At 63.8% G+C, this 111,594-nt stretch carries 111 protein-coding genes and 1 tRNA gene (1 of these 112 only partly in view); 59 read left to right on the forward strand and 53 right to left on the reverse strand.

All coding sequences use genetic code 11. The features are described 5' to 3' along the window. The first annotated feature begins 346 nt into the window (after positions 1-346). Positions 347-1,153 carry an exodeoxyribonuclease III gene (locus LB558_RS27390; RefSeq protein ID WP_224700401.1) on the forward strand — a complete coding sequence of 269 codons (807 nt, stop codon included), beginning with the start codon at positions 347-349 and terminating at the stop codon, positions 1,151-1,153. Between the two features lie 73 nt (positions 1,154-1,226). Here the strand turns inward: LB558_RS27390 and LB558_RS27395 are convergent, their stop codons facing one another. The 4 genes from LB558_RS27395 to LB558_RS27410 all read right to left on the reverse strand — a co-directional run bounded on the left by LB558_RS27395 (position 1,227) and on the right by LB558_RS27410 (position 4,728). Then, positions 1,227-1,901: a hypothetical protein gene (locus LB558_RS27395; protein ID WP_224700402.1), complete on the reverse strand. Its 675-nt coding sequence runs from the start codon at positions 1,899-1,901 to the stop codon at positions 1,227-1,229. Between the two features lie 233 nt (positions 1,902-2,134). Then, positions 2,135-3,217 carry a glycosyltransferase family 9 protein gene (locus LB558_RS27400; RefSeq protein WP_224700403.1) on the reverse strand — a complete coding sequence of 361 codons (1,083 nt, stop codon included), beginning with the start codon at positions 3,215-3,217 and terminating at the stop codon, positions 2,135-2,137. Between the two features lie 251 nt (positions 3,218-3,468). Further along, positions 3,469-3,924 carry a Crp/Fnr family transcriptional regulator gene (locus LB558_RS27405; RefSeq protein WP_013528897.1) on the reverse strand — a complete coding sequence of 152 codons (456 nt, stop codon included), beginning with the start codon at positions 3,922-3,924 and terminating at the stop codon, positions 3,469-3,471. 120 nt (positions 3,925-4,044) lie between these two features. Next, the gene (locus LB558_RS27410) at positions 4,045-4,728 is read right to left on the reverse strand and encodes a response regulator transcription factor (protein ID WP_224700404.1); all 684 of its coding nucleotides are present in this window, start codon (positions 4,726-4,728) and stop codon (positions 4,045-4,047) included. Positions 4,729-4,872: 144 nt separating this feature from the next. Here LB558_RS27410 and LB558_RS27415 point away from each other — a divergent pair, with 144 nt between their 5' ends. Then, complete coding sequence (locus LB558_RS27415; protein ID WP_206517360.1) at positions 4,873-5,409, forward strand: L,D-transpeptidase family protein; 537 nt, start codon at positions 4,873-4,875, stop codon at positions 5,407-5,409. A gap of 34 nt (positions 5,410-5,443) precedes the next feature. Here LB558_RS27415 and LB558_RS27420 read toward each other — a convergent pair whose 3' ends face one another. Further along, positions 5,444-5,710: a hypothetical protein gene (locus LB558_RS27420; protein WP_224700405.1), complete on the reverse strand. Its 267-nt coding sequence runs from the start codon at positions 5,708-5,710 to the stop codon at positions 5,444-5,446. 130 nt (positions 5,711-5,840) lie between these two features. Here LB558_RS27420 and gcvA point away from each other — a divergent pair, with 130 nt between their 5' ends. Beyond that, positions 5,841-6,776 carry a transcriptional regulator GcvA gene (gene gcvA, locus LB558_RS27425; protein ID WP_127260067.1) on the forward strand — a complete coding sequence of 312 codons (936 nt, stop codon included), beginning with the start codon at positions 5,841-5,843 and terminating at the stop codon, positions 6,774-6,776. 90 nt (positions 6,777-6,866) lie between these two features. Here gcvA and LB558_RS27430 read toward each other — a convergent pair whose 3' ends face one another. From LB558_RS27430 to tsaD, 6 genes are all read right to left on the reverse strand, one after another. Continuing rightward, entirely contained in the window at positions 6,867-7,283 is a 417-nt protein-coding gene (locus LB558_RS27430) for a DUF1761 domain-containing protein (RefSeq protein WP_224700406.1), read from the reverse strand. 173 nt (positions 7,284-7,456) lie between these two features. Continuing rightward, a complete protein-coding gene (locus tag LB558_RS27435) occupies positions 7,457-8,155 on the reverse strand; it encodes a class I SAM-dependent methyltransferase (RefSeq protein WP_224700407.1) in 699 nt (232 codons plus the stop codon). Further along, on the reverse strand, positions 8,110-8,535 hold the full coding sequence (locus LB558_RS27440) for an EVE domain-containing protein (protein WP_127260065.1): 426 nt from the start codon (positions 8,533-8,535) through the stop codon (positions 8,110-8,112). The genes LB558_RS27435 and LB558_RS27440 overlap by 46 nt, the downstream gene beginning before the upstream one ends. A gap of 37 nt (positions 8,536-8,572) precedes the next feature. After that, a complete protein-coding gene (locus LB558_RS27445; protein WP_224700408.1) occupies positions 8,573-8,869 on the reverse strand; it encodes a YciI-like protein in 297 nt (98 codons plus the stop codon). 39 nt (positions 8,870-8,908) lie between these two features. Further along, entirely contained in the window at positions 8,909-9,931 is a 1,023-nt protein-coding gene (locus tag LB558_RS27450) for an NAD(P)H-dependent glycerol-3-phosphate dehydrogenase (RefSeq protein WP_224700409.1), read from the reverse strand. Beyond that, a complete protein-coding gene (gene tsaD, locus LB558_RS27455) occupies positions 9,928-11,013 on the reverse strand; it encodes a tRNA (adenosine(37)-N6)-threonylcarbamoyltransferase complex transferase subunit TsaD (RefSeq protein WP_224700498.1) in 1,086 nt (361 codons plus the stop codon). The genes LB558_RS27450 and tsaD overlap by 4 nt, the downstream gene beginning before the upstream one ends. A 100-nt stretch (positions 11,014-11,113) precedes the next feature. On the opposite strand from tsaD, the gene hemC reads away from it, so the two are divergent. From hemC to LB558_RS27485, 6 genes are all read left to right on the forward strand, one after another. After that, positions 11,114-12,040, forward strand: coding sequence for a hydroxymethylbilane synthase (hemC, locus tag LB558_RS27460; protein WP_224700410.1), 927 nt, complete (start codon positions 11,114-11,116; stop codon positions 12,038-12,040). Between the two features lies 1 nt (position 12,041). Then, positions 12,042-12,758, forward strand: a complete 717-nt coding sequence (locus LB558_RS27465) for a uroporphyrinogen-III synthase (protein WP_224700411.1) — start codon at positions 12,042-12,044, stop codon at positions 12,756-12,758. Positions 12,759-12,868: 110 nt separating this feature from the next. Further along, positions 12,869-14,365, forward strand: coding sequence for a COG4223 family protein (locus LB558_RS27470; protein WP_224700412.1), 1,497 nt, complete (start codon positions 12,869-12,871; stop codon positions 14,363-14,365). Between the two features lie 10 nt (positions 14,366-14,375). Beyond that, on the forward strand, positions 14,376-15,977 hold the full coding sequence (locus LB558_RS27475) for a heme biosynthesis protein HemY (RefSeq protein ID WP_224700413.1): 1,602 nt from the start codon (positions 14,376-14,378) through the stop codon (positions 15,975-15,977). 36 nt (positions 15,978-16,013) lie between these two features. Continuing rightward, entirely contained in the window at positions 16,014-16,493 is a 480-nt protein-coding gene (locus tag LB558_RS27480; protein WP_224700414.1) for a TerB family tellurite resistance protein, read from the forward strand. 15 nt (positions 16,494-16,508) lie between these two features. Next, the gene (locus LB558_RS27485; protein WP_127260056.1) at positions 16,509-17,225 is read left to right on the forward strand and encodes a glutamine amidotransferase; all 717 of its coding nucleotides are present in this window, start codon (positions 16,509-16,511) and stop codon (positions 17,223-17,225) included. 98 nt (positions 17,226-17,323) lie between these two features. Here LB558_RS27485 and LB558_RS27490 read toward each other — a convergent pair whose 3' ends face one another. The 8 genes from LB558_RS27490 to LB558_RS27525 all read right to left on the reverse strand — a co-directional run bounded on the left by LB558_RS27490 (position 17,324) and on the right by LB558_RS27525 (position 26,688). After that, positions 17,324-17,632 (reverse strand): NIPSNAP family protein, encoded by a 309-nt coding sequence (locus tag LB558_RS27490; protein WP_224700415.1) that lies wholly within the window; start codon positions 17,630-17,632, stop codon positions 17,324-17,326. Between the two features lie 46 nt (positions 17,633-17,678). Next, positions 17,679-18,917 carry an MFS transporter gene (locus LB558_RS27495; protein ID WP_224700416.1) on the reverse strand — a complete coding sequence of 413 codons (1,239 nt, stop codon included), beginning with the start codon at positions 18,915-18,917 and terminating at the stop codon, positions 17,679-17,681. A gap of 258 nt (positions 18,918-19,175) precedes the next feature. Further along, on the reverse strand, positions 19,176-20,276 hold the full coding sequence (locus LB558_RS27500; RefSeq protein WP_224700417.1) for a pyridoxal phosphate-dependent aminotransferase: 1,101 nt from the start codon (positions 20,274-20,276) through the stop codon (positions 19,176-19,178). 122 nt (positions 20,277-20,398) lie between these two features. Beyond that, positions 20,399-20,860 (reverse strand): MucR family transcriptional regulator, encoded by a 462-nt coding sequence (locus LB558_RS27505; RefSeq protein WP_027037383.1) that lies wholly within the window; start codon positions 20,858-20,860, stop codon positions 20,399-20,401. 215 nt (positions 20,861-21,075) lie between these two features. Continuing rightward, positions 21,076-21,795, reverse strand: coding sequence for an ROK family protein (locus tag LB558_RS27510; protein WP_224700418.1), 720 nt, complete (start codon positions 21,793-21,795; stop codon positions 21,076-21,078). 12 nt (positions 21,796-21,807) lie between these two features. After that, entirely contained in the window at positions 21,808-23,184 is a 1,377-nt protein-coding gene (gene zwf / locus LB558_RS27515; RefSeq protein ID WP_224700419.1) for a glucose-6-phosphate dehydrogenase, read from the reverse strand. A 22-nt stretch (positions 23,185-23,206) separates the two neighbouring features. Continuing rightward, positions 23,207-24,220: a phosphogluconate dehydrogenase (NAD(+)-dependent, decarboxylating) gene (gnd, locus tag LB558_RS27520; RefSeq protein WP_224700420.1), complete on the reverse strand. Its 1,014-nt coding sequence runs from the start codon at positions 24,218-24,220 to the stop codon at positions 23,207-23,209. Between the two features lie 50 nt (positions 24,221-24,270). Then, positions 24,271-26,688, reverse strand: coding sequence for a glucan 1,4-alpha-glucosidase (locus LB558_RS27525; protein WP_224700421.1), 2,418 nt, complete (start codon positions 26,686-26,688; stop codon positions 24,271-24,273). 395 nt (positions 26,689-27,083) lie between these two features. Between LB558_RS27525 and LB558_RS27530 the strand changes: the two genes are divergently transcribed. The 9 genes from LB558_RS27530 (at position 27,084) to LB558_RS27570 (ending at position 38,116) form a co-directional block, all read left to right on the forward strand. Next, on the forward strand, positions 27,084-28,364 hold the full coding sequence (locus LB558_RS27530) for a sensor histidine kinase (RefSeq protein WP_224700422.1): 1,281 nt from the start codon (positions 27,084-27,086) through the stop codon (positions 28,362-28,364). Next, positions 28,364-29,086 carry a response regulator transcription factor gene (locus tag LB558_RS27535; RefSeq protein WP_224700423.1) on the forward strand — a complete coding sequence of 241 codons (723 nt, stop codon included), beginning with the start codon at positions 28,364-28,366 and terminating at the stop codon, positions 29,084-29,086. Before LB558_RS27530 ends, LB558_RS27535 begins: the two co-directional genes overlap by 1 nt. A gap of 114 nt (positions 29,087-29,200) precedes the next feature. Next, a complete protein-coding gene (locus LB558_RS27540; RefSeq protein WP_224700424.1) occupies positions 29,201-30,169 on the forward strand; it encodes a YihY/virulence factor BrkB family protein in 969 nt (322 codons plus the stop codon). Between the two features lie 247 nt (positions 30,170-30,416). Beyond that, entirely contained in the window at positions 30,417-31,310 is an 894-nt protein-coding gene (locus tag LB558_RS27545) for an SMP-30/gluconolactonase/LRE family protein (RefSeq protein ID WP_224700425.1), read from the forward strand. Between the two features lie 95 nt (positions 31,311-31,405). Continuing rightward, on the forward strand, positions 31,406-32,419 hold the full coding sequence (locus LB558_RS27550) for an ABC transporter substrate-binding protein (RefSeq protein ID WP_224618919.1): 1,014 nt from the start codon (positions 31,406-31,408) through the stop codon (positions 32,417-32,419). Between the two features lie 48 nt (positions 32,420-32,467). After that, a complete protein-coding gene (locus LB558_RS27555; protein WP_224700426.1) occupies positions 32,468-33,937 on the forward strand; it encodes a sugar ABC transporter ATP-binding protein in 1,470 nt (489 codons plus the stop codon). Between the two features lies 1 nt (position 33,938). Further along, the gene (locus tag LB558_RS27560; RefSeq protein WP_224700427.1) at positions 33,939-34,919 is read left to right on the forward strand and encodes an ABC transporter permease; all 981 of its coding nucleotides are present in this window, start codon (positions 33,939-33,941) and stop codon (positions 34,917-34,919) included. Between the two features lie 3 nt (positions 34,920-34,922). Next, positions 34,923-35,870 (forward strand): ABC transporter permease, encoded by a 948-nt coding sequence (locus LB558_RS27565; protein ID WP_224700428.1) that lies wholly within the window; start codon positions 34,923-34,925, stop codon positions 35,868-35,870. Positions 35,871-36,043: 173 nt separating this feature from the next. Continuing rightward, positions 36,044-38,116, forward strand: coding sequence for a 3-hydroxyacyl-CoA dehydrogenase NAD-binding domain-containing protein (locus LB558_RS27570; RefSeq protein ID WP_224700429.1), 2,073 nt, complete (start codon positions 36,044-36,046; stop codon positions 38,114-38,116). 28 nt (positions 38,117-38,144) lie between these two features. Here the strand turns inward: LB558_RS27570 and LB558_RS27575 are convergent, their stop codons facing one another. Next, positions 38,145-38,951 carry a helix-turn-helix transcriptional regulator gene (locus LB558_RS27575; RefSeq protein ID WP_224700430.1) on the reverse strand — a complete coding sequence of 269 codons (807 nt, stop codon included), beginning with the start codon at positions 38,949-38,951 and terminating at the stop codon, positions 38,145-38,147. Positions 38,952-39,065: 114 nt separating this feature from the next. On the opposite strand from LB558_RS27575, the gene LB558_RS27580 reads away from it, so the two are divergent. The 6 genes from LB558_RS27580 (at position 39,066) to LB558_RS27605 (ending at position 44,930) form a co-directional block, all read left to right on the forward strand. Then, positions 39,066-40,202, forward strand: coding sequence for an ABC transporter ATP-binding protein (locus tag LB558_RS27580; protein WP_224700431.1), 1,137 nt, complete (start codon positions 39,066-39,068; stop codon positions 40,200-40,202). After that, entirely contained in the window at positions 40,183-41,346 is a 1,164-nt protein-coding gene (locus tag LB558_RS27585; protein ID WP_224700432.1) for an ABC transporter substrate-binding protein, read from the forward strand. Before LB558_RS27580 ends, LB558_RS27585 begins: the two co-directional genes overlap by 20 nt. A gap of 72 nt (positions 41,347-41,418) precedes the next feature. Further along, on the forward strand, positions 41,419-42,282 hold the full coding sequence (locus LB558_RS27590) for an ABC transporter permease (RefSeq protein WP_224700433.1): 864 nt from the start codon (positions 41,419-41,421) through the stop codon (positions 42,280-42,282). Continuing rightward, entirely contained in the window at positions 42,282-43,094 is an 813-nt protein-coding gene (locus LB558_RS27595) for an ABC transporter permease (RefSeq protein ID WP_224700434.1), read from the forward strand. Before LB558_RS27590 ends, LB558_RS27595 begins: the two co-directional genes overlap by 1 nt. Before the next feature lie 10 nt (positions 43,095-43,104). Then, complete coding sequence (locus tag LB558_RS27600; RefSeq protein WP_224700435.1) at positions 43,105-43,866, forward strand: SDR family NAD(P)-dependent oxidoreductase; 762 nt, start codon at positions 43,105-43,107, stop codon at positions 43,864-43,866. 299 nt (positions 43,867-44,165) lie between these two features. After that, positions 44,166-44,930: a hypothetical protein gene (locus tag LB558_RS27605; protein ID WP_224700436.1), complete on the forward strand. Its 765-nt coding sequence runs from the start codon at positions 44,166-44,168 to the stop codon at positions 44,928-44,930. 113 nt (positions 44,931-45,043) lie between these two features. Here LB558_RS27605 and LB558_RS27610 read toward each other — a convergent pair whose 3' ends face one another. From LB558_RS27610 to LB558_RS27650, 9 genes are all read right to left on the reverse strand, one after another. Further along, complete coding sequence (locus tag LB558_RS27610) at positions 45,044-46,552, reverse strand: aldehyde dehydrogenase family protein (RefSeq protein WP_224700437.1); 1,509 nt, start codon at positions 46,550-46,552, stop codon at positions 45,044-45,046. Positions 46,553-46,572: 20 nt separating this feature from the next. Beyond that, positions 46,573-46,917: a cupin domain-containing protein gene (locus tag LB558_RS27615; RefSeq protein ID WP_224700438.1), complete on the reverse strand. Its 345-nt coding sequence runs from the start codon at positions 46,915-46,917 to the stop codon at positions 46,573-46,575. A gap of 23 nt (positions 46,918-46,940) precedes the next feature. Then, complete coding sequence (locus tag LB558_RS27620; RefSeq protein WP_224700439.1) at positions 46,941-47,282, reverse strand: cupin domain-containing protein; 342 nt, start codon at positions 47,280-47,282, stop codon at positions 46,941-46,943. Between the two features lie 17 nt (positions 47,283-47,299). Beyond that, positions 47,300-47,650, reverse strand: coding sequence for a cupin domain-containing protein (locus tag LB558_RS27625; RefSeq protein WP_224700440.1), 351 nt, complete (start codon positions 47,648-47,650; stop codon positions 47,300-47,302). A 232-nt stretch (positions 47,651-47,882) separates the two neighbouring features. Continuing rightward, a complete protein-coding gene (locus tag LB558_RS27630) occupies positions 47,883-49,157 on the reverse strand; it encodes a glycosyltransferase (protein ID WP_224700441.1) in 1,275 nt (424 codons plus the stop codon). Positions 49,158-49,170: 13 nt separating this feature from the next. After that, positions 49,171-50,244 (reverse strand): ABC transporter ATP-binding protein, encoded by a 1,074-nt coding sequence (locus tag LB558_RS27635; RefSeq protein WP_224700442.1) that lies wholly within the window; start codon positions 50,242-50,244, stop codon positions 49,171-49,173. Beyond that, positions 50,241-51,035 (reverse strand): ABC transporter permease, encoded by a 795-nt coding sequence (locus tag LB558_RS27640; RefSeq protein ID WP_224700443.1) that lies wholly within the window; start codon positions 51,033-51,035, stop codon positions 50,241-50,243. The genes LB558_RS27635 and LB558_RS27640 overlap by 4 nt, the downstream gene beginning before the upstream one ends. After that, on the reverse strand, positions 51,028-51,870 hold the full coding sequence (locus tag LB558_RS27645; RefSeq protein WP_224700499.1) for an ABC transporter permease: 843 nt from the start codon (positions 51,868-51,870) through the stop codon (positions 51,028-51,030). Before LB558_RS27645 ends, LB558_RS27640 begins: the two co-directional genes overlap by 8 nt. Before the next feature lie 240 nt (positions 51,871-52,110). Next, entirely contained in the window at positions 52,111-53,175 is a 1,065-nt protein-coding gene (locus LB558_RS27650) for a spermidine/putrescine ABC transporter substrate-binding protein (protein ID WP_224700444.1), read from the reverse strand. 239 nt (positions 53,176-53,414) lie between these two features. Here LB558_RS27650 and LB558_RS27655 point away from each other — a divergent pair, with 239 nt between their 5' ends. From LB558_RS27655 to LB558_RS27670, 4 genes are read left to right on the forward strand one after another with little or no spacing between them, the layout of a single operon-like run. Beyond that, on the forward strand, positions 53,415-54,353 hold the full coding sequence (locus LB558_RS27655; RefSeq protein ID WP_224700445.1) for a GntR family transcriptional regulator: 939 nt from the start codon (positions 53,415-53,417) through the stop codon (positions 54,351-54,353). A 10-nt stretch (positions 54,354-54,363) separates the two neighbouring features. After that, complete coding sequence (locus LB558_RS27660; protein WP_224700446.1) at positions 54,364-55,647, forward strand: nucleotide disphospho-sugar-binding domain-containing protein; 1,284 nt, start codon at positions 54,364-54,366, stop codon at positions 55,645-55,647. 5 nt (positions 55,648-55,652) lie between these two features. Further along, on the forward strand, positions 55,653-57,032 hold the full coding sequence (locus LB558_RS27665; protein WP_224700447.1) for a glutamine synthetase family protein: 1,380 nt from the start codon (positions 55,653-55,655) through the stop codon (positions 57,030-57,032). A 2-nt stretch (positions 57,033-57,034) separates the two neighbouring features. Next, complete coding sequence (locus tag LB558_RS27670; RefSeq protein WP_224700448.1) at positions 57,035-58,336, forward strand: NAD(P)/FAD-dependent oxidoreductase; 1,302 nt, start codon at positions 57,035-57,037, stop codon at positions 58,334-58,336. A 16-nt stretch (positions 58,337-58,352) separates the two neighbouring features. Here the strand turns inward: LB558_RS27670 and LB558_RS27675 are convergent, their stop codons facing one another. Beyond that, positions 58,353-59,123, reverse strand: a complete 771-nt coding sequence (locus LB558_RS27675) for an IclR family transcriptional regulator C-terminal domain-containing protein (protein ID WP_224700449.1) — start codon at positions 59,121-59,123, stop codon at positions 58,353-58,355. A 119-nt stretch (positions 59,124-59,242) separates the two neighbouring features. Here LB558_RS27675 and LB558_RS27680 point away from each other — a divergent pair, with 119 nt between their 5' ends. The 7 genes from LB558_RS27680 to LB558_RS27710 all read left to right on the forward strand — a co-directional run bounded on the left by LB558_RS27680 (position 59,243) and on the right by LB558_RS27710 (position 67,031). Beyond that, complete coding sequence (locus LB558_RS27680) at positions 59,243-60,100, forward strand: CoA transferase subunit A (RefSeq protein ID WP_224700450.1); 858 nt, start codon at positions 59,243-59,245, stop codon at positions 60,098-60,100. Continuing rightward, entirely contained in the window at positions 60,097-60,894 is a 798-nt protein-coding gene (locus LB558_RS27685; protein ID WP_224700451.1) for a CoA-transferase subunit beta, read from the forward strand. Before LB558_RS27680 ends, LB558_RS27685 begins: the two co-directional genes overlap by 4 nt. A 1-nt stretch (position 60,895) precedes the next feature. Beyond that, positions 60,896-62,101, forward strand: coding sequence for a 3-oxoadipyl-CoA thiolase (gene pcaF / locus LB558_RS27690; RefSeq protein ID WP_224700500.1), 1,206 nt, complete (start codon positions 60,896-60,898; stop codon positions 62,099-62,101). Between the two features lie 148 nt (positions 62,102-62,249). Beyond that, positions 62,250-63,281 (forward strand): BMP family protein, encoded by a 1,032-nt coding sequence (locus tag LB558_RS27695; protein ID WP_224700452.1) that lies wholly within the window; start codon positions 62,250-62,252, stop codon positions 63,279-63,281. Positions 63,282-63,523: 242 nt separating this feature from the next. After that, on the forward strand, positions 63,524-65,035 hold the full coding sequence (locus LB558_RS27700) for an ABC transporter ATP-binding protein (RefSeq protein ID WP_224700453.1): 1,512 nt from the start codon (positions 63,524-63,526) through the stop codon (positions 65,033-65,035). Beyond that, positions 65,035-66,090, forward strand: coding sequence for an ABC transporter permease (locus tag LB558_RS27705; protein ID WP_224700454.1), 1,056 nt, complete (start codon positions 65,035-65,037; stop codon positions 66,088-66,090). Before LB558_RS27700 ends, LB558_RS27705 begins: the two co-directional genes overlap by 1 nt. After that, positions 66,087-67,031, forward strand: a complete 945-nt coding sequence (locus LB558_RS27710) for an ABC transporter permease (RefSeq protein ID WP_224700455.1) — start codon at positions 66,087-66,089, stop codon at positions 67,029-67,031. The genes LB558_RS27705 and LB558_RS27710 overlap by 4 nt, the downstream gene beginning before the upstream one ends. A 23-nt stretch (positions 67,032-67,054) precedes the next feature. On the opposite strand, the gene LB558_RS27715 is transcribed toward LB558_RS27710, so the two are convergent. After that, positions 67,055-67,822: an SDR family NAD(P)-dependent oxidoreductase gene (locus tag LB558_RS27715; protein ID WP_224700456.1), complete on the reverse strand. Its 768-nt coding sequence runs from the start codon at positions 67,820-67,822 to the stop codon at positions 67,055-67,057. 289 nt (positions 67,823-68,111) lie between these two features. Here LB558_RS27715 and LB558_RS27720 point away from each other — a divergent pair, with 289 nt between their 5' ends. Continuing rightward, entirely contained in the window at positions 68,112-68,267 is a 156-nt protein-coding gene (locus tag LB558_RS27720) for a hypothetical protein (RefSeq protein WP_081738744.1), read from the forward strand. 109 nt (positions 68,268-68,376) lie between these two features. Then, positions 68,377-69,318, forward strand: a complete 942-nt coding sequence (locus tag LB558_RS27725; protein WP_224700501.1) for an LLM class flavin-dependent oxidoreductase — start codon at positions 68,377-68,379, stop codon at positions 69,316-69,318. A gap of 22 nt (positions 69,319-69,340) precedes the next feature. Here LB558_RS27725 and LB558_RS27730 read toward each other — a convergent pair whose 3' ends face one another. Beyond that, positions 69,341-70,015, reverse strand: a complete 675-nt coding sequence (locus LB558_RS27730; protein ID WP_224700457.1) for a cysteine hydrolase family protein — start codon at positions 70,013-70,015, stop codon at positions 69,341-69,343. Positions 70,016-70,344: 329 nt separating this feature from the next. Here LB558_RS27730 and LB558_RS27735 point away from each other — a divergent pair, with 329 nt between their 5' ends. The 4 genes from LB558_RS27735 to LB558_RS27750 all read left to right on the forward strand — a co-directional run bounded on the left by LB558_RS27735 (position 70,345) and on the right by LB558_RS27750 (position 73,553). Next, positions 70,345-71,136 carry an ATP-binding cassette domain-containing protein gene (locus tag LB558_RS27735; protein ID WP_224700502.1) on the forward strand — a complete coding sequence of 264 codons (792 nt, stop codon included), beginning with the start codon at positions 70,345-70,347 and terminating at the stop codon, positions 71,134-71,136. Between the two features lie 65 nt (positions 71,137-71,201). Next, positions 71,202-72,140, forward strand: a complete 939-nt coding sequence (gene exbB, locus LB558_RS27740) for a tonB-system energizer ExbB (protein WP_224700458.1) — start codon at positions 71,202-71,204, stop codon at positions 72,138-72,140. A 4-nt stretch (positions 72,141-72,144) separates the two neighbouring features. After that, on the forward strand, positions 72,145-72,612 hold the full coding sequence (gene exbD / locus LB558_RS27745) for a TonB system transport protein ExbD (RefSeq protein ID WP_224700459.1): 468 nt from the start codon (positions 72,145-72,147) through the stop codon (positions 72,610-72,612). Then, the gene (locus LB558_RS27750; RefSeq protein ID WP_224700460.1) at positions 72,609-73,553 is read left to right on the forward strand and encodes a TonB family protein; all 945 of its coding nucleotides are present in this window, start codon (positions 72,609-72,611) and stop codon (positions 73,551-73,553) included. The genes exbD and LB558_RS27750 overlap by 4 nt, the downstream gene beginning before the upstream one ends. A 30-nt stretch (positions 73,554-73,583) precedes the next feature. On the opposite strand, the gene LB558_RS27755 is transcribed toward LB558_RS27750, so the two are convergent. From LB558_RS27755 to LB558_RS27780, 6 genes are all read right to left on the reverse strand, one after another. Beyond that, positions 73,584-73,904, reverse strand: coding sequence for a hypothetical protein (locus LB558_RS27755; RefSeq protein WP_224700461.1), 321 nt, complete (start codon positions 73,902-73,904; stop codon positions 73,584-73,586). Between the two features lie 76 nt (positions 73,905-73,980). Then, positions 73,981-74,259 (reverse strand): hypothetical protein, encoded by a 279-nt coding sequence (locus LB558_RS27760; protein WP_224700462.1) that lies wholly within the window; start codon positions 74,257-74,259, stop codon positions 73,981-73,983. A gap of 4 nt (positions 74,260-74,263) precedes the next feature. Beyond that, positions 74,264-74,518 (reverse strand): hypothetical protein, encoded by a 255-nt coding sequence (locus LB558_RS33080; protein ID WP_013528973.1) that lies wholly within the window; start codon positions 74,516-74,518, stop codon positions 74,264-74,266. A gap of 67 nt (positions 74,519-74,585) precedes the next feature. After that, a complete protein-coding gene (locus LB558_RS27770) occupies positions 74,586-75,548 on the reverse strand; it encodes a SagB/ThcOx family dehydrogenase (RefSeq protein WP_224700464.1) in 963 nt (320 codons plus the stop codon). A gap of 529 nt (positions 75,549-76,077) precedes the next feature. Beyond that, positions 76,078-76,827, reverse strand: a complete 750-nt coding sequence (locus LB558_RS27775) for a helix-turn-helix domain-containing protein (RefSeq protein ID WP_224700465.1) — start codon at positions 76,825-76,827, stop codon at positions 76,078-76,080. Positions 76,828-77,156: 329 nt separating this feature from the next. Then, a tRNA-Ala gene (locus tag LB558_RS27780) sits at positions 77,157-77,232 on the reverse strand. 160 nt (positions 77,233-77,392) lie between these two features. Between LB558_RS27780 and LB558_RS27785 the strand changes: the two genes are divergently transcribed. Together LB558_RS27785 and LB558_RS27790 are read left to right on the forward strand one after the other, a co-directional pair. Continuing rightward, on the forward strand, positions 77,393-77,683 hold the full coding sequence (locus LB558_RS27785) for a YggT family protein (protein ID WP_109665382.1): 291 nt from the start codon (positions 77,393-77,395) through the stop codon (positions 77,681-77,683). Positions 77,684-77,696: 13 nt separating this feature from the next. Beyond that, complete coding sequence (locus LB558_RS27790; RefSeq protein ID WP_224700466.1) at positions 77,697-78,014, forward strand: DUF167 family protein; 318 nt, start codon at positions 77,697-77,699, stop codon at positions 78,012-78,014. Positions 78,015-78,031: 17 nt separating this feature from the next. Here LB558_RS27790 and LB558_RS27795 read toward each other — a convergent pair whose 3' ends face one another. Genes LB558_RS27795 through LB558_RS27805 form a run of 3 tightly spaced genes read right to left on the reverse strand, consistent with a single transcriptional unit; the run spans position 78,032 to position 80,728 of the window. After that, positions 78,032-78,913 (reverse strand): MurR/RpiR family transcriptional regulator, encoded by an 882-nt coding sequence (locus tag LB558_RS27795; RefSeq protein WP_224700467.1) that lies wholly within the window; start codon positions 78,911-78,913, stop codon positions 78,032-78,034. 10 nt (positions 78,914-78,923) lie between these two features. Next, positions 78,924-79,991 carry an ABC transporter ATP-binding protein gene (locus tag LB558_RS27800; RefSeq protein WP_224700468.1) on the reverse strand — a complete coding sequence of 356 codons (1,068 nt, stop codon included), beginning with the start codon at positions 79,989-79,991 and terminating at the stop codon, positions 78,924-78,926. A 2-nt stretch (positions 79,992-79,993) separates the two neighbouring features. Next, complete coding sequence (locus tag LB558_RS27805; RefSeq protein WP_224700503.1) at positions 79,994-80,728, reverse strand: SDR family oxidoreductase; 735 nt, start codon at positions 80,726-80,728, stop codon at positions 79,994-79,996. 215 nt (positions 80,729-80,943) lie between these two features. Between LB558_RS27805 and LB558_RS27810 the strand changes: the two genes are divergently transcribed. From LB558_RS27810 to LB558_RS27825, 4 genes are all read left to right on the forward strand, one after another. Next, a complete protein-coding gene (locus tag LB558_RS27810) occupies positions 80,944-82,176 on the forward strand; it encodes an ABC transporter substrate-binding protein (protein WP_224700469.1) in 1,233 nt (410 codons plus the stop codon). A 136-nt stretch (positions 82,177-82,312) separates the two neighbouring features. Next, a complete protein-coding gene (locus LB558_RS27815; RefSeq protein WP_224700470.1) occupies positions 82,313-83,182 on the forward strand; it encodes a carbohydrate ABC transporter permease in 870 nt (289 codons plus the stop codon). Further along, positions 83,179-84,003 (forward strand): carbohydrate ABC transporter permease, encoded by an 825-nt coding sequence (locus LB558_RS27820; RefSeq protein WP_013528984.1) that lies wholly within the window; start codon positions 83,179-83,181, stop codon positions 84,001-84,003. Before LB558_RS27815 ends, LB558_RS27820 begins: the two co-directional genes overlap by 4 nt. A gap of 24 nt (positions 84,004-84,027) precedes the next feature. Continuing rightward, positions 84,028-85,521, forward strand: a complete 1,494-nt coding sequence (locus LB558_RS27825) for a M81 family metallopeptidase (RefSeq protein ID WP_224700471.1) — start codon at positions 84,028-84,030, stop codon at positions 85,519-85,521. Positions 85,522-85,679: 158 nt separating this feature from the next. Here the strand turns inward: LB558_RS27825 and LB558_RS27830 are convergent, their stop codons facing one another. The 6 genes from LB558_RS27830 to LB558_RS27855 form a co-directional block, all read right to left on the reverse strand. Beyond that, entirely contained in the window at positions 85,680-87,734 is a 2,055-nt protein-coding gene (locus tag LB558_RS27830) for a M3 family metallopeptidase (protein ID WP_224700472.1), read from the reverse strand. 97 nt (positions 87,735-87,831) lie between these two features. Beyond that, a complete protein-coding gene (locus tag LB558_RS27835) occupies positions 87,832-88,266 on the reverse strand; it encodes a nuclear transport factor 2 family protein (RefSeq protein ID WP_224700473.1) in 435 nt (144 codons plus the stop codon). Then, complete coding sequence (locus LB558_RS27840; protein ID WP_224700474.1) at positions 88,263-88,907, reverse strand: carbonic anhydrase; 645 nt, start codon at positions 88,905-88,907, stop codon at positions 88,263-88,265. Before LB558_RS27840 ends, LB558_RS27835 begins: the two co-directional genes overlap by 4 nt. 148 nt (positions 88,908-89,055) lie before the next feature. Continuing rightward, complete coding sequence (locus LB558_RS27845; protein ID WP_224700475.1) at positions 89,056-89,826, reverse strand: DUF429 domain-containing protein; 771 nt, start codon at positions 89,824-89,826, stop codon at positions 89,056-89,058. Then, the gene (gene pdxY / locus LB558_RS27850; protein WP_224700476.1) at positions 89,823-90,707 is read right to left on the reverse strand and encodes a pyridoxal kinase PdxY; all 885 of its coding nucleotides are present in this window, start codon (positions 90,705-90,707) and stop codon (positions 89,823-89,825) included. The genes LB558_RS27845 and pdxY overlap by 4 nt, the downstream gene beginning before the upstream one ends. A 13-nt stretch (positions 90,708-90,720) precedes the next feature. Next, positions 90,721-90,972 (reverse strand): hypothetical protein, encoded by a 252-nt coding sequence (locus LB558_RS27855; RefSeq protein ID WP_224700477.1) that lies wholly within the window; start codon positions 90,970-90,972, stop codon positions 90,721-90,723. A 163-nt stretch (positions 90,973-91,135) separates the two neighbouring features. Between LB558_RS27855 and LB558_RS27860 the strand changes: the two genes are divergently transcribed. From LB558_RS27860 to ppa, 6 genes are all read left to right on the forward strand, one after another. Next, positions 91,136-91,774 (forward strand): LemA family protein, encoded by a 639-nt coding sequence (locus LB558_RS27860; protein WP_224700478.1) that lies wholly within the window; start codon positions 91,136-91,138, stop codon positions 91,772-91,774. 27 nt (positions 91,775-91,801) lie between these two features. Continuing rightward, positions 91,802-92,626, forward strand: a complete 825-nt coding sequence (locus LB558_RS27865) for a TPM domain-containing protein (protein WP_412033504.1) — start codon at positions 91,802-91,804, stop codon at positions 92,624-92,626. A 4-nt stretch (positions 92,627-92,630) separates the two neighbouring features. Further along, on the forward strand, positions 92,631-93,509 hold the full coding sequence (locus LB558_RS27870; protein WP_224700479.1) for a TPM domain-containing protein: 879 nt from the start codon (positions 92,631-92,633) through the stop codon (positions 93,507-93,509). Positions 93,510-93,515: 6 nt separating this feature from the next. Further along, positions 93,516-94,154 (forward strand): TPM domain-containing protein, encoded by a 639-nt coding sequence (locus LB558_RS27875; RefSeq protein ID WP_224700480.1) that lies wholly within the window; start codon positions 93,516-93,518, stop codon positions 94,152-94,154. Positions 94,155-94,393: 239 nt separating this feature from the next. Then, complete coding sequence (locus LB558_RS27880) at positions 94,394-94,900, forward strand: GNAT family N-acetyltransferase (RefSeq protein WP_013528996.1); 507 nt, start codon at positions 94,394-94,396, stop codon at positions 94,898-94,900. A 111-nt stretch (positions 94,901-95,011) separates the two neighbouring features. After that, positions 95,012-95,545 carry an inorganic diphosphatase gene (gene ppa / locus LB558_RS27885; RefSeq protein WP_013528997.1) on the forward strand — a complete coding sequence of 178 codons (534 nt, stop codon included), beginning with the start codon at positions 95,012-95,014 and terminating at the stop codon, positions 95,543-95,545. A 9-nt stretch (positions 95,546-95,554) separates the two neighbouring features. On the opposite strand, the gene LB558_RS27890 is transcribed toward ppa, so the two are convergent. Together LB558_RS27890 and LB558_RS27895 are read right to left on the reverse strand one after the other, a co-directional pair. Further along, positions 95,555-96,148, reverse strand: coding sequence for a hypothetical protein (locus LB558_RS27890; RefSeq protein ID WP_224700481.1), 594 nt, complete (start codon positions 96,146-96,148; stop codon positions 95,555-95,557). A 45-nt stretch (positions 96,149-96,193) separates the two neighbouring features. Beyond that, the gene (locus tag LB558_RS27895; protein WP_224700482.1) at positions 96,194-96,811 is read right to left on the reverse strand and encodes a TetR/AcrR family transcriptional regulator; all 618 of its coding nucleotides are present in this window, start codon (positions 96,809-96,811) and stop codon (positions 96,194-96,196) included. Positions 96,812-96,885: 74 nt separating this feature from the next. Between LB558_RS27895 and LB558_RS27900 the strand changes: the two genes are divergently transcribed. Next, positions 96,886-98,169, forward strand: a complete 1,284-nt coding sequence (locus LB558_RS27900; protein WP_224700483.1) for an MFS transporter — start codon at positions 96,886-96,888, stop codon at positions 98,167-98,169. Positions 98,170-98,310: 141 nt separating this feature from the next. Then, positions 98,311-99,885 carry an alkaline phosphatase D family protein gene (locus tag LB558_RS27905; RefSeq protein ID WP_224700484.1) on the forward strand — a complete coding sequence of 525 codons (1,575 nt, stop codon included), beginning with the start codon at positions 98,311-98,313 and terminating at the stop codon, positions 99,883-99,885. A gap of 41 nt (positions 99,886-99,926) precedes the next feature. Here LB558_RS27905 and LB558_RS27910 read toward each other — a convergent pair whose 3' ends face one another. Beyond that, complete coding sequence (locus tag LB558_RS27910; RefSeq protein WP_224700485.1) at positions 99,927-100,208, reverse strand: hypothetical protein; 282 nt, start codon at positions 100,206-100,208, stop codon at positions 99,927-99,929. Positions 100,209-100,405: 197 nt separating this feature from the next. On the opposite strand from LB558_RS27910, the gene typA reads away from it, so the two are divergent. Then, positions 100,406-102,235 (forward strand): translational GTPase TypA, encoded by a 1,830-nt coding sequence (gene typA / locus LB558_RS27915; RefSeq protein ID WP_224700486.1) that lies wholly within the window; start codon positions 100,406-100,408, stop codon positions 102,233-102,235. 56 nt (positions 102,236-102,291) lie between these two features. Here the strand turns inward: typA and LB558_RS27920 are convergent, their stop codons facing one another. Next, positions 102,292-102,918, reverse strand: a complete 627-nt coding sequence (locus LB558_RS27920; RefSeq protein WP_224700487.1) for a DUF1062 domain-containing protein — start codon at positions 102,916-102,918, stop codon at positions 102,292-102,294. Positions 102,919-103,313: 395 nt separating this feature from the next. Between LB558_RS27920 and LB558_RS27925 the strand changes: the two genes are divergently transcribed. Further along, entirely contained in the window at positions 103,314-103,928 is a 615-nt protein-coding gene (locus LB558_RS27925; protein ID WP_224700488.1) for a LysE family translocator, read from the forward strand. A 9-nt stretch (positions 103,929-103,937) separates the two neighbouring features. Here LB558_RS27925 and LB558_RS27930 read toward each other — a convergent pair whose 3' ends face one another. Further along, positions 103,938-104,264 (reverse strand): hypothetical protein, encoded by a 327-nt coding sequence (locus LB558_RS27930; RefSeq protein WP_224700489.1) that lies wholly within the window; start codon positions 104,262-104,264, stop codon positions 103,938-103,940. 136 nt (positions 104,265-104,400) lie between these two features. Continuing rightward, positions 104,401-104,964 carry a peroxidase-related enzyme gene (locus LB558_RS27935; RefSeq protein WP_224700490.1) on the reverse strand — a complete coding sequence of 188 codons (564 nt, stop codon included), beginning with the start codon at positions 104,962-104,964 and terminating at the stop codon, positions 104,401-104,403. Between the two features lie 134 nt (positions 104,965-105,098). Between LB558_RS27935 and LB558_RS27940 the strand changes: the two genes are divergently transcribed. Together LB558_RS27940 and LB558_RS27945 are read left to right on the forward strand one after the other, a co-directional pair. Then, positions 105,099-109,889, forward strand: a complete 4,791-nt coding sequence (locus tag LB558_RS27940; RefSeq protein ID WP_224700491.1) for an NAD-glutamate dehydrogenase — start codon at positions 105,099-105,101, stop codon at positions 109,887-109,889. 389 nt (positions 109,890-110,278) lie between these two features. Next, positions 110,279-111,594: the 5' portion of an MFS transporter gene (locus LB558_RS27945; RefSeq protein WP_224700492.1), read on the forward strand. 61 nt of this gene lie beyond the right edge of the window; only the first 1,316 of its 1,377 coding nucleotides appear in the window; it begins with the start codon at positions 110,279-110,281; its stop codon lies beyond the right edge, outside the window.

Below are 111,594 nucleotides of genomic sequence, written 5' to 3' on the forward strand. Positions count from 1 at the left end.
GCCGCCTGCGGGTGGTGAAGGCCCGCAGGCGGCAACCCACTTTGGCCCCGAAACGATGAAAAGTCATAAGACAAGCAGTTCACCGTTTCACGGAAACGGCGGCCCGCTCTAACTCTTTGTTTTGACGCAATTCCCAAGGGAAAAGCGCTACGCGCTTCTCCTGGAATTGCTCTGGCGTTCAAACGCTCAATAGTTGTGGAAAGCACCGGGCCGCGCCTCGTCGGGCGTTGCCCGGCTTGTCTTTGCCGCCCGCGGCTGGCAATTTCCCGGACTGACTCCGTCAAAAGGCGTCTCCCCGCCGGGACCCATCGGTTCTGGCCGATTGTACGCTGTCCTGGATTGCCAAATGCCCTTCTCCATCGCCACCTGGAACATCAATTCCGTTCGCCTGCGCATGCCGATCGTCGAGCGCCTGCTCGTCGAGCATGCGCCCGACGTGCTGTGCCTGCAGGAAACCAAGGTTCCCGACGAACTGTTTCCCGAAAAGGCTTTCCGCAAGCTTGGCTACGAGCACATCGCCTTCCATGGCCAGAAGGGCTACCACGGCGTTGCGACGGTGGCGCGGCGGCCGATCGAGGTGGTCGAAAAGCGACGCTTTTGCGAGATCGAGGACAGCCGGCACCTGTCGGTGACGGTGCGGGCCGGCGGCAAGGCGATCCTGCTGCACAATTTCTACGTCCCGGCGGGCGGCGACGAACCGGACCCCGTCATCAACAGGAAGTTCAAGCACAAGCTTGATTTCGTTGCCGAGATGAATGCCATCCGAGCAGAACATGACGAGGTATCCGGCTCGGTGCTGGTCGGCGACCTCAACATCGCCCCGCTCGAACATGACGTCTGGTCGCACAAGCAACTGCTCAACGTGGTCAGCCATACGCCGGTCGAGACGGAAAATTTCGAGGCGATGCGTCGCGCCGGCAACTGGGTCGATCTGATGCGGCTCAACGTGCCGGATGAGCAGAAGCTCTACACCTGGTGGAGCTATCGCGCGCAGGATTGGGAGCTGTCCAATCGCGGCCGCCGCCTCGATCACGTCTGGTCGTCGCCAAACTTGGTGCCCAGCTTTTCCGGCTACGAGATCCTGCGTCTGGCGCGCGGCTGGGAGCGCCCGTCGGACCATGTGCCTGTCATCGCGCGGTTCGATCTGGACTAGACTAGACGGAAAACCGCTTCACACTTTTCCTAGAATTGCTCTGGTCTGGTCGAAGATGCGGCGCGTGCGGCGTTCAGTCGGCAGAATTGGGATCGGCTGGATCCACCCACGGACGGCCCAATCGTGTCACCATCGCCGCGTACCCCACGGCACCTGCCGCCCAAAGGAAGATGCCAAGCTCTTTGACGACGTCCTCGGCGATGGCGGCCGCAGAACCAGGGGTAGGAAACAGCTCTCCGAGCTGGTCGATCGATGCTGACATCGCGAGCAGGAAGCCTGCGGCCAAAAAGACGATCGTGCCGTCGAATGTCTTTCGTCGCAGCCGAAAGAACCAGAACAACCCGGCGGCGGCGTAGGCAATCATCGGAACGATCTCCGGTATCCCTACAATCGGCAGCACGTCCTCATGGATCAACAACAGGTCATCGAGGCCCAAGAGCAGGGTAAGGCCGCCGAGAAACGTGCAATCCCATCGGCGCGTGAGCAGGCCAGCAAACAGGGCCGCGGCGCCGGAGCCGATCCATAGCGAAGCACCCAGGGACGAAATCCACCCCGTATAGAAGCCGACTCCGGCGGCTGCAGATGGATCTCGATAAAAGATCCAGGCGTCCAGACCACGAATTTGCGCGACGAACAGCGCGGCTAAGAGCATCGCAACGTTAATCGCCGTTGCCGCCAGTATGACCAGGCGCCAGGCTATTTTCCACTCGCCGCCATGCTTTGTGTTCAGCGCGTTGTTCTCTGGCATTTCTATTCTCGTTGAGGACTGAGGGAAACTCCATTGGAACCAAATTAGGATAGCCGCCAGATCTGCCGCCGAGAACTCCGCCTGCATTGTGCCGGTGGTCACCACGGAACGGTTGCAGCGCTTGGCCCCACCGAACCCATTGTACCATGGCGTCGATGTTCAGGTGAGGCCGGCCTGCAAATCGCCGACCTGAATCCCAACACGCTTCGAAGCGCGACCAGATGAACTCAAATTCAAATGGCGCGCTTCAAGTCTTCATGCATGTCGTTGTCGCGAAACTGCTGCGCTGACAGGCCTGCCAGATCCGGCAGATGGGGATGGTCGCGGTGGCGCGTCGCCAGCATCCGTTGCACCGCTTCGATGATTGTCGACGCCGGGACATTGGCGACCAGGCCGGTCGGGCTGGCATGGCGGGCATCGATCACGTCCACACAGTTCGAAAGCGGCCTCCAACGGGCCATGTTGGCGCCGCCATTGACGATAACCATCGGCGTCATCACGGTTGCCATCAGATGTGCGGTACCGCCTTCGGCACCGATGTAAAGATCGGCAAACTCGCCGAGCGCCAGCAAAATATCACCGATATCGACACCTTCGATCGCGGCGGAATCGACAAGCCGCAGCTTCGGCACGCGCTGAGCCAGCTCAGCCATATCGGGACCATCGCCGGGGGTTTTCACATAGAGAAGGTTCGCCCCGTCGGCGATCAGGCTGTCGGCGATCGCGGCAACCTGATCCGCCGACATGCGCTTGCTGGCGCTGCCATGCGCCGCGATAATGATCAACGGAGCATGCTTGCGGTCCGCAAGGCTCCTGGCCGCCGCTCGCGCGGCCGGGCCAGGCTCCAGCCGATGATCGAAAGGCAGCCGCTTGCCGGCAAGGCGTTCGATGAGGCGGTGGTAGCGCCAGGCATTGTGCTCGGGTCGTGCTTCAGGCCTTTGGCCCAGGCGCCAGGAAAGCGCGAAAGCCGGAAAGTTTGCCTCATAGGCGATGCCGCGGCCGAGCAGTGATGCCGAGGCTTGAAGCAGCCAACGCGCCGAGATGCGGAAATCGACAACGGCCAATCGCCCCTTGCCCTTGTGATGACCGGCAATCAGGCGCGCGAGCGGCGTCCGCACATTGATCGCATCGACCAAATGGCCGGCATGGCGGTTGAGGCTGTGTTCAAGGGACGACGACCGGGTGGTTCCGTAGACGATGAAACTATCGGGGAATGCCGTTCTGACGGCGCGCAAAGCCGGAACCCGGATCAGTCCGTCGCCGAACGCGTCATTGCGGGAATACAAGATAATCGTCTCGTACCGCCCTGATGGCATGGCTCGCTCCCCCCAGGAGCCTGGTGGTGATGGCGCCTGCTGCGCCGGCCGCCTTCGAGGTGCTTTAGGATTTCACCTCTTGCCTGTCAACGGAACCCCTGGATCCGGGCATCCGGATGAACGACCCATTGGCGATTCCCCACTCCGGCCGCAGTGCGCCACGATCAGTTCATCGCGGCGAATGTCGTTGAAAAACGCCGCCGCGCTTTTGCCTTCGGCCGCGAAGCCAACAGCTTCGTAGGCGGGCTGCCTCAGCCGGAGAAGCGCGGCGCCAGTTCCTCGATGCGGCGGATCATCGCCTGAAATTCCTCCGAGATGCGCTGGTGGAGCTTGACCGCGATCTCGGGATATTCCTCCAGGATGCGGCGGAACATCTTGCGGCTGAGCCGCATCACTTCCGAATCGATCTCGGCCGAGGCGCTGGTCAACCGGTTGGTGTCGGCGATCAATGCCAGTTCGCTCAGGATCGTGCCGGGGTCTGCCGTGCCAATCGGGATGCGTTCACCATTCTGCTCCCGGTAGAGCACGATGCGCCCGCTGACAACGATATAGGCGGAATCGGCCTCGTCGTCCTCGCGGTAAAGCTTGTGATTGGCAATCAGCCTGGTGTTCTCGGCGCCAAAGGCGAGCAGGCGCAGTTGTTCCTGCGTGAAACCCTCGAAGAGCCTCACGGCGGAGAGGACGCGGATGTCATCATCCAGCGCCATCTAGCTATGTCCCCGAACCGACAGTCCGACTCCTCCTCTGCGAGTTCGATCCAAACCACCCTCCAACTGGATCGTACCCGAAAGCGGCCCCGCCCGACCGCTCATTGGATAATGAAATGTTTAAGGAACCAGCTTGTAGCCGCCGCTTTCTGTCACAAGAATTTCCGCATTGGAAGGATCGCGCTCGATCTTCTGGCGCAGCCGGTAGACATGGGTTTCCAGCGTGTGCGTGGTGACGCCGGAATTGTAGCCCCACACCTCCTCGAGCAGCACGTCGCGCGTCACCACCTTCTGGTCGGCGCGATAAAGATATTTGATGATCGAGGCCTCCTTCTCCGTCAGCCGCACCTTGCCGCCGCGCGGGTCGAGCAGCAGTTTCTGGCTGGGCTTGAAAGTATAGGGCCCGACCGAGAAGGTGGCGTCCTCGCTCTGCTCATGCTGGCGCAGCTGCGCCCGAATGCGCGCCAGCAGCACGGCGAAGCGGAACGGCTTCGTCACATAGTCGTTGGCGCCGGCCTCGAGACCAAGAATCGTATCCGAATCGGTGTCGTGGCCGGTCAGCATGATGATGGGCGCCTTGTAACCGCCCTTGCGCAGGATCTTCACCGCTTCGCGGCCATCCATGTCGGGCAGCCCGACATCCATGATGAGCAGATCGATGAGGCCGCCGCGCGCTGCGGCGACACCTTTTGCCGCAGTCGATTCCTGCTGCACGTCGAATTCCTCGTAAAGGGATAATTGCTCGACCAGCGTGCCGCGCAGGTCGTCATCGTCGTCGACGATCAGTATGGTGCGTGAAGTCATGGATCAATCCGTTGTTTTGCAAAGAAAATTCAGTTGACCGCTGCCTGTTTATGCGGAAGCTGACCGGCGCAACAGCCGTTCACAGTGATTTGTTCCGTGGCACGATCATACAAGAAAAAACACGATCGCAATGCAGCCGGCGCAATTTTGCGAAAAGGGCTGCGTGTGCTGACCGTGCGGGCCAGGCCCGGCCATCCAAGCCAGGGCCTGCTGCAGGCCGGGAAAACGGTGTTTGCCTGTGCTTTGGGGCGCGGCGGCATCTCCGCCGGCAAGCGCGAAGGCGATGGCGCCACACCGCTGGCCGCGATGCGGATCCTGTCGGGATATTTCCGCGGGGATCAGTTCTCCAGCGGCCGCAGGACCCGTCTGGCGATGACGCCGATCGGGCCCGATCTCGGCTGGTGCGAAGTGCCCGACGACCGCAACTACAACAGGCCGGTCAGGATTCCCTATGGCGCCAGCCACGAACGCATGCGGCGCGACGACCGGCTCTACGACGCCTGTCTTGTGCTCGACTGGAACCTGTCGCCGCGCCGACGCGGGCGCGGCAGCGCCATCTTCTTCCATCTGGCGCGCCCCGGCTTCACGCCGACGCAAGGCTGTGTGGCTGTGACGGCACAAACCATGGCGCGGCTGCTGCCGTTGCTGTCGGACCGGACGGTGGTGAGGGTGGTAAGGTAGTAGGGGAGTAGGCTCGGCGCAGCCTTAGTTTTTCCTATTCCCCTATTCCCTTACGGCCAGGTCTCTGCCAGCCGATGTCGAGCAGGCCCAGCCGGCCAAGCTCCCTGTCCATTGCGCGAGCGACGTCACGGCGAGCGCCGCCGACATCGCGCAGTTGGCGGTCGGAGAGATCCTCGACGTTCTGGTAGGCAATATCGCGGCCGGCGAGGCGTATCGCGACCCGGGCGTGACGCAACCAGTCGAGGGTCTCGGCCAGCCAGTTCGGACGGGGTATCGATGAATTCAAAACGATGATGGACATGGTGTGATCCGTTCTCTCCGGATAGCAAATCCGGCTTGATGATGTTTCGATGATTGGATCATGCCAGATTGAAATCTCTGCGAGAAACGAGTAGTTTTCTCTGGATTATCAAGTTTTATTTGAGGATAGGATGGCTCGCCTTCTGCCCGGGACTCGGGCCTTGAGGACACTGGAAGCAGCGGCGCGGCACCTCAATTTCACCCGTGCCGCCGACGAGCTCGGCCTGACACCGGCCGCCGTTAGCCATCAGATCAAGGAAATCGAGGATCAGCTCGGGCTGGTGCTGTTCACGCGCACCAGCCGCACCATCCGACTCACCGAGGCGGGGACGGTGCTGTTCGACGCCTCGGCGGACGCGCTCGACCTGCTTGGCCGGGCCGTTTCGCGGGCGCAAAAGCTGACGCGCGGCACCGCTCTCTTGAAGGTAACGCTCGACGCGCAGTTCGCATCAAAATGGCTGATGCGGCGCGTCGACGATTTTCGCAAGCATCACCCCGATATCGAATTGCGATTCGACATTGCCTATGAAGTGCGGGATTTCGAACTCGATGACATCGATGTCGGCATCCGTTTTGGCGCCGGCAAATATCCGGGCCTTCGCACCCACCGGCTGTTCGACAATATCCTCATTCCGGTGTGCAGCCCAAGCCTCTTGACGTCCGGTCCACCGCTGCGCGAGCCGCGCGACCTCTTCAATCACACGCTTGCGCATATCGAATGGTCGCGGCAAGGCGTGACGTGGCCGAACTGGCGGATGTGGATGGCGGCGGCCGGCATCAATGATTTCGACGACAGCCGGACCGTCGTGTTCGGAAACTCCACGGATGCCGTCCAGGCAGCGCTCGACGGCAATGCCGTCGCGCTCGCCGATTTCGCCATGGTGGCGAACGACCTTTCCCAGGGCAGGCTGGTGCAGCCTTTCGAACTCGGCCTGCGGGTGGCGCCCGAGTTCGCCTATTTCCTGGTCTATCCCGAAAATACCGCCGACGATCCGCGCATCGTCGCCTTTCGCGAATGGATGCTCGAGGAAGTCGCCAAGACGCGGACCACGGAGAAAGGGCAGTAGGGCAGTAGGGCAGTAGGGCAGTAGGGCAGTAGGGCAGTAGGGCAGTAGGGATAGGCGTCGGTGCCCCCTATTCCCCTACTGCCTTCTTGATCAGCTTGCCGCTGCGCCGAACCAGCCGATCACGGCGCCGATGATCAGCAGCACGCCGAGCCAGTGGCCGCCGTCGATGAGGGTCAGGTCCCAGCCGAAATTCTCGTAGCGATGGTTGACCGAGAGCGTCGTGGCGACGAAACCCAGCCAGAGCACGAAGCCGAAGACAAGTCCGGCGAGCAATGTCGGCTCGCCGCCGGTCATCGCGCCGACGACCAGGGCCACTATGGTGGCCATGACCAGTTCGGCGATGAAGCTGATGACAAAGGGCAGCGGTGACTTCTTTATCGTCGCCGGATCGAGCTTGGCGGCCTTCAGCCAAGGCTTGCTCAGGCCCATGTACCAGGCGGCGCCGAACAGCCATGCGACGATTGCGGCGGCAATCACCGCCAGCCAGTTCACTGCTGAAAAATCCATGAACTCCCCCTCAGTGCGGTTCATCGCTTCACGGAAACGCAGAACCGCCCTCTCTCTTGTTCGACGCAATTCCCAAGGGAAAGCGCTATGCGCTTTTCCCGGGAAAACCGTGTCACACTTTTCCTGGACTTGCTTTAGTCCGGATGTGATGGAACGCCTGTTCGGCGATCGCGTCAAGCGAACCGCCAGACGGTCGTGCGCTTGACCAGCGCATCCTCCAGCGCCCGCGTGACAGCCACTTCATAGACGGCAAGCGGCTCCAGCCCTGCCTTCGGCATATATGACCTGCCGGGATCGCCGACGAGGATTTCGGCGCCGCGCGCCTTCAGCGTTGCGAACCATGGCATCAGCCGGTCGGCGAAAGATTTGTCGTAGAAAACATCACCGGCCAGGACCACGTCCCAACCTGCATCGGTGCCTATGCAATCCGTGCCGAGGAATTCGGTCCCGACACCGTTGGCCTCGCCGTTGAGCCGGATCGCGGTGGCGCAAAACGGATCGATGTCGGTTGCGATCACCTTGGCGGCACCTGCCTTGGCGGCGGCGATGGCGACAAGGCCGGAGCCGGAGGCGAAGTCGAGCACGCGCTTGCCCCGCACCGTGCCGGGATTGTCCAGGACATAGCGGGCAAGGCCCTGGCCGCCGGCCCAGGCGAAAGCCCAGAAGGGCGGCGGCAGGCCGATCTCGACCAGTTCATCCTCGGTCCGCTGCCACAGATCATGCGCTTCGTCGGCAAGATGAAGCAGGATTTCCGGCACGTGCGGCGGCGCCATCAGCGCCGTGTTGTCGAGAATGAATTGTTTGGCGCTGTTGGGCGTGAGCGCCGTCACGGAGCCGGCGTCAAGCCGCCCATGCGGCAGACTTCCTTCCATTCGGCCGGCGTCACCGGCTGCACGGAAAGCCGTCCGAGCCGCACCAGCGCCATGTCGGCAAGCTTCGGATTGGCCTTCACCTGTTCCAGCGTCGGCGGGTTCGGCACGTCCCTTACGGCGCGGATGTCGACGCATTCCCAGCGCGGATCGTCCGAGGTGGTGTCGGGATGGGCAAGCGCGCAGACTTCAGCGATGCCGACGACGTTCAACCCCTCGTTGGAATGGTAGAAGAAGCCGAGATCGCCGACCTGCATCGCCTTCATGTTGTTGCGCGCGGCGTAGTTGCGCACGCCGTCCCATTGCGTGCCGGCCTTGCCCTTGGCCTTCAGCATCTCGAAGGAGAACTTGAATGGCTCCGATTTGAACAGCCAGTAGTTCATGTCTTTCTCCTCCTTGAAGTCGCGCGGGCGACCGGGATTAACTAGCCGCCGGCTTGTTGAACGTCCAGTTCCACGGGCGGATTTCGACGCTTTCGAACAGCCCTGCCTTGTCGTAGGGGTCGGCGGCCGACAGAGCCTGCGCCCCTGCCAGGTCGGGCGCTTCGACGACCACGAGGCTGCCATTGGGCTTGCCTTCGGTGTCGAGGAACGGGCCGGCGAATGCCAGCTTCTTGTCGCCGTTCAAGCCCTCGAGAAAGGCAATATGCTCGGGCCGCGTGTCGAGGCGCACCTGCAGACTTCCGGGCTTGTCCTTGCAAATCACAGCAAACAGCATGGTTCTTTCTCCTGGTCTCTCGGGTTCAAGGTTGGGGGATCAATCGTTGGTTTCGGTCTTCAGCGGCCGGGTCATCAAGGCGGTCACAGCCTGCCGGACGGTGATGGCACCGTCCAGTATGGCGGCGACGGCGGCAATGATCGGCGCGTCGATGTTGCGCTCGGTGGCGATGCGGGCAGCGATCGCCGCCGTCGGCACACCTTCGGCCAGCGGCAATCCGGCAAGCGGCTTGCCTCGCCCGAGCGCCAGGCCATAGGCGAAATTGCGCGACTGGGTGGACGAGCAGGTCAGCAGCAGGTCGCCAAGACCGGAAAGCCCCATCAGCGTTTCGGGCCTGGCGCCGAAGGCGGCGCCGATGCGGCGCAGTTCGACAAAGCCGCGCGTCACCATGGCGGCCTGGGCGCTGGCGCCGAGACCCGCGCCAGCGACAGCACCTGCGGCAATGGCGAAAACGTTCTTCAAGGCGCCGCCGATCTCGACGCCGATCAGGTCGTCGTTCGAATAGCAGCGCAAATTTTCGGCGGAAAAGCGGGCGGCGAGATCGGCGGCCAATGCCTCGTCGCGGGCGGCGACCACAACGGCCGTCGGCAGGCCGCGGGCGACGTCGGCGGCGAAGCTCGGACCCGACAAAGCGGCCACCGGATTTCGCGGCAGGATTTCTTCGACAATCGCCGACAGCAAGGCGCCGGTCTCGCTTTCGATGCCCTTAGCACACAGAACCAGCGGGATACCGGCCGGCATATGATCCTTCGCTGCCGCCAGCGTAGCCCGCAGCGACTGCGCCGGCGTCACCGCCAGCACGCAATCGGCACCGTCGAGCGCGGCTTGGATGTTGCTCGTCGCCACGATGCCGGCCTCAAGCGTAATGCCCGGCAGATAGCGTTGGTTTTCGCCGCGGTCGATCGCGGCGACGGTCTCCGGGTCGCGCGCGTAAAGGCGGACGAAATGCCCGGCGCGCAGCATTGCCAAGGCCAAGGCAGTGCCCCAGGCCCCGCCGCCGAGCACGGCAACGCGCCAGCCGCTTGGCGCGGTGTCGTTGCCGCTCATTGCGCGCTCGTTCATGCCTTGGCTCCGCGCCGGCCGGAGCCGACCATCGGCGCCGAGATGCTGTCCAGCGGCCAGCGCGAGCGCGGCACGAAATCGAAGCCGTTCTCCTGCGCCATGCCTTCGCGCAGCCGCTCGATGCCTGCCCAGGCGATCATCGCCGCATTGTCGGTGCAAAGCTCTAGCGGCGGCGCAATGAAGGCGAAGCCGGTCTCGGCACAGAGCCGCTCCAGCATGGTCTTGATCGTGCGGTTGGCGGCGACACCACCGGCGACGACGAGGGCCGGGTTTTTCGTGCCGGGAAATGTCTCGCGAAAGCGCGTCACCGCGCGAGAAACGCGATCGGCCAAAGCATCGGCGACCGCTGCCTGGAACGAAGCGCAGATGTCGGCGACGTCCTGGCCGCTCAGCGGCGCAATGGCGCTCGCCGCCTGGCGTACGGCGGTCTTGAGGCCGGAGAAGGAGAAGTCGGGCTGTGCCGAGCCCTTCATCGGACGTGGAAAGGCAAAGCGCGAGGCATTGCCGGCCCGTGCCGCCTTTTCGACATTCGGTCCGCCGGGATAGGGCAGGCTAAGCATCTTGGCCGTCTTGTCGAAGGCTTCGCCGAGCGCGTCGTCGATCGTCGTTGCCCAGCGCTGGTAGTCGCCGACGCCCCGCACGGCGACGATTTGCGTATGGCCGCCGGAGACCAGCAGCAGGAGATAGGGAAAATCGAGCCCGTCGGTCAGCCTTGCGGTCAGCGCATGGCCTTCGAGGTGGTTGATGGCGATCAGCGGCTTGTTCGCCGCAGCGGCAATCGCCTTGGCGGTCATCAGCCCGACGATCAGCCCGCCGACCAGGCCGGGGCCGGCGGTGGCGGCAATCGCGTCGATATCGGCGAGCGCTGTGCCCGAATCGGCAAGCGCCGCCTCGATGATGCCGTCCAGCGCTTCGACATGGGCGCGCGCGGCGATTTCCGGCACGACACCGCCGAATGCGGCATGCTCCTCGATCTGGCTGAGCACGATGTTGGACAGGATTTTCGGCGCGGCGTCGCCGTCGATGGCCACCACGCTGGCGGCGGTCTCGTCGCAACTCGTCTCTATGCCCAGCACGCGGATCAATTCGTCGCTGTCCCTAAAGATTGTATCATGGGGCTTTCCCCGTTAGGAGAACCCCGGAAAGCCTCGCTTGCCGGGGGGTTATCACGGACTGCGCGCCATGCAAACAATCTTGAGAATCGGAACACGCGGCAGCCCGTTGGCGTTGGCGCAGGCGCATGAAACACAGGCGCGGCTGATGGCCGCGCATGGCATGCCGGCGGAGGCGTTCGAGGTCGTCGTCATCTCGACCAGCGGCGACCGCATCCAGGACCGGCCGCTGTCGGAAGCCGGCGGCAAAGGCCTGTTCACCAAGGAGATCGAGGAGGCTCTGCTGGCCGGCCGGATCGACATCGCCGTGCATTCGTCGAAGGACATGCCGACGCAACTGCCCGACGGTCTCGAACTCTCGGCCTTCCTGCCGCGCGAGGATGCACGCGACGCCTTTGTCGGCAAGGCGGCGAAGACGATCGCCGAACTGCCGCGCGGGGCGAAAGTCGGCTCGTCGTCGCTGCGGCGGCAAGCGCTGATCCGCCGGATGCGGCCGGATCTCGACGTGGTGATGTTCCGCGGCAATGTGCAGACGCGGCTGCGCAAGCTTGAAGAAGGCGTCGCCGCCGGCACGATCCTGGCCTATGCCGGGCTGAAGCGGCTTGGGCTCGAGCACGTCGTCACCGACCTGATACCGCTCGATGTCTTCCCGCCGGCGCCGGGGCAAGGCGCGATCGGCATCGAAACCCGTATCGGCGACCGCGATGTCGAAAAGATGCTGGCAGCCGTCCATGATGTGCCGACCGGCCAGGCGCTGGCCTGCGAGCGTGCCTTCCTGGCGGCGCTCGATGGCTCCTGCCGCACGCCGATTGCCGGCTATGCGGCGATCGAGGCTGGAAAACTGTCTTTCGCCGGGCTGATCATCTCGCCCGACGGGACGCAGTCGCACACGGTCGAGTTGCAGGGACCGGCACAAGACGCCGCCCGTATCGGCACCGAAGCAGCCAGGACAGTGCGGGCCAGGGCCGGCGAAAAGTTCTTCGACGGCTGGCTCTGAAATGCTTCGCGTCCTGGTGACGAGGCCGGAACCGGGTGCTTCGCGCACTGCGCATCGGCTTGAGGAGACGGGGTTTCAGCCGATTCTCTTGCCCCTGACCGAAACAAAGGCGTTGCCCGCCGCCGCCGGACTGATCCCGGACGATGCCGTCGCGGTGGCCGTCACAAGCGTCAATGCCATGCGCCATGCGCCGGAAGAAATCATCGCGACGCTTGCCGCCTTACCTTGTCATGCGGTCGGCAAAAGGACGGCGCAAGCGGCGCGTGAAGCGGGGTTTTTGTCGGTCAGCGAAGGCCCGGGCGATGCGGAGGCGCTGGCCGACAGTCTGGCCGCCCATCTTTCTGGAAAGACGATTGTCTACCTCTGCGGGCGCGTGCGTTTTCCGGCGTTCGAACAGAGGCTCGGGTCTGCGGGCGTTCGGGTCCACGCCGTAGAGACCTATGACACGCTGACAGTGGGCTATTCGGACGAAGTCATCCTCAAACGCCTGTCCGGGCAACCTGCCGACGCGGTATTGCTTTATTCAGCCAAGGCGGCGGTGGCGATGCAGACCTTGGCAAGACGGCCCGCTCTGCGCGGTCTCTTCGAAAAAACATGGGTTTTTGCGCTTTCCACTCGCATCGCCGCAGCCTTCGACGATGTCGCCAGCGAAAGGATCCGCATCGCCGCGCAGCCTGACGAGGACGCACTGCTGGCGCTTTTGCAGGTGCCGCGCTGAGCCGCGTCATCACACCGCCCCTTTTCACCGCTTGGTGATGTGCTAGACCCTTTCTGAACCATCATGCGCCGCCAGGCGTTGAGACGAAGCGAATTGTGCGGAGCCCAGGCATGGTCAAGACGCCGAAGATGCGACACTCGAAAAGCCGCCGTGAGCCGGTGACCATCGATCTCGAGCCGGGCGCCGTCTCACGCATCGCCGACGAGGACGCCGCCAGGCAGGGGGCTCAGACAGACGAGGCGAAGGCCGAGGAAGCAGCGAACGCTTCGCAGCCCGAGGTTCCCGAAGAGCCGGTTCATGCCGACCAGACCGATCTCGAGCCCTGGGAGCATGCCGACGCCCGGGCCGAACCGGATCAGCCGCCGGCAGCAGCAACAAAGACCGGCAGCGAGGCTGAGCTCTCCTATCCCGGAGCGTCCGACGAGCCCGGATCGTCCGATGCGCCGGCCGGCAAAACCAAAGCCTACGACTACAGTTTCGACGACGCATCGGCGAAGCGCACACAGACCGACAGCAGCAAGGCCAAAACCGAGACACGGGGCGAGAAAATGGCGCAAGCCCCTGAAAAGCGCGGCGGCCTCAACGGCATCGCCGCCGGCATCATCGGCGGCGTCATCGCGCTGGTCGGTGCCGGCGGGCTGCAATTTGCCGGCCTGCTCGGCGCGCCCGGTTCCGGTGCCAGCGTCTCGCTCGATGGCGTCAATGGCGACATCGCCTCGCTGAAGACCGAAATCGCCGGCTTGAAGGACGCCGGCGGCAACGGCGATGCAGCGGCGAAGACGGTCGGACTGGCCTCGGGCCTGGAGCAGGTCAAGGCCGATGTGGCGGCGCTGAAATCGGCTGTCGAGAAAGGTGGAGCAGGCGACGCGGCCGGCGTCACCGCGCTGGGCGACAAGGTCGCGCAGATCGAGACAGCGGTCGCCGCCCTCGGCAAGGCCGGCAGCTCGGCGCCGGTCGATCTCGGTCCGGTCAACGAAAAGCTGGCAGGCCTCGACGCGCTGGTGAAGTCGGCCGGCGAGGCGGCGACGGCGCAGGATGGCCGGCTGACAGCGCTGGAGCAGTCTGTGTCGCAGCTGTCCGGCAAGGTCGAGGCGGCGGCGGGGCAGCCGAAGATCGCGCTTGCCATCGCGGCGTCCGCCTTGAAGGCGGCGCTGGAGCGTGGCGGGTCGTTTTCGGCCGAACTCGAAACCCTCGCCGCGATTTCGCCTGATGCGCCGCAGCTTGCGGCACTGCGCACCTATGCTGAAAAGGGCGTTCCAACCCGCGCCGAGATCGCATCGCAGGCTGATGCCGCGGCCAATGCCATGGTCACTGCTGCGACGCCTGTCGATGAGAATGCCGGCTTCGTTCAGAGCCTTCTGTCGAGCGCCGAATCGCTGGTCAAGGTCAGGCCGATCGGCGCCGTCGAAGGCGCCGGCGCACCGGAAACCGTCGCGCGCATGGAGGCGGCGGTCAACCAGGGCGACTACGCCAAGGCACTCAGCGAGTATGAAACGCTGCCCGAGGCCGCCAAGGCTGCCGGCGCCGACTTTGCCGGCAAGCTGAAGGCGCGCATCGAGGTCGAAACCCAGGTCGATGCGCTGATCTCGGGCGCGATGAAGGCATGAGGGCAACACAATGATCCGCCTGCTCGCCTTCCTCATCGTCGTTTTCGCGCTCGGGCTGGGCTTTGCCTGGCTGGCCGACCGGCCGGGCGACATGGTCGTCACGTTCAACGGCTATCAATACCAGGTCAGCCTGATGGTGGCGGCAGTGGCTGTCGTTGCCGTGGTCGCCGCGGTGATGATCCTGTGGTGGCTGCTCAAGTCGCTGTGGAACAGTCCCTACACCATCTCGCGCTATTTCCGTGTCCGCCGCCGCGATCGTGGCTATCAGGCGCTGTCGACCGGCATGATTGCCGCCGGCGCCGGTGATGGCGCACTGGCCCGCAAGAAGACCAAGGAAGCCGCCAAGCTGATCCGTTCCGACCAGGAGCCGCTGATCCATCTGCTCGAAGCGCAGGCGTCGCTGCTCGAAGGCGATCATGAAGGCGCGCGGCAGAAATTCGAAAGTATGCTCGACGATCCCGAAATGCGGCTGCTGGGTTTGCGCGGGCTTTATCTGGAAGCCGAACGGCTCGGCGACCGCAACGCCGCCCGGCATTATGCCGGCCGCGCCGCGGTGATGGCGCCGCAGCTGGCCTGGGCGGCGGAATCGACGCTGGAAGAGCTGACCGCGCGCGGCGACTGGGACGGCGCCCTGAAACTGGTCGACGCGCAGAAGTCGACACGGCAGATCGAACGCGATGCCGCCAACCGCCGCCGCGCCGTGCTGTTGACCGCCAAGGCGCAGGCGCTTGCCGACAGCGATCCCGCTGCCGCCAGGACGGCGGCGATCGAGGCCAACAAGCTTAGGCCCGATTTCGCACCCGCCGCCGTTGCCGCCGCGGCCGCATTGTTCAAGCAGAACGATGTGCGCAAGGGCTCGAAGATACTCGAGGCGGCGTGGAAGGCGGAGCCGCACCCGGAGGTTGCCGAGCTCTATACCCATGCAAGGCCGGGCGACGCCGTGCTCGACCGCCTCAACCGGGCGAAGAAGCTGCAGGAAATGAAGAAGAACCACGCCGAGTCGTCGATGACGGTGGCACGCGCCGCGCTCGACGCGCAGGATTTCTCGACCGCCCGCCGCGAGGCCGAGGCCGCGATCCGGATGGACCGCCGCGAGGGCGCCTACCTGCTGCTCGCCGACATCGAGGAGGCCGAGACCGGCGATCAGGGCAAGGTGCGGCAGCTGCTGTCCAGGGCGGTGCGGGCGCCGCGCGATCCGGCATGGGTCGCAGACGGCGTGGTATCGGAACGCTGGGCGCCGGTATCGCCGATCACCGGCCGGCTCGACGCCTTCGAGTGGCGCGCGCCGATGGAGCGTCTTGGCCAGTTGATCGACAGCCATGATGACGCGCCGACGGGTGCGGTGCCCGCCATCGAAGTGCTGGCAAAGCCGGCCAGCGAAAAGCCGGTCGAGGTGATCGATGATGCCGTTGGCGAGACGTCGGCGGGCAAGCAAGCTGAAAGTCGCGAAGAAGATCATGTCAGGCCAATCACGGCAGCGGCCTTTGCCGCGGTGCCGAGCGATGCCGAGGGCGTCGAGCCGGCCGAGGAGCTTGCGCGGCTGCCGGACGATCCCGGCGTCGATCCGGACGAGGAAGCGGAGAAATCGCCGCGCCGGTTTCGGCTGTTTTGAGTTGGGCAGGCCGGAAGGCCGTTGGGGTATGGATCAATGTTTGAACGCGTTCTGTCGTTTCTCAGGGATTTGCCGACCGGTGCAAGCACGCATACTAGCACCGACGATCCGCGCATCGCTGCCTCGGCGCTTCTCTACCATGTGATGAACGCCGATGGCGTGCGCCAGGATGTCGAGTGGGAGCGGTTCAAGGCGGTGCTGGCGGAGAGCTATTCGATCAGCGGCGCCGAACTCGAAGCGCTAGCCGCCGCCGGCGAGCGGGCCGACAATGAGGCGATCGACCTCTATGCCTTCACCAGCGTCCTGAAGCGCCATCTCGATGCCGATGCGCGTAAGGCCTTCATCGGCCTGATGTGGGAAATCGTCTATGCCGACGGCGAGTTGCACGAGCTGGAGGACAACACCGTCTGGCGCGTCGCCGAGCTGATCGGCGTCGAACGCCATGATCGCGTCGAGGCGCGCCGCAAGGCAGCGGCGCACGCGCCCGGCGCCACCGGAACATCGAGCGACGAATAGGATCTTCGCCTTCCCATGCCACGCCAAACCAGTTCGAAGCCAAAGATCCTGATCGTGCTGCATCAGGAGAGTTCGAGCCCGGGACGTGTCGGACACATGTTGCTGGAAGAAGGTTTCGATCTCGATATCCGTCGGCCGCCGCTTGGCGACGCCTTGCCTGAAACGCTGGACGACCACGCCGGCACGGTGGTGTTCGGGGGCCCGATGAGCGCCAATGACGAGGACGAGTTCGTGCGCCGCGAGACCAACTGGCTGGAAATACCGCTGAGGGAGAACCGGCCATGTCTCGGCATCTGTCTCGGCGCGCAGATGCTGGTCAACTATCTGGGCGGCAAGGTCGAAGGTCACGGTGAAGGGCTGGTCGAGGTTGGCTGGTATCCCCTGAAAGCGACCGAAGCCGGCAAGCAACTGATGCACTGGCCGGAGATGGTCTATCAGTTCCACCGCGAGGGTTTTTCGCTGCCCAGGGACGCGACGCTGCTGGCGACGGCCGAAACCTATCCCAACCAGGCCTTCCGCTACGGCGACAATGCCTGGGGCATCCAGTTCCATGGCGAACTGACCAGGGTGATGATGCAGCGCTGGGTGGTGCGCGGCGCGCATCGCTTCGAATTGCCCGGCGCCCAGCCCGGCCGCGATCATCTCGGCGGCCGGCTGATCTGGGACATGCATCTCAAGCGCTGGCTGGACGAGTTCCTGCGGATGATTTTCGGCAAGCCGAGCAATAGCTAAAGCGCGTCGCGTTTGAACGGATTCAGGCGACGCGCTTTAAGTCTTTGTTTTTATGCATGTCGGTCTCCCAAAACCGGGCGACTTTTGGGCGACATGCATTAAGGTTCGAGCACCGGCCGCAGGAAGCTGCGCTCATAGCTGAGAATGCTGCGATTGCGTTTTTCCATTTCAAACACTTCCTGGCATTCCGGGTCGGCAGCCATCCGTTTGCGATAATCCTCGTAGTCGGCAAGGCTCGGAAAGCTGAACATGGCATAGGCGATATTGCTCGCCCCCTCGCTCGGAAGGAAATAGCCGTGATGGTTTCCGCCGAGGCGGTTGACCAGAGCTATCCAGCGGCGGCCATAGTCTTCGAACTCGGCAAGCTTGTAGGGGTCAATGATATATTTCAAGTAGCAAGTGATCATGAGAGCTCCTGTGGGCGAGGCATGTCGGCTGTCAACCGTGGGAAGATCAGTTGCGTCCGTTGAGGTGGCGCACCTTGCGCAGTTGCGGGAACAGCACCATCCACAAGCCCGCGACGGCGATGGCGCCGATGCCGCCGATCACCACGGCCGGCACCGTGCCGATCAGCGCGGCCATCGTGCCGGCGCGGAATTCGCCGACCTCGTTGGAGGCGCCGACAAAGACCTGGTTGACGGCGTTGACGCGGCCGCGCACCTCGTCGGGTGTCCACAGCTGGATTAGCGTTTCCCTGATATAGACGCTGAACATGTCGGTGGCGCCGAGACCGGCAAGGGCTACGATCGACAGCCAGGTGATGGTCGAAACGCCGAACAGCACCGTGAAGGCGCCAAACGCGGCAACGAAACCGAGCATGATCTTGCCGGCATTGTCACGCAGCGGGTGACCGGCAAGCCAGACCGCGACGCAGATGGCGCCGATGCCGGGTGCCGAGCGCAGCAGGCCGAGGCCCCAGGGACCGAGTTCCAGAATGTCGCGCGCGTAGACCGGCAGCAGCGCCGAGGCGCCAGACAAAAGCACGGCAAAGAGGTCGAGTGAGATGGCGCCGAGCACGATCTTCTCGCTCCAGATGTAGCGAAAGCCGGCAAACAGCGTTTCCATCGTCGGCTTGTCGGTGGTGCCCTGCTGCGCGGGCTTGGGAATGGTGAAGATCAGCAGGCCGGCCACAAGCATCAACACAGCGGCGACGGCATATGCGATCTCGGCCGAGACTCCGTAGAGAAGGCCGCCGGCAACCGGGCCGACGATAGTCGCCGTCTGCCAGGCGGATGAGTTCCAGGCAATCGCGTTGCCGAAATCCTCCGGCGGTACCAGATTCGCGAATAGCGACGACGAGGCCGGTCCGTAAAAGGCGCGCGCCATGCCGAACAGCGCCAGCACGACGAAGATTGGCAGCGGACTGACGAGGCCACGCAGCGTGAAGTACAGGAGAACAAGGGCACAGCCGGCCTCGACTACCGTCGCCAGTGCCATGATCAGCCGGCGGCCGAAGCGATCGGCGACGACGCCGGTGACCAGCACCAGGAGCAGCGACGGCAGGAACTGGACGATGCCGACAATGCCGAGATCGAAGGGATCGCGGGTCAAATCATAGATCTGCCAGCCGACCGCGACGGACACGATCATGGTGGCGAATGTGGTGAGGAAACGTGCCGCCCAATAGCTCAGGAAGGAGCGATGGCGGAACGCGGCATAGCGCTGGTCCGGCGAGGTTTGTGCTGCTGTCATGGAGTGAGGCCCCGTTGCGATGGCATCGGAGCGACGTGCGTCCAATTGGACGCACAAAGTACGCTCCAACACTTGTTAGTTTTCGCATCGTGCTTTCCGAAATCGGAACCGATTTTCGGCCGATGCGACGGCGGGGCACTTCCCGGATGGGCGCTGTTCCGGCCAATGGAACTTCTAGTAAAGTTCGCTGCGCATATGCGTCAAATTAGGTGCTGGATCAAGAAATTTTCAGCCTGTTCCGCCGACCACACTATGAAGTTACTGCCGCAGCGCGACGGAGATGGCGTCGAGGCCGCCGCGCAATTCGGCTTCCGTCGGCCAGCCAAAGCCGACGCGGAAGAAGCGCTTTTCCATCTCGAACCAGTGGCCGGGTCCGACATAGGTGCCATGGTTTTCCAGCAGGTTCGCATAGAACCGGTCGAGGTCGAAGCCGGGTTCGACATTGAGGCGCGGGAAGCCGACGACGCCGCCTTCGGGCCGCACCCAGTCGACCAGCGGTTCGCGGTCGATCCAGGCCTGGACGATGTCGCGACGCTTGGCCATTTCGGGCAGCAGCGTCACCAGGAAGGCGTCCCGGCGCTCGAGCATGCCCCGCGCAATGCCTTCGTCGATGACGCTGCCGCAAATGCCGATCTGTTCCTTGGCGGCGAGGAATTTCTCCTGAAGCACCGCATCCCCAGTGATCAGCCAGCCGATGCGGATGCCGGGAATGCCGAAGGCCTTGGACAATGACGAGACGCTGATCGCCTTCGGGCTCAGTGAGGCAGCCGTCGGCAGCCGCCGACCGTAGGAGAGGTCGCGATAGGTTTCGTCGACGAGCAGATGGCAGTTGCTGCTTTCGGCAAGCGCCACCAGGGCATCGAGTTCGGCTCGGCTCATCATCGTGCCGGTCGGGTTGTGCGGGCAGGTGACGCTGATCAGCTTCGTGTCGGGCCGCATCGCCGCCTTGACGCGTTCGACATCGATGCCGAAGCCTTCCTCGAAGGCCAGGTCGACAAAGCTGATGGCACAGCCGATCGCCCTTGGGGTTTCGATGTTGGTGGCGTAGTTGGGCCTGATGACGACGAGATGGTCATTGGCCGACAAAAGCGAGGTCGAGATGATGAACAGCGCGCCGGCGGCACCGGCGGTGACCAGGACATCATCCGGTGAAATGCCTGCATCCTGCGCCGATATCAGTGCACGCAACTGCTTGTCGCCGCGATGCTCGCCATAGAAGAGCGTGAGATCAGGCAGTGACAGGCCGATGTCGGAGAGCTTCTGGTCGGCGATCGAACTTTCCGAAAGATTGTAGCGGATACGGTCGTAGCCGTATTCTTCCGGCGCCTCTTTCTCGATCACCATCCTGGTGTAGTTCATGGCTCACTCCCCAAGGAACCCGTCCAGCCTATCCAAGCCATAAAAACATGAAGCCTGCCAAGGCGAATTCGCCGGCAGGCTTCAGTTCCAGTCGTCCTAACTGTTGGCTCAGGACTGAATGTTCAGGCCGAGGCCTTCGCCTTCCTGCCCTTGGCGGGCGCCTTTACGGGGGCGGCCTTGCGGCCAAGGCCGATCGACTTCGCCAGCAGCGAACGCGAGGCCGCGTAGTTGGGAGCGACCATCGGATAGTCCGACGGCAAGCCCCATTTGGCGCGATAGGCGTCCGGCGTCAGGCCGAAATGCACGCCCAGGTGACGCTTCAGCGATTTGAACTTCTTGCCGTCTTCGAGGCAGATGATGAAATCGGGCGTCACCGACTTCTTGGGGTTGACCGCCGGTACCAGAGGGGCAGCCACCGGGACCGCAGGCTTGCCGAGCCCACTTATCGAGGCGCTGACGCTGGCGATGAGGTCGGCCAGGCCGGAGACGGGCAGGCGGTTCTTCTCGACGTAAGCGGACACGATGTGGGCGGTCAGTTCGAGCAGATCGATGTCTTTACGGGCACTGTTGCTATCGTCGGTCACTCTATTTCTCCGTCTACAGCGAATGACCTGAAAATCGGATTCGACTTCCGGAAAGGATCATGCGCGAAATCAAAATGCTATGGCGTCCTTCGTGCGTCCACGGAACGAATGGCGTTGTTGTAACGCGGAATTCCTAGTCGGCAAATCTGCGTATTGCAACGACTTGATGGCAGGTCACACGTTATTTTGAACAACTATATTAAACAATAACAATATCAGACTATCAGCGCCTTGTCGCGCCACAAACGAAACCCACCTTCGAAGGCGCGTGTGTTGTCGCCGCGCCTGGAGTCGGCGGGCAATTCATCGAGCTTGTCGACGTTGCCGCCGCCTATCACGACATAGTCCGGCTGCATGGCGGCACGGAGCCGGTCGACGACGTCGAAGACGTATTTGCGCCATTTCTTCTTGCCGCGCTTTTCCAGGCCGCGTTCGCCGACATAATCCTCGAAACTCTTGCCCTTCTTGTAGGGCAGATGCGCGAGTTCCATCGGTTGGGCGACGTTGTCGGCAATCATCGCCGCACCGAGCCCGGTGCCGAGCCCGAGGAACAGCATGCGCCCGCCCTCGTAGCTGCCGATGGCCTGCATCAGCGCGTCATTGACCACTTTCACCGGTTTGCCGAACGCAGCCGCGAAGTCGAATCCAGCCCAGCCCTTGCCGAGATTGGCGGGGTCGGCGAGCGGCCTGTTGTGATTGACCGGGCCGGGATAGCCCATCGAGACGACGTCGTAGGACAGGCCTTCGGCGAGCTTGTTGACCGTATCGATCATCTGCCGCGGCGTCAGGTCCGGCCCTGAATCGGCGCGGCGCTCCTCGCCGCCGGAGCTGGTGAGGATCTTGACGTGCGAGCCGCCGATGTCGATCGTGAGCACGATCTTTTCAGGATCCGGCTTCTCGGTGCCCGATGCCGGTTGTTTCACTGCCTTGGCCATCGTGTGGTCCTCTCACTTCACCGGATCGATCCAGCCATTGGGCGGCCCGAACCCGGCCATGACGTCCGCGGGTCCCCATGTGAGCGGCTCGTAGAGGTGCGGCGGCGTGGTGTCGCCAAGCACCGGGCCGACGATGCGCCAGGCCAGTTCGCTGGCGTCCTGGCGGGTGAACAGCTGGCCGTTGCCGTTCATGGCGTCACCGATCAAGCGCTCGTAGGGCGGCATGTCGCCCTTTGAGTCGTCGAGCGCCGTCAGTTCGACCTGCTCGCCGATCATGTCGTCGCCCGGCGCCTTGCGCTGGGCTCCGATCGCGATCACCACTTGCGGATCGATGCGGAAGCGGACGTAGTTCTGGTCGGCGGGCTTGATCGGATCGAAGACATCGAGCGGCGGCCGTTTCAGCCGCACCACCACTTCGGTGACATGCACCGGCATGTTCTTGCCGGCTCGGATGAAGAACGGCACGTCCTGCCAGCGCCAGGTGTCGACGAAGAAACGCACCGCCGCGAAGGTCTCGACGGGCGAGTTCGGCGCCACGCCCGGTTCGGCGAGATAGCCGGTGAACTGGCCACGCACGACATCGTCCCTGGTCAGCGTCCTGATCGCGCGCAGCACTTGCACCTTCTCATCGATCAGATCGTCGGCGGAACGGCCGACAGGCGGCTCCATGGCAAGCAGCAACAGGATGTTGAGCAGATGGTTCTCGATGACGTCCCTGATGCAACCAACATCGTCATAGAAGCGGCCACGTCCCTCGACGCCGAAATCCTCGGCCATGGTGATCTGCACGCTCTCCACGAAATTGCGGTTCCAGATCGGCTCGAGGAAGGAGTTAGCGAAGCGGAAATAGAGCAGGTTCTGGATCGCTTCCTTGCCCAGATAATGGTCGATGCGGAAGATCGACTGTTCGTCGAACACCAGATGCAGGACCCGGTTCAGCCAGCGCGCCGATTGCAGATCGTGACCGAAGGGCTTTTCCACCATCAGCCGCGCGCCATGCGCGGTGCCTGACTGCTCCAGCCCCTGGACGACGGTCTCGAACATGGTCGGCGGCACCGCCATGTAGTGCAGCGGCCGCTGCGCGGTGCCGAGCGCGCTTTTCAGTTTCTCGAACGTCGCTCCATCGCGGTAGTCGCCGCTGACGTAGCGCAGCAGCGAGGCAAATTTGGCGAACGCTTTTTCGTCGATCTTGCCCAGCGCATTGACGATGCCGTCGCGGGCGCGCGCCTGCAATTGCTTGAGGTCCCAGGCGTCGAAGGCGACGCCGATCACCGGTTCGGTGAGCGTGGCCTTGGCGACCATCTGGTAAAGCGCTGGAAATATCTTCTTGTGGGCGAGGTCGCCGGTTGCCCCGAAGAGCACCAGCGTGTCGGACCGTTCCGGGCTCATCAGCGTGTCTCCCCTGTCGCCGTCACTTGCCTGCCTTCGGCTTTTCGACATGGCCGCCGAAGGCATAGCGCATGGCGGACAGCAGCTTGTCGGCGAATTCGGATTCGCCTTGCGAGGAGAAGCGGTCGAACAGAGCCGAGGACAGAACCGGGGCCGGCACGCCGGTGTCGATCGCCGCCTTCAGCGTCCAGCGGCCTTCGCCGGAATCCGAGACGCGGCCGCCGAAATTGGCCAGGCCCGGATCGCTTTTCAAGGCGCCGGCAGTCAGGTCGAGCAGCCAAGAGCCGATAACGCTGCCATGCCGCCAGACCTCGGCCACCTGGGGAAGGTCGATATCGAACTGGTAATATTGCGGGTTTTCCAGCGGACTGGTCTCGGCGTCCGCCGTCCGTTGCCGCTTGCCGGCATTGGCCGACTTTAGGATGTTCATGCCTTCGGCATAGGCGGCCATGACGCCATATTCGATGCCGTTGTGCACCATCTTGACGAAGTGACCGGCACCGCTCGGTCCGCAATGCAGATAGCCGAAGGGCGCGGTGCCGGCATCCCTGGGCGGATTGGAGCCGGCATCGGCGCCCGGCGCCAGCGTGGCGAAGATCGAATCGAGGTGCTGCACCGCGACGTCGGGACCACCGATCATCAGGCAGTAGCCACGCTCCAGGCCCCAGACGCCGCCACTGGTGCCGACATCGACAAGATGGATACCCTTGCCGGCCAGTTTCGCGGCCTGGTCGACGGCGTCGTGGTAATAGGAATTGCCGCCGTCGATGACGATGTCGCCGGGCTCCATCAGGGCCGCCACCTGGTCGATGATCCTGCCGGTGATCGCCGCCGGCAGCATCAGCCACACACAGCGCGGCTTGGCCAGCTTGCCGACGAATTCTTCCATCGAGGCCGCCCCTAGCGCGCCGTCGGTCACCAGGGCCGCGACGCTGGCCGGGTTGATGTCGTAGACGATGCATTCATGGCCGTCGCGCATCAGGCGCCGGACCATGTTGGCGCCCATCCGGCCCAGTCCCATCATTCCGATCTGCATGGTTTCGTCCCTGTTTCCTAATAGATTTGCGGGGTTTATCGAGGGAAGGTCTACTGGCTGTCCTGGTCGCCTGATATGACGGAGAAGTCGACATTCTCCCAATCGCCGGTCCCCGGCCAGAAAAAAGTGAAGGTCAGCGTGCTTCCCTCGGGGAGGCTTGCCGCGGGCAGGTCGGCAAGATGGATGCCGAAAGCATTCTCTGCCGTCTGGCTGTCATGGACGGTTGCCCAGTTGTCGGTGCTCCAGTGGACTGTAGCCCGGTCCAACAATTCGACACGCAGCGTCTTGCCCGCCGGCATGGTGCGGATCTTGTTGTTGAACCGCCAGGTTCTGAACGGCGATACGGTCTTGTCCTCGATATAGCGCTTGACGCCTTGCGGTGGCGTGTCGAAGACCGCGCCGTCGCGCAGCGAGCGCAACAGCTTGATATGCTCCGAATGCGCCCAGACCAGCGGCATGGCGCTGCCCGAGGGGCGGCCCTGCAGCAGTTCGCGTTCCGGCAGATCGGCGCCGTCCCAGACCTGCTCCGGCAACAGGCCGCCAGGGCCTGCGGACCTTTCAAGCGTCGCCAGCAGGCTGGCCGCGCTTTCCTTGCGCCCCGCTGCCAGCTCATAGTGGGCGCGTTCGCCGGCCAGCAGCGGCCAGGGGCGACCCTGGCCGGTGCCATCGAAAGGCGCGCCGTCTTCGTGCTCGCCATAGCCGTCGCTGTTGTAGCGATACCAGAGCGGCCCTTGCGGTAACTCGCAGCGCAATTGCGCGTCGATGACCTTGACCGTGCCGACGATGCGCGGGTCGTCGGCTGCCCGCAGACCAAAGCGGACAAGTGCCAGCGCATCAGGGCTGACGATTTCCTCGGCCGGCCGGTCGGTGTCGCCGGGCGGCCGGTTCTTGATCGGGACGTAGCCGTCCTTCGGCGAACCGGCCTCGGCGCTGTCGGTCGGCGCGATGCGGACATAGTAGCCTTCGACGCCGACTTGACCGCAGATCGCCGTGCCGGTGACATAGGTCCAGTGCTCGACCTGGTCGTTCCAGACGTCTGATGTCTCGCGCAGATAGGCCGCGGCGTCCTGCTTGCCGCAAGCGTCGAGCAGGTCTGCGGCGGCAAGCAGTGCGGCGATTTCGACCGCGAGCGTGAACGGGCTGTAACCGGCATCTTCTTCCCATCGATCTTCGCCCGTGACCGGCCCATTGCGCACGACATAGCCGGCGGCGTTCTCGATCATCGGCAGGAAGGTCATGAGCCTGGCACGCGGCAAATGGCCGGCGCGGTGCAAAGCATCGGCCAGCAGCAGCGGAAAGGCGCATTCGTCCATCTGGATGCCTGGCCAATAGGCCGATCCGTCGAGCCAGGCGTTCTGCGGCCAGTGGCCGTCCGGCTGCTGGATGGACCTGAGGTAATCGAGGATTTGCAGGGCCGAGGCAGCATCGCCGGCAGCAAGAAAGCCGCTGGCCGTCTCGGCCAGATCGCGCGGCCAGACCAGATGGTAGCCGCCGAGGTCGTCGTCACCCTTGTTGAACCCCCACGGGATCGACAGGCTGGCGACCACGGCGCCCGGTGTGGCGATCGACCGGTGCGTCGCCAGTACCGCCGTCGAGACGCGATAGACGTTGATCCCGGGCACCGCGTGCCGGTCCAGCGGCAGCAAGCCTTCTTGCCAATTGCGCCAGTTCTGGAGGTAGGATTTCGCCGCAGGTTCGAAACCCTGCTTCAGGCTGGCGAAAGCATGTTCCGCGGCCTCGTCGGGCGTTGAGCCAAATCCCAGCGCCAGCAAAGCCTTGGTCTCGGTCGCGGAAAAGCCGATCTCGCCCGTCAGCGCGACATTGCCGTCCTCGGCCCGCTGGTATGCAGCATCGAGCTCACCTGTGTTGTGGAGTTGCTGCCAGCCGTCGGAAAAGCCGACATAGCCGGCCGAACCGGTTCGCCAGGGCAGCGACGAGGCCAGCGCCAGGCAGGAGCCGCGCCCCGAGGCGAACAGCACGGGCTTTCCCTCGTGCTCGCCGACCCAGGCGGTGTTGCCCATGCCGGCATTGACCAGATGCGGCGCCAGAAGCGCGTAGACGCGGTAGTCACCGGGCACCCCTTTCAGCGCCGTGAAGGTGATTTCCTGCAGCAGCGCCGGGCGCGCCGGGTCGGCGAGGATGCGCTTTTCGATCCGCCAGGCGCCGTCGCTCGCCGTGTTGGCCAGCCGGTAGGCGGGCACGCCGTCCTCGAACAATTCGATCGTATGCACGGCATCGCGTTTCTCTTCCGAGAAATGGCCGCCGGGGCCGGTGACGATCAAGCCGAGGTCGCGGGTGCAGGCGCTGTCGACGCGCGGATAGTAGATTTCGTTGAGGATGCCGTGGCTGATCGTGAACCAGATCCGGCCGGCCGGCGAAAGCGACGTTCCGACGCCACTCTTGGCGCTTGATGTCCAGCGCGCCGGGATTCCCGGGGCGCCCGGAGCAACGTTTTGCGTCACTGGCATTCTGTTTCGGTCTCCTGGCCTCCTCCCTAGACCAGGACACGAACCCTTTACAATCATTGCACCGCAAGTTGATCGGGCGGGGCGGCAGGGCAACGAATTCGGGCTAACGGGTTCCTTCGGAGCCTTCGCCTGCGCTGACGGAGCATCAAACGAAAAACCCGCCTGTGCGGCGGGTCACTGGCGCAAATCAGCACCATGGACAAAAATGTACCATAGCTGAGGGCACGGGGTCAAGAAAAAATTCCTATTGCTGGCACAAAAGCTGCCGACACCACCGGACTGTCGTCAGGTCCTTTGTCAAGCTGCGTGCGCAGCCCTATGGCCGACCGCGCCGTCGTTGACAGCGGCGGCGGCATGCGTCCACTATTTCCCGGCACGGGAGGATCGTGAAAGCAATGGCGGAAGTGTCCCTGGTCCTGATCGACCGGCTGCTGGCGATATCGCGGGCGCTTGCCGGCCATATCGATCCCGGCACGGCGTTCCGCGCGACAGCCATCGAGATCGGCTCGCTCATTCCGCACGACCACATGGATCTGGCGGTACTGTCGCATGATGGCCGCCGGCACGCCTGTTACGAAGCCGGCTTCCACACCAGCTGGAGCGAGCTTGCCCAGCACCCGCTGCCGACCGAAGTCAGCCCGATCCGCTCGGTGCTGTGGGGCGAAGTCCCCTATCTGCTCGCCGACGACGCGTTGAGCGACGAGCGGTTCCATTTCGCCACCGCCATCGATGGTCCGATCTTCGCCGCCAGGTTGCGCAGCCGCATCGTCGTGCCGCTCAGGGCGCGCGGCGGCATCATCGGCGCGCTCAACATCAGCCGGCACGAGGTCGACTGCTACACGCTTGCCGATGTCGCGGTCGCCCAGCAATGCGCCGACCTGATCGCGCCCTACATCTTCGCGCTGATCCAGACCGAGGAGGCGCGCCGCGCCATGCTGGCCGAGAGCGAGGCGCGCAACCGCGTCGAGCTGCTGCGGGTCGGCGCCTCGCAATTGACGGAAGGCATGGAGCGCGAACGCCGGCGCATGGCCATGGATCTGCACGACCAGACGCTTGCCGATCTCGCCCGCATCGCCCGCCAGCTTTCGGCCCTTCGCGGCCAGGGCGTGGCGCGGGCGGCACAGCTTGCCGATCTCGAAAAGGAGGTCGCCGGCTGCCTGACGGAACTGCGCCACATCGTCGACGACATGCGGCCGAGCGTGCTCGAACTGTTCGGGCTGCGCGACGCGGTCGAGGCGCATCTCAACCGCAGCGTCGCCAGGGCCAAGCCGCCGATCGCCGTGCGCATCGCCGACACCAGCGACGGCGGCGCCGACAGCCTGTCCGAGCCTGTCCGCACCGCGCTCTACCGTATCGTGCAGGAAGCGATCAACAATGCCGTTCGCCATGCCGCGCCGCACCGCATCGATGTGCTGCTGGCGTCGACCGCGAGCGTGCTGCGGGTGATCGTGACGGATGACGGCCAGGGCTGCGGCGCCGTCGACCCGGCCGCGTATGGCGGCATCGGCCATATGCACACGCGGGCAGCTCTTATCGGGGCTCGGCTGCGTATCGGCCAGGCCGCCCGCAAGAACGGCGGCACCCGTGTCGTCGTCGAGATCGACCGCCAGCGGTCGCGAGAATTGGCGGCGGCTGCAGCGGTGCCTGGCGAACTCGCCGTATCGGAGGTCATGTGATGCTTGTGATGATCGCCGAGAATGACGGGCTGCACCGTAGCTTCGCGCGGCGAACGGTGGAGCAGTTGTGGCCCGGCGACGTCGAGGTGATCGAAGCGAGCGACGGCGAGGACGCCATCCACCTGGCGGCCGAACGCGAGCCACTGCATGTCGTGCTCGATTTGCAGATGCCGAAGGCGACCGGGATCGAGGTTGCCAAGGCGATCTGGAACCGCCGCGCCGGCACCCACATCCTGTTCTGGTCGAATTTCGCCGACGAAGCCTATGTGCGCGGCGTGGCGCGCATCGTGCCGCCCGGCTCTGTCTACGGCTATGTGCTCAAATCGGCGACGGAGGAAGGCATGCGGTCCGCCCTGCGCGGCGTTTTCCGCGAAGGCCACTGCATCATCGACCGCGAGATCCGCGGCATCCAGCACCGCGTGCAGGACAAGTTCGAGGGCATCACCGACGGCGAATATGAGAGCCTGATCGACATCGCGCTCGGCCTGACCGACCGGGCGATCGCGGCGCGGCGCGGCCTGTCGATCCGTGGCGCGCAGAGCCGCATCAAGCATTGCTACGACAAGCTCGGCATCGTGCCGGCGGAGGACGGCGCCGGCGATGCTTCCGTGTTCAACTCGCGGACGCGGGCGATCTATCTCGCCATGGCGCGTGGCCTGATCAACATCGACGCACTGCGCCGCGAACAGGACCGGCTCGATGCCTGGCTGGCCGAGCACTGAAACAGAGGCGGCCACAACCCGGAACATCGGAAGGTCCGGCGCATTGCTAGTGAACGCCAACTCAATGCCTGCGGACTCGAAGTGCGACCCTCATTTGCAGATTCATGGCACCTGGTGCGTGAAAGCGTCATCGGCTTCATCGACGACAATGCTCTTAGTCATGGTGCGGCGATGGCCTTCTATGCTGCCACCTCGCTGGCGCCGATCCTGCTGATCGTGGTTGCGATTGCTGGTCTCGTCTTTGGCCATGATGCGGCACAATTGGCCTTGTCCGCGCAGTTATCGGGGCTGATGGGACCGGAAAGCGCCGATCTCCTCAAGACTGCCCTGGAAAGTGCGTCCGGCAGGCTGTACGGCACCTGGGCCGCGATCATAGGGCTGGTCACATTGCTGGTGGCAGCGTCTGGCGTCTTCGGCGAGATGCAGCAATCGTTGAACACAATCTGGAAGATCGAACCGCAAGGCAATTCCCTGTCGCGTCTGGTGCGGGCACGGGCCGCCAGTCTGGGGTTGGTGGCCGCACTCGGGTTCCTGTTGCTGGTCTCTCTCATCGCAAGCGCTGCGATTTCGGCACTGGGCGCTTTCATCAACGCCCATCTGCCGTTCGGAACGATCATACTCAGCGGGATCAATGGCGTCGTTTCGTTTGCGCTTATCTCCGTGATGTTTGCCGCCATTTACAAGGTTTTGCCCGATCGAACCCTGGAATGGCGCGATGTGGGGATTGGCGCTGTCGGGACCGCGGCCCTGTTCACATTGGGAAAATCGCTTATCGGCTGGTACATCGGCACCAGCGCGATTGCGTCTTCATATGGCGCCGCCGGCGGCCTGCTCGTCATATTGCTCTGGGTTTACTACTCGTCGGAAATTTTCCTTCTCGGTGCCGAGTTCACGCGCACCTATTCCGTTCGGCACGGCAGCCGGTCCGATCTGAAAACCGTGGTTCACAGCCCTCTGCCCACGCAGCACGACTCATTTCGCGCAGGGCAAAAGTCCAACTCTGCCGGCGTGGTCGTGCTCGTGGCGGTGGCGTGCGCGAGCGCAACCTTGACCGCGCTTTTGCGGAGTGTTCGCCGGCCCTAGTCCGACGTCGCCGCGTCGCAACCGATGCGACGAGGTGTCCGCAATTTGTCGGGTTTGTCGCTGCTCTCATATGCCCTGAATGCCTGACTAGACCCTGCGCGACTGTGCAAACGCACAGTCGGCCTTGCGCTTTGACCCGTATCGCCTCGGCGGCGCCGCAACTACGCTCGACCCCAACAAGAAGATATATCGGGGAAGCGTTCATGCCATTCGCCACCATGCGGATTCGCGCCGCCGGGAGCCTGTGATGTCGGTGCCGGCGCGCACCCGCCATTCCGGCCTGGACGACGTTGTCGGCGACGCGACCATCGAGACGCTGGCGAGCGGCTTCGGCTTCCTCGAGGGCCCGGTCTGGCACCCCTATGAGAAATGGCTGGTTTTCTCCGACATTCCGGAAAGCCGGATGTATCGCCGCAATGCCGAAGGCGAGATCGAACTGTTCCGCGAGCCGAGCCACAAGGCCAATGGCAACACGCTGGACCGCCAGGGGCGGCTGGTCACCTGCGAGCATGCGACGAGCCGCGTGACCCGCACCGAGCCCAACGGCAGCGTGACCGTGCTTGCCACGCACCATCAGGGCAAGCAGCTCAACAGCCCGAACGACATCGTCGTCGCCACCGGCGGATCGATCTACTTCACCGATCCGGGCTATGGCCGGAGGGAATTCTATGGCGTGCCACGCTCTCAGGACCTGCCATTCCAGGGCGTCTACCGCATTGATGGCGACGGCGCCCGGCTGACATTGCTGGCCGACGATTTCGGGCAGCCGAACGGGCTGTGCTTTTCGCTGGACGAGTCGCGGCTGTTCATCAACGACACCGCACGCGGGCACATCAGGGTGTTCGGCGTCGAAGCCAATGGCGACCTCAATGGCGGCGCGGTGTGGGCAGCAGTAACCGAGGGCGAGGGGCCGGGAGCGCCCGACGGCATGAAGATCGACAGCCGCGGCAATCTTTACTGCACCGGTCCCGGCGGCATCCACATTTTCGACGCGTCGGGCACCATTCTTGGCGTCATTCGGACACCCGAAGATTGCGCGAATTTCACCTTCGGCGACGACGATTTGCAAAGCCTCTACATTACCGCGTCGACGTCGCTGTACCGGCTCAGGGTGCGCGTGCCGGGATTGAGACTGTTTTGAGCTCGCGACAATCCGTGCTCAAATCAGATTGGGAGTGAGGCCGGGGTCAAAGCCGGTGGGAATGCAGCAGTCAACACATCTGGGAGGATAACGACATGAAGAAACTGTTCGTTCTGGGCGCTCTGGCGGCAATGCTCGCCTCGGGCACGGCACTGGCCGACACCAGTGGCAAGAAGATTGCTTTTTCCAACAATTATGCCGGCAATTCCTGGCGGCAGGCGATGCTCGACAGCTATGGCATCGTCACCAAGAAGGCGGTCGCCGACAAGGTCGTCGGCGCGGCCGACATCTTCACCACCGCCGACAAGGAGGTGCCGACGCAAGCGGCGCAGGTGCAGAACCTGATCTTGCAGGGCTATGACGCGATCGTCATCAACGCGGCCTCGCCGGATGCGCTCAACGGCGCCATCAAGCAGGCCTGCGATGCCGGCATCGTCGTCGTCTCCTTCGACGGCACCGTGACCGAGCCTTGCGCCTACCGCGTCGTCGTCGACTTCAAGGACATGGGCAAGCAGGAAGTCGAGCAGATGGCCAAATTCCAGCCCAAGGGCGGCAATCTGCTGGAAATCCGCGGCCTTGCCGGCACCTCGATCGACGATGCCATCCATGCCGGCATCCTCGAAGGCGTCGCCGCTCATCCCGAGTTCAAGATCGTCGGTTCGGTGACCGGCGACTGGGACCAGACGACGGCGCAGAAGGCAGTGGCAACCATCCTGCCGTCGCTGCCCGACATCGTCGGCGTCGTCGACCAGGGCGGTGACGGTTACGGCGCGGCACAGGCCTTCGCCGCCGCCGGCAAGCCGCGCCCGACCATCATCATGGGCAACCGCCAGGACGAGCTGCAGTGGTGGAAGGAGCAGAAGGACAAGGACGGCTACCAGACCTGGTCGGCCTCGATCGCGCCCGGCGTGTCGTCGCTCGCCTTCTGGGTGGCGCAGCAGGTGCTCGACGGCCGCACCGATATTCCGCACGATCTGCTGGTGCCGTATCTGGCCTTCACACAGGACGATTTCGAGGCCGAGCTGCCGAAGATCCCCAAGGGCGGCGTCGCCAGCCACGAATACACGCAGGAAGACGCGATCGCGGCCATCAAGGCCAATATCAAGTGAGTGTCGCCAAGCGTTGCCGTCCGTATGGCCAAGCGAGTATCGTTGAGCATGCCTGAAGGGAACGCTGACATCATCAGACTGAACGGCGCCGAAAAGCATTTCGGCGCCGTTCGCGCGCTGGACGGCGTCGATTTTCACGTCGGCCCCGGCGAGTGCGTCGGCCTCGTCGGCCACAACGGCGCCGGCAAATCGACGCTGATGCACATGGTGGCGGGGACGCTCGTGCCCGACAGCGGGCAGATCGCCGTGCATGGCGACACCGAGGACAATTACTCGGTGTCGCGCGCGCAGCTGCTCGGCATACGCTGCGTATTCCAGGAGCTGTCGCTGTGCCCCAATCTCAGCGTCGCCGAGAACACGCGCATCAACCACGCTTCGCTGCGCGGGTTTGGCTGGCGGCGCAAGGCGGCGGAGCTGATCGCCGCCAAGCTCGACGAGATTTTTCCGGGCCATAGCATCTCGGCGTCGGACATTGTCGGCGACCTGTCGATCGGCCGACGCCAGATGGTGGAGGTGGCGCGCGCCTTCACGGTCACCCAGGATCGTCTCGACCTAGTCATCCTCGACGAGCCGACATCATCGCTCGACGCGCATACGGCGGGCCAATTGCTGGCCTTCGTGCGCCGCTTCGTTGCCGGCGGCAAAAGCTGCATCCTGATCTCGCATGTGCTGGGCGAGGTGCTGCGCAACGCCGACCGCATCGTGGTGATGCGCGACGGCAAGGTGGTTGTCGCTGACGCCGCCAGTGCCTTCGACCGCGACCGGCTGGTGACGGCGATGGGCGGCGCGGAAGCGCGCCAGAAGATCGCGGCGCAAATCGCTGCCGCCAAGCCCGCCGCCAGTCCGCTGCGGGTCCGGGCGCGACCCGCCGCGCAGAAGGACGGCACCGACCTCGTCGCCTGTGCCGGGGAGATCATCGGCCTTGCCGGGCTGGCTGGCCACGGCCAGACCGACCTGCTGCTGGCGATCTTTAGCGCGGCATCGCGCGCCCGGGCCGGTATCGAGGTGACCGCACCCGTGGCGCTGGTCGCCGGCGACCGCCAGTCGGACGGCATCTTTCCGCAATGGTCGATTGCTGAGAACATCGGCATCCGCTCGCTGGCGCGGCTGCGCAGCGGGCTGCTGATCTCGCCGCAGCGCGAGGCCGAGCTTGCCGCATTCTGGCAGAAGAAGATCGGCATCCGCACGCCTGATATGAACAACAACATTTTCTCGCTGTCGGGCGGCAACCAGCAGAAGGCGCTGTTTGCGCGTGCGCTCGGCTCGGATGCACAGATCGTGCTGATGGACGACCCGATGCGCGGCGTCGACATCGGCACCAAACTGGAGGTCTACGACCTCGTGCGCGAGGAGGCCGCACGAGGCCGCACCTTCCTCTGGTACACCACGGAAACCGAAGAGCTCGACAATTGCGACCACATCTATGTCTTCAAGAACGGCCGCATTGTCGCCAATCTGGGTCGCGACGAGTTGACCGAAGAGAAGATCATCCAGTCCTCCTTCGGCGATGCAGCCTGAGATGACGGCCGCCAGCCTCGACACCGCTGCCAGGACTTCCGCCGAACGTGGCGCGCTGGCCCGTGCCCGCCTGTTGCGCGGACTGCTGCCGGCGCTGTCGCTGGCGCTGGTGCTGCTCGCCATCGCCTGGCTCAACCCGCGCGCCATCAGCTATTTCGGCTTCAGCCTGATGCTGAATCTGGCAATCCCGATCGCGTTGGCGACGATCGCGCAGATGTTCGTCATTGCCGGAAACGAGCTCGACCTGTCGATCGGCACCTTCGTCGGCTTCGTCGGCTGCGTCACGGCGACCTGGCTGAAGGACGCGCCGCTTATCGGTGCCGCCATCCTGCTCGGATCGATCGGCGTCTATGCGCTGCTCGGCGCGCTGATCCATCTGCGCAACCTGCCTTCCATCGTGGTGACGCTTGGCATGAGCTTCGTCTGGCAGGGGCTCGCCATTCTCGTCTTGCCCAAACCGGGCGGCAAGGCGCCGGACTGGCTGCTCGGGCTGATGGCGTTCAAGCCGCCTTTCGTGCCGTTCCCGATCATTGCGGCACTGCTGATTGGCCTCATCGTCCATTTCGGCCTGATGCGCACCTCCTATGGCGTGATCCTGCGCGGCTCGGGCGGCAATCCGGCGGCACTCGGCCGCGCCGGCTGGTCGCTGCTCAAGACCAAGATCGTGCTGTTTGCGCTCGCCGGCCTGTTCGGCGTGCTGTCGGGCATGGCGCTGATCGGCATCACCACCTCGGCCGATGCCAATATCGGCAATGGCTACACGCTGCTGGCGATCGCCGGCGTCATCCTCGGCGGCGGCGAATTCGTCGGCGGACGGGTGTCGCCGATAGGTGCTGTGATCGGCGCGCTGACGCTGGCGCTGGCCGCCTCGCCGCTGCTCACCTTCATGCACATTCCACCCGACTGGCAGGTGGCCGCCAACGGCGCCATCCTGATCATCGTGCTGGCGGCGCGGGTGTTGATCAGCCGCAGGGAGAGGTGAGCGATGACATCGGTGAAATCGCTGCTCAGCAAACCCTGGATCTGGTCGTTTCTCGGCGCGCTTCTGGTGTGGCTGGCGACGATCGCCTTCACCGGCGGCTACGGCGCCGGCGGCATGGTGACCGCAGCCCTGTCGCTGGCGGTGTTCACGGTCATCGTCGGCGTCGGCCAGATGTTCGTCATCACGCTCGGGCCGGGCAATGTCGACCTGTCGCTGCCGGCCAATATCGGCCTTGCCAGCGCTGTCGCGATGAAAGTGATGGACGGCAATGATTCGATGATCGTGGTCGGGGTGCTGGCGGCGCTCGCCTGTGGCGCTGCGGTCGGCGCCGTCAACTATCTGCTGATCTGGGCGCTACGCATTCCGCCGATCATCGCCACTTTGTCGGCCAGCTTCATCATCCAGTCCATCGACATCAGCTATGGCCGCGGGCTGCAGATCAAGCCGCCTCCCGGCTTCGCCGATTTCGCCAACTGGCAGGTGCTGGGCATTCCGGTGCTGGCGATCCTCACCGTGCTGTTCACCATCGGTGCGGCCATCGCGCTGCAGCGCATGATCTATGGCCGCTCGGTGCTGGCGATCGGCCAGAACATCCGGGCGGCGTGGCTCGCCGGCGTCAATGTCGGCCGCATCCGCTTCCTCACCTACACCCTGTCGGGCGCACTCGGCGGCATCGACGGCGCGCTGCTCGCCGGCTATTTCCGCGGCGCCAATGTCGATATCGGCAATGAGTACCTGCTGGCTTCGATCGCCGTCGTCGTCATCGGCGGCACGTCGGTTGCTGGCGGCAAGGCCAATGTTCCCGGCGTCTGGGGCGCGGCGCTGTTTCTGGTGCTGCTGCTCACCATGCTCAACACCTTCGGTGTCAGCGCCGGCGTGCGGCTGCTGCTGACGGGGCTGATCATTGTCGGGGTGATCACGGCGGCGGGCGGGCAGAAGGCGGTGCGCTGAGGCGCCCTGCAACCGTAACAACCCAGACATGGCGGCGGCAGTGGCCGCTGGTCGGCCAGGCACCTCAAAACCGGTAATCGTTGTACCAGGCCGACACCCGGTTCCCCTCGGCGTCATGGCGCTGTAAATCCCGTTCGCGCGGCACAGCCGCTGAATAGTGCTGGGAGGTTTGCGTGTCCGATTTCCTCAGGATCCACCGCGACGGCGATGTCGCCATTGTCACCATCGACAACCCGCCGGTCAACGCGCTGAGTTTTCATGTCCGCGAGCCGCTGATGCAGGCGCTGGTCGAGCTGGGGGATGATGCGTCGGTTGCCGCCATCGTCATTGCATGCGCCGGCCGGACCTTTGTTGCCGGCGCCGACATCACCGAATTCGGCAAGCCGATGCAGCAGCCCGAACTGCGCGCCATCGTGGCGACGCTGGAAACCGTCGCCAAGCCGACGGTGGCCGCCATCCACGGCACCGCGCTCGGCGGCGGGCTGGAGCTGGCGCTGGGCTGCCATTTCCGCGTTGCCGACGCCAGCGCCAAGCTCGGCCTGCCCGAGGTCAAGCTTGGCCTGCTGCCGGGCGGTGGCGGCACGGTACGGCTGCCGCGCCTTGTCGGCGCGGTGAAGGCGTTGAAGATGATCGTTTCCGGTTCGCCGATCGGCGCGACCGAGGCGCATGCCGCCGGCCTTGTCGATGCCGTCTTCGATGGCGATCTGACGACGCATGCCGTGAACTTCGCCAGGGAAATCGCCCGGAAGGGTGGTCCCTTCACGCCGGTGCGTGATCGCAATGAGGGACTCAAGGAGACCGACCTCGCGGCTTTCGACGCCGAGGCAACGGACCTCGCCAAAAAGGCGCGCGGGCTCGAGGCGCCGATCGCCTGCGCGCAGTCGGTGCGCAATGCCGTCACGCTGCCCTTCGACGAGGCGCTGGCGGCGGAGCGTGCGCTGTTCGTCACGCTGGTAGCCGGCGACCAGTCACGGGCGCAGCGCCATCTGTTCTTCGCCGAACGTGAGGCGGCAAAGCTTCCCGGAAAGGACATCGTCAAGCGCAGGATCGCCCGTGTCGGCATCATCGGCGCCGGTACGATGGGCGGCGGCATCGCCATGGCTTTCGCCAATGGCGGCTATCCCGTGACCTTGCTGGAAACCAGCCATGAGGCATTGCAGCGCGGGCTGGCGACCATCGACAGGAACTATTCGGTGTCCGTTACGCGCGGCTCGCTGACGGCTGATACCAAGCACGAGCGGCTCGCCCAGTTCAAGGGCTCCACCGACTATGCCGATCTTGCCGATTGCGACCTGATCGTCGAGGCGGTGTTCGAGGATATGGCGGTCAAGAAGGAGGTTTTCGGCAAGCTTGAAGCTGTGGCCAAGCCGGGTGCGATCCTGGCCACCAACACCTCCTATCTCGACATCAACGAAATCGCCGCCTCGACCTCGCGGCCGCAGGATGTGCTCGGCCTGCATTTCTTCTCGCCGGCCAATGTCATGAAGCTCTTGGAGATCGTGCGGGCCGACAAGACCGCGCCCGATGCGCTGGCGACCGTTGTCGACCTGGCGCGGCGGATCGGCAAGGTGGCCGTCGTCGTCGGCGTCTGCCATGGCTTCGTCGGCAACCGCATGCTGGCCGCGCGCGGCTCGGAATCGGAAGCGCTTCTTCTGGAAGGCGCAACCCCGCGCCAGATCGACCAGGTATTCACCGATTTCGGCTGGCCGATGGGGCCGTTCCAGATGGGCGATCTCGCCGGTCTCGACATTGGCTGGCGCAACCGCAAGGCGCGTGGCCTGTCGGCCGTGATCGCCGACACGCTGTGCGAGCAAGGGCGTTTCGGCCAGAAGACCGGCCGGGGTTTTTACCTTTACGAGGCTGGCGCGCGAACGCCAGTGCCGGATCCCGAGGTTGAAGCGCTGATCCGCAACAAGGCCGCCGAGAAGGGCATCGCACCGCGTGCGATCAGTGCTGAGGAAATCATGGAGCGCACGCTTTACCCCCTGATCAACGAGGGCGCGAAGATCCTGGAGGAAGGCATAGCGGCCCGTGCGTCCGACATCGATGTCGTCTGGGTCAATGGCTACGGCTTTCCCACCGGCAAGGGCGGACCGCTGTTCTGGGCTGGCCTTGAAGGCCCGGCCAGGATCATCGAGCGGCTCGAATACTGGCATCAGCGCACCGGCAAGGACGTGTTCAAGCCGGCGCCACTGCTCAAGACAATGGCCGAGACGGGCTCCTGGCAAACCGGCACGACAGCCTGATCGAGCGATGTTTCCAAGCCCGGAGGAATTATCGAATCCGTGCGTCGATGATCTCGACGAAGCGTGCGAACAGGCCGGCCTGCGACTTGATCTTGAGCTTGCGATAGATGTTGCGCCGATGGACCTTCACGGTGCCTGGCACGATGCGCATCGCCCGGGCGATCGATTCCGTAGAATGCCCCTGCAGCACCAGGTCGACGACATGCTTTTCGCGCGGCGTCAGCGAGAGGCTCTGCCAGATATGCGCACGATCGAATTCGTTGACCGCAACGATCGTCTCGTCCTGCTTCGTCTCGGTTTGTTCGTCGGCCGGAAGGGCGGGCCAGCGCAATCTGGCGAAGCTGATCACCGCCGGCGCCATGTCGCGCAGCAATCTGGCATCGGCGGTGCCGAACGGGCCTGAAGCGCGCAGCCGCATCAGCGACAGCACCAGCGCATCCTTGCCCGGCAGCGGCACGAAGAAGCCGACCTCCTCGGCCAGCCTGGTCTGGCTGTAGTAGGAGCGAAAATACTCGCTGGCATAGAAGCGGTCCGGCGCCAGTTCCCGCATGCGCCAGAACCCTTCCTTGCGCTCGACCGCCGCGTGGTGGAACGGGTCGAGCAGATACGGGCCTTCCTGGTATAGCGCAACGAAGACGTGGCTTTCGGCTGGCGAGAAGGTTTCGAACAGCAGCGGCGGGCGCGAGGCGCCGCGATAGCCGAAGATCACGCAGTGGTCGAAGCCGACATGGAGCCGCAGCCAATCGACCAGCGCCTTGCCAAAGAGGTCACCGCTGATCTCCCGCGTCGCCGCGACGAGCGTGGCGAGTTGGCTGTATTCGTCGCTGCGGGACAATTCATACCCCCTTAAACGAGAAAATAGACCAGATATACCACCTGAGAGGTATATACTAGCCGCCATTGGCTCTGGTAGCGTCCCGATATTGCCCTGTTGCTGGAGCCATCAGCCTTGACCGCAGTGCCCGACATCGAGTTTCGCGGCGTCACCAAGCGCTATGGCGCGGTGACCGCGGTCAGCGGCATCGATCTCGCTGTCCCGCCCTCCGCCTTTGTCGCGCTGCTGGGACCATCCGGCTGCGGCAAGACGACCTGCCTGCGCATGATCGGCGGTTTCGAACAGCCAAGCGAAGGCCAGGTGTTCATTCGCGGCCAGGACATGGCCGGCACGCCCCCCTACCGGCGGCCGGTCAACATGGTGTTCCAGCAATATGCGCTGTTTCCGCATCTCGATGTCGAGGGCAACGTCGCCTACGGGCTGCGCCAGGCGCGGCCAAGGCTGTCGACGCGCGAGATCGCCTCAAGGGCGGGCGAGGCGCTCGAAATGGTGCGGCTCGCCGGCTATAACAGCCGCAAGATCCACGAACTGTCGGGCGGCCAGCAGCAGCGTGTGGCGCTGGCGCGCGCCCTGGTCAACAAGCCGGCGGTGCTCTTGCTCGATGAGCCGCTGGCGGCGCTCGACAAGAAGCTGCGCACCGACATGCAGATCGAACTGCAGAACCTGCAGCGCGAGATCGGCATCACCTTCGTGCTGGTCACCCACGACCAGGAGGAAGCGCTGTCGATGAGCGATTTCGTCTGCGTCATGAATGGCGGCCGCATCGTCCAGCTCGGGCAGCCGAGTGAGATCTACGACGAGCCGGCCGACCTGTTTGTCGCCGACTTCGTCGGCAAGACCAATCTCTTGAGCGGCACCGTCGCCGGGCATTCGGGCGATCTGGTTGAGGTGGCGCTTGCAGACGGTACCGTCATTGCGGCGCGCAAACGGACGGCCTTGCGGCAGGGCGAGGCCGTTTCGGTCAGCCTGCGTCCTGAATCCCTCAGTCTCGGCGCCCAGACAAGCGGCCCATTCAAGGGCATCGTCCGCAACCGGATATTTCTCGGCTCGACGGCGGAATACGCGATCGAGGTCCAGGGGATCGGAACGCTGCTGGCCAAGGCCGATCATCTGATCGGCCACGGCAATCTCTTCAAGCCGGGTGAACCCGTCGCCATCGGCTTTGCCTCCGGAACGCCGCTGGCGTTTGCGGAGACCAAGAACAACGGGGCCAACCAGAGGGTAGAAAAACATGTCGAAATCATATCGTGACGGACTGCCGATAAGCCCCGAGAATTTCGTTGACCAGCTGATGCGTTTGAAGCGCGGCTCGATCGGCCGCCGCGACTTCCTCGGCCTCACCGGCCTTGGCATTGCCACGGCAGTGATGGCGCGCGAGATCGGCATCATGCCGACACCAGCCTTTGCCGCCGAAAGCCTTGGCGACCGCATGTCGATCGCCACCTGGCCGAACTATCATGACCCGGCGACCTTCGAGAATTTCAAGAAGGACACCGGCGTTGCCGTCGAGGTCAACGTCTTCGGCTCCAACGAGGAGATGCTGGCCAAATTGCAAGCCGGGGCCTCGGGCTGGAGCCTTTTCGTGCCGACCAACTACACGATCTCGACTTACAAGAAGCTCGGCATCATCGAGCCGCTGGAGATGGCGAAGCTGCCGAATTTCGACGGCTCGCAAGAGGATCCGCGCTTCACCGGGGAAGGCACGATCGAGGGGGTGACCTATGCGGTGCCGAAGAACTGGGGCACCACCGGCTTTGCCGTCAACACCAAGAAGCTGACCAAGCCGATGACGAGCTGGAAGGAGTTCTGGGACACTGCCATGGCGGAAGGCGACAGCCGCACCATGGTGCACGACTACCAGCTGACCACGATCGGCAATGCGCTGAAATATTACGGCTACTCGTTCAACTCGCTGAAGCCAGACGAACTGGCCAAGGCGGAGGAACTGCTGCTGAAGGTCAAGCCGCATCTGTTCGCGGTCTCCTCCGACTACCAGCCGGGGATGCGCGCCGGCGACGCGTGGATGACGATGTGCTGGACGAACGACGGCGCGCAGCTGCATCGCGACATTCCCGAGATCGCCTATGTGCTGGGCAAGGAAGGCGGCGAGATCTGGACCGACTTCTACGCCATTCCGAAGGACGCGCCCAACAAGCCGGCCGGCTACGCCCTGCTCAATTACCTGATGAACCCGCAGGTGGCGGTGAAGGAGCATTTGGCCAACGGTGCGCCGTCTACCGATGCGCGGGTCAACAAGCTGCTGCCGAAGGAGGTGCTCGACAATCCGATCCTCTATCCGGCAGCCGACCTGTTGACGCCGCTGGAATTCGGCGCGGCGGCAACGCTGACCGATCCCGGCCGTGCCGAGCTGATGGCGCGCTTCAAGTCGGCCTGAGCGACGGCCTCAAATTCGATTCAGATAACTTGACCGGCGGGTTATGCCCGCCGGCACGGGGCAAATCTCTCCATGCATGGCAGCCGTCTACGCAGGAATCTTCTGACCGCCATGCTGCTCGGTCCGGCGACCGCGTGGCTGGTGGTGTTTCTGGTGCTGCCATTCCTCGCCATCGCGGTGTTCAGCGTCGGCGAACGAGCGCCGGAAGGCGGCTACCAGGCCGCCTTCACGCTGGCGCAGTATGCCAATCTTCCGGCGCGGGCGACCGCCTTCTGGAACACGATGATGCTGGCGCCGGTGGGAGCGCTTGCCTGCCTGCTCGTCGCTTATCCGGTCGCCTATTATCTCGCGTTGCGCGCGCCGCAGCGCTGGCGGTTGATCCTGCTGGCGCTGGTCGTCATCCCGTTCTGGACCAGCCTTCTGATGCGGACCTATGCCTGGATGTATATTCTGGGCGGACGCGGCATTCCTGCGCTGCTCGCCTTTGTCGGTATCGAGGATGTCAGGCTGATCAACACGCCGGGCGCGGTGCTGCTCGGCATCGTCTATGGCTATCTGCCGCTGATGATCCTGCCGATCTATGTCAGCCTCGAACGGCTCGACCGCCGGCTGCTGGAAGCCTCCGCCGATCTCGGCGCCACGCCATTATCGACCTTCCTCGGCGTGACGCTGAAACTGTCGTTGCCGGGCGTGATGACCGGCTTCTCGCTGGTCATGATCCTGCTGCTTGGCGAATATCTGATCCCGACGTTGCTTGGCGGCGGCAAGGTTTTTTTCATCGGCAACGCGCTGGTCGACCTGTTCCTGCAATCGCGCAACTGGCCGTTCGGATCGGCCATCGCGATCACGCTGGTGCTGGTATCGGTGGTGGTGCTGATTGCAGCCAACCGCATTTCGACCCGGGTTTCGGGCGCGCGCCGGGTGGATCTGATCTGATGCGCGCTTTCGTCATTGCGGTGTTCGCCTTTCTCTATCTGCCGATCGCGCTCGTCGTGCTGTTCTCGTTCAATGCCGGCCACCATGCCAGCGAGTTCACCGGCTTTTCGGTGCAATGGTACGGCAAGGCATTGGCGAACCCGTTCTTGGTCGAAGCGCTGAAGAACAGCCTGTTCATCGCCACCACCAGCGCCTTGCTGGCGGCGTTGTGCGGCACGGCGGCAGCACTCGGCCTGGCGCGCGTCGGCATCAGAACACGCGCGGTCTTCGATGCGCTTCTGGGCGCCGCGATCGTCGTTCCGGGCGTCGTCATCGGCATTTCGACACTGGTCGCGCTCGTTCAGCTCTTTGGCGTCGTCAATCCGTTCCTCGCCTCGATCTGGCCCGACGACCAGCCGCCGCGCCTGGCGCTCGGCTACGGTTCGATCATCGCGGCGCACGGGCTGTTCTCGATGGCGCTGGTGACGATGATCGTCGGCACCCGGCTCGGCAGCCTCGACCGCAATCTGGTCGAGGCCTCGAGCGATCTCTACGCCACGCCTTTGACGACATTCCGCTCGATCGTGCTGCCGCAGATCATGCCGGCGGTCGTTGCCGGCTTCCTGCTCGCCTTCACCTTCTCCTTCGACGATTTCATCATCGCCTTCTTCGTCGCCGGTGCGCAGACGACGCTGCCGATCTATGTCTTCGCGTCGATCCGGCGGGGCGTGACGCCGGAAATCAATGCCATCGCGACGATCGTGCTCGTCGCCTCCGTGCTGCTTGTGGTGCTCGCCCAATGGCAATTGCGCCAACGCAAACCATCGAACTGAAAGCCGTACCATGATCCTCAAAGACCGCATCGCCGTGGTGACAGGCGCCGGCTCCGGCATCGGGCGTGCCGGCGCCATGATCATGGCCAGGGAAGGCGCAGTGGTCGTCATTGCCGACAGGGATCAGGCTGCTGGCGAAGCAACGGCTTCTGACATAAGGGCGGCGGGCGGGAAGGCCGAGGCGATCGCCACCGATGTCGCTGACGACGCGGCGGTCGAGCACCTCATTGCCGGCACGCTCGACAGGCATGGGCGCATCGACATCCTGCACAATCACGCCGGCATCCAGGTTGGCGGCACGCTGACCGAAGTCGAGGTCGGCGGCATGGATGCATCGTGGCGGGTCAATGTGCGGGCGCAGTTCGTGGCGGCCAGGCTGGTCATGCCATCGATGGTCGCACGAGGCGGCGGCGTCATCCTCAACACCGCCTCCAATTCCGGCGTGTTCTACGACCGCGAGATGATTGCCTACGCAACCTCCAAACATGCGGTGGTGGCAATGACGCGGCAGATGTCGCTCGACTATGCCCGTCACAATGTCCGCGTCAACGCGCTCTGTCCGGGCTGGGTCGACACGCCGTTCAACGAACCGTTCATCGCCCAGATGGGCGGACGCGAGGCGATCGAGACCTATGTCCGCACCAAAATCCCGATGGGCCGCTGGGCCAGCGCCGATGAGATCGCCGAAGCGATCCTGTTCCTCGTCTCCGACCGCTCATCCTTCATGACCGGCCAGGCGCTGGTGATCGATGGTGGCGAAAGTATCGGTTGACACTTGTGCTTTCGCTATCAACTCCCCTGTTTCAAAGCCTTTCCGATATACTACGCCACGACTTTCACTTGTGCCGCTGCATACCGGCAGGACTATAGTCCTGCCGGTATGGGACTTCAGTGCCATGGACGTTCAAGAGCGTTGATTTGTGTTTGATATCAGATGGTTATGCTGCTGGCTGGCCGCCGGCTCTCGTATTGAGACCGCATTTGTCTAAAGTTTACTCTGTACAATTAGCGATTCCTCATACGACGGTCGCGTAGCGGCTGGGCGAAGGGCGTTCCTTGAGGAGGTTTACCATGACAAACCGAAAAACTCTGCTGGCGGCGCTTGCCGCATTGGCGCTCCTGGCATCTCCGGCGCTCGCCGGCAATGGGCACGGCGGTGGCGGTGGCAATGCCGGAGGCAACGGCGGTAGCAATGGCAACGGCGGCGGCAATGGCAATGGCCACGGTGGCGGCAATGGCAAGAGCGGCGCTTCGCACGGCAAGTCGTCCTCGGCTCAGGGGCAGGTGGCAAAGGCCAAAGCGGACGACACCACGGTCGACAAGACCACAAAGGTCTCGTCCGTGCCCAAGGAGAAGAACATCCACGCCAAGCTCGGCCGGCTGAACTCGCTGCAGCGCAACATCAACGCCTACATGAACTCGAAGAGCAAGAAGTTCGCTGCCATTCAGGCATTCGTGACGCAGTCCGCCAAAGCCAAGGTCGCTCAGGCTGCGGCTGACGCGGCCCAGGCCAAGCTCGATGCGCTGAATGCGCAGTTGAGCGCGCTGACGTCGCTGACGCCCGATCAGATTGCGGCCATGACGCCCGAAGATCAGGCGGCCTTGCCTGGGAAGATAGCGGATCTGGAGGCCGATGTCGCTGCCCAGGAGGCCGAGGTCGCCGCAGCCAATGAGGCGGCAGCCGCAGCGGAAGTCGGCACCGATGATGCATCGCTCGACGCGGCACTGGCGGATATGGCCAACAAGCCCGTCGACGCCGCGGTCACCTCCTGGGCCCAAGGCGTTCTTGCCGGCAAGATCGACCAGACAGCTGCCGCGATGCAACCGACGCCATAGCGAAATCGTCGCCGAAACGGCGGTAGCCAACAAAGCGGATGCCGCCGGGTTTCGCCTGGCGGCATCGCCGTTTCCTGGCCATGATCGGGCTGGCTATACAGGTAGCGAGGCACTCAGACGTGCTTGCGGCCGCCGGTCTCGCGAAACCAGCTGTCGGGATAGGGGTACCACCAGTCCTGGATGGCCGGCTTGTGGTCGATGATCACCATCTTGGAGCGGCGGAAGGCGTCGAGCCCCTGGCGACCGAGTTCGCGGCCGAGGCCTGACGCCTTCCAGCCGCCGAAGGGCAGGGCGTCATTGTCGATCAGCGGGTTGTTGACCCAGACCATGCCAGCCTCGAGCCGTTCAGCCGCCTCGTGGGCTTCGGCCAGATCTGATGTGAAGACCGAAGCGCCGAGCCCGAACGGGCTGTCATTGGCAAGCCGGATCGCCTCGTCGAAATCCCTGACCCGGCAGATGGCGGCGACGGGCCCAAAGCACTCCTCGCGCACGATGGCCATGTCCGGCGTGACGCCGGTCAGGATCGTCGGTTCGTAGAACCAGCCGGTGTTGTGTGCCGGCGGGATGCGCCCTCCGGTGACCACCTTGGCGCCGTGCGCGATGGCATCATCCACAAGGCGCATGACCTTTGTCCGCGCGCTTTCGCTGACCAGCGGGCCGATCTCGGTCTTGTCCATGCCATTGCCGATGCGCAACGCGTGTGTCCTTTCGGCGAACAGCGCGACGAAGCGGTCGTGCACGGCGTCGACGACGAAGAAGCGCTCGGCCGAGGTGCAGACCTGGCCGGTGAGGTGGAAGGCGGCGGTGACGCTGCCGGCGGCCGCGACCTCAAGCGGGGCGTGCTCACTGATGATCAGCGGATCGCTGCCGCCGGCTTCGATGACGCAAGGCTTCATGCGCTCGGCGCAGGCCACGGCCACGGCCTTGCCGGCGGCGACCGAGCCGGTGAAGGCGACGGCGTGGGTGCGATCGGAGGCGATCAGGGCCTGCGCGGTGGTGGCACCGCCCGGCAGGCAGGAGACCAGGCCTTCCGGCAGCGAGCGGAACACCATCATGTAGTCCAGCGTCGACAGCGTCGTCGCCTCGGCCGGCTTGATGATGCAGGCATTGCCGGCGGCGAGCGAGGCGGCGACCGTCCAGCACATCAGCAGGATCGGAAAATTGTAGGGCATGATGTGGACGGAGACGCCATAGGGCTCGTAGCGGGCATACTGGAACGAACCGGCCTGTGTCGTGCCGGCGATCTTGCCGGCATCGTCGCGCGCCATCTCGGCATAGTAGCGGAAGATCGGCGCGCAATTGGCGATCTCGCCGATGGCTTCGGGGTAGGGCTTGCCCATCTCGCGCACCATCAGTTCGGCACAGCGGGTGAAGTCGGCCGCCTCGATGGCGTTGGCGACGGCATGCAGATGCTTGGCGCGGCTCTTGGCGTCGAGCTTTTTCCAGGCGGCCTGCGCCTTGGTCGCGGCGGTGAGCGCGGCGTCGATCTCGCCATCGCTGGCTGATGCGATCGTGCCGACGGTTTCGAGCGTCGCCGGATCGATCACGGGTTTGTTGGCGCCAGTCATCGGCCGGTAGTCCGGATTGACGAAGAAAGCCGTCCGGTCAGGGGAGAAATCCATGGACATCCTCTCGGATCCGCTCAGCGGATCATGTAGACCTTCTTGATCGTCTCATGGACGGTGCAGACGCCCTTCCAGTCCTGCGGGAAGAAGGCGGCCGTATCCGGTTCGATCTCGATGACCTCGCCGGATTCATGCACATAGGTGCAGCGGCCTTCGAGGAAGTGGCAGAACTCGTCGCGGGTGACATGGCAGTGCCATTTGCCTGGGGTGCAGACCCAAAGCCCGCATTCGGAGCGGCCTTCCGGCCCCTTGTGCAGCAGCTTGCCCGAGGTGTGGGACACGCCCTCGATCATGGTCGGGATGACGCCCCAATCGACGAGGTCGGTGATGGCGAGCGGGGATTTCATGATCGGCGTTGTCATATCGATTTCCTTGAAAGGAGTGCTCAGCGGCACATGAAGGCCTTGGTCAGCGTTTGCGTGATGATGGAGATGCCGGTCCAGCCGGCGGGAAAGAATACAAGCGTGCCGGCCTCGACCGGGATCTCTTCGCCGTCGTCATGGACATAGCTGCCGCGTCCCGAGAGGAAGTGGCAGAACTCGTCGGCGGCAAAGGTGACTTTGCGCGTGCCCGGCGTGCACGACCACAGGCCGCATTCGCTCGATCCGTCCGGGTTCTGCGACAGGATCTTGCCCGAGGCGCGCGGCGAACCGGCGAGCGTGTTGCTGCCCGCGCCCCAGTCCTCCAGTTCCACGCTCGAGGCCTTCGGCCAGTGCGGTGTCGGCATGTCGTCAAGCTCCGTGGTCACGCCAGCATGTAGACGTTGCGCATGGTCTCATGCACGGTGCATTCGCCTGTCCAGCCGGCGGGGAACATGACCACGGTCCCGGCGAAGATTTCTATCACCTCACCGACATCCGACCGGTAGGTCGCGCGGCCGGCGACGAAATGGCAAAATTCATCGCGCGGGATGCTAAGGCGCCAGCGGCCTGGCGTGCAGACCCAAATGGCGGATTCCGGCTGGTTGTTCGGACCTTTGTGCACGAGTTTGCCTGTGGAGTGCGAAGCGCCGTCCAGCGCATCGGGCTGGGCACCCCAGTCGACGAGGTCGGTGCGGGTGGACGCTTGATGGAGGTGCGGGGCGGAGGAGGTCATGGGCGTGCTCCCGCGCGAAAATCAGCGTTGATATACCGAGCCCAGCCACCCCCCTCTGTCCTGCCGGACATCTCCCCCGCAAGGGGGGAGATTGGCAGCTTCGTGGCCGGCTCTCCCCTGGAGATCTTGGGAATTGGCGAAAGCCGAGATAACATCCGATCTCCACCCTTGCGGGGGAGATGCCCGGCAGGGCAGAGGGGGGTGGCTGGGCTCGGCATTTCAAACGTCGCGCTCACAGCAACGCCTCCAGCAACCCGGCAGCCTTTTCCGGCCCGTTCTGCACCTGCATCTGCCCAGATGTCTTCGCCAGCTTGGCCTTCATCTTCGGGTCGGTCAGGCAAGCTTCGATCTTGGCGATTAGCTCGGCATCGCTCCAGCCGTAGCGCGGCATGCCGAAGCCGTGGCCCGTTTCTTCGACGCGGGTGGCGTTGTCGTGGCCGTCCCAGACATAGGGCATGATGATCGCCGGCTTGCCGAAATAGAGGCACTCGGTGAACGAGTTGTTGCCGCCATGGTGGATCACCGCATCGACCTGAGGGATGACCGAAGGCTGCGGGAACCAGCTCTCGACGATGACGTTGCCGGGCACGTCCGTGTACTGGTCCTTGTAGCCGCCGACATTGACCAGCGCCCGGTAGCGCGTCTTGCCCAATGTCGCGATGATGCGCTTCAGCAGGTCGACATCGCCGGCGCCGAGGCTGCCGAAGGAGACGTAGAGCAGCGGCCCGTCATTGTTCTTCGCGAAGGTCGGCACCGTGTAGGGTTTCTCCTGTCGAACGCAGCCTTCGAGATACTGGAATTTTGCCGGGTCGAGCGGGTGGCGGCGCTTGAACTTCGCCGCCTCGGGGTAGAGCAGCAGGTTCAGATAGGGCGAGGCCTCGAAGAACTGGCCGATCGGATAGGGCGCCTCGCCGTTGGCGGTGAGGAAGGCGTTGAAGTCGTCATGGATCGGCTTGATGACGGCGTTGAAATGGTCGCGGTAGCGCTGGTGGCCGGCATGGTCGTTCTCGCCGCAGCCGGAGAGATGCGGCGGTATGTCCTCGTCCTCGATCTCGTTTTCCGAGCAGGAGATGACGCGCACCCACGGCTTGCCGTACTGCTTGATGGCCGGGAACAGGATGACATTGTCGACGCAGATCACGTCAGGCTTGATGGCCGAGAGAACGCCCGGCAGGTCCTTTTGGGCCCATTTGGCGCTGTCGACGATCGCCGTCCAGCAATCCTTGACGTAATTGTCGACCTGGTCGTAGGGCGATTTGCGGAAGTTCGGGATGTGGCCGTTGATGAAGTCTTCCCAGAATTTCGCCATCTGCTCGGGCGGCATCGGCTCGGACAGGTTCACCGGATGGGCTTCGAAGCCGTAGCCCTTGTAGAGATCGACGAAGCCCGGATCGGACAGGAACACAGCCTTATGGCCGCGCGCCTCGACTGCCTGGGCGATGCCGACGGAATTGAGCGCCGGGCCGTAGGCGGCTTCTGGAAAAAACGCGATCGTCTTCTGCGCCATCAGGCTTCTCCTGTCATTCTGCGAAAATTCTGACATCGGCGGCGTCCCAGCCGAGTTCGACCTGGTCGCCCGACGAGACCAGCCGGCGGTCGGCGGCATCCGCGGTGACACGCACCAGGAAAGGCTTTGGCGACAGCGGCGTGCGCACATGTAGCTGCAGGTCGAGCCCCTGATAGGCCAGCGCCTCGACCGTGCCGGTGGTGCGGTTGGCGGTCGGAGCCCCTGGAAACAGCCGGATGCGCTCAGGCCGCACCGACGCGACTGAAGACACACCGGGCGAAAGCGTTGCGGGCACCTTGCCTGATATCCGTGCGCCATTGGCGGCCACCACGCCATCGGCAGCGGCTTTGCCCGGCACAAAATTCATCACGCCGATGAAGTCGGCGACGAAACGGTCCGCCGGATGCTCGTAGATCGCGTGCGGCGTGTCGCATTGCAGCAGCTTGCCATCCTTCAGCACCGCCATGCGGTCGGCCATGACGAGCGATTCTTCCTGGTCATGGGTGACGATGACGAAGGTGATGCCGACCTCGTGCTGCAGGCGCTTCAATTCCAGCTGCATGGCGCCGCGCAACTTCTTGTCCAGCGCGCCGAGCGGCTCGTCGAGCAGCAGCAGCCGGGGCCGCTTGACCAGGGCGCGGGCCAGCGCCACGCGCTGCTTCTGGCCGCCCGACAATTGCTCCGGCTTGCGGTCAGCGAAGGGGACGAGTTCGGTCGTTGCCAGGATGGCATCGACGCGGGAGCGGATTTCGGCCGCCGGCAAACGCTCCATCTCCAAGCCATAGGAGACGTTGGCCCTGACGTTCATATGCGGAAACAGCGCGTAGGACTGGAACATCAGATTGACCGGCCGCTTGTTGGGCGGGGTTTTAGCAATGTCGCGACCGTCGAGCAGGATGCGCCCGTCATTCGGCGTCTCGAAGCCGGCCAGCATGCGCAGCAGCGTGGTCTTGCCGCAGCCCGATGGTCCGAGCAGAGCGAAGAACTCGTTCTCGCGGATGTCGAGCGAGATACCGTCGACGGCGGTGATCCTGCCGAAATTCTTCGACACATGATCGATGGCCAGCAGCGTGCGCGGTTCGCTCATTGGCCTATGATCCCACGGTTGAGCCGCTGCGACAGGGTCAGCGCGGTGATCGAGACCGCCATGACGATGGTCGCCAACGCGTTGATCTCCGGCGTGATGCCGAAGCGGATCATGGCGTAGATCTGCATCGGCAGCGTGGTCGAGGCGCGCCCGGCGCCGGCGGTGAAGAAGGCGATGATGAATTCGTCGACCGAGAGCGTGAAGGCGAGCAGCGCCCCGGCGATAACCGCCGGCGCGATGACCGGCAGCGTCACCCGCCGGAAGGTGGTAATGGCAGAGGCGCCGAGGTCGGCGGAGGCCTCGACGATCGACCAGTCGAAACTCTTCAGCCGCGCACGCACCACCGAGCAGACGAAGGCGAGGTTGAAGACGACATGGGCGAGGATGATGGTGTGCAGGCCCAGGGTCAGGTTGAGCATGGAAAAGAACGAGAGCAGCGCGATCGCCAGCACGATGTCGGGTATGATCATCGGCGCGAAGATCAGCGCTTCGAGGCCCTTGCCGTATTGCCGGCGCATCTCGATGCCGATCGCCAGCAGCGTGCCGAGCAGGGTGGCGATCGCGGTCGAGATTAGCGCCACGATCAGCGTGTTGAGCGCAGCGGACAGGATCGCCGAATTGCCGGCCAGCGAGGCATACCATTTCAGTGAAAAGCCCGACCATGCCGTCGGCAGACCGCCTTCGTTGAAGGACAGCGCCACCAGCACGGCGATCGGGATGTAGAGGAAGGCGAAGACGAGGCTCAGCACGAGCCAGAGCATACGCCGCGTCGCTGGGGATCGCTCAGCCATCGGTGTCTCCGCCGGCTTGCCCGGTGTGACCCGAGGCGCGACTGGCGGCCAGCGCCTGCGCCATCAATACCAGAAGCATGATGGCGATCAGCGCCATGGCGAGTGCCGCCCCGAAAGGCCAGTCATTGGCCGTCAGGAACTGGTCGTAGACGAGGTTGCCGATCATCTGGAAGCGGCCGCCGCCGAGCAGTGCCGGGGTGACGAAATTGCCGATCGACAGCACGAAGACGAAGACAGCACCTGCGGCGATGCCCGGCACTGTCAGCGGCAGGATGACACGCCGGAATGTGGTGGCTGCCGAAGCGCCGAGGTCACGCGATGCTTCGGCGAGTTCCGGGTTGAGGCGCGACAGCGGCGCGTAGCAGGCGAGGATGACGAAGGGGAGGTAGTTGTAGACGAGACCGGCGATAACCGCGCCTTCGGTGTAGAGCATCGACGGCGGCTCGCCGGTATAGCCGAACCAGCGCAGCAGCTGGGTGATCAGGCCTTCCCGGTTGAGCAGCACGATCCAGGCATAGGTGCGGATCAGATAGTTGGACCAGAAGGGCAGCACGGCGAAGAACAGGAACACCGGCTGCCACCGGCGCGGGGCGGCGGCGATGGCGTAGGCGGCGGCATAGCCGATCACCACCGCGATCAGTGTCGCGGTGCCGGCGATGCGCGCCGAATTGAGGAAAATGCCGGCATAGAGCGGGTCGAAGACCAGACCGAAATTCTCCAGCGTGAAGGTGTATTCGATGCCGCCATAGATGCCGCGCCGGAAGAAGGCGAGCGCCAGCACCAGCGCGCATGGAACCACCATCAGCGCAGTCAGCCAGACCAGCGCCGGGGCCATCAGGAGGGACGAACGAGAGGGCGTGGGAAGCGTCACACCGCACCCCCATCTGGCCTGCCGGCCATCTCCCCCTCAAGGGGGGAGATCGGCAGTCCCAACGTCGCGCTCACCCCGATGCGTTGAAGATTGGCGAAGGCGATGCCACAGCCAATCTCCCCCCTTGAGGGGGAGATGGCCGGCAGGCCAGAAGGGGGCGATACGGAACGCAAGCTTAATTCCAAGATGCTGTTGGAACAGTCCCTACTGCGCGGCCTTGATCTCGCTGACGATCTTCGAATAGTCGCGCTGGGCGTCGCCGACGTCACGCAACTGCTCGAACTTGACGAGGTCGGCCACCGGCATCGCCATGTTGGGGAATTTGGCCAGGAAATCGCCCGGCAGGCTTTCCATGGCCGGCTTGTTCGGCACCTTGTAGTCGATGTTCTGCGCCGCCCAGGCGTGGTTCTTGGCGTCGAGCATGAAGTTGATGAATTGGAAGGCGGCATCCTTGTTGGCGGAGGCCTTCATCACCACCATCGTGTCGACCCAGAGGTCCGAACCTTCCTTGGGAATGACGTATTTGATCTCGGGCTTTTCGGCGATGCCGTAATTGCACCAGCCGTCCCATGCCTGCACCATCAGCGCCTCGCCTGACACCAGCTTGGAATAGAAGGTGGTGTCGTCATAGGCGAGCAGGGTCTTCTTGGCCGAAATCAGAAGATCCTTGACCTTGGCCATCTTGGCCGGATCGGTTTCGTTGACCGAATAGCCCTTGTCGAGCTGCCCGGCAGCCAGCAGCCAGCGGTCGGTTGCCAGCATGGTGGTCTTGCCCTTCAATTCGTCGGAGGGCGCGAGCAGGTCGCTCCAGCTGGTCGGTGCGACCTTCATCAGGTCCGAGCGATAGCAGAGGCCGGTGGTGCCCCAGGTGTAGGGCACCGAGAATGCATTGCCGACATCGTGCGGCAGCTTGGCTGCTTCCGGATAGAGGTTGGCGAGGTTCGGGATCTTGGCGTGGTCGATCGGCTCGGTCAGGCCGAGCTTGTTCAACACCTCGGCGAAGGGCGAGGAAACGAAGACCACGTCATAGCCCTTGCCGCCGGCGGCAATCAGCTTGCCCATGATCTCCTCATTGGTGGCATGCACCACCACTTCGCCAGAAACGCCAGTCGCGGTCTTGAAGGCGGCCATGGCGTCGGGTGCCATGTAGCCGTCCCAGTTGGAAATGACGAGGTCGGCAGCCAGCGCCGGCGCGGACAGCGCCAAGGCCAGGCCAAGTGCGATCGAAGATGTTTTCAGCGCACGGCGCCGCAGGCTGGTAGCGGTCATGACAGACTCCCATTCCGGTTGATCGTCGAATTGCATTCGCCGGACCAACGCCTGCGACCTTGCCGCTGCCTCGATCCTGTTCCCTCGGTCTTTTGCTCGCCGATTGTGCTGACAGTACTATTGCAGAAAAAAGTACGTCAATCCATAATTTGTCAAGCGACCGTCGAATCTGGCCGATTGCGTCCGTGCGGGCGATCGGTCAAATCAAGGCGGTCATCTCGTTTTCCGCTGGACCAGTCATGCAAGCCGCAGCCCGACGACCTCGCACCAACCATCTCGATCTGGCGCAGCGCATCCTGGATGTTGCGCGGCAGCGCGGCTTCGTGCCTGGCGCACGCTTGCCGGAGCAGCAGATCGCCTCGCTGTGCAACGTCTCACGCACGCCGGTGCGGGCGGCACTCGGCCTGCTCGCGGAGCGGGGCGTCGTACGCTGGGAGGCGGATTCCGGCTATCACCTGGCGATCGACCTCACCGCGCAGGCTTCGGTCGCCACGGAATTGCCAGCTGCCGAGGAGGACGAATTGGCCGAGGCGATCCTGCGCGACCGGTCGGCGCGGCGGCTGGACCAGACGGTGACCGTCGCGGGGCTGATGCGGCGCTACAGTGCCGAGCGCAAGACGGTACTAAAAGCGTTGAACAAACTGACGGATGAAAATCTCCTGGACCGTGCGCCTGGCCAGTCCTGGCTGTTTCGGCGCACCCCCGACGATCCGGAGGCGCAAGGTGACAGCTATGAGTTCCGCTTGCTGCTGGAGCCTGCGGCCATCCTGACGCCGGGCTTCCGGCTGGATGGCGCGCGGGCGGCGGCTTTGCGCCAGGGCATGGAAGCGCTGGTGGCGCTGCCGGACGCCGCCTTCGACACCCGCGAGTTCCAGCGGCTGGACATCGATTTTCACGGCATGCTCGCCGAAGGCTGCGCCAACCGCTTCGTTGCCGACGCGCTGGCCGATCACCTCAGGCTGCGCCGGCTGCCGGGCATCTATGGCGGCGTCAACGTCTTCCGCTTGCGGCAATCGCTGCGCGAACACCTTGCTATACTCGACCATCTTGAAAGCCTGCAGTATGAGGTGGCTGCCGATCTGCTTCGCATCCACCTGCGGCTCTCCCGCAACCAGCGACCGCAGGCGGCCAGTCGCGGGGCGCCCGCCCTGTTCGGCATGATCAGCCGGCCGGATTGACGAGGATTAATTGACGCGTAAAGCCAGCCCGACCATCGCGCTGTTTCCCGAAGCAAGCTTCGGCGCGGCGTTGAATTGCGTCGGCATTGCGCAGGCATTGCGTGCCAAGGGAGCCCGGCCGGTCTTCATCTGTCATGCCGGCTTCTCCGGCGTCTTTGCCGATTATGGTTTCCAGGAATACCAGCTGCCGACCGACGAGCCGCTGAGCGACAGCGAACGCCAGAGCTACTGGCAGGCCTTCGTGCGCAGGCACCTGCCGCATTTCAGGCTGAGCCCGATCGACCAGCTGGAAACCTACGTCGCGCCGACCTGGCAAGCGATCGTCGACACCGCGGTCAACGCCGAGGCGCCGCTGCGCCAATTGCTGGCGCGGCTGAAGCCGGATGCGGTGGTGCTCGACAATGTCATCATGTTCCCGGCGATCGCCGCCGCCGGCTGTCCCTGGGTGCGCGTCGTCTCCTGCGCCGAGACCGAGCTTCCGGATGCCAATGTGCCGCCCTATCTGTCGGGACTTGGCGCCGACGACCCGCAACGCGCGACGTTCGAAGCCCGCTATCTCAGCGCCTCAGCACCGGCGCATGATCGCTTCAACCGCTTCCGGGCGGATGCCGGCCTGGCGCCGCTGCCGAAGGGTCTGTTCCTGGAGACCTCACCCGACCTCAATTTGCTGCTGACGCCTTCGATCGTGCGCCGCGAGCGCGCCGAGCCGCTCGACCCCGCGCGCTTCGTCTATCTCGAGGGCTGTGTGCGTTCGGAAGGGCCGTTCGAGGTGCCGGTGTTTCCGCGCAATGGCGGGCCGCTGGTCTATGTCAGCTTCGGCAGCCTGGGCGCCATGGATGTCGGCCTGATCGAACGGATGCTGGCGGTATTCGACAGGCTGCCCGCCCGCTTCATCGTCAACGCCGGCGGCCTGCGCGACGCCTATCGCGCGGTGCCCGACAATGTCTATCTCGACGCCTGGTTTCCGCAGCCCTCGGTGGTGGCGAAATCGGATCTGTTCATCCATCACGGCGGCAACAACAGCTTTTGCGAGGCGCTGAGCTTTGGCGTGCCGTCGCTGATCATGCCCTATTGCTGGGACGGACACGACAATGCGCGCCGCGCCGGAGAAACCGGCGTCGGTGACCATATCGGCCGTGACGCCTGGACCGAAGGAGTATTGGAGAAAGCCATTCTCGGCCTGCTGGCCGACGACGCCATGCGCGCCCGCCTCAGGGACAATGCAGCCCAGATGGCGCTGAAACCCGGAACGGATGTGGCCGCGCAAGCCATACTCTCTCTGATACGGACATGAACGAAATGCCTGACAATAACACGAACATCTCGCTCTCCGGCGGTAACGACCCCAAGACCTGGCTGGCCCGGCACGGCATCAACGAGGTCGAGTGCCTGGTGCCCGACATGAACGGCGTCCTGCGCGGCAAGGCCTTGCCTACGGCGAAATTCCTCCAGGCGCTTGAAGACCGCGCGCTCTATCTGCCGAGCAGCGCTTTCCTGGTCAGCATCGACGGCCGCTACTCCGGCTCGATCGACGAGGGTTTTGCCTATTCGGATCCGGACATGCGCATGGTGCCTGATGTATCGACGCTCTGCCTGGCGCCGGGTGCCAGCGCTGGCAAGGCCTATGTCTTTGCCGATGCCTTCCATATGGACGGCCGGCCCTGGATGGCCTCGCCGCGCCATGTGCTGCGCGCCGTCCTCGACCTCTACGCCAAGCGCGGCTGGCGGGCGGTGGTGGCGCCCGAGTTGGAGTTCTATCTCACCGCGCCCAATCCCGATCCGGACCAGCCGCTGACCGCGCCGGTCGGCGCCAATGGCCGCGCCGAGACCGTGCAGCATCCCTACGATATGGCCGCGCTCGAGGCGTTCGAGCCGGTGATCCGGCGCATTTACGACTATGCGGCGGCGGCCGGACTGCCGCTCGACACGCTGATCCACGAATCGGGGACGGCGCAGCTGGAGATCAACTTCCTGCATGGCGATGCGCTGCCGCTGGCCGACAAGGTGCTGCTGTTCAAGCGGCTGACGCGCCAGGCCGCGCAGCAAAGCGGCATGCATGCGACCTTCATGGCCAAGCCGATCGCCGCACAGGCCGGAAGCTCGATGCATCTGCATATGTCGATCATCGACGAGGCCGGCAGGACGTTGTTTGCCGGCAGCGACGATGCCGACACCGCAATGTTCGGCCACTTCATCGGCGGCCTGCAAAAGTATGTGCCCGAAATCATGCCGCTGTTTGCGCCCAACGTGAACTCGTTCCGCCGCATAAGGCCGAACCACAGCGCGCCGGCCAACATCGAGTGGTCGCACGACAACCGTTCCTGCGGCCTGCGCGTACCGGCCGGCGGCCGTGCCGCTCGGCGGGTGGAGAACCGGCTTCCAGGCGCGGATTCCAATCCTTACCTGGCGATCGCCGGCTCGCTTCTCGCCGGCTATCTCGGCGTCGAACAGAAACTGGCGCGCTCGGCCGAGGCGTCGGGCAATGCCTACAAGACCAAGAGCACGCTGCCGAAAACCATGGAGGAGGCGCTCGACCGTTTCGAGGCATGTGAGCCGGTGCGGGAACTGCTCGGCGAGGATTTCTTCCAGACCTATCTGCGCGTCAAGAGCGTGGAGCTCGATCTGTTCCAGGGCGTGGTGACGAGCTGGGAACGCGACCACCTTCTGCTGAAGGTGTGATCATGGCTTCGGGTTCAACGGGTTTCAATTCGGGCCTCGACATCGGTAAATCCTATTATGTCGCTACCGCCAATCCGGCGCCGGACCATCCGGCGCTGGTCGGCGATGTCGAAGCCGATGTGGTGGTCGTTGGTGGTGGCTGCACCGGTCTGTCCGCCGCCCTTCACGCCGCCGAGCGCGGGTTGAAGGTGGTGCTGCTCGAAGGCGGCAAAATCGGCTGGGGTGCTTCGGGGCGCAATGGCGGCCAGATGATCCCCGGCCTGCGCAAGGGCGCCAACGGACTGGTCAAGCTCTACGGGCCTGAGCGGGCGAAGGCGCTGTTCGATTTGGCCTTCGAAGCACGCGGGCTGGTGCTCGGCATCATCGAGCGCCACGCCATCGATTGCGATCTCAGGCTGACCGGCCATCTCGTCGGCGCGGTCAATAGCTCCGACCTCAGGGATCTGGAAGAAGAGGCCAAGTGCCTTGAAAGCGTGATGAAGTTTGGTGACGTCGAGATCCTGTCGGCGGCTGAAGCCCGCGCCAAGGTTGACACATCCTATCATGGCGCGATGTACGAGCCGCTTGGCGGCCATATGCACCCGCTCAATTACACGCTCGGTCTCGCCCGCGCAGCGGTTGCTGCCGGCGTCATCATCCATGAGAATTCGGTGGCCGTGCGGCTGGAGCGTGAGCCTTCGATCCGGGTCTCGACATCAAACGGCTCTGTCCGGGCAAAACATGTCGTGTTGGCCGGCGATGCATTGCTCAATGGGCTGGAGCCGCGCGTCAACAGCCGCATCATGCCGGTCGGCAACTACATCGTCGCCACCGAGCCGCTGGAGGGCAAGCGCAACGTCATTCCGGCCAATGTCGCAGTCTCCGACACACGCTTCGTCGTCAACTATTATCGCATGTCAGCCGATGGGCGGCTGCTGTTCGGCGGCGGTGAGCGCTACACGCCGTCACCGCCGGCCGACATTGCCGGCTTCGTGCGGCCGCACATGGAAGCCACCTTTCCACAGCTCAAGGGCTGCCGCATCGATCATGCCTGGGGCGGGCTTGTGTCGGTGACGACGTCGCGACTGCCGCATGTCGGGCACTATGGCGAGGTCTATTTCGCGCATGGCTATTCCGGCAAGGGCGTCATCCTGTCGACGCTATCCGGCAAGCTGCTGGCCGAAGCGATCACCGGTGACGCCTCGCGGCTCGATTTGTTCTCGACGCTGACCCCGATGCCGTTCCCCGGCGGGACTGCGCTGCGCGGCCCGCTCTATGTGCTCGGCATGCTTTGGTACGCGATGCGGGACCGCATCAAGCATTGAGGCCGCCAGACGCGACCTAGACGACGAAGAAATCCTCGATGCGCTGCCTGGCGCCAAGCAGCGCGGGCAGGATTTCCCGCTCCATCTCAGCGACGGAGAAGCGGGCGGACTGGGTCGAGACGTTGATGGCCGCGACCGTGCTTCCTGCCCGGTCGCGGATCGGCACGGCGATCGAGCGCAGGCCGAGCTCCAGTTCCTCGTCGACGATGGCAAAGCCGTCCGCTTTCGCCTTGCCGATGGCGCCGGCCAGCAGCCTGACATCGGTGATCGTCTTCGGCGTGCGTCCCTCGATTGTCGTGTGGCTGAGGAATACGTCCAATTCCCCTGATGTCAGGCCGGCAAGCAGGATGCGCCCCATCGAGGTGCAATAGGCCGGCAGCCTGGTGCCGACATCAAGCGAGACGCTGAGGATGCGGCGGCCGGGAATGCGGGCTACATAGACAACATCCTCACCCGACAGGATGGCGGCAGAGCAGGCTTCGTTCAGCTGTGCTGCCACAGCCTGCATGATGGGAGCGGCGAAGGCCCAGAGCGAGGCGCCGCCGAGCCAGGTGCGAGCGACCGTCAGCAGGCGCGGCGACAGTGAAAACACGCGGCCGGCCTGGGTGGCATAGCCGGTGGCGGTGAGCGTCAGCAGGAAGCGGCGGGCGCCGGCGCGGGTCAGGCCCGCTTCCTCCGCCATTTCGGTCAGCGTCATGCCCGAGGGGTGGCGGGCCAGAATTTCCATGACAGCTAGGCCGCGCTCGAGCGAGCCGACATGATCACGGGAAGCGGCTTCTTCGCCCATCTCAACTCCGCGGAACGGCACCGGCGTCAGGATTGACTCCTCGCCCTCGCTCAGCGTAGAGGTATCGCATACAAAACATATGTTCGCAATACGAACTCTTTGGACCCGGAGCCAATGCGATGGTCAAGTTCCTGCCGCTCAAACAGGCCGTTGCGGAGAATTTGAACGATGGTGACACGGTTGCCTTCGAGGGCTTCACCCATCTGATCCCGACGGCGGCGGCGCATGAGGCGATCCGCCAGGGGTTTCGCGACCTGACCTTGATCCGCATGACGCCGGACCTGGTCTACGACCAGATGATCGGCATGGGCATGGCGAAGAAAATCGTCTTCTCCTATGTCGGCAACCCCGGCGTCGGCCTGCTGCGGCGCGCCCGCGATGCCATCGAGAACGGCTTTCCGCGCTCACTCGAAATCGAGGAGCACAGCCATGCCGGCATGGCCAACGCCTATGAGGCGGGTGCTGCCGGGCTGCCTTGCGCGGTGTTTCGCGGCTATCGCGGCGCTGGCCTCGCGCCGGTCAACCCGAACATCAAATCGGTGACCTGCCCGTTCACCGGCGAAGTGCTGGCGGCCGTCCCCTCGATCCGGCCTGACGTCACCTTTATCCATGCGCAGAAAGCCGACAAGAAAGGCAATGTGCTGGTCGAAGGCATTATCGGCATCCAGAAGGAAGCCTTGCTGGCGGCCAAACGTGCTGTAGTGACGGTGGAGGAAGTCGTCGATAATTTCGACGACCTGCACCCCAATCTGACCGTGCTGCCGCGCTGGACGATCGCGGCGATATCCGTCGTGCCCGGCGGCTCGCATCCGTCCTACGCGCATGGCTATTACGCGCGCGACAATGCCGCCTATCTCGAATGGGACGAAATCGCCGCCGACCGCGAAAAATTCCAGGCGTGGATGCAGGCCAACGTCATCGACAAGAGCGCCGACGATTTCGCGGCCCGAGTCGAGCATCTGAGGAAAGCGGCATGAGCGACAATCAGGACTTTACCCCCAACGAGATGATGACGATCGCCGCCAGCCGCGCGCTGCGGAATGACGATGTCTGCTTCGTCGGCATCGGCGCGCCGTCGGCCGCCTGCAACGTGGCGCGGCTGACGCATGCGCCTGACATTACCTTGATCTACGAGAGCGGCACGATCGGCACCGCGCCTGACGTTCTGCCGCTGTCGATCGGCGACGGCGAATTGTGCGAAACGGCGGTCACCACGGTCGCGGTGCCGGAGATGTTCCGCTACTGGCTGCAGGGCGGCCGCATCTCGATCGGCTTCCTCGGTGCGGCGCAGCTCGACAAGTTCGGCAACATCAACACCACCGTCATCGGCGACTATTTCCATCCCAAGACCAGGCTGCCCGGCGGCGGCGGCGCGCCGGAGATCGCGACGTCGTCGAAGGAGATCTACATCACCATGGCGCAGACCAAGCGCGGCATGGTGGAGAAGATCGACTTCTTCACCTCCTTCGGCCATGGCGAGGGTGGTGACCATCGAAAACGGCTTGGTATCGAGACATCAGGCCCGACCTTGCTGATCACCGATCTCGCCATCTGGAAGCCGGATCCGGTGAGCAAGGAATTCACCGTCGTCTCGCTGCATCCGGGTGTCACCCGCGAGCAGGTGCAGGAGAGCTGTGGCTGGGTGGTTAAGTTCGCCGAGGCGCTTGACGAAACGCCGGCGCCAAGCGAACTCGAATTGAAGACATTGCGCGACCTGCAGGCCCGCACCAAGGCGGCGCATGAGGGAACCGGAAAAGCAAAGGCTGCATGACATGGCCGAGGCCTATATCTGCAACTACATCCGCACGCCGATCGGCCGCTTCGGCGGTTCGCTGGCGTCGGTGCGATCAGACGATCTCGGCGCGATACCCCTGAGAGCGCTGGTCGAGCGCAATCCCGGCATCGACTGGCAGGCGGTCGACGATGTCGTCTATGGCTGCGCCAACCAGGCCGGCGAGGACAACCGCAACGTGGCGCGCATGGCGCTGCTGCTGGCCGGCTTGCCGAAGGCAATTCCGGGCTCGACGGTCAATCGCTTGTGCGGCTCCGGGATGGATGCCCTGACCATCGCAGCTCGAGCCATCAAGGCCGGCGAGGTGGCGCTGATGATCACGGGCGGCGTCGAATCGATGAGCCGGGCGCCCTTCGTCATGCCCAAGGCCGACACGGCGTTCTCGCGCAATGCCGAGATTTACGACACCACCATCGGCTGGCGCTTCGTCAACCCGCTGATGAAGCAGCAGTATGGCGTCGATTCGATGCCGGAGACCGGTGAGAACGTCGCGGAAGAGTTTGCCATCTCCCGCGCGGACCAGGATGCCTTTGCCGTGCGCAGCCAGGACAAGGCGGTCGCGGCGCAAGCCAATGGAAGGCTGGCGAAGGAAATCACGGAGGTGACGATCCCGCAGCGCAAGGGTGATCCGATCGTCGTCGCGAAGGATGAGCATCCGCGCGCTGGCTCAACGGTCGAGGCGCTGGCCAAGCTGCCGACGCCGTTCCGCCAGGGCGGCACAGTCACGGCCGGCAATGCCTCCGGCGTCAATGACGGGGCTGCTGCGCTGATCGTTGCTTCTGAGGCGGCGGTGAAGAAATACGGCCTGACGCCGATCGCCCGCATCCTCGGCGGTGCTGCCGCAGGCGTGGCGCCGCGCATCATGGGCATCGGCCCGGTGCCGGCGACGCAAAAACTCTGCGCGCGGCTCGGGCTGACGCCAAGACAGTTCGATGTCATCGAACTCAACGAAGCCTTTGCCTCGCAAGGCATCGCCGTGCTGCGCCAGCTCGGCATTGCCGAGGATGCCGAGCACGTCAACCCGAATGGCGGCGCCATCGCGCTTGGCCATCCCTTGGGCATGTCGGGCGCACGCATATCCGGCACGGCGGCGCTCGAACTGCGCGAGCGCGGCGGCCGGTATGCGCTGGCAACCATGTGTATCGGCGTCGGCCAAGGCATAGCCATCGCGCTCGAACGGGTTTGACCGGCAAGCCGCTCCAGCTGACATCGAGAATCCGGTGCGTGGCCAAATTTGACCACGTGGACAAAAGTGCGGCGCCGTTCCATAGTTCTTCGTCTGATATTTTCACGAACAGCCGGCTCGACACGGCTGTCGAACAGAGGGGAATGCAATGGAAAACCGGAAGAACAGATTTCAATCCGCACGCGAAGGGCTTTCGCGACGCAATGTGCTGGAGCTGGGCGCCCTTGGCCTGGCCGCAGCCATGCTGCCAGGCGCTGCCTTCGGCAAGGACAAGAAGCTGAAGGTGGCGGCGATCTTCGCCACACCGATCGAGGAGCCGTGGGACAACCAGATCCACGTCGCCTTGCAGAAGGCCGAGAAGGAACTCGGCATCGAATACAAATGGTCGGAGAAGGTGCAGACCGCCGATTTCAGCCGCGTCATGCGCGAATATGCGCAAGGCGGCTACCAGCTGGTGCTGGGCGACGCCTTCGCCGCCGAGCGTGAATCGCGCCGCACCGCCAAGCAGTTCCCGAAGACCGCCTGGCTATTCGGCTCGGGCGCCGGCCCGGCGGAACCGAATTTCGGTGTCTTCGACAACTGGATCCACGAGCCCGCCTATCTCTCCGGCATGATCGCCAGCAAGATGTCGAAGTCGGGCACGATCGGCGCCGTCGCGGCGATGGGCATTCCGGAGGTGAACCGGCTGGTCAACGCCTTCTTCGCCGGCGCCAAGGAGGTCAACCCGAACATCAAGAAGAAGGTCGCCTTCATCGGCTCCTTCTTCGATCCGCCCAAGGCCAAGGAAGCGGCGGTCGCGCAGATCGACGCCGGCGTCGACGTCATCTATGCCGAGCGCTTCGGCGTCATCGAAGCGGCGGTGGACAAGAAGATCCTCGCCATCTCCAACATGTCCGATCAGTCGAGCCTCGGCCCGGATACGGTGATCACCGGCCCGGTCTGGGACATGTATCCGACGGTCGAACAGGCCATCAAGCTGGTCAAGGCCGGCGTCTTCACCGCGCAGGATTATGGCGACTTCTCGCGCATGGCCAAGGGCGGCTCACATCTGGCGCCCTACCACAAGTTCGACAAGACGCTGCCGGCTGATGTGAAGGAGCTGGTCGAGAAGAAGAAGGCCGAGATTCTCGAAGGCAATTTCCGCGTTGATGTGGATGAGAACACGCCGGTTTCGGATTGATGGCCAGCCTTTTGGGCGGTGCTAAGCGCCCCCTCTGTCCTGCCGGACATCTCCCCCTCGAGGGGGAGATTGGCTGTTTCACCGGCGGCACACTTGTTCGATTTCGATGCAAAAAGTTGACGAAAGCCGAAGTGATATCCGATCTCCCCCTTGAGGGGGAGATGGCCGGCAGGCCAGAGGGGGTGCAGCGCATCCCTCTCAATCAAAGCTGAATCGCAAAGCCATCCTGATCAGGAGCACCCTTGCCCGCCCCCCTCATCGAAATGCGCGGCATCACCAAACACTTCGGCGCCGTCAAAGCGAACGAGGCTGTCGACCTCAGCGTGGCGCCCGGTGAAATCCTCGGGCTGCTGGGTGAGAACGGCGCCGGCAAGACGACGCTGATGAACGTGCTGTTCGGCGCCTATGCGCCCAACGCCGGCGAGATTCTCATCCAAGGCAAGCCGGTGCGGATCACAAGTTCCGCCGATGCGCTGGCCGCCGGCATCGGCATGGTGCACCAGCATTTTCACCTGGCGCCACGGCTCACGGTGCTGGAAAACCTTTTGATCGGCATTCCCGGCAAATCGGGCCGGATCGACCGCGCCGGCGGGCTGGCGCGGCTGGCCGGGATCGGCCGCCAGCACGGGCTGACGCTTGATCCGGACGTGCCGGTCTCGGCGCTGTCGGTGGGCGAGCAGCAGCGGCTCGAGATCGTCAAGGCGCTGTTTCGCGGCGCCAAGCTCTTGATCCTCGACGAGCCGACGGCGGTGCTGGCGCCGAACGAGGTCGACGGGCTGTTTTCGGCGTTGCGCTCGATGGCGGCGCAAGGCCTCGGCATCATCTTCATCTCGCACAAGCTCAACGAGGTGAGGGCGCTGACGCATCGCTGCACGGTGCTGCGGCATGGCCGCGTTGCCGGGCGCGTCGATGACCCCGCCAACACGACGCCCTCGGAGATGGCAACACTCATGTGCGGCCACGAGATCGTGCCGCCGGCGCGAGGACTGTCGACGCCGGGCGCGGCAGTGCTGACGCTCGATGGCATTTCCACCTCACGACATTCCGGCACGGCGCTGCGCGATGTTTCGCTTGCCGTACGTGCTGGCGAAATCCTCGGCATTGCCGGGGTGTCGGGCAATGGCCAGCGAGCGCTGGCGGAGGTGATCTCCGGGACACGCCTGCCGGATGCCGGCCAGATGACGATTGCCGGTCAGAAAGTCTCGCGGTTTTCGCCGCGCGAGGTGCAGGCGCTCGGCCTCGGCCGCATTCCGGAAGACCGCATGACGACCGGACTGGTCACCAATTTGCCGCTGGCCGATTCGATGGTGCTGCCGCGCATCGGTACCGCCGCGTTCAGCAGCAAGGGCTTGCTCAAGCCGGATGCGATCCGCGCCTTTGCGGAAGAGCAGATCAAGGCCTATGATATCAGGTGCCCCGGCCCGATGACCCGTGCCGGGGCGTTGTCCGGCGGCAATCTGCAGAAGGCGCTTCTGGCGCGCGAGCTCGCCTTCGACCCGAAGGTTCTGATCGTCTCGCAACCGACGCGTGGCCTCGATATCGGTGCTGCGCGCTTCATCCACGAAAAGTTCCTCGACATGCGGGCCAAGGGCTGCGGCATCGTCGTCATCGGCGAGGATCTGGAAGAGCTGCTGGTGCTCTGCGACCGCATCGCGGTGATGTACGAGGGCCGCATTGTCGGCACGCTGGACAGCGCCGATGCGACGATCGCACGGCTCGGCCTGATGATGACCGGGGCGGAGGGCCATAGCTGATGTTTCGCCTGGAAGTTCGCACGTCAACGCCGGCCTGGTTCAATCTGGCTTTGCCGCTGCTGGCGATCGGCGCAACGCTCATCCTGTGCAGCGGCCTCATCGCGCTGGCTGGCGCCGGTGTGCTCGAAGCCTATGGGGTGATGTTCACGGCGTCGCTGGGAGACAGCTACACCATCACCGAAACGATGGTGCGCGCAACGCCGATGATTTTTACCGGACTGGCGGTCGCGGTCGCCTTCCGGGCCAAATTCTGGAACATCGGCGCCGAGGGTCAATTGCTGGCCGGTGCGGTGGCCAGCTGCTCTGTCGGCGCCATTCCGATGCCGGGGCCGCTCGCCATGGTGTTGATGGCGGTCGCAGGCGCTGCGGCCGGGGCCGCGGTCGCGCTGGTGCCGGCGAGCCTCAGAGTAAAATTCAAGGTCGACGATGTCGTCAGTTCGCTGCTGCTCAACTCGGTCATCTACTACGCTCTGATGGCGCTGATCGAAGGCCCGTGGAAGGATAGTTTCAGCGGCTATCCGATCTCGCCGCCGATCGAGGATTCGGCCAATTTCCCGGTGCTGCTCGAAGGCACGCGGCTGCATCTCGGCGTTATCGTGGCACTGCTGGCGGCGCCGCTGATCTGGTTCCTGATCGTGCGCACGACGCTCGGCTTCAGGATCAGGGTTACCGGCGAGAATCCCGAAGCCGCCCGCTATGGCGGCATCCATGTCGAGCGGGTGCTGATCTCGACGGCGCTGCTGTCCGGCGCGTTGGCCGGGTTGGCCGGCGTCGGCGAGGTCGGAGGCGTGCATTTCCAGGTGATGAGCGACATCTCGCCGGGCTACGGCTATTCGGGCATCGTCGTTGCCATGCTGGCGCGGCTCAACCCGCTTGGCGTCGTGCCGGCGGCGATCTTCCTTGCCGCCGTGATGACCGGCGCCGAGGCGATGTCGCGCGCCACCGGCGTGCCGGCCTTCCTCAGTGACGTCATCCAGGGCACCGCATTGCTTGCCATGCTGGTGGCGCTGCTGTTCACCGCCTATCGCATCCGCCGCGTCGGGGTTGCCCGATGAGCGCGATGTTCGAACAGATCTTTCAGGTCGGCTTCCTGGCCGCGATCATCCGCATCGCCACGCCGCTGGCTTTTGCAACGCTGGGCGAGATGTTCTCGGAACGGGCCGGCGTGCTCAATCTCGGCATCGAAGGCATCATGCTTTTGTCGGCGATGACCGGCTTCACCGCCGCCAGCCTCAGCGGCAGCCTGTGGCTCGGCGTGCTGGCGGCGGTGCTGACCGGCATGCTGATGAGCGCGCTGCATGCGCTGTTCACGGTGGTACTCGGCCTCAGCCAGCATGTCTGCGGCATCGGCGTGACGCTGTTCTCGTCGGGCCTCGCCTATTTCCTCTACCGGCTGATCTTCGGCCAGCAATCGGTGCCGCCCAACATCAAGGGTTTTCAGACACTGCCGATCCCGGTCCTCTCCGACATTCCGGTGCTCGGCCCGGCGGTGTTCAACCAGTTCGCGCTCGTCTACATGGCAATCCTGGCCATTCCGCTGGCTGCCTTCGTGCTCTACCGCACGCCATGGGGCCTGTCGGTGCGCATGGTCGGTGAAAACCCGCGCGCCGCCGATTCGGCCGGTGTCAGCGTCATTGCCACGCGCTTCCAGGCAGTCGTCCTCGGCGGCGCGCTGATGGGGCTGGCCGGCGCCTTCCTGTCGATGGCGCAGTTCAACGCCTTCACCTTCGGCGTCGTCTCCGGGCGCGGCTGGGTGGCGATCGCGCTGGTCGTCTTCGGCCGCTGGGATCCATGGCGCTCGGCGGGTGCAGCACTTCTGTTCGCCTTCGTCGATGCCTTGCAACTGCGCATGCAGGCCAGCGGCCTCGGGCACATCCCCTACGAGGCGTTCCTGATGCTGCCGTTCATCTTCACCATCGTCGCCATGGCGGTGATGTCGCGCAACGCGGTGGCGCCTTCGGCGCTGCTCAAGCCGTTTCGGCGCGAGGAGCGGTAGCAAGGCTTGGGTTCCGGAAAGCCTCACATAGCCGTAAAACCGTTATCCACGAACAGATGCGTGCCGTTGACAAAGCTCGACTCGTCGCTGGCCAGGTAGAGTGCGGCCTTGGCCACCTCTTCCGGCTCGCCGATGCGGCCCTGCTGTGCGGCCAGCGCCGCGTCCGAGACGTCGACACCGAGCCTGCCGAGGTCGGCGACCTCGCGCACGCCGTGCGGCGTGCGGATGAAGCCGGGGCAGACCGCGTTGCAGCGGATGTTGCGGTCCCGGAACTCGACGGCGATGGCGCGGGCGAACATGTGGCAGGCGCCCTTGGTGGTGTCGTAGAGGACTTCGTTGGGAGTTGCCGCCACCGCCGAGATCGACGAGGTGCAGACGATCGAGCCGCCGCCCGCCGCAATCATGCCGGGCAGCACGGCGCGCGTCATCAGGAACATCGAGCGCACATTGACGGCATGCAGCCAGTCCCATTCCTGGACCGTCGTCTCCAGGAAGGGTTTGATGACGATGGTGCCGGCGTGGTTGAACAGCACAGTGACCGGTCCGAGTTTTTCGATAGCACCCTTCACGGCCGCCTCCACCTGGGCCTCGTCGGAGACGTCGGCGACAAAATGCTCGGCGACGTGGCCGCGTGCCCTGATTGTCGCTGCGGTTGCGGCGGCCGCCTCGCCGTTGCGGTCGATGATCGCCACCTTGGCACCTTCCGCCGCGAAAAGTTCCGAAGCCGCGCCGCCCATTCCCGTCGCGCCACCCGAAATGATGGCAATTTTGCCGGCCAGTCTCGTGCCCATTCTTCTGCCCCCTATGTGACGATTTCGCCTTGCTGGTTGGGCGATGCTACCGCGCCCGCGCCGGGCGGCCAATCCACGAATTGGGTGCAGCGGGGACAAGGCCATGGGTCCATTCCAGACGCAGAGCGAACCGGACCTGCCCTATGGATCGGCCGTCCGCGCGGGCTCTCTAAGCGAGTGCCCACCAATTCCCATCCTCGTAGGAGAAAATAATTCTATCTTTGGCCAAAAAATAGCAATCGACAAAGTCTACAAGTTTTATAGATTAACCGCCGAGACGGAGGTCGATATGTCCTATATTCAGAACGCCCAGACGGATCGTAGCGGCCAGCGGGCGGCCAATGCCCAGGCCTTTCGCCCGGCCTATGCCGGGGCTTTCGCCTATCTCGTCTTTGCCCTTGCGTTCGTGTTCACCGGGGCCGTTGTTCTGGGCCTTATTCCCTGAGTCGTCAGATCGACCGGGGTTAACTGCCCACCGCTTTCAGACAATCGGAGTTGAATGAACCGAATCCTCGGCGTGCTTTCGCGCGCCCGACACCACGGAGGACATGGCAATGCCGATCGAGTTCACGCATATTCCCGGCAAGACCGCCGATGCCGCTGTTCCCTTTTTCTACGACTTTGCCGAGACCGCGACCAAGCTCGGGCTGATCGAGGATGGCGGCTTCCGCAAGATCGTCGTCGACGATTCGGCCGGACTGCTGACCAACATGGATCTTGCGGCCCAAGTGCTCGATCGCACTTCATCGCTGGAAGTCGTGCTCACCCATTGGGCGGGCGTGGTCGAACCGACCGTGGCGGCCCGCCAACTGGCGTCGATCGACAGGAAAAGCGGCGGGCGCCTGGCGCTGAGAATGATCAGCGAGCCGCTGAGCGATGCCGACGCCGAAACTCGGCCGGTCGGGCACACCGTCATCTGGCAGCGCATAGACGAATATCTGGTGCTGCTGAAGCGGCTGTGGTCGAACGACCGGCCCTTCGACCACGAAGGAACATTCTACAGCATCAAGGGCGGCTATATCGAGCGCAAGGGACCGCACGGCGCCGACCTGGTCATCCGCATGGGCGGGCAGTCCGGAACGGCGCTCAAGGTGGCCGGCCGGCATGCCGATGTCTTTGAATTGGCGCCGGGCTCGATCGATGAGATCCGGCAATTGATGGAGCGGGTGCGCCGCTCCGCCGCCGAACATGGTCGGGCCGGCAAGCTGCGCTTCGCGCTTCCCGTCGGGATTCACCAAGGTGCTTCCGCCTCCGGCCACAAGGCGGTCGATGTTGCCGGGCCGCCAGCCCAGGCCGCCCTGTCGCTGCTTGCCTATGCAGCCCTCGGGATCGATGAATTCATGATTGTCGGCGTCGACACGCCACGCGAGATCGCAACGCTCGGCCGGGAAACGATCGCCCTGCTGCGCAATTCGCTGGCGCGTCGCGAACACGAGGCATTCCAGCCTGGGGCATATGCGTCTCGTGCAGGATTGGAGACGCGCGCAAAGGGTTGAAGTCCTTCAGCCTTTTGTTGTCTCAGGCAGGCCTGTCGCCAAGCCGTGACAGGCCTTCAATGACAGCGCTCGAATCCGCCAGCACGCCGAAGACGCCGTCTTCGACCGTCACCATATGAAGCGCGGCCTCGTGGGCTTGTCTGTCTCCGCTGGCGCAAGCATCGGAAATCGTCAGGCATTGAAAGTTGCGGTCGCAGGCTTCGCGCAGCGTGGTGTGGACGCAGACATCCGTCGTGCATCCGGAAAACATGAGATGCGTGATGCCTTGCGCGCGGAGCACAAGCTCGAAATCCGTATAAATGAAGGCGCTGTTGCAGGTCTTGTCGACAATGATGTCGTGCGGTGCCACGTCGATCTCCGGAACGATCTGGAACCCCGTGCCCGAGCGCAGCAGAATATCGGTGCCGTCGAGACCGGCGCGCTTGCGGCGCCATTTTTCGTAAGGCGTCATATCGGCCATATCGGCCCGATAGCCTTGCCTGGTGTGGATGACCCTGACGCCGGCCTTGCGCGCGGCCGCGATCAGCCGGCTCACCGTCGGCAGGATCGCCCTTAGCGGCGAGGGGTCATATCCCTGCCTGGCGAAATAGCCCGTCGTCGACAGGAAATCCTGCTGCAGGTCGATGACGATCAGCGCGGTGTTTTCGGCCACTAGCCTGCCGTCATAGGGGAAGTCGAAGGGCGTCGCCTTGATCATCCGGGGCTCTCTCCTCACCGATTGTGAGGGTCCATCCTGACGGGCGAAGTTGCAGCCGTCCATCCGGGCAGCAATCCTAACACCAAGAGGCAGGACGAGCGGCGTCGTGCCGACGACGACGGTTCGCCGTGCAAACCCTACTCGACACGACGACGATAAGGTCGCCACCGTTGTCCGAAATGTCACGGTTACGTCGCGACGATTTGTTGACCATTGCAGTCATCTTCAATGTTGACTAGTAATGTCATGTTTCATAGTCAACCGGGCATCCTCTGCCGAAAGTCGGAATCTGGAAATGCGGGCGGCCGCACTGGAGAAAAGCCATGAGCATGGCTGGAATTGATGCCCAGACTGCCTTCCATATCCACGCGGTGCGCTTTGCCGTCGGCGAGCGGACGCTGCTCGGTCCGGTCTCGCTCGAACTGCAGCGCTCGCGGGTCTATGGGCTGATCGGCCACAATGGTTCGGGCAAGTCGACGCTGATCAAGCTCATGGCGCGCCAGCAGCCGGCGAGCTCAGGCGTCATCACTTTCGCCAGGCGTCTGCTGCCGCAATGGGGCGCCGGCGAATTTGCCCGCGCGCTTGCCTATCTGCCGCAGACGACACCGGCGGCGACCGGCCTCACCGTGCGCGAACTGGCGACGTTGGGGCGCTATCCCTGGCACGGCGCGCTTGGCCGTTTCCGCGCGGAAGACAGGCAGCATGTCGACGAGGCGCTGGCCCTGACCGACATGGACGTGTTCGCGGATCGGTTGGTGGACGAATTGTCCGGCGGCGAACGCCAGCGCGCCTGGCTCACCATGCTGGTGGCGCAGAACGCCGGTGTCATGCTGCTCGACGAGCCGATCTCGGCACTCGACATCGCCCATCAGGTCGAGGTGCTCGGGCTGGTCAAGGATCTCAGCCGCAAACGCGACCTATGCGTTGTCGTCGTGCTGCACGATCCCAACATGGCGGCGCGCTACTGCGACGAGCTGATCGCGCTCAAGGACGGCAAGCTGCTGACGCGCGGCACGCCCGGCGAAATCATGCGCAGCGATGTGCTGAAAGGCATTTTCGGCGTGGAGATGGGCGTGTTCGCGCACCCGGTCACCGGCCAGCCTGTCGGCTATGTGCAGTGACGAGATCTGATGCGGCGGCGGGAAATAGAAGGCGGCAAGCCGCTGTGAGAACAAGGAAGAAGCTGTTGTCGAGAACTGGTTTGTTGGCGGCGTTGGTCGCATCCGTCATCCTGTCGGCCGGCAGCGCGATGGCCCAGGAGCAACCGGCCGGTGCCGCGCCGGCGATTGAAGCCCCCACCCCGGCTGCTCCCGCAGCCCCAGCGCCGAGTGCGCCGGCACCCGCCGCACCGGCAGTCGCTCCGCCGGCCATGATGGCGCCTTCGCAGCCAGGCACCCAGCCGGCGACGATGGAGCTGACCTTGCCGCATGATCTGTCGCCATGGGGCATGTTCATGGCGGCCGATGTCGTCGTCAAGGCGGTGATGATCGGGCTGGCCTTTGCCTCGCTCGTCACCTGGACGATATGGCTGGCCAAATCGCTGGAGATTTTTGGCGGCAAGCTGCGCATCCAGCGCGCCGTGCGGGCGATCGGCGAAGCCGCCACGCTGAAGCAGGCCAGCCGTACCCTCGACCGCAGCGGCGGCCCCGGCACGCTGCTGGTGCGGGCGGCGGAAGAAGAGACCGCACTCTCAGCCGGCGCGCTCGATCATGTCCCGGGCGATGGCCTCAAGGAACGGGTCACGTCGCGCCTGTCGCGCATCGAGGCGGCGGCGGCGCGGCGCATGTCGCGCGGCACCGGCGTGCTGGCGACGATCGGCTCGACCGCGCCCTTTGTCGGCCTGTTCGGCACTGTCTGGGGCATCATGAACGCCTTCATCGGCATCTCTCAGGCGCAGACCACCAATCTCGCCGTGGTCGCGCCGGGCATCGCCGAAGCGCTGTTGGCCACCGCGATGGGCCTTGTCGCGGCGATACCGGCCGTCGTCATCTACAACGTCTTTGCCCGCTCGATAGCCGGCTACCGGCAGATCCTCGCCGATGCCTCGGCCGGGGTCGAACGACTGGTCAGCCGCGACCTAGACTTCCGCACCGTCGCGCCGGCAGCGGCGCTGGCGGCGGAGTAGCGCCATGGGAACCAGAATGCGACAGACCATGGATGACGATCTCGAGGAAAGCCACGAGATCAACGTCACCCCGTTCATCGATGTCATCCTGGTGCTGTTGATCATCTTCATGGTCGCGGCACCGTTGGCCACGGTGGATGTCAATGTCGACCTGCCGGGTTCGACCGCAACGCCCGCACCGAGGCCCGAGACACCGCTGTTCCTGACGCTGAAGGGCGATCTGACGCTGGCGATCGGCAACGATAGCGTGCCGCGCCCGGCGTTCGCCGCGACGCTGGACGCCAAGACCAAGGGCGACAAGCAGACGCGCATCTTCCTGCGCGCCGACAAGGCGGTCGCCTATGGTGACCTGATGGAGGCGATGAACCTGCTGCGCGGCGCCGGCTATCTGAAGATCGCGCTGGTCGGCCTGGAGACGCCTTCCGCGTCCAATGCTCTGGCACCCTCAGCCGCTGGTGCTGCGGTGCCATGACGCAAGCGGTCGCCGTGCCCTCGGTCCAGTTGTCGCGCTTCGGTTGGCGCGACCTTGGCTTGTGGACCGGTGCTGCCGCGCTGGTCCTTGGAACTCATGTCGCGGTCGCCTATGCAGTGCAGAATCTCACCATGGTCACCGAAGCGGATGGCGGCCCACCTCCGGCCCAGATAATCGAGATGGCGCCAATGGTGGTGATGCCGGCCGTGGAAGAACAGGTCGCCGCGCTGGACGCGGTGACGCCAGATCAGACCGAACCGACGCCGACGACCGAGCCGACACCTGAAGAACCGGTCGAAAAGGCGGAGCCGGTTGTCGAGCCGTCGGAAGCGGTCGCGCCCGACGAGGCCGAACCCACCCGGACCGAAACGACTGAACAGGTCGATCAGCAGCCGCCGGATGAGGTCGTCCCGGATGTTGTCGAGGCTGTCACGCCAGACGTCGTCATTCCCTTGCCGCAGCCGAAACCGGTCGAAATTGTCAAAGACAAGAAACCGGTCGCGGCCAAGGCGAAAAAGCCTGTCGAGAAGCCCAAGCCGCGGCTTAAGAAGGAGAAGGCGGCTCCGCCGAAGACGGCAACCGTCGCCAGCGCCGACGCACGGCCCGCGGCCAGGACCGCCGCGCCGAAGGCGGCGGAATCGACGTCGCGCTCCGGCGACTCCAGCAAATGGGACTCCCGTCTGGGCGCCTGGATCAAGCGGCACACGCGCTATCCCAGCTCTGCCAAGGCCCGAGGCGTGGAAGGCAGGCCGTACGTCGCCTTCACGGTCGACTCGTCCGGCCGAGTCTTGTCTGCCAGGCTCTCTCGTTCCTCCGGAGATGCGGATCTGGACCGTGCGGCACTCGCCGTGCTGCAAGGCGCCACGGTGCCGGCACCGCCACCGGACCTTGGCTCGCGTCTGAGTCGTACAGCGCCGTTCGTGTTCAACCTGCGCAACTAAGACTAGAGCCGAACTTGATCGGCCGGCCTGTCAATAGGTCAGTGAGAGGCTCAGGGCCTCGACCTGTTCGAGATAGAAACGGCATTTCGTGCGCAAGAGCCCGAGGCTCGGGTCATCGGTTCCGTTGATCTCGATGGTCTGCATCATGAAGTCGAAATGGGCGTGGAAGGCGTCCACTGTACCCCAGAGACTGTCGGCCTGGCAGCTGTCGGCAATCGCCATCGAGACGAGTTGGCGGGCCTCGACCCGCGCAGCGTCAGGCGATGGCGGGTGCCTTGCGATCAAGGCCTCGAGCCGGCTGAAAATGCTTTCCCTGGCGTCGACGCTTCCGATGTTGGCAATCATGTTCATGTGCAAGTCCCCCTTGGCAATTCCAGCCGCAACGGTTTCCTGTCTGGAATTGCTTGAAAAAATGGCTAGAGCCGACTCAGTGTTCGCAATCGCCTTGGGTTAGAGCGACTGGGTGCCGGTTCTGCGGACAGGATGCCATCAAGGCCGGGATTGCGGCCGCATCGGAGGGATTGCCCCTGATGATGTTGGCGACCTCGGCATCGGCCTGCTCGAACCAGTAGACCATGTCGGCGCGGTGCAGATCTGTCGCGGCTTTCTTCAGCAGCGGCAGCAGGCTTTGCAACGCGCACAGCGTCTCCCAGCGGTTTGGCCGGGAGGTCGAGCCGGCCACCGCGCATGCGGCTGACGCTTGCATGTCGCTACGCTCTCCGTGGCTGGGCGGCACGATTGTCCTTTGCCTGCGCCTTGGGATGCAGCGGATTGCCGCTGAGCTGCGCATGCCTGGCCGGCCGTGCGCCGCGAAGAACGTCGAAGGCCTCCGCATAGGCCATGCCCAGCAGATAGGAGATCATCGGAAAACGGCTTGCTTCGGCCATTTGCACGAGCTCATTGGTCATGGACGAAATATATTGAAGACTATCGATTTCCGACTGGCGTAAGGATTGATTTGGCACGTGCTGCTCCTGTCTCTGGTTATACCCGGGGGACGCGTTACTGGCCGGACTGCACATTGTTGGTCGACTAATTGATGAATTGGCCCGCGATGGACGCGTCTCTTTCCGGGGTCGAGAGGGTCAAGGCATAGATCGGTGCGTCGGTGAGACTGTCGAGACCAAGCAGCCGCTTGATCGCGGAATGACTGAGCGCGGCTGTCGGACATGCCGACAGGCCATGATTGGTCGCCGCCAGCATGATGTTCTGGCCGATATGGCCGGCCTCGATCAGCACGACACGATAGGCGTTGGCGTCCTCATATTTCCACATCGTGCGATCGAGCCTGGCGCAAAGCAGGATCAGGCACGGCATGGTATCAGCCCACTCCTGTCCGCCGACCAGTTCGGAAATCTTCGGCAGATGGTTCGCGGAAATCCTGCCAAGGTCGTGATCCGCGGCGGAATAGTGATAGACACCGGGTTCGAGGCCATCGACGCCGAGCGCGACCACATAGGCCTCATAGGGATTTCGCGCGCCGCCGGAAGGGGTCATGCCAAGCGGCAGGGCGCCAACGCAATTGGCGGTCTCGCCGATGATGCCGAGCCCTGCGAACAGGCAATCGGAAAGCTGTTTGGCCGTGATGGTGGGCCGAGCCGCCGTGCGGTTGGTGCGCCGCCGCGCCATCAAGCTAAGAAGTTCGCTGTCTTCCAGTGCATTCGGCAGCTGGATGGCGCCAGCCGAATTCTTGAGCAGGAGGTCCGGCTGCGGCGTATGGCCGGCGCGTTCTATCTGCCGCTCTTCCGCTTGCTCAATGGTCATGTATTCGCTGTCCTGGACGCAGAAATGCATCAGCGCCGTCGGAAGCCCCCAATTCCATTGTCCTGAAAACTGTTCCTCCTGCTCGGCGAGAGGCGATCCGGCGGTGACCAGGGCGGAGAAATCGAGCAACTGGGGAACGACAGCCTTCAACTCGGACTTCGACCACCCATGGGCGCGGGCAATGTCCGCCGTCGATGCCCATTTGTCCCACGATGCGAGAAGGCCGACCATCTCAGGGCTGCATTCAAATACGCTTCTGGTCAGGAAGTTGCATGCCGTGACCTTGTTTTGTCCGGGGTAGAAAACAAGCGTTTTCGAAGAGCGCATTTTCATGAAGCTGGATGCCATCTGCGGAGCCGAGGCGCCGACAAGCGAACCGCTCGTCGGCGCAGAACGGCTTCAGCGCTTGTTGTAGTGCATACCCTGCGAAAAGAAGACGGTCTGCGTGCCGGCGGCAATCGTCAGCTTCGGAGCATTGGTCACTTTCTTGGCCATTTTTATCCCTTTCCTGACCCCATTTGGGATCCGTTGAAAGACCCCCAGAACGGGATCCGCGTGAAGAAAGGTAAGGTCGGAAGAGTTAATGGTTTGTTAAAATTATAGTAAAACCACGAGTCCAAGACGGGCGCGTGCATTATCTTTCCTGGCATTAAAGTGTAAAATATCGATTTTATTCAAATACAGAGTAGACAATCGTTGTCATACGCTTTGTTGGCGTATGCTTATTCTTATTTGGCGTAAGAGACAGCGATCCAAGGGATTAGCCCAACCCGTCCCGGGTGAGGCTGACAACCAGTTGGTCGACGCCCGGATCGTCGAGACTGATGACATGCGCCATGCTGATGGCATCCCTTGCGTGGATGTTGGCAATGTCGCGCCGCATGATGACGGACACGAATGCCGGGCCGGCCTCCGTCAGGAGCATGGCCTTGCCCATCAGCACCGGTTCGGAGATGGGAGCCCATTGCACGGAGATCAGCGACGGCTCTCCGGTCTGGCGGCGATTGATGCCGCTGAAATAGATCCAGTTCAGCCGCGAGATCGCCACGCCGTAGTGATTGCCGCGCGCTCGTGCCCAGGTCGAGCCACGGCGCTCCGACCATCCTGTGACCCTGCGGAAGGTGACCAGTTCGGCTTCGCGCCGCACGAAGGTCACCGAGCGCATCAGGAGATCGAGGCGGCCCGGGATCGAGAAATAGGTCAAATAGGTGCCGCCCGCGATCGAAGGACTGGGAGGGCGGATCATCTGGTTGAACAGGCTCTCGGAAACTGGCGGCAGGCCACGCATCACTGGCTCGGGTGCGCCGGGATCCTGGTACAGTTCGGCCTCGTCGATCCGAAAGTAATCGCATATCAGCTTGGCGGTGGCCTTGTTGGGAACGGTCTGCCCTTGCAGGTAGCGTTCGAACTGCGTGCGATTGATGTGCAGCTCACGGCATACCGCACTTACGGAGGCATGGTCCTTGCACAGCCGTCTAAGGTTTGCGGCGAGATTCTCGCGAATTGACACGTCTTTGCTTCCGCAGGCGGATTTTTCATTTCGGCTCGAAATCCATATAGCGTCTCCGGTCGCCCCCGCCGAAACGCCTGATCACAACGCACAGAAAAACTGATTTGATAATCTCAATTTAGTGGGGCGGTTTGCAAAAAAAACGGAAACAATCGATGAGCGCTTCCGCCATAAGTCCAATTGACAAAAGCCTTGCCGGATATTGCGAAAACAGGCGGTGCGGTCCGCGGCCTTTTTGGGCGCGCCGGCACAGCAAATGCCAACCGCGGGGCAAGCCGGGACGAGCGTCGCGGACTGTATCTGGCGCGGAGAGTGAAGAATTATTCCGCTGGTGGAGCTGAGGAGGATCGAACTCCTGACCTCGTCATTGCGAACGACGCGCTCTCCCAGCTGAGCTACAGCCCCGTCCAGCGGATGGGGGCATTTATCGGGCGCCGCGGTTTCCTGTCAAGGCGGCGCTTTGCCGAAATCCGTGTCCGCCGACATCGAGCCGGCGCGCGGCGGAAGGCGGCCCTTGCCGGTTTCGCCCGCAATGGCTACATGTCGGCAACAATTGGAGACCGGCATGCTCGCCCTCATTCAGACAATCGTCATGGCGCTTGACCTCTACTGGTGGATCATCATCGCCTCGGCGATCTTCTCCTGGCTCTACGCCTTCAACGTCGTCAATTCGAAAAACCAGTTCGTCGGCAGTATCGGCAACATGCTCTACCGGCTGACCGAGCCGGCGTTGCGGCCGATCCGCCGCTTCATGCCGGACCTCGGCGGCATCGACATCTCGCCGATCATCCTGCTTCTGATCCTGTTCTTCCTGCGGCAGTTCATACTCACCACGGTAGCGCCTCTGGTCCTGTGAGCAGGATGACCGCATGAGCACGCCGTTTCGCCTGCGCGAAAGCGGCGCCGAGCTGTTTGTCCGGCTGACGCCAAAGGCTGCGCTGGACAGGCTCGAAGGCTTCGAGACCGCGGCGGACGCGCGAAGCCATCTGAAGGCGCGCGTCCGCGCCGTGCCGGAAAACGGCGGCGCCAATCATGCGCTCGAAAAGCTGCTGGCCAAGGCTCTGGGCGTGCCCAGGTCCGCTGTCTCGGTTGTCGCCGGCGGCACCGCGCGGCTGAAGACCGTGCGCATTGAAGGCGATCCGGCGACGTTGGCGAAAAGCATCGAGGCGCTCGGCCATCAGTCCTGATGTCCTTGCCGGAGGGTTCAATCTCCCAGCGGCAGACGCGGATCGTCGACCTTCAACGTGTTCACGCTCTGCTTGATGCGGCGCAGATTCTCCAAAACCCTTGGTCCGCGCGTCTCGGCGACCGAAGTGACGATCATGTCGACGATCGACAGCAGTGCATAGCGCGACGATGTCGGCTTGTAGATATTGCCGTCCTCGAGCGACTGGAAATGGATGACCGTGTCGGCGGCCTTGGCGAGTGCCGAGTCCGGCGGGGTGATGGCGATTGTCGTGGCGCCATATTGCTGGGCGACCTGGACCGCATCGATGACCGATTGCGCATAACCGGAGACGGAGAAGGCGATCACCGTGGTCTCGGGCGTGGCGACGGCGGCGTACATGCGCTGCAGCTGTCCGTCGATCTGTGCCAGCACCGACACGCCCAGCCTGAACAGCCGGTTCTGCATTTCGGTCGCCATCATCGAGGAAATACCGCCGGAACCGATGCACAGCACATTGCCCGAAACGGCGATCCGCGCGGCAACGGCGACCAGCGTCGTCATGTCGAGGTTTTCGCTGGCGCGCTGGATGGCCGATATCGCCGCTTCGGTGATGGCGGAAGCGATGCGCTGTTCGCGGGCATCGCGGCTCAACGGCTCCGGCGACAGATACTGGCCGCCGATGGCGATGGCCTGCGCCAGATAGAATTTGAAGTCACGCAGGCCCTCGCAACCGAGGTTGCGGCAAAACCGCGTCACCGTCGGCTCGCTGACACCGACGCGCGCGGCAATTTCCGAAATGGCCGCCTTGGAGACAAAGTCGAGGTCGGCCAGGACGAAGCCGGCCAGCTTGCGATCCGACTTCGTTCCGTCCTGCGACATCAACTGCAGACGCGTGATGATGTCGGCCGGCGTCTTCATGCTGACATTTTCATAGAGGGAGGCCCGTCGTCTTGTCGAACAGATGGATGTTGCCGGGAGCGACGCTCACCGGCAGCAGGTCGCCCGGCCTGACCGGCACCCTGTCGCGGAACACGGCGCGTACCGTGTCAGCACCGATAGCGCCGTAGACATGTGTTTCGGAGCCGGTGGGCTCGACGACATCCACCCTGATCGCCATCGCGTCGACAGCCTCGCCGATGACAAAATGCTCGGGCCGGATGCCAGCCTCTACCGCGCTGTCGGCCGGCACCTGTTTACCGGCAAGCGCAAGCCGCCCGCCACCGGCCGATTCGAACCAGGTTTTCTGAGCTGCCGTCTTGAGCGAACCCGAGACGAAACTCATCGACGGCGAGCCGAGGAAAGAGGCGACGAACTTGTTGGCCGGCCTGTCATAGAGTTCCAGCGGCGCCCCGACCTGCTGGATCCTGCCGCGGTCCATCACGACGATGCGGTCGGCCATCGTCATGGCCTCGATCTGATCATGGGTGACATAGACGATCGTCGATTTCAGTCGCTGGTGCAGCGCCTTGATCTCGACGCGCATCTGCACGCGCAATTGCGCGTCGAGGTTGGACAGTGGCTCGTCGAACAGGAACACCGACGGTTCGCGCACGATGGCGCGGCCCATGGCGACGCGCTGGCGCTGGCCGCCCGACAGCTGGCGGGGATAGCGGTCGAGATAGGAGAAGAGATTGAGGACCCCTGACGCCTTCTTAACCTTCTCATCGACCACTGTTCGCGTCTCGCCGCGTATCTTCGGGCCAAAGCCGATATTGTCTGACGCCTTCAGATGCGGAAACAGTGCATAGGACTGGAACACCATGGCGATGTTGCGCTGCTGCGGCGGCAGCGCATTGGCGCGCACACCGCCGATCAACAGGTCGCCCGAGGTGATCGTCTCCAGCCCTGCCAGCATGCGCAGCAAGGTCGACTTGCCGCAGCCGGACGGGCCGACCAGGACGACGAACTCGCCGCTCTTGATATCGAGGCTGATGTTCTCGAGGATCTTGTGCTGCCCGAAGGATTTCGACAGGTCGCGGAACTCGACGTCGGTCATGCTCACGCTCCCAATATGTCGTCGATGAAGGGCAGGCAACCGGCGGTCAGTCCCGCGTCCACCGGCATCACCACGCCTGTTATTCCCGATGCGCGATCGGACGCAAGGAAAGCGACGGCCTCCGCCACTTCCGCAGCGTTGACGATGCGGCCGAGCGGATAGAGCCGCTGCAATTTGCCGAGGATTTCGGGATCCTTGGCAAGGCGGTGGTCCCAGGCGGCGGTGCGGATCGATCCGGGGCAGACGACATTGGCGCGCAGGCCGCTGCGGCCGAGTTCGACGGCGATCGCCTTGGCGTAGGCGTTGATGCCGGCCTTGGCCGCGGCATAGGCGGGATTGCCGAAATGCGCGATGGCGTTGACAGAGGAGATGAAGACGACGCTGCCCGAGCCGCGGCCAGCCATCGCCTTGACCAGCGGATCGGCGAAATTCATCACGCCGGTCAGGTTGAGGTCGAGTTCCTGCTCTATTCTGTCGGGATCGAGCGCCGAAATCGTCTCGGCGCGCGTCCAGCCGGCATTGTTGACGAGAATGTCGGGCACCCCATCCCGGTCGAGGATCGCGGCGATCGCCGTCGCTATCGATGGCCTGTCGAGAAGATCGAAGACGTGGCGAGAGGCAAGGTTGGGATTGTTCAGCGCCTCGCTTGACTGATCGCAGCCCACGACCCTGGCGCCTCTTTGCGCCATCAGCGCCACGATGGCGGTGCCGAGGCCGCCTGCAGCACCCGTCACCATGACAGTCTTGCCCTCGAACTCGGCTCGCGAAACCACCGTGCTTCATCCTCCGGGAGTTCTGACAGATCGCATAAGGCCTAGGCCTGTAAATGTAATTAAGCAACAGAATAATCCGCTTGCAAGCCTTCAAATCATCGATAATGTAGGAAAGTAACATAAATCTTCTGCTCCGGCACGAAGAGGCGCAGGCGCAAAATCAAAATGGGAGAGATCAAATGAGCCTTGCAAAATGGACTGCCGGCCTGATGGCCGGAATGAGCATGCTGGCAATTGCGGCGCAGGCGGATGCGGGCGAGGTGCGCGTCACCGTCGCCGAGTACAGCGCCAAGACTGCTCCCTATTTCGCCGACGTCAAGAAGGAATTCGAGGCGGCGAACCCGGGTATCACGGTCAAGTTCGAAGTGGTGCCGTGGGATGTGTTGCTGCAGAAGCTGACCACCGACATCACCGCCGGCACCAATGCCGATCTGTCGATCATCGGCACGCGCTGGCTGATCGACTTCGTCCAGCAGGACGTCGCCGAGCCGCTCGACGGCTACATCAAGCCCGACTTCAAGGACCGTTTCATCGACACCTTCCTGTCGCCCTCGATCATGGACGGCAAGACCTACGGCCTGCCGATCGCCGCCTCGGCGCGCGCCATGTACTACAACAAGGAGCTGTTCGAGAAAGCCGGCATCGCCAAGCCGCCGGCAACCTGGACCGAGCTGCAGGACGATGCGCGCAAGATCAAGGCGTTGGGGTCCGGCACGTTCGGCTTCGGCCTGCAGGGCAAGGAGATCGAGACCGACGTCTATTACTACTATGCGATGTGGTCCCAGGGCACCGAGATCCTCAACAAGGACGGCACTTCGGGCCTGAGCACGCCAGGTGCGCTTGAGGCCGCCAAGCTCTACAGGTCGATGATCGACGAAGGCCTGACGGAGCCCGGCGTCACCTCCAACAACCGCGAGGACGTGCAGAACCTGTTCAAGCAGGGCAAGGTCGGCATGATGATCACCGCACCCTTCCTGTCCAATCAGATCAAGGACGAGGCGCCGAACCTGAAATACGGCGTGGCAGCCATTCCTGCCGGACCGACCGGCGCGCGCGGCACCTATGGTGTGACTGACTCCATCATCATGTTCAAGAACTCCAAGAACAAGGACGAGGCCTGGAAGCTGCTCGATTTCCTGTTCACCACGGAGCAGCGCGCCAAGTTCACACAGGGCGAAGGCTTCCTGCCGGTGAACAAGGAAGAGGCGAAAATGGACTACTACGTCAACAATGCCGATCTGGCCGCATTCACTGCGCTGCTGCCAGACGCCCGCTTCGCGCCGGTCATCCCGGGTTGGGAAGAGGTCGCCCAGATCACGTCGGACGCCATGCAGAAGATCTATCTCGGCGGCGACCCCGAGGCCGGTCTGAAAGACGCAGCCGCCAAGGCCAACGCCGTGCTGAAGAAATAGGGCGTATCTCCCTGCGCCTGTGGCGCGCTCCGCTCAAGCGGGGCGCGCCACGCTTGGTTCCCGGCCCGGTGCAGCGGATCCGAAATTCGCATAAGCAGACCTTCTGATCCAGCGCACCGAGGTTGCAGGCCAGCCGATGCAAAACCGTTTCTTGCCCTATCTCCTGACCTTGCCCAGCCTGCTTCTGGCGGCGGTGGTCATCTTCTGGCCGGTCTGGGACCTGATCCAGATCTCGACGCATGACGTCAGCCGCTTCGGCCAGCTTCGCGACTTCAACGACTTCGCCAATTTCGCGGCACTCGCTGCCGATCCCGATTTCACGGCCGCGCTTTGGCGCACCGGCCAATGGACGGTGATGGTGGTCGGCGGCGCGCTTCTCTTGTCGATCCCGGTGGCGATGATCCTCAACACCGATTTCTATGGCCGCGGCATCGCCCGCGTCATCATCATGCTGCCCTGGGCGGTGTCGCTGACCATGACCGCGGTGGTCTGGCGCTGGGCGCTGAGTGGCGAAAGCGGCATGCTGAACTCGGCGCTGATCGGCCTCGGCCTCATCGACCATAACATCCAGTGGCTGGCGAGTGCCGAAACCGCCTTTCCGATGCAAGTGCTGATCGGCATCCTGGTGACGGTGCCGTTCACGACGACTATCTTCCTCGGCGGGCTGTCGTCGATCCCCGACGACCTCTACGAGGCGGCCGCGCTTGAAGGGGCGACGCCGCTGCAGCAGTTCCGCGAAATCACCTTTCCGCTCCTGAAACCGTTCATCAACATCGCCATCGTGCTCAACACCATCTACGTCTTCAATTCCTTCCCGATCATCTGGGTGATGACGCAGGGCGGCCCGGCCAACTCGACGGATATCCTGGTCACCCATCTCTACAAGCTGGCCTTCCGCATCGGCAAGCTCGGCGAAGCATCGGCGGTGTCGCTGGTGATGTTCGTCATATTGCTGGTCTTCACCATGATCTATGTGCGGCTGGCGATGCGGGAGCAACGCACATGACGAGCAAGCTGAAGCGCTCCATCATCGCCTGGCTTTTGCTGGCGCCGCTCATCGTGGTGACGCTCTTTCCCTTCGCCGTGATGTTCCTGACCGCGGTCAAGCCGAGACAGGAAGTGCTGTCGCCGACCTGGTGGCCGAGCGAATTCCGCTGGTCCAACTTCTCCGATATGTGGGTGGCGACCGGCTTCGGCCAGGCGCTGCTCAATTCGCTCTACGTGTCTGTGATCGCCACCGTCGGCGCCATTCTGATCTCGGTTCCGGCGGCCTATGCGATGTCGCGCTTCCGCTTTGCCGGCTACGGCGCCTTGCGGCAGTTCCTGCTGATTTCGCAGATGATCTCGCCGATCGTGCTGGTGCTCGGCCTGTTCCGGCTGATGGCTGCCTGGGGCCTGGTCGAGAGCACGACGGCGCTCGGCTTCATCTACATGGCCTTCAACGTCGCCTTCACGGTGTGGATGCTGCAGAGCTATTTCGACACCATTCCGCGCGATCTCGAGGAAGCCGCCTGGATGGAGGGTGCCGGCCGCTGGCTGACCTTGCGCAAGGTGTTCCTGCCGCTCTGCCTGCCGGCGATCGCGGTGACGGCGATCTTCACCTTCATCAACGCCTGGAACGAGTTCGTCGTGGCGCTCACCATGCTGCGCAGCCAGGAAAGCTACACGCTGCCGATCCAGGTGTTCTCGCTGGTCGCCGGCCGCTACACCATCGAATGGCACCACGTTATGGCCGCGACGCTGCTGGCGACCTTGCCGGTGGCCATCCTGTTCATCTGGCTGCAGCGCTACCTCGTTCGCGGGCTGGCACTCGGGGCGGTCAAATAGCACCTATTCACGGACGGAGCTTTCATGCGCATTTTCACCGCCTCGCTGGCGACGGAAACCAACACCTTCTCGCCGGTGCCGACCGATAGGGCTTCGTTCGAGATGGCGTTCTATGCCGGGCCCGGCAAACATCCGGAAACACCGACGCTGTGCTCCTCGCCGATGGTCGCATTGCGCCGGCGGGCCGTGGCCGAGGGCCTCGATGTCATCGAGGGTACCGCCACCTGGGCGGAGCCGGGCGGGCTGGTGCAGCGGCAGACCTATGAGGCGCTGCGCGACGAGGTCCTTGGCCAGCTCGAGGCGGCGCTCCCGGTCGATGCTGTCATCCTCGGCCTGCATGGCGCCATGGTGGCGCAAGGCTATGACGATTGCGAAGGCGACCTGCTCGAACGGGTTCGCGCAATGGTCGGGCCGGAGGTGGTGATCGCGGTGGAACTCGATCCGCACAGCCATCTGACACCGAAGCGCGTGGCTGCCTCCGACATCCTCGCCTACTTCCTCGAATTTCCGCACACCGATTTCTACGAGCGTGGCGAACATGTCGTCGAGCTTGGCCTGGCAGCAGTGCGCGGTGAGATCAAGCCGGTCATCTCGACCTTCGACTGCCGCATGATCCAGGTGCTGCCGACCAGCCGCGAACCGATGCGTTCCTTCGTCGACCGCATCAAGGCGCTGCACGGCAAGGATGGTGTGCTGTCAGTCTCGGTCATCCATGGCTTCATGGCGGCCGATGTGGCCGAAATGGGCACGCGCATCCTGGTCGTCACCGACAATGACAAGGCCAAGGGCGATGCGCTGGCGGAACGGCTGGGGCGGGAACTCTACGCGCTGCGCGAAAAGACGGCGATGACGATGCTGAGCGCCGCCGACGGCATCGACCGCGCCTTGGCCGTACGCGCCAAGAATCCGGGCAAGCCGGTGGTCATCGCCGATATCTGGGACAATCCCGGCGGCGGTGTGCCAGGCGACGGCACCTTCGTGCTGCGCCAGATGCTGGCGCGTGGCCTGGACAAATTCGGCGTGGCGACGATCTGGGATCCGATCGCCGTCACCTTCTGCCTGGCGGCCGGCGAGGGCGCGGTCATCGACCTGCGCTTCGGCGGCAAGGCCGGGCCGCAGGCCGGCGAGCCGATCGACGCGCGCGTGCGCGTGCTGAAGGCGGTCCCCGAGGGTTGGCAAAGTTTCGGGCCAAGCCGGGTGACGCTTGGGCCGACGGCGCTGGTCCGCCTCGAAGGCACCGAGGTCGACATCATCCTCAACACCAATCGCACGCAGACCTTCGAGCCGGATATCTTCTCCAACATCGGCGTCGATCCGCTGGCCAAGGACATGCTGCTGATCAAGTCGACCAATCATTTCTACGCCGGCTTCGAGCCGATCGCCGCTGAGATCATCTATGTCTCGGCGCCGAGTTCGTATCCCAGCAATCCGGCCGTGACCAACTACACCAAGCTGACGCGGCCGGTGTGGCCAAGGGTTGCGGATCCTTGGAAGGATGCTGGCAATCTCCCCCCTTGAGGGGGAAATGTCGCCAAAGGCGACAGCGGGGGTCGCCTCGCGTGAAGCGCTAACCTTCTTCTACCGCAGGAGGCCGAGCCCGGTCGGGCTGACCCCCTCTGGCTGACCCCCTCTGGCCGCTCGCGGCCATCTCCCCCTCGGGGGGAGATTACCCCCTGCTACACCAACCCGCGCTTGGCCATCATCGCTTCCGGTGACGGCATCTTGCCGCGGAAGGCGGTGTAGAGTTCTTCCGGGTCCTTCGAACCGCCGGCGGCGTAAATGTTCTTGCGCAGCCGCTCGGCGAGCGCCGGGTTGAAGGGGTCGCCGGTTTCCTCGAAGGCGGCGAAAGCATCGGCGTCGAGCACTTCCGACCACATGTAGGAATAGTAGCCAGCCGAATAGCCGTCGCCGGAAAAGACATGGCCGAAATGCGGGGTGCGGTGGCGCATGGCGATGGTGTTCGGCATGTGCAGCTTCTCAAGCGTTTCGGCTTCGAAACGAAGCGGCGCTTCCGGCGCATCCGGCCGGGCGTGATAGGCCATGTCGATCAGCGCCGAGGCAGTGAATTCGACCGTGGCGAAGCCGGCGCCGAACGTGCGCGCGGCCAGCATCTTGTCGAGCAGTGCCTTGGGCATCGGCTTGCCGGTCTTGACGTGCAAAGCGTGCTTTTCCAGCACCGCCGGCACGGTCAGCCAGTGCTCGTAGAGCTGCGAGGGCAGTTCGACGAAATCGCGGCTGACCGAGGTGCCGGCGACCGACGGCCAAGTGACGTCGGTCAGCATGCCGTGCAGCGCATGGCCGAACTCGTGGAACAGCGTCTTCGCCTCGTCGACCGACAGCAGGGCGGGCTCGCCCACCGGCGGCTTGGCGAAGTTCATGATGTTGTAGATCACCGGCTTCGAGCCGTGGCCGAGCCTGTAGCCGGACTGCAGCGCGCTCATCCAGGCGCCGGAACGCTTTGACGGCCGCGCGAAATAGTCGGCGAGGAACAGGCCGCGCTCGCTGCCGTCGGCATTTTTCACCACGAAGACGCGGGCGTCGGGGTGCCAGGCTGCGATGCCTTTCTTCTCCTCGAAGGTGATGCCGAACAGCCGTGTCGCCACGTCGAAGCAGGCATCGATGATCCGGTCGAGCTGCAGATAGGGTTTCAGTTCCGCCTCGTCGAAGGCGAATTTTTCCGCGCGCAGCTTTTCCTGGTAGAAGCGCCAGTCCCAGGCAGCGAATTTTTCGTTGCTGCCGGCCTCCGTCGCCAACCGTTGCAATTCGGTCTGGTCGCTTGCGGCCTTCTCCAGCGCCTTCTCCCACACCGGATCGAGCAGCGCGTGCACCGCCTTCGGCGTCTTGGCCATGGTGTCATCGAGCTTCAGCGCGGCGAAAGAGGCATAGCCGAGCAGCTTTGCCTTTTCGGCCCGCAGGCGCAGCATGTCGCGCACCACGTTCGTGTTGTCGGTGGCGCCGCCATTCTGGCCGCGCATGGTGAAGGCGCGGAAGGCGATCTCGCGCAGGTCGCGGCGTTCGGAGAAGGTCGAGAACGGCTCATAGATCGAGCGCGACAGAGTGACGGCATAGCGGCCCTTTTGGCCACGCATTTCGGCGGCCTCGGCCATGGAGCTTTTCACGAAATCCGGCAGGCCGGCAAGGTCGGCCTCGTCGAGGAACAGCGCCCAGTCGCTCTCGTCGGCGAGCACATTCTGGCCAAAACTTGTGCCGAGCGAGGACAATTCCTCGCTGATCCTGGCCAGCCGCTTCTTGCCGTCGGCGTCGAGCCTGGCGCCGGATCGGACAAAACCCTTCCAGGTCTTTTCCAGCACCCGAAGGCTCTCGGCGTCGAGCTTCAGGCTCTCACGGCGCTGGTAGAGATCGTCGATGCGGGCAAACAGCCTCTCATTCATCGAAATCGCCGAGAAATGCCGGGACATTTTCGGCGAGATGTCGCGCTCGAGCGCCTGTATCGTGTCATTGGTGTAGGCGCCGGCGCGGCACCAGAAGATCGATGAGACGCGGTCGAGTGCTTCGCCGCCGAGTTCCAGCGCGGCAAGCGTGTTCTCGATGGTCGGCGCATCCTTGTTGCCGGCGATCGCCTCGATCTCGGCCTCGTGCGCCTTCAGCGCCGCGTCGAAGACCGGGGAGAAATCGCCGTCGCCAATGCGCGTGAAATCGGGCAGGCCGAGCGGCCCCTGCCACGCGGTCAGCGGATGGGCGGCGAGGTCGACGGCTTTCGTGGAAGGCATGGACAGTCTTTCGTTGGTGGGGGCAGGCAGGTGGGTCGTACCCGATGTAGGGCGCGGCCGGCGGACCCGCAATATGCGGATTTGGCCGATATCGCCCTCAGAAGCCGTCGCAGTTTTCGGCGATCGCCGCTTGCGAACTGGCGGTGATGCGATTGTCGGTGACCGCGAAGGTTTCCTGCATCAGCATGTCGTTGTTGGGGAAATCGTAGCAGGCGACCACAGTGGTGACGCCATCATCGCTCTTCTCGATCCTGTGCCGGATCGCCGCACCGGCAACGGCACCTTTCCATTCGTCGATCGAAGCGATGAATTCCTGCTTGCTTTGCACGATGCCGAGGTCGTCCAGCTTGATGCGGACATCGTCGGCGAGCAGGTCGGACAGTTCGGTGCGGTCGGCGACCAGCAGCGCCGAATACCAGCGGCTGATGAGGGCACGATCATCGGCGCGGGCGGCAATAATCGCTGTCAGCAGCGCGGCCGCCGTCAAAGCGGTCGAGCGGATGTTCACCACCTTGCGCGCCGTTGTCTTCATCCCAGATCCGGCCGTTCGAAATCGCCGGTCTCCTTGTTCATCGTCCAGAGTTCGCCGGTCGAGATATCGAACCAGGCCCCATGCAGCGACAGTCGCCCCTTGCCCTCGAGAATCGAGACGCAGGGAAAGGTTCTGAGGTTGGCGATGGAATAGCGGATCGAGATGCGCTCCAGCGCGGTCTGGCGCTCCGACGCAGTCATGAAGGTGCTGGAGGAGACGGTTTCGGCCGCCGGCGCGATCAGGCTCATCCACTTGCCGATGAAGTCGCCCGGCGACAGCGGCGCGGAATTGGTGTCGAGCGCGGCACGGATGCCGCCACAGCGGCCATGGCCCATGACGACGATGTTCTTGACCTTGAGGCTCTGCACGGCGAATTCAAGCGCCGCCGAGGTCGAATGGAACTCGCCGTCGGGAGCATAGGGCGGCACCAGATTGCCGACATTGCGCAGCACGAAGAGTTCGCCGGGCCCGGCGTCGAAGATCGCCTCGGGCGCCGAACGTGAATCGCAACAGGCGACGATCATCGTCTCCGGCGCCTGGCCTTCGCGAGCGAGATCTCGATAGCGTCCGCTCTCGGTGAGATAGCGGCCATTCATGAAATTGCGGTAGCCGGTGAGAAGATGTTCAGGGAGATGGGACATGGGCGGCGTCTGGAGCCTTTCCGGGTTGGATGCGGCAGCTCGTTGCGGTCTAGAGAGGCTCTAGCGGCAAAAGCCGGTCGCGAGCAATGCAGAATTATGAGGTCTGGCTAGAAATGCCATGCATCGAGCGCAACCTTGGCCAACAGCGTTACGCCCAGATGGCGACGGGAATGCCAAAGCTGTCGCGGCCCGGCGGGTCGGGAAACGGCTGCGCCTCGCCGCCGGCGATGCGACCGGCGATCAGCGTCATCGCGGCTGCGTCAAGGAAGTCATCAGTGGCGGCACCATGGGGCGGCGGCTGGTCGAGAAAGTCCTTCTCATAGCCGTGCCGGCAGAGCAGCGCCTTGCGTTCCGCCATGCCGGCCGGATTGATGCTGCCCTTGATCTTCTTCGGCAGTTGCATGGCCTGATCGCCGTTCAACCGGCAGAAAGCGACTTCCGGATGGGATTCGAACACGCGGCCGCGCAAATCGGGTCGCGCGATCAGCAGGGCGTCGATCTCGCGGATCTTGGCAAAAATGCCGAACGCCTGGATCGAGACGCCGCGCGGCGGATCGGATGTGGTCAGGGCCACCTCGCTTGCCCTGATGTGCGCGGCATACCAGGCTTCGATGGTGGTGAAGTCGTTGGTGTCCGCATAGAGCGCTGCACGGGAGGGGATCGAGAAGACGCTGGATTGGCGTGCCCCGAGCAGCGGTCGCACCAGCGCTTCGGGGCCGCGCCCCCCTTTGCCCGAAAATTCGGGCAGGCCGATCGGCATGTCGACAGCGATGACAGCGTTTTCGGGAAGGGATGCTAGCAGGGCGGTGAAAGTTGCAAAGACACCGACCGACGGTGCCATGCCAAAAATGCGCCGGACGGCGATCCAGCCGGCCTTGCAGCCGTCGACGCCGACAAGCACGGCCTCAGTCGATGTCACGCCCGGCGGCCCCGCCCCGGATGCGTGAGGTGGCGAAGCTGGACCATCGCCATCGGATGCGACAGGCTCTGCGCATCGGTTTCGAGCTGCAGTTCGTCGCCGCCGCGCTTGGCGGTGCGCGCCAGGATCTCGTAGACCGCCGCCGTGGTCGATTGAAGCGCTTTGATCGCCGGCTGGCCGGACAGGATGCGTGCCAGGTAGACGGCCGCCGTCAGATCGCCCAGGCCATTCGGTGGCTTGTCGATCAGGCGATGCTCGGCAAGCAGCGCCTGGCTGCTATCGAGCAGCAGGTTACCGGTGCCGCCCGTCATCATCGACGGCGCCGAGGTGACCAGCATGGTCGATGGCCCGGCATGGAGTGCGGCCGCGATCACCGATTTCAGGTCGGGCAGGGGCGCGCCGGCCATCCATTCCAGTTCGTAGCGGTTAGGGGTGGCTATGTCGGCGATCGGCATCAGCCGGTCGCGCATGGCGATGGCGGTTGGCTCGGGCACATAGAGGCCGCCCGAATCACCCATGACCGGATCGCAGATATAGACGGCGCCGGGCGTCCTTGCCTTCACCGCGGCGACCAGCGAGGCGACGGCCTCGGCCTGGCCGGCCTCGCCGAGATAACCGGACAACACGGCGCCGACCTCACCCAGCCATGGTGCCCGCTCGAGATCGGCCATCAGCGCCTTGAACTGGTCGAGCGGCGGCACGATCCGTGTTGCCCGTCCATGGCCGGGATGCCAGGGCAGGATGACGGTCGGCACCGCCCAGACAGGGAAGCCCAGGGTCTCCAGCGCAAAGACGGCGGCACGGTTGCCGACCGAGCCGCGCGCGACATGGCTGGAAATGACGATGACCGCACGCGGCGCGTCGGTTTGTTCGGCGCTCATTGTCGTTTGATTCCTAACTGCCCCGGATGACGTAAAGCACGAGCCAGACCATCAGGCCCAGCGCCAGCAGCAGGCCGAGCGTGCGGCCAAAGCGGGTGCCCCAGACTTCGATCGGATCGGCACGATCGGCATCGGCCGCGGTGACGTGATCGTGCATGCCTTTCGCGGCCCGCGATACAAACGAGTTGCCGGCCGGATCCGTCTCGCGCGCAATGCGCTCGAGGATACGGCGCGATTCCTTCTCGCTGTCCTGGCGTTCCGCCATGATGATGTCCCGTTTTGCCGGACCTTATCGCGTTCGCACGGCCAATCACAGAGCCTTGCAGCGGCATCGGGCGTGCCAGGCGCGGGGCTGCCGGCGCGGGCGGTTTTCTTGCGCGCTGATTGTGGTAATGCTTCGCGTGCAACTTCTACCGAGGGACCCCATCATGTTTGCCCAGCGCCTTGCCTCGCCGTCCACGTTCCGCACGCTGCCCGCCTTCCTGATGATGGCGATCGTGCTGCCGCTGCTTGCAGGCTGCGGTTACAACACCATCCCGACGGCGGAAGAAAACGCCAGGGCGGCATGGAGCGAGGTGCTGAACCAGTATCAGCGCCGCGCCGACCTCATCCCCAACCTGGTCGAGACGGTCAAGGGCTATGCGTCGCATGAAAAGGATACGCTCGACGCGGTGGTCGAGGCGCGCGCCAAGGCAACGCAGATCACGGTGACACCGGAAACGCTGAAGGATCCCGAAGCCCTGAAGAAGTTCCAAGATGCCCAGGCGGGGCTGACCAGCGCGCTGTCGCGGCTGATCGCAGTCTCGGAAGCCTATCCCGACCTCAAGGCCAACCAGAATTTCCTGGCGCTGCAAGCCCAGCTCGAAGGCACCGAGAACCGCATCGCGGTGTCGCGGCGGGACTACATCCAGGCGGTCAGGGACTACAATCTGACGCTGAGGACGTTCCCCTCGGTGCTGTGGGCGACCTTCTGGTTCCGCGGCAACGAGCCTTTCGCCAATTTCACCGTCGACGAAGACAAGATGCAACCGCCGAAGGTCGACTTCGGCACGAAGCAGGGCGGGTGATCGTCGGGGCTGAACGTCGTGATCTTGCTGGCCGGTGAGAGGCGGCGCGTCATTCGTCTTGTCGCAGTCGTCCTCCTCGTCCTTGTGCTGCCGTTCTCGGCCCTCGCCGCCGATCTCCCGGCACTAACCGGCCGTGTCGTCGACAATGCCGGCATCATCGACGCCGCGACCAAGGCGGCGCTGACGCGGAAGCTCGCCGATTTCGAGACAAAAGGCTCCGACCAGATCGTCGTGGCGACGATCCCGAGCCTCGATGGCGAGGAGATCGAGCCTTACGCCAACGGGCTGTTCCGCTTCTGGAAGCTCGGCCAGGCGAAGGAAAACAATGGCGTGCTGCTGCTGGTGGCCCCGAACGACCGCAAGATGCGCATCGAGGTCGGTTATGGGCTGGAAGGAACGCTGACCGACCTGCACACCAAGCTCATCATCGAAAACGACATGGTGCCGGCGTTCCGCGCCGGTGATTTCTCCGGCGGCATCAGCAAGGCCGTCGACGACATGATCATGGTGCTGGAAGGCAATCCGGAGGAGCTGGAGGCGCGCGGCGAGCGTAACCAGCAGGCCCCCTTTGATTCCGACGACCTATTTTTCGCCGTCTTCATCAGCATCTGGGCGATCATCTTCTTCGGCAGCATCGCGGTCTCCGTCCTGCCGCCGATCTTCGGCCAGAAGCTCGGTCCCGGCCGCTATCGCTGGCTCGGCATGACCTTCGAGCCAAGCCGGCGGTCCTCCGGAGGCGGCTGGTCGTCGGGAAGTTCCGGCGGCGGCTGGTCTTCGGGGTCAAGCGGCGGTGGCGGCTTTTCCGGCGGCGGCGGTTCGTCCGGCGGCGGCGGCTCGTCGGGAAGCTGGTGACGGCATGACGATACCCAGCATCAGCCTGTCGAAACGCGACCGCCTCGCCTCGGCTGTCCTGATTGCTGCGGTCGTGCTGTTCTCATGCGTCATGGCCTACGCCGCCGACCTGCCGGCGCTGACCGGCCGTGTTGTCGACAATGCCGGCATCATCGATGCCGCGACCAAGGCGGCGCTGACGCGGAAGCTCGCCGATTTCGAGACAAAAGGTTCCGACCAGATCGTCGTAGCGACGATCCCCAACCTCGATGGCGAGGAGATCGAGCCCTACGCCAACCGGCTGTTCCGCTTTTGGAAACTTGGCCAGGCGGGCGAGAACAATGGCGTGCTCCTGCTGGTTGCCCCGAACGACCGCAAGATGCGCATCGAGGTCGGTTATGGGCTGGAAGGTACGCTCACCGACCTGCATACCAAGCTCATCATCGAAAATGACATGGTGCCAGCCTTCCGCGCCGGGGACTTCTCCGGCGGCATCAGCAAAGCCGTCGATGACATGGTCATGGTGCTGGAAGGCAATCCGGAGGAGCTGGAAGCGCGAGGCAAGCGCAATCCCGCCGATGACAGCACGTCCATCGATCCGATCGTTGCCGTGTTCCTGACCCTGTGGGCGACGATGTTTTTCGGCGGGATGGCGATGGCGTTCCTGCCGCCGATGTTCGGCACGAAGCTGTCGCCCGGCGTGTACAAATGGCTGGGCATGACGTTTCGTTATGGCCGCGGGCCGAGCGGGTACTCGGGCAGTGGCTGGACAACCGGTTCGTCGTCGGGCAGCGGCTGGTCTTCGGGTTCGGGCAGCGGCTGGTCCTCGGGGTCAAGCGGCGGTGGCGGGTTTTCCGGTGGCGGCGGCTCGTCGGGTGGTGGCGGTTCTTCAGGAAGCTGGTGAGAGATCATGGCAATACGACCAATCAGCCCGCAGGATCATGAGCGCATCGCAACCACGATCCGCGCCGCCGAGGAGAAAACCGACGGCGAAATCTACTGCGTCGTGGCGCATGCCAGCGACGGCTATTTCTTCCCGGCCGCCTTCATGGCGACCGTGTGCATGCTGATCGTCAGCCTGGCGGTCGGCTACGGCCTGGAGGCCTGGTGGCTATCGATCCGGCTGCCGCATCTCGTACTCGCCCAGCTTCTGGCGCTTGCCTGCGTGCTGGCCTTGTTGTGGGCGCTGCCCGGCCTGCGCATCCACCTGGTGCCGAGGCGGCTGCGCTACCAGGCGGCGCACGCCAACGCGATCAAGCAGTTCCTCGCCCGCAACGTCCACCGCACCACGGCGCGAACCGGCGTGCTGGTCTTCGTCTCGATCGCTGAGCGCTATGCCGAAGTGGTCGCCGATTCGGGCATCGATGCCAAGGTCGGCCAGCATGTCTGGGATGGCGTCGTGCGCGACCTTACCGCGCATGCCGGCGACGACCGGCTTGCCGACGGCTTCGTCAAGGCGATCGAGCAGGTTGGTGCGGTGCTGGCCGAGCATTTCCCGGTCACAGCGGGTGACAGCAACGAACTTGACGACCATCTCGTCGAAATCTGAAAGCCCGCCTGCAAACGCTATCAGCCGGCCGCTTGACGCGGTTTTGTGCGCTTCCGGTGCTCACGCACAAAAGTACGCTTCGCGCCGCTTCTCGAAAGCCATGCCATCCGCCTCGGCTGAGCGCGTTTTCAAGCAGACTTTGCCTGATGTCATCAGTGTCATGATCGCCTGTGAGAAAGCAGCCGGCGGGCCGCCCGGACTCTTGCAATCGGGCGATGCGGGTTTATGGTTAACAAATCATGAATACGCTGACGATCGACATCCGGAAAGCCGACCCGCGCGATGCCAGTGCCATCGCCGAGGTGCATCTGGAGGCCTGGCGCGGCGCCTATTCCGGCATCATTCCGCACCGGACCCTGACATCGATGATCAACCGTCGAGGCGCCGACTGGTGGGCGAATGCGATTCGCCGCGCCGCCACCGTTCTCGTCGTCGAAATCGGCGGCAAGATCGCCGGCTATGCGACGATCGGCAAGAACCGCGCTCGTGAACTCAGGCAGCAAGGCGAAATCTATGAATTGTACTTGCGTCCGGAATATCAGGGCATCGGGCTCGGCAGCCGCCTGTTTTCGGCGGCCAAAGCGCGGCTGGCCGATCACGGGCTGAAAGGCATGGTGGTTTGGGCGCTGGAGGACAACCAGAACGCGCTTGCCTTCTATGCCGGTGCCGGTGGCCGCGACGTTGCGGAAGGCGTCGAGATCTTCGAGCAGAAGGCGCTGAAGAAGGTCGCTTTCGTCTGGGAATGACAGCCCGACCTTTCGGCAATTGGGCGTTCCATTCGCACCCAGCACCATTCGCCGCATTGCACCATGACGCGCCGCCCGCTATCGATCGTCCATCGAGAGAGGGATTAAGCCATGCGGATCGAAGCCATAGCCAGCGGAAAGAATCCGCCTGAGGACGTCAACGTCATCATCGAGGTGCCGATCGGCGGCGAGCCGATCAAGTACGAGATGGACAAGGAGGCCGGCACGCTGTTCGTCGACCGCTTCCTGCACACCTCGATGCGCTACCCCGGCAATTACGGCTTCGTGCCGCACACGCTGTCAGGCGACGGTGATCCAATCGACGTGCTGGTCTGCAACACGCGCGCGCTGGTGCCGGGCTGCGTCATCAACGTGCGGCCGATCGGCGTGCTGATCATGGAAGACAATGCCGGCCAGGATGAGAAGATCATCGCCGTGCCGTCGCCAAAACTGACGCTGCGCTACGAGAACGTCACCGAATACACTCAGCTGCCCGACATCACGCGCCAGCAGGTGCAGCACTTCTTCGAGCACTACAAGGATCTCGAGCCCGGCAAATGGGTCAAGATCGAAGGCTGGCACGATTCCAAATATGCCAAGAAGATGATCGTCGACGCGATCGAGCGGGCCAAGGCGAGCAAGTAGCCCGATCGGTCAGTTGTCGACCCGGCCGAAAGCCGGCACTTTGCCGATGACGGCGTGTCTGTCCTTGCCGCAGGCAAAGGTCCGTGCCTTGTCGTCGGCAAGCTTGCGCGCCTGGTCGTTGGCGGCGGGATTGCCGGTGGCCAGCACCAGGCCGACCGTGCAGCCGTCGCGGGCGTCCATCTGGCCGACCTTGGCGACGAGGAGCACCTCGGTCGGCTTTTTCTCGTCCTCGGGATTGCTGATCGAGCGGCGATGGATCGCGGCATAGGGCACTGCCTTGTCGCCCTTGGTCTCGATGCGCCATTCGATCTTGGCTCCGGACGAATTGAAGCCGGAAAAGCTTTCCCAGACCGTCGTCATGTCGCCGCCGGGCGGAAAGCCGTAGAACAGCGATTCACGGGCGTCGTCATAGGCGATCAGCACGGGATAGCCCCGATAGCCCGAACAGGCGAGTTCGGCCCAGTCGCCGTCGCCTTCTTCTGCCTGCGCGTAGGTCACGCAGTCCTTTTTCGAATCCAGATCGGTGTAAGCGCTGGAAATGCCATCGGCTTGCGCCGCTTGACCGAGACCGACCAGAACAAGCGGGATCAGAATGGCACGCATGGCGGTCAATCTCCGTTGCAAGCCGCCGCAGCGTAGCGCCAAACGCTATTTCTTCAAGCTGGCTTCGATCAGCAGGTCGGCGTTGCGGGCAACCGCTTGCGCCGGGCCGCCGAGCCCGAACAACTGGCCGCTGATATAGGCGCCCTCGATCAGCAGCAGCAGGCCGTCACCGAGCGTGTCAGGGTCTTGCGCGCCCATCTCAACCGCCATGGCGCGCAGGCGACGGCGCAATTCCTGCTTGTTGGCCTCGCTGACCACGCGGGCCGGATGGCTGTGGTCGGGATATTCGACCGCCGCATTGGTCATGCCGCAGCCGCGATAGTCCGCCACCTGCGTGCGCTTGCCGATGCGGGTCAGGAAAGCCTTGATCTGCGCGCGCGGGTCGCCGGGATGAGCGGCGACCGCGTCGTCGAAACGCTCCCAATATTCAAGATCGTACTGCCTGAGATAGGAGGCGGCCAGTTCGTCCTTGGACGGAAAGCTACGGTAAAGGCTGGGCTTGGTGACGCCGGCACGCTTGACGATCTCGTCGACGCCGATCGCCCTGATGCCGCGCCGGTAGAACAGGTCATAGGCCACATCGAGGATCTTCTTGGCGGCCTTCGGCGGAGCGGATGCATGACCATCGCTGATGGTCAGTTCAATATTCTTGTCGGTTGGCATCGTGTCACTCGATTGACAATGTTACCGATCGGTACGTATACATGTTCCCGTCCTGCAACGTACCGGTCAGTAACATGATAGCTCAATCCCGCCCATTTGGCCAGCGCTACGCTTTCGTCGTGGTTGGCGTCATCTTCCTCTGCCTGCTGGTCGCGGCCGGTCTGCGATCCGCTCCCGCCGTCATGATGCTGCCGCTGGAAAACAGTTTCGGCTGGCGCCGCGACATCATCTCGCTGGCCGCCGGTGTCGGCATTCTGCTTTACGGTTTGACGGGGCCATTTGCCGCAGCCTTGATGGAGCGCATCGGGTTGCGCCGCACGCTGCTGGCCTCGCTGGTGGTGATGTCGGGCTCGACCGCGCTCAGCCTGCTGATGACCAAGCCGTGGCATCTGTTCATCACCTGGGGCGTGTTCTCGGGCATTGGTTCCGGTGCTGTCGCCAGCGTGCTCGGCGCCACTATCGTCAACCGCTGGTTCAAGACCAATCGCGGCCTTGTCATGGGATTGATGTCGGCCTCCAGCGCCTCGGGCATGCTGGTGTTCCTGCCGCTGATCGCCGCTCTGGCGCAGTCGGGCGGCTGGCAGCCGGTTGTCATAGCGGTCGCGATCGCGACCGCTGCCCTGATACCGCTGGTCTGGCTGCTGGTGCCGGAGCGGCCGGCATCGATCGGCATGGTGCGCTATGGCGCCGCGGCTGACGATGTGCCGCCGACATCGCCCGCGTCGCAAGGCAATTTCCTCGCGCACACGCTCAACACGCTGCGCCGCGCTGCCGGCACAAGGGTGTTCTGGTACTTGTTCGCCACCTTCTTCGTCTGCGGCTTCACCACCAACGGGCTGGTCGGCACGCATCTGATCGCGTTCTGCGGCGACATGGGCATCGGCGAAGTGCAGGCCGCCGGCCTGCTGTCGATGATGGGAATTTTCGACCTGATCGGCACGACATTGTCAGGCTGGCTCACCGACCGCTACGACCCGCGCAAGCTGCTCGGCGTCTATTACGGCATCCGTGGCCTGTCGCTGATCTACCTGCCCTATTCCGGCTTCTCGGCGACCAGCCTGATCATCTTCGCCGTGCTCTACGGCCTCGACTGGATCGCCACCGTGCCGCCGACGCTGAGGCTCGCCAATGAGGCGTTCGGCGACCGCAGCGGGCCGATCGTGTTCGGCTGGATCGTCGCCGGCCACCAGATCGGTGCGGCCACAGCCGCCGCCTTTGGTGGCACCATGCGCGAGTTGCAGGGCAATTACGAACTGGCCTTCCTGATTGCCGGCATGACGGCCATTGCCGCCGCCTGTATCTCGCTGCTGATCAACACCAGCAAGCCGGCATTCGAGCCGGAGCCGCAGGCGGCGTAGGCGCGGCGGCGGGCGCTAATCTCCCCTCGAGGGGAGATCACCCGCCTGTTGATCGTCAGAAAAACTTCATCATCCCGAGATGTCCCTGAAACATTGACGCTGGACCTTGGTGGCAACGTTCAAGCCACCCAGGAGACAGCCATGAACAAGCTCTCGATGACCCGCCGCGCTTTCGTCACCTCCGCCGGCGCCGTTGGCCTGGCCGGCGTTTCGAGCCTGGCGCTGCCCTACTATTCGCGCGCCAGCCAGCGGCCGGCCTTCACCCATGGCGTCCAGTCAGGCGATGTCGACGCAACCAGCGGCATGGTGTGGACGCGCACCGACCGCCCGTCACGCGTCATGTTCGAAGTATCGTCGACGGAGAATTTCACCAATGCAACGCGCCTGGCGCCACTCGATACCTCGCCGGCCAGCGATTACACGGTCAAGCGCCTGCTCACCGACCTCGCTTCGGACCAGGACATCTTCTATCGGATGACGGCAGCCGATCTCGCCGACATCAACGCCGTTTCCGAGCCGATCACCGGCCGCTTCAGGACGGCGCCGGCCTCGAAGCGCGACATCCGCTTTGCCTGGTCGGGCGACACCGCCGGCCAGGGCTGGGGCATCGACGAGACCGGCATGAAGACCTATGCCACGATCGGCAAGCACACGCCCGACTTCTTCCTGCATTCGGGCGACACCATCTATGCCGACGGCGCCATGAAGGACGAGGTCGACCTGCCCGGCGGCGGCAAGTGGAAGAACGTCGTGCTGATCGACGGCAAGCGCAAGGTCGCCGAGACGCTGGACGAGTACCGGGACCAGTGGAAATACAACATGATGGACAGGAACGTGCTCGGCCTCAGCGCCATCTGCCCGACCTTCTACCAGTGGGACGACCATGAAGTGCTGAACAACTGGTCGGATTCGAAGGATCTCAGCGCCGACAGCCGCTATACGGAAAAATCCATCCACGTGCTGGCGGCCCGTGCGGCGCGCGCTTTCCACGAGATGACGACGATCCGCTACGAACCGTCCGAGCCCGGCCGCGTCTATCGCAAGATCGCTTATGGACCGCTGCTTGACGTGTTCTTCCTCGACATGCGTTCCTATCGCGGCCCCAACGGTCCCGACATGCAGGACGAGATGACGCCGCAATCGCGCATGCTCGGCGAACAGCAGACGAAATGGCTGAAGCGCGAACTGGCGAATTCCAAGGCAACCTGGAAGATCATCGCCGCCGACATGCCGCTCGGCCTCGTCGTCTGGGACGATGGCACCAAGAAGGTCGGCGCCGAAGCGGTCAGCAATGGCGACAATGGCCTGCCAAAAGGGCGCGAGCTCGAGATCGCCGACCTGCTGCGCTTCATCAAGAATGCCGGCATCAGCAACACCGTCTGGCTCACCGCAGATGTGCATTACACGGCCGCGCATTACTACAACCCGGACAAGGCGCAGTTCCAGGATTTCAATCCGTTCTGGGAATTCGTCTCGGGTCCGATCCATGCCGGAACGTTCGGGCCGAACGATTTCGACATGACGTTCGGTCCGGAGCTGAAGTTCATCAAGGCGCCGACCGCCGAACAGGGACAGAACCTGCCGCCCTCGGCTGGTCTGCAATTCTTCGGGCTGGTCGATATTTCAGGCGCTAGCGAGCAGATGACGGTGCGGCTGATGGATCGCGACGACAACGAACTCTACAAGGTGACGCTCGACCCAGTGCGGTCGGCATAAGCGCGCCTTTTCGCCCTTCCAAAGGGAAGGGGTAAAGTCTCCTAGTCCGGGTAGCAGACCATGGGGATATTCGGCCAGACGGCGCTGTCGCAGTTGGCGGTGTCCTGCCGCTGCTTGAAGGCGGCGCTGACCGGGCCGGTCACCACCGGGTCGACGCCGTCGGGCGCGTCGGCGAAAATCTGTTCGGCCGACTGTGCCTCCGAGGGCAAGGCAGGCCGTGATTCCTTCATCGTCGCGGCCGACTGCGCGGCGTTGGCCGCCAGCAGGACGGCGAAGGCGACGGACGCGATGAGCGGCCAGAATCGGTTGAGTTTATCGGTCATGACGTTCGAACTGCCCGGGCCCTGAAAGGTTCCCGCCTTGGTTAACGAAATCATCTCACACGCAGATGCTTAAGATTTGATGAGTATTTGGTGACGCGCCTCCTCTTTCGCAACTGCGAAAAACCCTGTATGAGCCGCGCAACCGAAAGAGGCAGCGCCTTTTGGCCTGCTGCCTGCAACGCTTCCGAGACGAGAACATGAAAATTCGTAATATCGCGATCATCGCGCACGTCGACCATGGAAAGACCACGCTGGTCGACCAGCTTTTGAAGCAGTCCGGCTCCTTCCGAGACAATCAGCGCGTCGCCGAGCGCGCCATGGATTCCAACGACCTCGAAAAGGAACGCGGCATCACCATCCTGGCCAAGGCGACCTCGGTCGACTGGAAGGATACCCGCATCAACATCGTCGACACCCCCGGCCACGCCGATTTCGGTGGCGAGGTCGAGCGCATCCTGTCGATGGTGGACTCGGCCATCGTGCTGGTCGATGCCGCCGAAGGGCCGATGCCGCAGACCAAGTTCGTCGTCGGCAAGGCGCTCAAGGTCGGCCTGAAGCCGATCGTCGTCATCAACAAGATCGACCGTCCGGACGCCCGTCATGTCGAGGTGGTCAACGAGGTGTTCGACCTTTTCGCCGCGCTCGACGCCACCGACGAGCAGCTCGACTTCCCGATTCTGTACGGTTCAGGCCGCGATGGCTGGGTTTCGGAAAATCCGGAAGGACCGAAGGACCAGCAACTGGCGCCGCTGTTCGACCTCGTCATCAAGCATGTGCCGGAGCCGACCGTTCATCCCGGCCCGTTCCGCATGATCGGCACCATCCTGGAAGCCAATCCGTTCCTCGGCCGCATCATCACCGGCCGCATCGAGAGTGGCACGCTGAAGGCCAACCAGCCGGTCAAGGTGCTGCACCATGACGGTACCCAGATCGAAACCGGCCGTATTTCGAAGATATTGGCCTTCCGCGGCCTCGAGCGCCAGCCGATCGAAGAAGCCCAGGCGGGCGACATCGTCGCCATTGCCGGCCTGTCGAAGGGCACCGTCGCCGACACGTTCTGCGACCTGAGCGTGAGCGAACCGCTGCATGCGCAGCCGATCGATCCGCCGACCGTGACCATGTCGTTCCTGGTCAACGACAGTCCGCTGGCCGGCACCGAAGGCGACAAGGTGACCAGCCGCGTTATCCGCGACCGCCTGCTGCGCGAAGCCGAAGGCAATGTCGCGCTGAAGATCGAGGAATCACCTGACAAGGATTCGTTCTTCGTCTCCGGCCGTGGCGAATTGCAGCTGGCCGTGCTGATCGAGACGATGCGCCGCGAGGGTTTCGAGATTGCCGTGTCGCGTCCGCGCGTCGTCATGCAGAAGGCCGAAAATGGCGACCTGCTCGAGCCAATCGAAGAAGTCGTCATCGACGTCGACGAGGAGCATGCCGGCGTCGTCGTGCAGAAGATGTCCGAGCGCAAGGCCGAGATGGTCGAGCTGCGCCCATCGGGCGGCGACCGCCAGCGCATCGTCTTCCACGCGCCGACGCGCGGCCTGATCGGCTACCAGTCGGAACTGTTGACCGACACGCGCGGCACCGCCGTGATGAACCGGCTGTTCCATGCATATGAGCCTTACAAGGGCGAATTGCCCGGCCGCACCAATGGCGTGCTGATCTCCAACGAGCAGGGCGAGGCGGTGGCCTACGCCATGTGGAACCTGGAAGACCGCGGCCCGATGGTCATCGATCCCGGCGTCAAGGTCTATCAGGGCATGATCATCGGCATCCATTCCAGAGACAACGATCTCGAAGTGAACGTGCTCAAGGGCAAGAAGCTGACCAACATCCGCGCCGCCGGCAAGGACGAGGCGGTCAAGCTGACGCCGCCGATCCGCATGACGCTGGAGAAGGCTTTGGCCTGGATCCAGGACGACGAGCTGGTCGAGGTGACGCCGAAGACCATCCGTCTGCGCAAACTCTATCTCGATCCGAACGAGCGCAAGCGCTTCGAGAAGTCGGCCAAGGTGGTCGGCGCGGCGTAAGCTTCTTTATTTCCAAAGAAGGGGCGGAGCAAACCAGTGCTCCGCCCCTTTTTCGTTCATCCACCGGCAGCCGCGATGATGGCCTGCCGATCGGCCTCGCCGGCCAGATCGATGCGGATCGTGATCCCCGCGCGAGCCGGCTTGCGCAGGGCCTTTGCTCCATCCGGGTCAACGATGAGCAGCCGCTTCTCCTCCAGCGCCTGAAGCCGTGATCGCGAGATGCCGAGTTCGCCGGCGAGCAGCCGGTCGAGTCGCAGCGATATCGGCATTTCGAGCCCAAGCTGGAGTTCCAACACGGCCGCGGCTTCCCTGGTGTCGCCGAGCCTGCGCTTGTGAACGCTGACATCGGCGAATTCCTCGACGCGCCCGATCCGGTTGCGCAACGCGATTACATCGAAGGCATGACGGTGGGCGAGTGCAGGATCATTGCATTCGAGCGCCGCCAGCAGCGCCGGGTCGATGTCGCGGCGGTTGCAGCGCTCGAAAATGCCGAAATTCCAGGAATTGTCGCAGTCGATGCAGCGATAGATCAGCCACACATCGATGCGTTTGCCATTGGCGTTGACACGGAATTTCCCGCTGCTGCAATAAGCCTTCACAGTGCCGCAGCGATTGCAGTTGATGAGCGGTCGAGGTGCGGTTTTGGGCGCGATCCCCCAGTGGATACGCAGAAATCCAGACATGCCGATAAGCCCTTCCCGTCGGGAAGTTCATCAGGCCGGCGATGTCGAGATGCCCATGCGGGCACGGCGTGGCGAGAGGCTGCGGTTTTTGGAAATCGGGTGTCACGGGGCAAAAGCCGCGCGACGCGGTTCAGCAGTGCCAAACCGGTCTCGAACCGCCGCCCAGAAGAACACATGAAAATGAAAACAGACACCGCGAATGCGGCGTCATGCAGTGTGTCGGGGGAGTTGACGAGACCGGCGGTTACGTAGGCAAAGTGACGCTCAAAATTGTTTCGCGGCAGCCTTTCTAGCTGCGAGATGCCGGACCGACAAGCGTCTTTGTCGGTGCTACCGCAGCTGAGCCACTTGCGCTAATGTCTGATATCTATGGTTTTGAACCGAGATCCTGGCCCATGCACCTCACCTCGCTGCTCATCTTCGCCGCCGCTTTGTTCGTTGCCGCCGGTTCGCCCGGTCCGTCGATCGCGGCGCTCGTCGCGCGCGTTATCTCGAAAGGGTTTCGCGACGTGTTCCCGTTCCTGCTCGCTATGTGGATCGGCGAGGCCATCTGGCTGTCACTGGCGGTGTTCGGCCTGGCTGTCGTGGCGCAGACCTTCCATCTCGCCTTCGTCGTCGTGAAATGGGTCGGCGTCGCCTATCTCGCTTACCTCGCCTGGAAGATGTGGACCGCGCCTGTCGATGCAAAAGAGGGCGAGATGCCACGCGAGGATTCGGCGATAAAACTGTTCTTCACCGGTATGGCGGTGACGCTCGGCAATCCCAAGATCATGATGTTCTACCTGGCGCTGCTGCCGACCATCATCGACCTCGCTTCGGTCAGCATCGTCGGCTGGGTCGAACTGACGGCGACCATGGCCGTGGTGCTGGTCGCCATCGACCTCGCCTGGGTGCTCGCCGCATCGCAGGCGCGCAAGCTCTTGAAGAGCAAGCGCGCCATGAAGATCGCCAACCGCATCAGCGCCACGACGATGGCCGGCGCAGCCGCGGCCATCGCGGCGCGATCGTGAGCCGAAGCGTCAGCCCATCATGTTGATGATCGGCGCGATCTCGACGTTGCAGTTCGGCTCCATCAGGATCGGACAGTCCCTGGCCTTGCTGGCAGCGTCGTCGATGTCTTTCGCTTCGATGATCGAGTAGCCGCCGGTCGGGTTGCTGCCGCCATTGTTCTCGATCTTGCCACCGGGCAGCACCGTTTTCGACATGCCGACAGGATTGCCTTGATCGACAACGGCCGAGCCCATCTTTCCGAACCAGCCTGTCCAGGCGTCTGTCATCGCCTTACGCTCCACCTCGGTCGTCGGCATCTTGCCCGAGCCGTGATAGATGTAGAGAAATTTCGCCATGTTCTCCTCCCTGATCAGCGGCATCGAACCGACATGCGGTCATGCCGCCTGCCGATCATCGGACCAAACCGGCAAACAAGCAACGAGAATGCAAAATTGCTAATATAAGGCATGGCTGGGTTCAAGCCGTCGAGCCTCACCGCGCCATTGCGTGGTATTCGTCGTTCGGCCGCATATCGATTGCGGCGGCCACCCGGTTCGACATGTTGAAGAAGGCAGCGGTCGAGGCGATGTCCCAGATGTCACGGTCGGTGAAGCCGGCCTTGCGCAGCGCGGCCCGGTCGGCCTCGACGATTTTGGACGGCTCCTTGGTCAGCTTGACGGCGAATTCCAGCATCGCGGTCTGCTTGGGCGAAAGATCGGCAGCACGGAAATTCATCACCATCATTTCGCCGAGCGCCGGGTCGCCTGAGAGCTGCCGCACCGCAGCGCCGTGCGCGGTCAGGCAATAGTAGCAATGGTTGATCGAGGAGACGGCGACCGCGATCATCTCGCGCTCCAGCTTCGACAGGCCGGACTCACCCAGCATCAAATCGTTATACATGTCGGTGAAGGCGCGCAGCTTCTTGTCGTCGAAGGCATAGGCCTTGAGCACGTTGGGGACGAGGCCGAGCTTCTCCTCGCATTTGGCGAAATAGGTTTTCGTCGCCTCGCTCAGCTCTCCCTGGCCAAGGTCAAGCGCGCTGATTTTGCCGGTCATGGATCATTTCTCCTCGTTGGGCGATGCTTGTTGCCGAATTCTGATATTTCTTTGCAAGCCGTCAAACCTTTGTCGCCAAACAGCGGTCATCTGCTACCATAGTCGTAAAAGCATTGACGGGAGGGAAGTGCGTCATGGCCAGCGTGAAATCCGCGAGCAAGCCGAAGAAAAAAGCCACGGCAGCGATTAAAGCGGAGGAAAGGCCAGCCAGGCTTGCGGACTATCTGCTCGCCCGCGCGCCAGCTGAAGACATTGCTCCCTACGATGTGGCCGACCTGGAACGTGCCGCCGATCTCGCCGGCCAGGCAGTCGCCATTCACAGGAAAGGCGAGTGCGTCGTCGCCGTCGATGCCGATTCGGGCGTTGTGCGAGACGGCCGCCCGATGACAGTTGTCACGGTCGTCAACGACAACATGCCGTTCCTGTTCGATTCCATCCTCGGCGAGATCACCGAGACATCAGGCGAACCGACCCTGGTCACCCATCCGGTCATCGTCGTTCGCCACGGGAAGGGCGGCGTGGACGAAATCCTCGGCGACGGCAATTTCGCCAAGGACGATGGCAGCCACGACCGGCTGAGCGTCATCCATGTCCACATCCCGCGGCTGACATCCGAGCAGGCGAGCGGATTGAGCGAGCGACTGCGCAAGATCCTCGGTCAGGTTCATGCCGCCGTCCACGACTGGAGGCCGATGCTGGCCCGCCTCGATCAGGCGATCTCCGAATTCCGCTATTCGGCCGTGCCGCTCGACAAGAAGAGCGTTGCCGAGGCCATCGCCTTCCTGGAGTGGTTGCGCGACGACAATTTCACCTTCCTTGGCATGCGCGAGTTCAAATACACCGGCGGCGAGGAAAGCGGCACGCTGGAGCGCGCCGAAAAGCCTGGCCTCGGCATCCTGTCCGATCCCGACGTGCTGGTGCTGAGGCGCGGCACCGAAGCGGTGACGACGACGCCGGAGATCCGCGCCTTCCTGCATGGGCCGGAGCCGCTGATTGTCACCAAGGCCAATGCCAAGTCTTCCGTGCACCGTCGCATCTATCTCGACTATATCGGCGTCAAGACCTACACCGCCAAGGGCACGCTCGCGGGCGAATTGCGCATCGTCGGCCTGTTCACCTCGACCGCCTACACGCGTTCGGTGATGAAGATCCCGTATCTCAGGTCCAAGGCCGAAACCATCATCGCCAAGTCCGGCTTCGACCGGCACGATCATTCCGGCAAGGCGCTGATCAACGTGCTGGAAAGCTATCCGCGCGACGAGCTGTTCCAGGTGCCGGTGCCGATCCTGAGGAAGCACGCCGCCGCCATTCTGGGCCTGATCGAGCGGCCGCGTGTGCGGGCGCTGGTGCGCGCCGACCAGTTCGACCGTTTCGTCTCGATCCTCGTCTTCGTGCCGCGCGACCGTTACGACAGCGTGGTGCGCGAGAAGATCGGTTCCTATCTGAAGACCGTGTTCGAAGGCCGACTGTCGGCCTATTACCCGGCCTTCCCCGAGGGCGGGCTGGCGCGCGTGCACTTCATCATCGGCCGCTCCGGCGGCAAGACGCCGAAGGTCGAGCAAGCGACGATAGAGGCGGCGATCCGCGACATCGTGCGCACCTGGGAGGACGCCCTGTCCGATGCGGCCGAGGCCAGTGGCGGCGACCAGGCTTTGAAGGCGATCGCCGCGCGGCTGCCGGAAAGCTATCGCGATTCGTTCAGCGCGGCGGTGGCGCTGACTGACGCCGGGCGCATTGCCAAGATCAGCGCCGGCAATCCGATCGCCATCGACTATTATCGCCATGTCGAGCAGAAGCCGCATCAGGCGGCGCTGAAAATCTATCACCATGGCAGCCCCGTGGCGCTGTCGCGGCGGGTGCCGGTGCTGGAAAACATCGGCTTTCGCGTCATCAGCGAACGCACCTTCGAGGTCGGCGACGACCAGTCCAGCTTAGTCTTCATTCACGACATGGAACTGGAGAACAGCTACGGCAAGCCGATCGACCTGACCGATGGCGGCGCGTTGTTCGAGGACGCATTCCTCTCCGTCTGGCGCGGCGACGTCGACAATGACGGCTATAATGGCCTCGCCCAGACCGCCGGCCTGTGGTCTGGCGAGATCACCATCCTGCGCGCCTATGGCCGCTATTTGCAGCAAGTGGGCATTCCGCAAAGCCAGGATTTCATCGCCGCCGCGCTCAACCGCTATCCCGACATCGCGCGTGGCCTGCATGCGCTGTTCATCGCCCGGCTTGGTCCAACAGCCGAGACCGAAGGCGTGGTGGCCGCAAAGCACCTCAAGGCCAAGATCAAGGACGCGCTGGAAGACGTTCCCAACATCGACGACGACACCATCATCCGGCGCTATCTCAATCTGATCGAAGCCTCGCTGCGCACCAATCATTTCGTTGCCGATACGAAAGAAAAGGGCCAGTCTCTGGCGATCAAGCTGGACTCGCATGCGGTCGAGGGCTTGCCGGCGCCGCGGCCGTGGCGGGAGATCTTCGTCTACGGTTCCGAGGTCGAAGGCCTGCATCTGCGGTTCGGCCCGGTGGCGCGCGGTGGCCTGCGCTGGTCCGACCGCACCCAGGACTACCGCACCGAGGTGCTCGGCCTGGTCAAGGCACAGCAGGTCAAGAATGCCGTCATCGTGCCGGTCGGCGCCAAGGGCGGCTTCTATCCGAAGAAGCTGCCAATGAGCGCCGGTCGCGACGCGATCTTCGAGGCCGGCACCTCGGCTTACAAGAATTTCGTGTCCAGCCTCCTGTCGATCACCGACAATATCGGTCTCGATGGTGTCATCCCGCCGGCCGGCGTCATCAGACGCGACCAGGACGATCCGTATTTCGTCGTTGCCGCCGACAAGGGCACTGCGACCTTCTCCGACACCGCCAACGCGATCTCGGAGAAGCACGGCTTCTGGCTCGACGACGCCTTCGCCAGCGGCGGCTCGGCCGGCTACGACCATAAGAAGATGGGCATCACCGCCAAGGGCGCCTGGGAAGCGGTCAAGCGGCATTTCCGCGAGATCAACCGTGACATCCAGACCTCGTCCTTCACCGTCGTCGGTGTCGGCGACATGTCCGGCGACGTGTTCGGCAACGGCATGCTTTTGTCGCCGAAAACCCGGCTGATCGCCGCCTTCGACCATCGCGATATCTTCATCGATCCCGATCCCGACATGGCAGCCTCGATGGCCGAGCGCGAGCGCATGTTCGCGCTGCCGCGTTCGAGCTGGCAGGACTACGACAAGACGAAACTGTCGGAAGGCGGCATCATCGTCTCGCGCAACCAGAAATCGATCACCCTGCCGGCGGCGGCGGCGGCGGCGATCGGCCTGGCCAAGACCACCGCCACGCCGGTCGAGATCATGACCGCCATCCTCAAGGCGCCGGTCGATCTTCTGTGGTTCGGCGGTATCGGCACGTATTTGCGGGCATCGACCGAGACCAATGCCGAGGTCGGCGACCGCGCCAACGATGCCATTCGCATCACCGCGCTCGACGTCCGGGCGAAAGTGATCGGCGAGGGCGCCAATCTCGGCGTCACGCAGCGGGCGCGCATCGAGTTTGGCCTGAATGGCGGCCGCTGCAACTCCGACGCCATCGACAATTCGGGCGGCGTCAACTGCTCCGACGTCGAAGTCAACATCAAGATCGCGCTGGCGTCCGCCATGCGCAAGGGGTCGTTGGCGCGCCCGGCACGCAACAAGCTGCTGGCCGAGATGACCGACGAGGTCGGCTCGCTGGTGCTGTCCAACAACTACCAGCAGACGCTGGCGCTTTCGATCGCCCGCAAGCGCGGCCTGGCCGACATCGCGCATCAGAGCCGTTTCATGACGGCGCTGGAGGCGCGCGGCCTGCTCGACCGCGCCGTCGAGACGCTGCCGTCGCCGGCAGCGCTTGCCGAGCGCGAAGCGCTTGGCGAACCGCTGACCAGGGCCGAACTCGGCGTGCTGCTCGCCTATGCCAAGATCGTGCTGTTTTCCGACATCGTCGCCAGCGACGTGCCTGATGACGCGCATTTCGATCGCGACCTGATGGGCTATTTCCCCGAGCGGATGGCGAAGAAATACGCCGCCGAGATCCATGGCCACAGGCTGCGCCGCGAGATCATCACGCGGGTCGTCGCCAATGATCTGGTCAATCGCGGCGGCCCGTCCTTCGTCAACCGGCTGCAGGAAGCCACGGGGCGCACCGCCGCCGACGTGGTGCGGACCTTCGCGATGGTGCGCGACGGTTTTGCCTTGCCGGCGCTCTATCGCGAGATCGACGCGCTCGACAACCAGATCGACGGCCAGGTGCAACTCGATCTCTATCAGATGGTCAGCCGGCTGATCTATGTGACCAGCGGCTGGTATCTCAAGAACGATGCCGGCACCGCACCCCTTAGCCAGCGCATTGCCGAGTTGCAGGAAGCCCGCAAGGCGCTGGAGCCCAAGCTCGTTTCGCTGCTGCCGGCCTTTTCACGCGAGCGGATCGAGGAGAAGCGGCACGGGCTGTTCAAGGCCGGCGCGCCGGAAAGGCTGGCCGAACAACTGGCGCTGAGCGAGGTGGCGGAACTCATCCCCGACATCGCGCTGACGGCGCGCACCGCGGGCGCCGACATCGTCACCGCGGCCAAGGCGTTCTTCGCCGTCAGCGATGCCTTTCGCATCCCGCGTGTAGAGGACGCCGCACGCTCGATCACGCCTTCCGACTATTACGACCAGCTCGCTCTGTCGCGTGCCACCGACACGATCGGCGCGGCACGGCGCGGTATCGCAGTGGCGGCACTCACCGGCCATGCCAACACGGCCGATCCGGTGGCGGCCTGGCTGGAAGCCGGCGGCGATCGGGTGGCGCGCATCCGCGAGCGGCTGCAGGCGTTGACCGAGGGCGGCGACATCACCGTGTCGCGGCTGTCGGTGGCGTCGGGGCTGATGACAGATCTGACGGGGATGTGAACCGCCGACGATCAGCACACGCATCATCGGATGCGTGTGGGTCTTTTCGAATGCCATCCGCTTCGAAACTAGCGTCAACAAGCTCACCAGGAATGTTTGAGCGTGCCGACGATTTTCAGCCGGTCGCCGTAAAATTCGGTCCCGTAATAGCGCGCCGGCGCAAATCGCTGCGAAGCCGGGGTGGAGGACGGCGTCAGACCTTCGGTCCGACTTTCCCCCCACGAGAAAAACAACGGCTTGGTCCGCGTAGCGGACGAAAGCCAATTGCTGACTTTCGAACAGTGAACGCCCGCAGGGGCAAGGGACGGCACCCAGCTTCGTTCATTGCATGAGCGCATGAAACATGCAGACATGGCGCCCGATACAGAACCGGTGCCCGGGGGATCATGATGACGGTAGAGACAGTGCAGCGTGCGTCCGGGCGCGGCATCTGGGGATGGATGCTGTTCGACTGGGCGGCGCAGCCGTTCTTCACCGTCGTCACCACCTTCATCTTCGGGCCTTACTTCGTGTCGCGGATGGCGAGCGATCCGGAGACCGGCCAGGCGGCCTGGGGCTATGGCATCGCCGCGGCCGGCCTTGTCATTGCGGTGCTGTCGCCCATCCTCGGCTCGATCGCCGACCAGACCGGACCGCGCAAGCCTTGGATCGCATTCTTTGCCGCGGTCAAGGTCACTTGCCTTTGCCTGCTTTGGTTCGCGGCCCCCGGTTCGAACCTTTTCCTGGTCGTGCTGTTTTTCTCGCTGGCGTCGGTGGCGGCGGAGTTTTCGACCGTGTTCAACGATTCGATGATGCCGCGCCTGGTGCCGAAGAGCGAGATCGGCCGGATTTCCAACATGGCCTGGGGCCTTGGCTATCTCGGCGGCATGATCGCGCTGATCTTCGTCGTCGCCTGCCTGGCCGGTTCGCCGCAGACCGGCAAGACGATCATCGGCATCGACCCGCTCTTCGGACTCGACCCGAAGCTCGGCGAGGATGCGCGCGCAACCGGGCCTTTGTCAGCCGGCTGGTACTTCCTGTTCATCCTGCCGATGTTCTTTTTCACCCCCGATGCCATCAAGGGCCTGCCGATCGGCCCTGCGGTGCGGGAGGGGTTGGCGGAGCTGAAAGTGACACTGGGCGAGGTGCGCAAGCGCAGCGGCATCTTCCGCTTCCTCGTCGCCCGCATGATCTATCAGGACGGCGTCAACGCGCTGCTGGCGTTGGGTGGCACTTTCGCAGCAGCGATGTTCCACTGGTCGATCACCGAAATCGGTATTTTCGGCATCATTCTCAACGTCGTCGCCATCTTCGGCTGCCTGGTTGCAGCCCGCCTCGACACGGCGCTTGGCTCCAAAACCATCGTCATGATCTCGCTTGTCCTGCTCAGCATTGCCACGATCGGCATCGTCTCGACCGGACCGGGCTATACTTTATTCGGCCTCTGGATGATGCCTGGACCGGACAGCGGCGGCCTGTTCGGCACGGCGGCGGAAAAGGCCTACATCTTCTTCGGCCTGTTGATCGGCGTGGCTTTCGGGCCGGTGCAGGCGTCGTCGCGATCCTACATGGCGCGCAGCGTCACGGCGGCAGAATCCGGCCGTTATTTCGGCATTTACGCGCTGGCCGGGCGGGCGACCAGTTTTCTGGCGCCGTTCATGGTCGCGTCCGTCACCCTGGCCAGCGGCTCGGCGCGGCTCGGCATGGCGGTGATCGTGCTGTTCCT

The sequence above is a fragment of the Mesorhizobium sp. CO1-1-8 genome (assembly GCF_020164875.1).
Classification (GTDB): Bacteria; Pseudomonadota; Alphaproteobacteria; order Rhizobiales; family Rhizobiaceae; genus Mesorhizobium.

Excerpts from the sequence above, each read along its gene's own strand:
- LB558_RS27725 (WP_224700501.1), top strand. The coding sequence starts at position 68,377 with ATGCCGATCGAGTTCACGCATATTCCCGGCAAGACCGCCGATGCCGCT.
- LB558_RS27825 (WP_224700471.1), top strand. The coding sequence starts at position 84,028 with ATGCGCATTTTCACCGCCTCGCTGGCGACGGAAACCAACACCTTCTCG.
- LB558_RS27705 (WP_224700454.1), top strand. The coding sequence starts at position 65,035 with ATGTTTCGCCTGGAAGTTCGCACGTCAACGCCGGCCTGGTTCAATCTG.
- LB558_RS27405 (WP_013528897.1), bottom strand. The coding sequence starts at position 3,924 with ATGGCGCTGGATGATGACATCCGCGTCCTCTCCGCCGTGAGGCTCTTC.
- LB558_RS27430 (WP_224700406.1), bottom strand. The coding sequence starts at position 7,283 with ATGGATTTTTCAGCAGTGAACTGGCTGGCGGTGATTGCCGCCGCAATC.
- LB558_RS27655 (WP_224700445.1), top strand. The coding sequence starts at position 53,415 with ATGCAAGCCGCAGCCCGACGACCTCGCACCAACCATCTCGATCTGGCG.
- LB558_RS27805 (WP_224700503.1), bottom strand. The coding sequence starts at position 80,728 with ATGGTGACGGGTGCTGCAGGCGGCCTCGGCACCGCCATCGTGGCGCTG.
- LB558_RS27790 (WP_224700466.1), top strand. The coding sequence starts at position 77,697 with ATGAGCACGCCGTTTCGCCTGCGCGAAAGCGGCGCCGAGCTGTTTGTC.
- LB558_RS27675 (WP_224700449.1), bottom strand. The coding sequence starts at position 59,123 with ATGGGCGAAGAAGCCGCTTCCCGTGATCATGTCGGCTCGCTCGAGCGC.
- LB558_RS27490 (WP_224700415.1), bottom strand. The coding sequence starts at position 17,632 with ATGATCACTTGCTACTTGAAATATATCATTGACCCCTACAAGCTTGCC.
- zwf (WP_224700419.1), bottom strand. The coding sequence starts at position 23,184 with ATGAGCCCGGAACGGTCCGACACGCTGGTGCTCTTCGGGGCAACCGGC.
- LB558_RS27510 (WP_224700418.1), bottom strand. The coding sequence starts at position 21,795 with ATGGCCAAGGCAGTGAAACAACCGGCATCGGGCACCGAGAAGCCGGAT.
- LB558_RS27830 (WP_224700472.1), bottom strand. The coding sequence starts at position 87,734 with ATGCCTTCCACGAAAGCCGTCGACCTCGCCGCCCATCCGCTGACCGCG.
- LB558_RS27475 (WP_224700413.1), top strand. The coding sequence starts at position 14,376 with ATGATCCGCCTGCTCGCCTTCCTCATCGTCGTTTTCGCGCTCGGGCTG.
- LB558_RS27680 (WP_224700450.1), top strand. The coding sequence starts at position 59,243 with ATGGTCAAGTTCCTGCCGCTCAAACAGGCCGTTGCGGAGAATTTGAAC.
- LB558_RS27935 (WP_224700490.1), bottom strand. The coding sequence starts at position 104,964 with ATGACCGGCAAAATCAGCGCGCTTGACCTTGGCCAGGGAGAGCTGAGC.
- ppa (WP_013528997.1), top strand. The coding sequence starts at position 95,012 with ATGCGGATCGAAGCCATAGCCAGCGGAAAGAATCCGCCTGAGGACGTC.
- LB558_RS27800 (WP_224700468.1), bottom strand. The coding sequence starts at position 79,991 with ATGACCGACGTCGAGTTCCGCGACCTGTCGAAATCCTTCGGGCAGCAC.
- hemC (WP_224700410.1), top strand. The coding sequence starts at position 11,114 with ATGCAAACAATCTTGAGAATCGGAACACGCGGCAGCCCGTTGGCGTTG.
- LB558_RS27625 (WP_224700440.1), bottom strand. The coding sequence starts at position 47,650 with ATGACCTCCTCCGCCCCGCACCTCCATCAAGCGTCCACCCGCACCGAC.
- LB558_RS27855 (WP_224700477.1), bottom strand. The coding sequence starts at position 90,972 with ATGGCGGAACGCCAGGACAGCGAGAAGGAATCGCGCCGTATCCTCGAG.
- LB558_RS27630 (WP_224700441.1), bottom strand. The coding sequence starts at position 49,157 with ATGGCGCAGAAGACGATCGCGTTTTTTCCAGAAGCCGCCTACGGCCCG.
- LB558_RS27650 (WP_224700444.1), bottom strand. The coding sequence starts at position 53,175 with ATGACCGCTACCAGCCTGCGGCGCCGTGCGCTGAAAACATCTTCGATC.
- LB558_RS27635 (WP_224700442.1), bottom strand. The coding sequence starts at position 50,244 with ATGAGCGAACCGCGCACGCTGCTGGCCATCGATCATGTGTCGAAGAAT.
- LB558_RS27400 (WP_224700403.1), bottom strand. The coding sequence starts at position 3,217 with ATGCCATCAGGGCGGTACGAGACGATTATCTTGTATTCCCGCAATGAC.
- LB558_RS27880 (WP_013528996.1), top strand. The coding sequence starts at position 94,394 with ATGAATACGCTGACGATCGACATCCGGAAAGCCGACCCGCGCGATGCC.
- LB558_RS27605 (WP_224700436.1), top strand. The coding sequence starts at position 44,166 with ATGACAAACCGAAAAACTCTGCTGGCGGCGCTTGCCGCATTGGCGCTC.
- LB558_RS27860 (WP_224700478.1), top strand. The coding sequence starts at position 91,136 with ATGTTTGCCCAGCGCCTTGCCTCGCCGTCCACGTTCCGCACGCTGCCC.
- gnd (WP_224700420.1), bottom strand. The coding sequence starts at position 24,220 with ATGCAGATCGGAATGATGGGACTGGGCCGGATGGGCGCCAACATGGTC.
- LB558_RS27500 (WP_224700417.1), bottom strand. The coding sequence starts at position 20,276 with ATGAACTACACCAGGATGGTGATCGAGAAAGAGGCGCCGGAAGAATAC.
- LB558_RS27810 (WP_224700469.1), top strand. The coding sequence starts at position 80,944 with ATGAGCCTTGCAAAATGGACTGCCGGCCTGATGGCCGGAATGAGCATG.
- LB558_RS27715 (WP_224700456.1), bottom strand. The coding sequence starts at position 67,822 with ATGGGCACGAGACTGGCCGGCAAAATTGCCATCATTTCGGGTGGCGCG.
- LB558_RS27600 (WP_224700435.1), top strand. The coding sequence starts at position 43,105 with ATGATCCTCAAAGACCGCATCGCCGTGGTGACAGGCGCCGGCTCCGGC.
- LB558_RS27895 (WP_224700482.1), bottom strand. The coding sequence starts at position 96,811 with ATGCCAACCGACAAGAATATTGAACTGACCATCAGCGATGGTCATGCA.
- LB558_RS27590 (WP_224700433.1), top strand. The coding sequence starts at position 41,419 with ATGCATGGCAGCCGTCTACGCAGGAATCTTCTGACCGCCATGCTGCTC.
- LB558_RS27710 (WP_224700455.1), top strand. The coding sequence starts at position 66,087 with ATGAGCGCGATGTTCGAACAGATCTTTCAGGTCGGCTTCCTGGCCGCG.
- LB558_RS27685 (WP_224700451.1), top strand. The coding sequence starts at position 60,097 with ATGAGCGACAATCAGGACTTTACCCCCAACGAGATGATGACGATCGCC.
- LB558_RS27450 (WP_224700409.1), bottom strand. The coding sequence starts at position 9,931 with ATGAACGAGCGCGCAATGAGCGGCAACGACACCGCGCCAAGCGGCTGG.
- LB558_RS27900 (WP_224700483.1), top strand. The coding sequence starts at position 96,886 with ATGATAGCTCAATCCCGCCCATTTGGCCAGCGCTACGCTTTCGTCGTG.
- LB558_RS27645 (WP_224700499.1), bottom strand. The coding sequence starts at position 51,870 with ATGGCCCCGGCGCTGGTCTGGCTGACTGCGCTGATGGTGGTTCCATGC.
- LB558_RS27495 (WP_224700416.1), bottom strand. The coding sequence starts at position 18,917 with ATGACAGCAGCACAAACCTCGCCGGACCAGCGCTATGCCGCGTTCCGC.
- LB558_RS27445 (WP_224700408.1), bottom strand. The coding sequence starts at position 8,869 with ATGCTGTTTGCTGTGATTTGCAAGGACAAGCCCGGAAGTCTGCAGGTG.
- LB558_RS27470 (WP_224700412.1), top strand. The coding sequence starts at position 12,869 with ATGGTCAAGACGCCGAAGATGCGACACTCGAAAAGCCGCCGTGAGCCG.
- LB558_RS27905 (WP_224700484.1), top strand. The coding sequence starts at position 98,311 with ATGAACAAGCTCTCGATGACCCGCCGCGCTTTCGTCACCTCCGCCGGC.
- LB558_RS27670 (WP_224700448.1), top strand. The coding sequence starts at position 57,035 with ATGGCTTCGGGTTCAACGGGTTTCAATTCGGGCCTCGACATCGGTAAA.
- LB558_RS27890 (WP_224700481.1), bottom strand. The coding sequence starts at position 96,148 with ATGCGTGCCATTCTGATCCCGCTTGTTCTGGTCGGTCTCGGTCAAGCG.
- LB558_RS27760 (WP_224700462.1), bottom strand. The coding sequence starts at position 74,259 with ATGCAAGCGTCAGCCGCATGCGCGGTGGCCGGCTCGACCTCCCGGCCA.
- LB558_RS27410 (WP_224700404.1), bottom strand. The coding sequence starts at position 4,728 with ATGACTTCACGCACCATACTGATCGTCGACGACGATGACGACCTGCGC.
- LB558_RS27440 (WP_127260065.1), bottom strand. The coding sequence starts at position 8,535 with ATGAACTACTGGCTGTTCAAATCGGAGCCATTCAAGTTCTCCTTCGAG.
- LB558_RS27560 (WP_224700427.1), top strand. The coding sequence starts at position 33,939 with ATGACGGCCGCCAGCCTCGACACCGCTGCCAGGACTTCCGCCGAACGT.
- LB558_RS27840 (WP_224700474.1), bottom strand. The coding sequence starts at position 88,907 with ATGTCCCATCTCCCTGAACATCTTCTCACCGGCTACCGCAATTTCATG.
- LB558_RS27530 (WP_224700422.1), top strand. The coding sequence starts at position 27,084 with ATGGCGGAAGTGTCCCTGGTCCTGATCGACCGGCTGCTGGCGATATCG.
- pdxY (WP_224700476.1), bottom strand. The coding sequence starts at position 90,707 with ATGAGCGCCGAACAAACCGACGCGCCGCGTGCGGTCATCGTCATTTCC.
- LB558_RS27585 (WP_224700432.1), top strand. The coding sequence starts at position 40,183 with ATGTCGAAATCATATCGTGACGGACTGCCGATAAGCCCCGAGAATTTC.
- LB558_RS27420 (WP_224700405.1), bottom strand. The coding sequence starts at position 5,710 with ATGTCCATCATCGTTTTGAATTCATCGATACCCCGTCCGAACTGGCTG.
- LB558_RS27395 (WP_224700402.1), bottom strand. The coding sequence starts at position 1,901 with ATGCCAGAGAACAACGCGCTGAACACAAAGCATGGCGGCGAGTGGAAA.
- LB558_RS27640 (WP_224700443.1), bottom strand. The coding sequence starts at position 51,035 with ATGGCTGAGCGATCCCCAGCGACGCGGCGTATGCTCTGGCTCGTGCTG.
- LB558_RS27920 (WP_224700487.1), bottom strand. The coding sequence starts at position 102,918 with ATGTCTGGATTTCTGCGTATCCACTGGGGGATCGCGCCCAAAACCGCA.
- LB558_RS27910 (WP_224700485.1), bottom strand. The coding sequence starts at position 100,208 with ATGACCGATAAACTCAACCGATTCTGGCCGCTCATCGCGTCCGTCGCC.
- exbD (WP_224700459.1), top strand. The coding sequence starts at position 72,145 with ATGGGAACCAGAATGCGACAGACCATGGATGACGATCTCGAGGAAAGC.
- LB558_RS27610 (WP_224700437.1), bottom strand. The coding sequence starts at position 46,552 with ATGGATTTCTCCCCTGACCGGACGGCTTTCTTCGTCAATCCGGACTAC.
- LB558_RS27755 (WP_224700461.1), bottom strand. The coding sequence starts at position 73,904 with ATGAACATGATTGCCAACATCGGAAGCGTCGACGCCAGGGAAAGCATT.
- LB558_RS27525 (WP_224700421.1), bottom strand. The coding sequence starts at position 26,688 with ATGCCAGTGACGCAAAACGTTGCTCCGGGCGCCCCGGGAATCCCGGCG.
- LB558_RS27940 (WP_224700491.1), top strand. The coding sequence starts at position 105,099 with ATGGCCAGCGTGAAATCCGCGAGCAAGCCGAAGAAAAAAGCCACGGCA.
- LB558_RS27930 (WP_224700489.1), bottom strand. The coding sequence starts at position 104,264 with ATGGCGAAATTTCTCTACATCTATCACGGCTCGGGCAAGATGCCGACG.
- LB558_RS27390 (WP_224700401.1), top strand. The coding sequence starts at position 347 with ATGCCCTTCTCCATCGCCACCTGGAACATCAATTCCGTTCGCCTGCGC.
- LB558_RS27835 (WP_224700473.1), bottom strand. The coding sequence starts at position 88,266 with ATGAAGACAACGGCGCGCAAGGTGGTGAACATCCGCTCGACCGCTTTG.
- LB558_RS27615 (WP_224700438.1), bottom strand. The coding sequence starts at position 46,917 with ATGACAACGCCGATCATGAAATCCCCGCTCGCCATCACCGACCTCGTC.
- LB558_RS27620 (WP_224700439.1), bottom strand. The coding sequence starts at position 47,282 with ATGCCGACACCGCACTGGCCGAAGGCCTCGAGCGTGGAACTGGAGGAC.
- LB558_RS27465 (WP_224700411.1), top strand. The coding sequence starts at position 12,042 with ATGCTTCGCGTCCTGGTGACGAGGCCGGAACCGGGTGCTTCGCGCACT.
- LB558_RS27815 (WP_224700470.1), top strand. The coding sequence starts at position 82,313 with ATGCAAAACCGTTTCTTGCCCTATCTCCTGACCTTGCCCAGCCTGCTT.
- LB558_RS27550 (WP_224618919.1), top strand. The coding sequence starts at position 31,406 with ATGAAGAAACTGTTCGTTCTGGGCGCTCTGGCGGCAATGCTCGCCTCG.
- pcaF (WP_224700500.1), top strand. The coding sequence starts at position 60,896 with ATGGCCGAGGCCTATATCTGCAACTACATCCGCACGCCGATCGGCCGC.
- LB558_RS27785 (WP_109665382.1), top strand. The coding sequence starts at position 77,393 with ATGCTCGCCCTCATTCAGACAATCGTCATGGCGCTTGACCTCTACTGG.
- typA (WP_224700486.1), top strand. The coding sequence starts at position 100,406 with ATGAAAATTCGTAATATCGCGATCATCGCGCACGTCGACCATGGAAAG.
- LB558_RS27820 (WP_013528984.1), top strand. The coding sequence starts at position 83,179 with ATGACGAGCAAGCTGAAGCGCTCCATCATCGCCTGGCTTTTGCTGGCG.
- LB558_RS27730 (WP_224700457.1), bottom strand. The coding sequence starts at position 70,015 with ATGATCAAGGCGACGCCCTTCGACTTCCCCTATGACGGCAGGCTAGTG.
- LB558_RS27565 (WP_224700428.1), top strand. The coding sequence starts at position 34,923 with ATGACATCGGTGAAATCGCTGCTCAGCAAACCCTGGATCTGGTCGTTT.
- LB558_RS27875 (WP_224700480.1), top strand. The coding sequence starts at position 93,516 with ATGGCAATACGACCAATCAGCCCGCAGGATCATGAGCGCATCGCAACC.
- LB558_RS27770 (WP_224700464.1), bottom strand. The coding sequence starts at position 75,548 with ATGGTCGGCCTTCTCGCATCGTGGGACAAATGGGCATCGACGGCGGAC.
- LB558_RS27695 (WP_224700452.1), top strand. The coding sequence starts at position 62,250 with ATGGAAAACCGGAAGAACAGATTTCAATCCGCACGCGAAGGGCTTTCG.
- LB558_RS27435 (WP_224700407.1), bottom strand. The coding sequence starts at position 8,155 with ATGGAAGGAAGTCTGCCGCATGGGCGGCTTGACGCCGGCTCCGTGACG.
- LB558_RS27665 (WP_224700447.1), top strand. The coding sequence starts at position 55,653 with ATGCCTGACAATAACACGAACATCTCGCTCTCCGGCGGTAACGACCCC.
- LB558_RS27925 (WP_224700488.1), top strand. The coding sequence starts at position 103,314 with ATGCACCTCACCTCGCTGCTCATCTTCGCCGCCGCTTTGTTCGTTGCC.
- LB558_RS27735 (WP_224700502.1), top strand. The coding sequence starts at position 70,345 with ATGGCTGGAATTGATGCCCAGACTGCCTTCCATATCCACGCGGTGCGC.
- LB558_RS27485 (WP_127260056.1), top strand. The coding sequence starts at position 16,509 with ATGCCACGCCAAACCAGTTCGAAGCCAAAGATCCTGATCGTGCTGCAT.
- LB558_RS27555 (WP_224700426.1), top strand. The coding sequence starts at position 32,468 with ATGCCTGAAGGGAACGCTGACATCATCAGACTGAACGGCGCCGAAAAG.
- LB558_RS27595 (WP_224700434.1), top strand. The coding sequence starts at position 42,282 with ATGCGCGCTTTCGTCATTGCGGTGTTCGCCTTTCTCTATCTGCCGATC.
- LB558_RS27795 (WP_224700467.1), bottom strand. The coding sequence starts at position 78,913 with ATGAAGACGCCGGCCGACATCATCACGCGTCTGCAGTTGATGTCGCAG.
- LB558_RS27870 (WP_224700479.1), top strand. The coding sequence starts at position 92,631 with ATGACGATACCCAGCATCAGCCTGTCGAAACGCGACCGCCTCGCCTCG.
- LB558_RS27720 (WP_081738744.1), top strand. The coding sequence starts at position 68,112 with ATGTCCTATATTCAGAACGCCCAGACGGATCGTAGCGGCCAGCGGGCG.
- LB558_RS27480 (WP_224700414.1), top strand. The coding sequence starts at position 16,014 with ATGTTTGAACGCGTTCTGTCGTTTCTCAGGGATTTGCCGACCGGTGCA.
- LB558_RS27545 (WP_224700425.1), top strand. The coding sequence starts at position 30,417 with ATGTCGGTGCCGGCGCGCACCCGCCATTCCGGCCTGGACGACGTTGTC.
- gcvA (WP_127260067.1), top strand. The coding sequence starts at position 5,841 with ATGGCTCGCCTTCTGCCCGGGACTCGGGCCTTGAGGACACTGGAAGCA.
- LB558_RS27750 (WP_224700460.1), top strand. The coding sequence starts at position 72,609 with ATGACGCAAGCGGTCGCCGTGCCCTCGGTCCAGTTGTCGCGCTTCGGT.
- LB558_RS27535 (WP_224700423.1), top strand. The coding sequence starts at position 28,364 with ATGCTTGTGATGATCGCCGAGAATGACGGGCTGCACCGTAGCTTCGCG.